Origin of the sequence: Streptomyces sp. NPDC087428 (genome assembly GCF_044744085.1) — a bacterium.
Taxonomy (GTDB): Bacteria; Actinomycetota; Actinomycetes; order Streptomycetales; family Streptomycetaceae; genus Streptomyces.
Genome location: NZ_JBIUXR010000019.1, coordinates 1 through 115343, shown reverse-complemented (window position 1 = coordinate 115343; position 115343 = coordinate 1). Strand labels below are relative to the sequence as shown.

The window sequence follows — 115343 nt, the reverse complement described above, 5'->3', positions numbered from 1 at the left end:
TCTCGGCGCGCAGATGGTTGCGGAGCTTCGCGTCGAGGTTGGAGAGGGGCTCGTCCATCAGGAAGGCGGAGGGCTGGCGCGAGATGGCCCGGCCCATGGCGACCCGCTGGCGCTCGCCACCGGAGAGCTGACCGGGGAGCCGGTCGAGGACGCCCTCGATCCCGAGCATCCTGGCCGTGTTCTCGATGCGCTCGTTGTGGTCCTGGCGAGGGTTCTCCAGCTTCAGCGGGAAGCCGATGTTGGCCCGGTTGGTCATGGTCGGGTACAGCGCGAAGTTCTGGAAGACCATGGCCATCCCGCGTTCGCGGGGCGAGAGGTGGCCGGCCGGTTCGCCGTCGAGCAGCACCTCGCCCTCGGAGACGTCCTCAAGGCCGGCGATCATGCGGAGCACGGTCGATTTTCCGCAGCCGGAGGGGCCCAGCAGGACGACGAACTCGCCCGGGTCGATGGAGAGCGAGAGACGGTCGACGGCACGCGAGGACCGCCCGTACGCCTTGCTGACATTGTGCAGAGTGATGGCGCGAGTCATGTGGTTCCGCCCGGAAGGATGGTGGTGGAGCGGTGGGGAGCGGCAGCAGTGGCCTGAAATTAACCCACTGGGCGGGGTGAGGGAATGACTCGCGCAAAGGTTGCCGGGTACTGGGCCCGGTTCGGGGCCGTGTCGAACCGGGCCGCGGTGCCTCGGTCAGCCTGTGGGTGCGACGGTGACGGGGATGCCGTTGAGCACGGCGGTGCCGGAGAGCGGATCGAGCCGGGTGCCGTCGAGCAGCTGGTTGACGTTGACGCCGGGCGTCGCCGCGGCGACGGACATCCGGGTGCCGGGGCGGCTGTGCCCCCAGCCGTGCGGAAGGCTCACCACACCCGTCCGTACGCCGTCGGTGATCTCGACCGGGGCCGTCAGCTCACCGCCGTCCGCCGTGACGGTGGCGGCGGCACCGTCCGCCAGTCCGAGACGCGCCGCGTCCTCGGGGTGCATCTGGAGGGTGCAGACGTTGGAACCGCCGGTGAGCGCGGCGACGTTGTGCATCCAGCTGTTGTTGGAGCGCAGGTGCCGGCGGCCGATGAGGACGAGTGCGCCGGGGTCGGTACGGCCCGCGAGGGCGTCGCGCAGCCGGGGCAGGTCGGCGGCGATGGGCGCGGGGAACAGTTCGACGCGTCCGCTGCGGGTGGTGAGGATCTCGGGGACCCGGGAGGCGAGGGGACCGAGGTCGATGCCGTGCGGGTGGGCGAGCAGCCGTTCCAGGGTGAGGCCGTCGGGGTCGGCGCCGAAGCCGTCGCCGTAGGGGCCGAGGCGCAGCATCAGGTCGAGGCGGCGTTCGGGTCCGGTGCGGCCGGTGAGCGCGGCGGCGAGTTCGGCGGGGGCCCGGCCGTGCACGGGCGAGTGGGGGTCGGCGACGGTCTTGCCCAGGGCCCGGTCGATGACCATCGCGTCCACGGCGTCCGGCTCCGCGCCGTGCATCCCGGAGACGGCCAGGACGAGCCGGGCGAGGATCTCGCCCTCGTCCATCCGGTCGGCGTCCAGGGGGACGGCGGGCCGGGTGTAGCGGACCTGGTTGCGCACGGCCAGGGTGTTGAACGCGAAGTCGAAGTGGGCGCTCTGCGAGGGCGGTGGCGGGGGAAGCAGCACATCGGCATGGCGCGAGGTCTCGTTGAGGTACGGGTCGACGCTCACCATGAAGTCGAGCCCGTCGGCCAGCGCCCGGTCGAGCCGGTCGCCGTCGGGCGCCGAGAGCACGGGGTTGGCGGCCAGGACGATCAGTGCGCGGATGCGCCCCTCCCCCGGTGTGGTGATCTCCTCCGCCAGTGCGGAGATGGGCAGTTCGCCCTTGGCCTCGGGGTGCCCGGAGACCCGGCTCGACCAGCGCCCGAGGGCGAATCCCTTGCCGGGGGCGGCGGGTCGTGGGGCGCGGGCGGTGGCGGAGAGCGGGAAGAGGGCGCCGCCGGGGCGGTCGAGGTTGCCGGTGAGGATGTTGAGGACGTCGACGAGCCAGCTGGCCAGGGTGCCGTGTTCGACGGTGCAGCTGCCGATCCGGCCGTAGACGGCGGCGGTGGGGGCGGCCGCGAGCTCCCGGGCGATCGTGCGGATGGTTTCGGCGTCCACGTCACAGGCCGCGGCCACCGCCTCGGGCGGGAAGTCCCGCACCGCTTCGGCGACTTCCTCGATCCCCTGGACGTGGTCCGCGAGCGCGCCGGGGTCGGTCAGCTTCTCCTCGAACAGTACGTGGGTGACGGCGGCGAGCAGGAGGGCGTCGGTTCCGGGGCGGATGGCGACATGCCGGTCGGCGAGGCGCGCGGTGCGGGTGCGGCGCGGGTCGACGACGGTGAGGCCGCCGCCGCGGCGGCGCAGCGCCTTCAGCCTGCCGGGGAAGTCGGGGGCGGTGCAGAGGCTGCCGTTGGATTCGAGCGGGTTGGCGCCGAGCAGCAGCAGATGTCCGGTGCGGTCGAGGTCCGGCACCGGAATGGAGTTCGGGTCACCGAAGAGCAGTCCACTGGATACGTGCTTGGGCATCTGGTCCAGGGTGCTCGCGGTGAACAGGGCCCGGGTCCGCAGCGCGGCGAGCAGGGCGGACGGGTAGAGGGCCCCGGCCATGGTGTGCACGTTGGGGTTGCCGAGGACGACGCCGACGGCCTGCGGGCCGTGCTCCGCGGTGACGGCGGGCAGGGCGCGGGCGATCGCGTCGAACGCCTCGCCCCAGCTCGCCTCCGTCAGGACACCGTCCTTGCGGACGAGCGGGGTGCGCAGCCGGTCGGGATCCTCGTCGAGTCCGCCGATGGAGGCGCCCTTGGGGCAGATGAAGCCGTGGCTGAACACGTCGTCGCGGTCGCCGCGGGCGCCGGTGACCCTGCTCCCCTCGATGGTGAGGGTGAGTCCGCAGGTGGCTTCGCAGAGGGGGCAGATGCGCAGGGCGGTGCGGGTACGGCTGGGGTCGTGCGGCATGGGCCCTCCCCGGGGCGGCGGCGTTGACGCGCGTACGTGGTCGACCAGGGCCGAGCATACCGACCGGTACGCATGGTGGGGAGGTGTTGCGGCGGGCCGGTTGTCCGGCCTTCCGGCCGGGGCGGACCGGACGCCGCGCGGCCTCAGTCCAGTACGCGCGCCAGATACGCCTGGATCAGCACCCGGGTCTCGGTGACGATCGCCTCGTCGCCGGCCGGGGCGATGCGGAAGGCGAGCTTGAGCAGGGCGTCGGTGGCCTCCACGCAGACCAGGACGGTGCGCAGCAGATCCTCGTCGGACGTACGGCCCAGATGCCCGGAGATGAGGTCCGCGAGCCGGCTCGCCACCCGGTGATTGGCGTCGTCGGCCGGATCCTCGTCGGGCGCCGGCGCACCGAAGTCGACGAGCGCGAAGCCGGGTACGGAACGCTTCATCGCGAGGTACTCGTCGAGTACCGCGTCGATGGCGCGGTGCCAGTCGCCGGCCGGGATGGTGACCAGCCGGGCCGTGATGCGCTCGGCGTAGCTGTCCAGATTGCGGAGGGCGAGGGCGTCGGCGAGGGCGCGCTTGTTGGAGAAGAACCGGTAGACGGAGCCGATGGGGACTTCGGCGCGCACGGCCACGGCCCGGGTCGAGAGCTGCTCGTAGCCGGTCTCGTCGAGGAGTTCGGCGCAGGCGTCGAGAATCCGGGCGAGGCGCTCGGCGCTGCGCTGCTGCACGGGGGCGCGGCGGAGGTTCGTGTTCGCATGGGGCACGGACTCCATGATGCCGTGGGCCTCCTTCGCCGGGCACGAGGGTGCGGACCGGTCTCAGGCGATGAGCAGGCTCAGCCCGCCGATGGTGTACGCGATCATCAGGATCAGCAGCGGGAGTTGGCCGGCTATCGCGCGTCCGGGCGGGAAGAGCCGTACGGAACGGTCATGGGCGGCGACGACGCCGAGGACGTGGCCGAGGACGATCGCGAGGACCTGGAGGGTCGCGACGCCGCCCGGTCCCAGCAGCGGTTCGGGCGGAGCCGGATTGTCAGTGCCGAGTGCCACCATGACTGTACGTGGACCTTCGGTGACGAAGAGTGTGAAGTAGTGGGCGACGAGATAGCCGAGGGCGATCGGGACGAGCGAGTGCGCGAAGGCGGTGAGGGGGTGCGGCAGTTGGCCGGAGAGCAGCCGGGTGGCCCCGGCGCAGAGCGCGTAGAGGGTGGCGACGAGGGCGACGGCGCCCAGGAGTCCGAGCGTGGCCGCGGTGGTGCGGCCCAGCGGGGAGGTCTGGACTGTGGTGATCCAGGAGGGTGCGTCGGAGAAGCCGTCGTAGGCGGTGGAGCCGAGCATGACGCAGACGGTGGCGACGAGCCCGGGGAGCTGTGGTGTGGCGTCGAGTCCGTTGAACGGGGAGCGCAGGACGAGGCGGCGGTCGGCGGGGCGGCGGCCGAGCGGGGAGAGCCTGGCGAGGAGTCCCGAATAGGCCTCGAAGGCGTCGGCGTGGTCGAACCAGTGGGCGCCGTGGCGGGCTGCGCCCACGAGGTGGACGACGGAGTACAGGCCGAGGAAGAGCAGCAGCGCGGTGGGTGACGCGGGGTCGGGGGCGACGAGTTCGAGCCAGGTGAAGGCGAGGAGCCCGGCCGCCGCGGGCCACATCCCGAGGCGTGCGGGGACGGGACGGCCCGCGTCGGGGTCGCGCCCCCGTACCCGGCAGGCCAGGAGGTGGAGGGTGCGCAGGGGGTTGAGCAGCCGCCAGACGGGACCGAGCAGCAGCGAGGCCGGAACGAGCCCGACCCAGAGCAGTACGTAGACGGCGCCGGGAGCCGGATTGCGGTCCGGGTCGGCCGGGCCGAGGAGGAGGTACAGCACGACGAACAGCGCGGCGGCCAGGCCGAGCGCGCGGGCCACGACGCGGGTGACAGGCGCGTCGGCCGCGCGCTGGACGGCGGCCGGCAGCGGGCGGCCCGCCAGTCCGCCGCGGAACCGGGAGGCGGACCAGAGCAGGCCGAGTGCGAGAAAGGAGACGAACAGCGCGGCGAAGGCGCCGGCGAACGCGTAGAAGGGCGAGAGCGGCAGGTCGTGCTGGGCGCCGATGCCATGGGCGAGTACGCGCACGGCATCCGCGCCGGCACCGGCGGCGGGATCGCCGCCGGTGCCGGCACCGCCGCCCGGACCGGCCGTCACCGTACGACGAGTTGGGTCAGGAGCAGATCGGACTCGTGCGTCTCGACCTCGAAGAGCCCGGTGCGGTCGGCGGTGAACGTGAGCGTGACGGTTCTGCCCGCGGGCAGCCGCGCCTCCTTGTCGTAGCCGTGCACGTGCAGGGTGTCGTCGTGGTCGCTGCGGACCCGGAGCCGCACGGTCCGGCCCTTCTTGATCTCGGCGCGCCCCGGCGCCGGGCTGACCTTGCCGTCGCGGACGGAGATCTCCAGCGTGGTGCCGGGGGCGGGCTCGGCGGGGGTGGACGCGGGCGGGGTCGTCGCCGTGGCGGTGAGGGCGGCGGCGGCCTGGACCGGGGTGGAGCCGACGGCCCAGGCGGTGTGGTCGTCGGCGTAGAGACGGGCGGTGAGTTCGGTGCCGCCCCCGGCGCCGCGGAGCAGCGACTCCGGCAGGTGGAACCAGGTTCCGTAGACCCGGGCGAGCGGATGGCCGTCGAGGAAGAGGCGGGCGTGGCCCCGGCCGAGGAGTGCGCCGCCGCCCACGCTGTCCGGGGTGAACCGGAAGTTCCGTACCGAGAGGTGGACGTTCCAGCCGTCCTCCGAGTCCGGCCGCACGGCGACGGTCACCTCCGGCGCGCCCTTGGCGTCGACCTGGCGCAGCCGGTGACCGGAGCCGTCGTCCGAGGACAGGAGCCGGCCGACGCTGCCGGTGGCCTGCTCGTGGCTGGTGCCGGGCTTGTGATGCGTGGTGGCCCGCCCGCCGCAGGCGCCCGCGCCGAGCACGAGGGCGGCCGCGGTGAGCACGGAGAGGGCGGCCCGGCGGCCGGTCCGCGACCGCGGGGCAGTCGGCGCCTGATTCTGAAGGCGTGTCACTAGGCTTCTCCGTCCGGGGCGGGGGCCGGGGGACTCTGCGGCGGCGAGGTGCCGTCCGGGGCGGAAGCAGAGGCGGAAGCAGAGGAAGAGTCAGGCGCCGAGGCAGACGCTGAGGCAGAGTCAGGCGTTGAGGCAGACGCTGAGGCAGAGGGGGCACCGGCGGCCGGAACCCGCTCCGGACCCGTCTGGCCCGTGCCCGCACCGCCGTCCGGATCCGTGCCCGCACCGCCGTCCGGATCCGGCTTCCCGGTTTCCCGCTCGCCGTGCCGGGCGGCGGCCACCACGGCCCACACCACCCAGACCACGCCGAGCAGTCCCCGCACCCAGGCGGGACTCAGCGGGATCCACGGGATCATGAACACGCCCTTGTCCAGCGCGTCGAGGAGCGTGAGCGCGCCCAGCACCACCGTGGTCCAGCCCAGTCCCGGCCGCTCCCGCCGCAGGACCAGCCCGATGCCCGTCCACCAGAGCCCGGTCAGCAGCAGCGCGACGGCGGGCAGGTACGAGGAGGCGAGCCCCATGGTCGACCCGGCCACGTCCAGGCCGAGGCCGATGAGACCGAGGACCGAGGCCGCCGTGGCGAGCCTGCTCGATCGCAGCCTGCGCCACCACAGCACGCCGCCGACCAGCACGAGCACCACCGCGACGCCCAGGGCCGCCTGGAACTCGATGCGCTCGATCCCGCGCGCCCCGTACCAGTCGCAGCCGGCCGGCAGCCGGCGCGCCTGCACGTTGTAGTCGGCGCAGACCAGCAGCTGGGCGAGCTTGACGGGTTCGCCCACCAGGCGGTCGGTGCGGCCGGTGACCGCGCCGCGTTCGTCGCCGCAGGCGGGCAGTGAGCGGGGCGTGGAGGGGCCCGCGTCCGACTGCCAGCAGTTGCCGTCGCCCTGGCCGTCCCACCACACATCGGCGCGGTTGGGCCGCGCGTTGCCCGCCTTGTCCACGCCGAGATGGTTGTTGGCGTACCGGTTGTGGTGCGAGGTGTCGGTCTGCTTGCCGAGGGCGCTCTCGCCGCGGATGAAGGCGGGGACGGCGCTCAGGAAGAAGGCGGCGCGCTGCTGCCCGTAGACCCAGTTGTTCTCGTAGATGTTCCAGTTGCCGCCCGCGGTGATGATGCCGGTGCCCGGTGGCATGGAGATCTGCGGGCAGACGACCCCGTTCTCGTAGCCGCGCTCGACCGGCGGCTTGGCGCAGGTGCCGTCGGCGACGTACGGGTAGTAGTCGGCGTTGTTGTCGTGGATCAGGTTGCGCTCGAAGCGGGCGTGGTTCTGCGGCAGTCCCGGGTGGCCGGGGAAGGCGCTGTCCATCGAGGCGCCGCCCATGTTGTGGTCGAACTCGTTGTCGTGGACGTAGACGGAGTCACCGGCGGTGCCGGAGTAGCCGACCATGTTGTGGTGGCTGTGGCAGCCGGTGATCTCGATGGAGTAGCGCGGGACCTTGTAGCCGTAGCCGTCGTTGATGTTGGACGCGCTGCCCGGGTAGATGCCGGAGTCGCCGTTCCCGTACGACTCGCAGTTCTTGTAGAGGCCGTGGTCGCTGGCGAAGGTCAGGAAGCCGTACTCGTCGTTCCAGCGGGTCAGCACGTCGTCGATGACGAAGCCGTCCTGGGCCAGGATGTACAGCGAGTTGAAGGTGGTGCGCTGGGCGGTGAAGTTCTTGAAGTAGACACCGTCGGAGCCGTCCGCCCGGACCGCGTTGAGCTTCCGGTACTTGGCGTCGATGACGACGTCGGTGCGCTCGGCGCCGGTGCCCTCGATCTGGAGGTCCTTCTTGCCGAGGATCGCCACCAGGTTCTGGTTGTGCGGACACTTCGCCTGCTGGGCGTAGCTCAGGATCTGGTAGCCGAGCTGGGAGTTGGGGGCCTTCAGCCGGGCGCACTCGCCGGCCGGCGCCGGCAGCGAGGGCTCCTCCTCGTAGAGGCCGGGCAGGATCGCGATGTTCTTCCCGGGCTCGGTGACCGCGTCGACGGCCTGCTGGAGATGGCGGTAGCCGGACTTCTGGCACCGGTCGAAGAGCTTGAGGTTCCTGGACCGCAGGGCGTCGGGGAAGCCCGATATCCGGTGCTCGAAGTCGGCCCGGTCGCTCTTGCAGACCAGGAGGTCCGGCTCGCCGCCGCGGTGCTCGGGGACGCTGCCGGTCCCGTCGGGCAGGGTGACCGGCCGTTCCTCGTGCGCCTGGGCGGCCGGGACCGCGAGGAGGGCGGCGGCGAGCGCCGCCAGGATCACCAGAAGTCTTCGTGTCCACGACATGTGCCGGAGAGTAGAGCATTGTTCAACTTTTGGAACCCCCTTGCGCACGACGAATGCCGTTGACTGTCCTCCTTTTGATTCCTACGGTTACCCATAGGATTCCTTCGGCACCGGGAGCGCACATGAGCGGCATCGAGCAGGCGAGGAAGACGGCGGAAGGGCTGCGGTATTCCGCGGGCTTCGGCAATCAGCACAGCTCGGAGGCGGCGGAGGGGGCACTGCCGCACGGTCGCAACTCACCGCAGCGCGCACCCCTGGGGCTCTACGCGGAGCAGCTGAGCGGCTCGGCCTTCACCGAGCCGCGCGCCCACAACCGGCGCTCTTGGCTCTACCGGATCCGCCCCTCCGCGGCCCATCCGCCGTTCCGCCGGATCGACAACGGGGCCGTCCGCACCGCCCCGTTCACCGAATCCGTCCCCGATCCCAACCGGCTGCGCTGGGACCCGCTCCCGGAGCCCTCGCCCGGTACGGACTTCCTGTCCGGCCTGTGGACGCTGGGAGGCAACGGCGACGCGGCCTCGCGCAGCGGCATGGCCGTGCACCTGTACCACGCCAACTCCTCGATGTCCGAACGGGTGTTCAGCGACAGTGACGGCGAGCTGCTGATCGTCCCCGAGCACGGCGGCCTCCTGCTCCGCACCGAACTGGGCCTGCTGCGCGCCGAACCGGGCCAGGTCGCGCTGATCCCGCGCGGCGTCCGTTTCCGGGTCGAGCTGCTCGACGCCACCGCGCGCGGTTACGTCTGCGAGAACTACGGCCAGCCCTTCGTCCTGCCCGAACTGGGCCCGATCGGCGCCAACGGCCTCGCCAACGCGCGGGACTTCCTCGCACCCGTCGCCGCGTACGAGGACGTGGAGCGCCCGGTCGAGGTGGTCAACAAGTTCTGCGGCAACCTCTGGTCGGCGACGTACGACCACTCGCCGCTCGATGTGGTCGCCTGGCACGGCAACCACACCCCGTACGTCTATGACCTGCACCGGTTCAACGTGATCGGCTCGATCAGCTACGACCACCCGGACCCGTCGATCTTCACGGTGCTGACCTCGCCGTCGGACACCCCCGGTCTGGCCGGGGTCGACTTCGTGGTGTTCGCCCCGCGCTGGCTGGTCGGCGAGGACACCTTCCGGCCGCCGTACTTCCACCGCAACGTGATGAGCGAGTACATGGGCCTGATCGAGGGCGCGTACGACGCGAAGACGGCGGGCAAGGGGGGCTTCGTGCCCGGTGGCGGCTCGCTGCACAACATGATGTCGGCGCACGGCCCCGACCGGGAGACCTTCGACCGGGCGAGCTCGGCGGAGCTGAGGCCGCAGAGGATCGACGACGGCCTGGCCTTCATGTTCGAGACCCGCTGGCCCGTCACCGCGACCGGGCAGGCCGCGACCGCCGGACACCTCCAGCACGGCTACGACGACGTGTGGCAGGGTCTGAGCCGCAACTTCAGGCCGTGACGGGCCGCGCAAGAGCCGGCCACGACGAATACAGGTGACCCAAGGTGCCGCAGCCCCCTCTGAAGCCCCCCGCGCCCCAGGGGGCCGCCTTCGCTCCCGACTCGCTGGTCCTGAACCGCAAACTGCCGCTGTGGTACCAGGTCTCGCAGTCGTTGCGGGCCTCCATACTGGGCCGCACCCCGGACGCCACGCTGCGGCTGCCGACGGAGGAGCGGCTCGCCGCGCACTACGGCGTCAGCGTCCTCACCATGCGCCAGGCGCTCAAGGAACTGGAGACGGAGGGGCTGATCAGCCGGCACCGGCGGCGCGGCACGTTCATCGAGCCGCGCGCCCGCCGGGTGTCACCGGTCCGGCTGCTCGGCTCGATCGACGCGATCGTCGCCCAGCAGTCCGGCGAACTGACCACGGTGCTCGACCACGGCCCGCTCGCCGTGCCCGGCGATGTCGCGGAGTACTTCCCCGGCTGCGCGGAGGTCGTCGGCTACCGGCGGCTGCGGTGCGACGAGGAGAGCGGCGAACCCACCAACTGGGCCCGGAACTGGATCCATCCGGAGGTCGCGGCCGGGCTCGACCCCGCCGATCTCGACCGCTGGCCGATGACGAAGGTGCTGCGTGACCGGGTCGGTGTCCGGATCGCGAGGATCACCGACACGGTCGAGGCCCGGCTCGCGGACCCGGTCACTGCCGACCTGCTCCGGGTCCCGCTGCTCAGCCCGATCCTGTACTACACGGGCGTGACGTACGAGGAGAGCGGCCGGGTGGTCGATGTGGCGCAGATCCGTTACCGGGGCGACCGCTTCTCGTTCTCGGTCACGGTGGAGGCGCACTGACGTCCCGGCCGCCGCCTCCCGGCCCACCGCACAGGCACCCTGCCCCCGGCCCCGGCGGCGCCGTTACGATGCCGGGGAAGGCGGCGGACGTGGCGACGGGGAGGACGACACGGTGGCAGCACCGGCAGCGGCCGGGTCCGGCGAGGGCCCGAGCGGCCCGCTCCTCGACGACCTCATGCCCTGGTCCGTACGGCCGTTGCGGACCGGACGCCCCTGGGTGACGGCTCCGGACGCGGCCTCGCTCAGGGCCCGCTGGGAGCGCCTGGTGCGGGCCGGGGACGCCGAGCGGGAGCGTCTGTTCCGGCCCACCCGCTCCCGCTCCCCGCACACTCCGGTGGCCGCCCTGCCCGGACAGACCACCGGGACCGGCCGGTTCGCCCGCGAGCCGGGCCGGTGCCCGGAGCCGGTACGGATCCTGCACGGCCCGTTCGACGAGCAGTGGCTGCTCCCCGACCACCGGCTGATAGACGCCGCCCGTCCCGAACTGTGGCGGGTGGCCGACGCGCACCAGCTCTTCGCCGTCGAGCACGGCCGGGTGCCCCAGGACACCGGCCCCGCCCTGTCCGTGACGGCACTGCTGCCCGACGGGCACTCCCCCGCGGGCCGCCCCGGCCGGATCCGTCCGCTCTACCGGCGCCCCGGCGGCCTCGAACCCAATCTGGCACCCGGCCTGCTCGCCCTGCTGCGCGACCGTCACGGCGAGGCGGTCGGCGCGGAGTCCGTGCTCGCGTGGATCCTCGCGACGGCCCGGCACTCCCCGGCCGGCTGCGTGGTACCCCTGCCCGCGGACACGGCGCGCTGGTCGGCGGGGGTGGAGCTGGGGCGGGAGCTGCTGCGGCTCCAGTTGCGCGGGGCCCGCGGCGGGGAGCGGCCACGACTGCCGGGCGGACGTCGCCCCTACGTCCGCGCCGCGGTGCCTCCCACCCCGTCGGACCTGTCGTACGACTCCGAGGAAGAGGCGCTGGCTCTCGGCACGGGCCGCGTCTCGCCGGTTCCTGCCGGGGCTTGGGAGTTCCGGGTCGGCGGCGTACGGATGCTGGAGCTGTGGTTCGAGCGGCGTACGGCGGTGGCCGGGACGGACGGCCTGGAGGCCGTCCGGCCACGGGTCTGGCCGCAGGAGTGGACGTCCGAGCTGCTGGAACTGATCACGCTGCTCGCCCTGCTCGCCGAACTGCGGCCCCGGCAGGACGAACTGGCACACGGCCCGCAGATCGGCGCGGCGGAGCTGCGGGCGGCGGGGGTGCTGCCGGTGGCAGCCGCGGCACGGCGCCCCGCGTCCGTACTCGGCCACCAGGAGGAGGGCCCGGACGGGCAGTTCGCACTGCTGTGACGACGCGGCCACCAGCTTTCCGCTGGTCCCCGAGGCCGTCTACCGGCTCTCGTCTTCCTGGCACGAATGCCGCCGGCCGGTGCTGGGATCGGCGACGTTGTGGAGGCCGCGCCGGTCCTGGGTCATGTACTCGATGGCCCGTAGCGCGAGCAGCGGCTTGCTTCGACTGGCAGGATCGAGGCCATGCCGAGGGAACCCTTGATGGCCCGAGCCCGTGAACTCTGGGAGGACCTGGCCCGGGCGCCGGTGTCGTTCGCCCAGCCGTACGGTGTGAATGTTGTGGTCTCCCCGCGGTCCGGGCTGTGCCCGGTTGGCTGGGTCGGAGTGGTGGCTCTGGGCGGATCAGCCATCGTGACGGCACCGAATACCAGCGCCGCCGTGATCGTTCGTGACGCACTGGGGAGGCTGCCGGTTGAGGCCGTCGTGGACAGTGCGGTGATCCGGGAGGCCCTTCCGGTCGCGCGGGTGCTCGGGCCGGCGGCGCTGTCATACGTGTCCGCAGCGGGATTCCGGCCGGCGGACACCGGTGCGTTGACGGTGGAGCAACTGCCGGCCTTTCATCTGGATGTGCGGAGCTTGGAGCGGATGGCCGGCCATGAGGACGCTGGTGAGGCTGATCTGGAGGAGATCACGTCGCCCGCGTTCGTTGTCCGCGAGCACGGCCAGGTGGTCGCTGCTGCGGGATACCGGGCCTGGCCGAGGCGGACGGCCCATGTCGGCGTACTGACGGCGCCACAAGCACGCGGGCGTGGACTGGCACAGGTGACGGGCTCAGCGGCGGTCGCTCACGCCCTCGCTGTCGGGCTGCTCCCGCAGTGGCGCGCCCGCCCTCCCGCCTCCCGTCGTGTCGCGGCCGCATTGGGCTTCGAGGAACTGGGTTCCCAACTCAGCGTCGAGATCGCCTGACACGAACAACGACGAGGTCGGCTGGTCGAGCACGACCAGCACCGTTCCGTGCTTGGCCTGCGACTTCGCGAACAGCTCACGGAGCTTGGGCTCGGTGTGGGGCAGCCGCTTGTCGAACACCTTCTTGCGGGGTGGGTCCGATCGGCTGACGGAGCCGGCGGGGGCGGCGTGTCGGGGCCAACGGGGCACGGTGGCGCCGGAGTCTACGAGGGCCATGCCCTGCTGCCGCCGCCAGGCGGGTCGCAGGCCCACAGCCTCAGCGATGGAGTGTTGGATATGCGCATGCTCTGGGGCGGCGTGACCGCCGCCGCTCTGTTGATCGCGCCGCTGGGATTCCCCCTGCCCTCAGCCGGGGCCGCCCCCGTGGCGGCCGCTCCCCTTTACCATTCCGGTCGGGCCGTGCCGGGCCAGTACATCGTCCGGCTCGATGGGACCGCGAATGTGTCGGGGACGGTCGCAAGCCTCGGCATCAAGACGATGTTCACCTACGACACGGTGCTGCGGGGCTTCTCCGCCACGCTGACCGGTGTGCAGCTCGACGCGGTACGCGCGACGCCCGGCGTCACGGCGGTCGAAGAGAACTCCGTCGTCGCCGTGTCCGACGGCACGCGCGGCGAGCGGCAGTCCCGGGCCGCCGCCACGTCGTGGGGGCTGGACCGGATCGACCAGCGGAACCTGCCGCTCGACGGGCAATTCGATGTCCTCGGCACCGGGGCGAACACGACGGGCTACATTCTCGACTCCGGCATCGAATTCGGCCACAGCGAGTTCGGTGGGCGCGCGGTTGCCGGATTCGACGCGGTCGGAGACGGCCAGAACGGCCAGGACTGCAACGGCCACGGCACACATGTGGCGGGCACGGTCGGCGGCAAGACCTTCGGGATCGCACGTTCGGCGAAGCTGGTGAGCGTACGGGTGGTGGACTGCACGGGCGAAGGCAGCATCGCCGGGACCATCGCGGGCCTGGACTGGGTCGCGAGGAACGCCGTGCAGCCCGCGGTGCTCAACGCCTCACTCGGCGACGTCTACTCACCGGCGCTGAACCTCGCAGCCGACTCCCTGGCAGAGAGCGGCGTCCTTCCGGTGGTCGCGGCGGGCAACGACGCGAAGGATGCCTGCAGTGCCTCGCCCGCGAGCGCACACGAAGCGCTGGCCGTCGGGGCCAGTGACAGGACCGACCACCGAACGGGCTTCAGTAATTACGGCTCTTGCGTGTCGCTGTTCGCCCCCGGGCAGGACATCATCTCGGCCAGGCTCGGTGGCGGCAGCGTCTCCAAGAGCGGCACCTCGATGGCCAGCCCGCACGTGGCGGGCGTTGCCCTGCTGTACAAGGCGGCACACCCGCAGGCGGACGCCGCAACCGTGGCCGGCTGGCTCGACGACGCATCCACGAAGGACACCCTCTCGGTCACCGACGGCTCCCCCAACCGGCTGCTGTACACGGACGGGTTGTGATCTCGAAGCAAGCCGGGGGCGGTCACCGGGAGCAGGGCTCAGCGTCTGCTGTCGCCGGGCGCGAGCAGGCTGGCGACCTCGGCGATTGCCTCCGCTGAGGGGTGGAAGCAGCGCCGTAGGTTCTTCGGCTTCCTGCGGTGGGGCTTCGCCATCAGCATCAGCAACTGCAGCGAAAGCGAGTGCTACTTACCTGAGTCGGCCAGTCGAATTCCGGCTGTTTCAAGGGCGAAAGCCGCAGTCTGGTTCCGGTGCAGATAGCCATCATTAGGACAGCCGTCATCCGGGTCACCGGTCGGACACATCGCAGGGTCGTCTTCGTCACCAAAGAGATAGACGTTCACCTCGCAGCCGCCGGAGGAGAAGATCAGCGACAGAACGGCGCCATGCGTGGCGGTCTCGTCAGCGGCGTTGAACCGGTCGGCATCAGCAGAGGCGTAGAACGCCCAGCGGCCAGATGACATGGCCGAAGGGTTCTCGCAGTCTGACGCGCGCAGCTCGTCGAAGTGCTCGGCAGCGAAGGTGTGATCCTCGTGGAAGGTCAGGGACGTGCCCGCCGGACTGGTCCATCGCCCCTGAAGCTGGTCCGCTGAAACGTCTGCGGCATAGATCCCCGCAGCCAAGCCGCAGGAAACAGTCAGCGCGATCACCAGCCCTGTGAAACCGATCGAGCGCCACAACTCTCGGCTCACGCCGACCCCTCCCCGTACCTCCGGGCGGCCAATCTCCTCATGGCCTCATCGACCGAACCTCAACTATATTTGAACACGATCAAATAGCGCAGCGTTCCGCCGTAAAGGCACCAGGCGGAACGTAGGGCTCAGAAAGAGTTGGCCAGGTCTTCGTTGAACGCGGGCGATGCCTGCGGGAGATCCAGCCGGTCGTGTTCCCGCGCAGGATGCTCGCGCAGACCCATATACGTGTCCGCTGGCGCGGCGACGCGAGATGATCGTGAAGCGGGAGGCTGACAAGAAGGGCGGCCCGCCCGGCCATCTCCGCCTGGCTTCCCCTACGGCCCTGATGCGCGCTGGGCAGCCAAGGGCGACGACCTGTTCCGGCTCGGCTACGAGGTCCACCTCACCGAAACCTGCGGCACTCCCGCCGAAGCCGAAGTCCTGCCGTGACGGCTGATCACTGACGCCTCTACCACCGAGGCAAGCCTCCCGGACGTCAAGGCCACCGGCCTGTCCAGCAGAACCTCTCCGAACGCGGTCTCGCACCAGGTGAGCATTATCTCGACGCCGGCTACCCGTCCGCGGCCCTTGTCGATGTCACCGGCCTCCGCCGGTCCCGCTGCCACGGTCTGCCCAAGGTCCACCCTGGCACGCCGTCTCTGCCGGCGCGGGACGAGAAGCTGGATGGCTACGAGGCCTACGCACGGTTGCAGGAACGGGGTGTGAATCTGGAAGCGGGCTGGCAGGCTTGGGGGTTGGGGACGGTGCCGGGAAGACCTGCCCGGGGGCACGGGGTGGGCGGCTGGACGAAAGAGGTAAGCGGGTAAGGGCGTGTTCGAGACGGAGTGAGATGAGCGAATCGCGGATGGACAGGGACAGCCAGGTACGTCGGCTGATGTCGAGTCTGAGGGTCACCCGAAGGGTCTTCGTGCTGTATGGGCTGCCAGGATCCGGTAGGTCCGCGCTGGCAGAGGAGTTGGCCCACGAGGCCTGCGCGTCGTTGCGCCTGCCCGTCCACTGGCTCTCGCTCGGCGTCCGGGCCACCACCCCGGAGCGACTGGTTCTGCGGCTGCTGCTGACCTCGGGTGCTGCGCAGGCCGAACTCGGTCCAGCTCTCTTGAGCACACCCGAGTTTCTGTCCGGCCTGGCCACGGCGGCCTGTCAGAACCACTTCCGGGCCCACCCAGCGGTGATCGTGCTGGACGACCTGCCCGAGGACATCAACGGCAAGGACTTCCTGTCGATGGCCGTTCGACTGCTGGAAGACACACGTTGCGTGCTGATCGCCACCACCACCCGAGCGAGCCGCACTTCGCGTTCGGACCGTTCGGGCGTCATCCAGCACCGAGTGGACCTGACGCCCGAGGCATACCAGGATCTGCTGTCCACGACGCGGCGGGCGCCTACCCTGCTCCGCACCCTGGCGGCCTGGGAGGGTGCGGAGTTCTCGCCGGACATAGCGTTGCCCGTCGAGGACCTGACCACCGCAGAGTGGCGCGAGGCGGTCGTGGGGCTGCACCAAGAGGGCCTGCTGCAACAACCTCGCCCCGGCTGGTACGAACTGCGCCCCGCCCTACGCACCCAGCTCGCCCTCGGCCACACCCCCGAAGCGCTCCGATCCAGTTCACAGCGGTTGGACTTGGGACTGTCCCGGGCCGTGCCGGGCGAGCCGGGCGCACTGGGTGATGCTGCCGAGCCCTACGTCGACCTCGCGCTACGTCTGTGCCGGTCCCGCGAGGCGAACTCCCATGAATTCACCACATGGCTGGCGCACCAGCTTGTCGGCGAAGGCGCCCTGCTCCCGCTGCTGATGCTGAGGACCGGGCTGGGCCATGCGACCGACGACCGGGACATCCTGAGGGTTCCACTGGCCGCCGCCGCTCGGCAGACCGGGCAGCCACAGACCGCGGCGGAGGCACTGGCAGGCATCGACACCCCGGACGCCGTCCGCGAACTCGCCATGACCCGGCACCACATGGGACAGCTGGACACCGCAGAGGCCCCCCTCGACGCCCTCCCCACCGACGTACCGGACGGCTGGGCCCTGCACACCCGCGCCTCGATCCGCACCGACCGCGGCGAGCTGAGCGACGTCGGCCGACTGCTGCGGCGCGCGATCGAGACCCACCAGGTGCATGGCGACCGCCGCGGCGAGGCATGGGCCGTCTTCCACTACGGGCGGTGGCGGCTGATGTGCGGCGACCCGGAGGAGGCACGCAAACGGCTCGAGACTGCGAGGTTCACGTTCCGCGACATCGGCGACGTGGTGGGAGCGGCCTGGGCCGGCACCGAGCTGTGCAGGGTCGAACTCCTGCTGAACGGGGACCGACCGGACGTGATGCTGGAGCTCAAGGCCGCGCCCTTGGCTCACCGGGAGCACGGCGACGTTCGGGGGGAGGCCTGGGCGACTCTGCTCCAGGGGATGGCGTACGCGGACGCGGACCTACCGGGTTCGGCGGCGCATGTGCTGCTCCAGACTCTGCGGCTCTTCGAGAGCGTGCCGGACCGGCTGGGTATCGCCTGGACCAGGCACCACCTCGCGTGGCTGACGAGGGGCGACCGAACAGCAGAACTCCGCCGGGTCCTGGACGCCTTCGACGAAACCGGATGCCTAAACGGCCAGGCCTGGACCCTGCTCCTGCAGGCAGCCCCGCCCGACGCCGATCGTGGGCGACTCGACGAGGCTCAGTCGCGCTTCGAGGCGCTCGGCGACTCCGCGGGCGAGCATTGGGTGGCGGTCGTGCGCGACGGCCCTGGCTCCAGCCGTGGGGCGCGCGCAGTCCGAGCGCTCACGAACTGCTATCCGCGCCCCGTCCTGAAGAACACGGAGTGGGACGACTTCGACACCGTCCCGCTCATGGTCCGCCACCTCCTCCCGGAGGCGGCCGCCTCACCGGACGGCGCCCCGCCCGGTGAGGTGTCTCCCGCCGCCTTCGTCCGCCTCGCCCTCCTCGACGACTCACCCGCCACCGGAGGGGGAGCCCGCATCGTGCTGCGTGTGGAGCCCGGCGGCGAGTACTCCGGGGCGACGTCGGAGGAACTCCTGCCACCGCTGACCGCGCGGGCAACCCCGTTGACGCGCGCCGACGTCGACCCGACACACTCCGTGCCGGTCAACGGAACCGCCCTCTTCCGTTTCACCCCCTATCAGACGGGCCGCCACCGCATCCGCTTCACCGTCGAGGACGCCGAATCCAACACGGTCCTCCAACAAGTGGAGACGGAGATCGAGGTCATCCGCACCACCCGCGCCGCTCCCGGCTCCGCCGCGCCGCAGCCCATGCCCACTCCCGCCTTCGCACAGGGGGCCTGACCCCGTGGCCCGTGAACTCCCCGTCCAGGTCGTCCAGGACCCAAGCCTCGGCTTCACCCGGCTTCCCCAACAGGTAGCGCCACCCGACTTGGTCATCGTGCTCGACGTACGCGGCGACGACCGCATCCTGGCCCGGATGCACGGCCCCGCAGTGCCGGCGCTGAGCGGCACCGAGCACCGAGCCTTCCTGGAGGTGAAGCCCTCGGAGGCACGGCACGTGACCGGGCGGCTGCGCCGTCGATGGAAGGAGGAGTTCGTCGCCGTACAACCGTTCGACGGGTCGCGGCGTCCCGCGCCCGGCCGCCCGGACTTCCCCTACGCCACGCTCGCTGACCTGACAGGCGAGCCGCAGGACGAACTGCTGGCCACTGTGTCGGAACTCGCCGGATACGGAACCCATTTGCTCTTCGACGTCCTGCTCGGCGGGAAGAGCGAGGACGTCGGGCTCTTCCGGGCCTTCCTCACCGAGGCGCTGTCCGCGGAGAAACCGCTGCGCGTCCGATTCGACTCGGACCTCTTTGTGCCATGGCCGATGCTGTGCCTGCCGCCCGACGCGACGGACGAGCCCGGCCTCCCCGGGGTTTTCCGCCGCTTCCTCGGACACCGCCACTGGATCGAGCAGACCGGCGGTTACTACGCGATGATCGCCGACGGACGCAAGCACCCGCCGCCCGCCGTGCCGGCCGTGAGCCTCAACCACGACACCGGCGTGGATCCACGGGGCAGAACCCGGGCCACCGATGTGAAGGCGGTCCTGGCCCGGGGCGGCACGCTGGCCGAGCGGACGACCCGCAGGGAGTTCGTGCGGGCGCTCGCGGACCCGACGCTCGACGAGCAGCTGATGTATTTCTGGTGCCATGGCGAATTTGAGTCGGCCGATGCCGAACCGCCCTATCTCGTGGTGAAGTTGGAGGACAAGCTCGCCATCGACGCCTACACGGTCCGCGAGTACCGCCCAGCCCGCCGCGACTGCGCACCGTTCCACCCCTTCGTCCTCCTCAATGCCTGCTACGCCGGCATCCCCGGCAACAGCGACGCCGACCTCGCCTACTTCGGGCGCGCCCTCATCGAGACCGGCGCGCGCGGCATCCTGGGACCGCAGATAGAGATGCCACAGGTCTTCGCGGCGGAGTACGCCCTGGAGTTCCTCGGCCGCTACCTGAACGGCGGCGAATCCGCGGGCGCGGTCGCCCACGCCGTGGCGCGGCACTTCGCCGACAACCTGCACAACCCGCTGGGCTTCGCCTACGCCCTGCACTGCGGCATGGACGCCCGCCTGGTAAGAGCCGAGCCCGTCGAGGCCACCTCATGAGCCCAGCCGACGTATCTGACGACATCCACGTCGTAGACCTCGGCCCCGACGGCTGGCTCCTCGAAGACACCCCCGTCGGCCCCCGCCCCGTCCCCACGAACCGTCTCGCCGACCACTTCGCCGAGGCGCTGTGTCCGCCCGTCTGGGCCACCGACCTGATCGTCTACGCACACGGCTGGCAGACCAGCCCCGAGACCGCGCTCGACGCCGTCCAGCGACTGCTCGCGCTCGCGGACACCCAGCACAACTCCGAGCGGTACCCCCGGCTGAAGCCCTGGCATCCCTGGACCGTCCTGGTCCGCTGGCCGTCCCGCTCCCTGCCCTCTCTCGGTGGCTACCGCCGTATCCGAGACCGGGCGCACGCCATGAGTACGGAGGGACACGCCGCCCGGGTCATCGGGCGGCTGCTCGGCTACGTGGACTCACACCGCGTAGACCCGGCCGCGCCGCCCGTGCTCGCCAACCGCGAGGGGCAGTATCTCCACCTGGTCGGGCACTCCTTCGGCTGCCGTTTCCTGTGCGAGGCCGTGCAGTGGGCGGCCGACCCGCCGCTCACACTGGGCTGGAACACTCCGGAACCGACGGGGCGGCCGTTCACCGCGGACTCGATGCTCCTGTTGCAGATGGCGGCGCCGCGCGACGCCTTCGCTTCGATGTTCACCGCGCTCGGCGAGGCACCCTTGCGCGGCCCGATCGTGGCGACGTACTCGCGGCATGACCGCGCCACCGGCTTCTGGCACCTGCGCGCGGAGAAACGCGCGGGCATCGGCCACTCCGGAATCGGTACCGCGCCCGCGCCTGTTTCGGCGATCCGGATGCTGCCGCCCGGGGAGGCGTATCCCCTGGCTGCGCTCAACCACCGGTTCGTCAGCGTCGACGCGAGCGAGGTGTTCGTCCGCGGGCACGGGCCCGCGGGCGCCCACTCGGACCATCTGCGGCCGGAGTCCGCCCATCTGCTGCTGTCCCTGGCCGACCACAGCCGGTGAGTGCACACAGCCGGCAAACCAGGCATCGCAAAATAAAGATCACGTCAGCGGCCGAACGATTCCAGTACCCGGCCGATCGCCCGGTCGAAGAGCTTCTCCTCATCGACCGGCCCGGCGTCCTCGGCGAATCCCGCCGCCAGCCGCGGATACTTCCCGGTCGACATCTGGCTCATCAGATAGCCGGTGCGGGCGGCCTGTTCCTGTTCCTCGGTCCAGGGCAGCGAGCGGCCGCGCTCCGCCGTGGCGATCTCATGGGCGGCGTAGGTGGTGACCACGCCGCTGACCATGGCGACGAGTTCCATCTTCGCGCCGAACGGTGCGTCGACCCCGTCCAGGCAGCTCAGCGTGTATTCCAGATAGCGCAGGACGTTCGGGCTGAATCCGTACACGGGTGACATCAGCCGGGGCATCCAGGTGTGGCGGTGCATCATCCGGCGGGCCTGACGGGCGAGGGCCAGGATGTCGGCGCGCCAGTCCCCGGAGGGTTCCGGGTAGTCGTAACCGGCGCTGACCGCGTCGAGCATCAGCTCGTACAGGTCCTCCTTGCGGGGCACGTAGTTGTACAGCGACATCGTGCCGCAGCCCAGCTCGGCCGCCACCTTCCGCATCGACACCGCGTCAAGGCCCTCCACGTCCGCGATGCGCACGGCGGCCGCCGCGATGTCCGCACGGCGGTACGCGGGCTTCGGCCCGCGGCCGGACCGCTCCGGACGCGCCCAGATCACTTCGGGTACAGCGGGTCGCTCCACCATTGATCATCACCTCGATCCCCATGGTAGTTACGTACGGCGTACGTAGTGCGATACGGTGATGACATGACAACTACGTACGCTGTACTTAGTGAAGGTCTGGAGAAGCGCTACGGCTCCGTCCACGCGCTGCGCGGTCTCGATCTGGCCGTGGCCGAAGGCACCGTCTGCGGAGTACTGGGGCCCAACGGCGCCGGCAAGACCACCGCCGTGCGGGTACTCACCACATTGACCGCCCCCGACGGCGGGAGCGCCCGGGTCGCCGGTCACGACGTGGTGCGCGAGGCAGGTGCGGTACGGGCGGCGATCGGCGTCACGGGGCAGAGCGCCTCGGTCGACGGCGAGCTGTCCGGCCGTCAGAACCTGCGGCTCTTCGCCAGACTGCTCAAGTTCCGCGGCGAGGCCGTCCGGAGCCGGACCGAGGACCTCCTCGAACGCTTCGGGCTCGCCGACGCGGCCGACCGCCCGGCCCGCACCTACTCCGGCGGGATGCGGCGGCGGCTGGACCTCGCCGCCAGCCTGCTCGCCCGGCCGCACGTGCTGTTCCTGGACGAGCCGACCACCGGGCTCGACCCGCACAGCCGCAATCAGATCTGGACGGCGGTACGGGAGCTGGCGGGCGCCGGCACCACCGTCCTGCTCACCACGCAGTACCTGGAGGAGGCCGATCAGCTGGCCGACGACATCGTGCTCGTCGACAGCGGCCGGGCGGCCCATCGGGGCACCCCGGCCGAGCTGAAGGCACAGATCGGCAGCTACGCCGAGGTCGTCGTCGGCGATCCGTCGGCCCTCGTCCCGGCCGCCGCCGTCCTGGACCGGCTGACGGGCGCAGAACCGGTCCTGGACCACGAGCGCCACACGGTGGGCGTCGTCGCCTCCGATCCCGCGCTCACGCTGCCCCGGATCGTCCGCGAACTGGACGCGGCGGGCGCGGCGGTGATCGACGCGAGTCTGCGGCCGCCCACCCTGGACGAGGTCTTCCTGCGCCTGACCGGCCGTGACACCGGCCGCACCACCCCACTGACAAGGACGAAGGAGACGGCGGCATGAGCGGCGGCACACTCGTGGCGGAGCGGCCCACGGCGGACACCGCCGGAAACGCGAACACACCGGTCGCGGACGGACTGGCCGTACTGGGCCGCCATCTGCAACGGATCAAGGCGGCCCCCGGCGTGGTGATCCTGACCCAGACCATGCCGATCACGATGCTGCTGTTCTTCGGGTACGTGTTCGGCAGCGCCCTGGCCGTGCCGGGCCAGGAGTACCGCGCCTTCCTGGTGCCGGGGCTGCTCGCGGCCACCGCGGCGAACGGCATCATGACCGGGATGTTCCAGTCGGCGCAGGACTGCCACCGGGGCGTGACGGACCGGTTCCGCACACTGCCGATGAGCCGGTCCGCCGTGCCGTTCGGGCAGACCGCGGCCGACCTGCTGACCACGGCCGTCGGCATGGTCCCGCTGATCCTGGTCGGGCTCGCGGTGGGCTGGCGGATCGAGGGCGGCCCGGCCGCCGCGCTGGGGGCGTTCGGACTGCTGATGCTGTTCCGGTTCGCCACCGCGTGGGTGGGCTGCTGGCTCGGGCTGCTGATCCGCAGCGAGGAGGCGGCCGGTCAGCTGGGCGCCGCCACGTTCGTCCTGCCGCTGCTCTCCAGCGCGTACATCCCGACCGGCAACCTGCCCGGCCCGCTGCGCACCCTCGCGGAGTGGAACCCGATCAGCGCGGCCGCCGCGGCCGCCCGGGATCTCTTCGGCAACGCCGCACCGGTCGCGGACGCCGCCTGGCCGGCCGCCCATCCGGTGGCCGGGACGCTCCTCTGGTCGGCGGTGCTGCTCGTGGTCGCCGTACCGCTGTCCGTACGCCGGTACGCACGCGGCGGCGGGTGACGGGCGGCGGCTCTCAGGGGCAGTCGGACAGCGCGGCCGGCCGGTCCAGCGCACCCAGCAGGGAGATGAAGCTCGACTCCAGAAAGGCGCCGAGCTCCGCGAGGGCGTCCGGTCCGTCGGGCGGCCAGCTCGTGACGGCCTCCTCGGCGAAGGCCATCCAGGCCCGCGCGGCGACGAGCAGCCGGGGCGAATCCGGCATCCCGAGCCGCCGCTGCCCCTCCTCCACCCGCCGGGCCAGGGTGGCCCGGGTGGACTCGACGATGTCCTCCACCGCGGGATGGCTGCCGGCGGCGCCGCGGACCAGCGCGAGATAGACCTTGCGGTGCTCCGTGACGTACGCCGCGAAACCGGCGATGAACGACCGCAGCCAGGGGACGGGCTCCAGCGAGGGGTCCGGTTCCGTGGCTGCGGCGAAGTCGTCGCACTCCCGCCGCACCACGCAGCGGTAGAAGTCGCGCTTGGAGTCGAAGTAGTGGAAGAGCAGTCCCCGGGAGATACCGGCGCGGCGCGCCACGTCATCGGTGGAGAGCTCGTCCAGCGAGCGATCGGCGAGCATGTCCACGCCAATCGATACCAACTGCGCCTTTCGCTCGTCGGGGCTCAGGCGCGCGGCTCGCTTATCGGGCATACGGTCAGTCTAGAAGTACTTCGACACCGAATTACCTCGCCACCCATTCCACCGCAGGCCGACGGGGCCCACAGCCACACCGAGAGCCTCACGCGGACATGGCGACGCGCCACTGCCGGCCCCGGGGATGACGGGAGAGCGGGCAGCAGCGCGGTACCTGGACCGGGGCCGTCGGATCAGCGGCGGCTACCGAAGAGCGAGCGTCGCAGTCGCCGCAGAGGCGCGAAGAGCGAGACACGCGCACTCTTGCTCCGGCGTGTGTGCGCGGCGTCGCGCGAGGTGAGCTCGCGCATCAGCAGCGTCGCCTCCGCGGAATCGCGCTGCGGGACGACAGGGCCGCCCAGCACCGCGAGATGGCGGTCGAGGCGCGAACTCGTCGCACCGCTCCCGCAGGTAATAGCAGGCACTCGCGGCCTGCTGCGCACCGTTATCTGTTCCATGTCACTCCCCACCCGTACGAGGGCACCCGACCCGGGCAGGGTAACCCTATCCCCCCGCACCGACACTCGTGTATCCCGGGCACAGGATCGAGCACACACATACGGAGGTTGACGACGGTTCTCCGAATCCGCCCGATTCCAGGGCGAGTTGGACAGAGCATCAGCGACCGGACACCTCGGGCCCGACCGGCAGAAGGCACCCGGAAGGAGGTCCCTGCCCACGGGACCTCCTCCCGGCGGACGGCCGAAGCGGCGACCGAGGCGTCGACCGAAGAGAACGGACGAGGCGGACGGACGCGGCGGACGGACGAAGGGCGTCGACGCGGCTGTCAGGCGGCCGAGTTGAGGACGGGGAGATAGCCACCGGACTGCCCGGCGGCGAAGGGGTGGTACGACTCCCCGATGTCGAGCCAGTTGAGGCTGTGCAGCCAGGCGCTTCCCGAGCAGATCTCGTGCCCGGTGAACTTGCCCGTGACGTCACCGAAGGTGAACCCGTGGTCGGCCGCGCGCTTGGCGGTGGCCGCGTTCAGGTAGTCGGACGCGCCGTTGATGGCGGAGCGCACCTTGTCACTCAGGCCGACGACGCAGCTGCCGCCGATCTTGTAGAAGCGCGGGTAGCCGAGGACGACGACGTGGGCGGACGGAGCCTTGGCGCTGATCGCCGAGTACACCGAGTCGAGCTTGCCCGGCAGCGTGGTGTCCACATAGCTGCGGGCGGTGGCGATCCGGCTGAGGCAGGTGGCCTCCGACTGGAGGACACAGGTCGTCATGACGTCGGAGAATCCGGCGTCGTTGCCGCCGATGGAGAGGGAGACGAGGTCGGTCGAGGCGTTGAGCGGTCCCAGCTGACCGGCGGTCACGTCACCGGTACGCGCCCCGGAGCAGGCGGTGAAGGCGAACGAGGCGGGAGAGTGCGCCGCCGCCCAGAGCGAGGGATAGGCGAGGGTGCTGCGCTTGCAGTCCCCGCTGGAGCTGATGTAGCTGCCCGAGCCGACACCCGAGGAGTACGAGTCGCCGAGGGCGACGTAGTCGACGGCCTGGACGGACGGAGCGGCGTTCGCGGTGGCCGCCCCGGTCAGGGCGATGACGGCACCGAGCAGGAGCGAGGACGAGAACGCCACGAGTCTGGACATTTTCAATGGAATCTCCCTTGGACCGACCAGCAGGATCTCTGCCACCTACGTGGTAGCAGCAGGGATGGCCATTCCGGAAGTGTGCATGCCAAGTCGAACGGATGACCTTTGAGCGCCGGTCCCCTGAGGGCGCGTCACTCCGGCGCGCGGAAGATCGCTGCGAGCGCCCGCCCCGCTGCCCGGCCGGCGCGCAGGAAGGTGGCGAAACCTGGGTGCGCCGGGTGCCCCGGTGCCGGATCATGGGCGCCATGTCCGCCAACCCCGAGTCCGCGCTGCCGATCCGGCTCACCGTCGACGACAGCGACTCCCCGTCCGACGTCGTCGACGCGCTGTTCCTCGGCCGCTTCGCGACGGGCGAGCAGTCGTACTCGCACAGCACCTCCCTCGACCGGGTCAGGAGCGGGGTGACGCTGCTGCCCGCGGCCGCCACGGTGCTGCGCGCCGCACGTGACGACGACCGCAGCGCCACGCTCGCCGAGGGCGAGGGCTGGACGCTGCTCGTCTCGCGGTGGAACCGAGGGGCCGACGTCACGGTCACCGCGACCAGCGCCGAACTGGCCAGGAAGGTGCTCGACGAGGCCACGGACGGCGCCCAGGACGAGCCCGATCCGCAGCCCGAGAACGTGACCATGGGCTTCTGGCACATGTCGCCGCGCCGCGGCCCGTCCCGCACCACCCGGCAGATCACGGCCGGCACCTGGGACGAGGTCCGCGCCAACTACACCGCCCCGGTGGCTGATGCCATGGACCGGCTGATGAAGGTCACCCCGGACGACGTCGCGGGCCGGCTGCTCCTGCTGCACGGCCCGCCGGGCACCGGCAAGACCTCCGCCCTGCGCACCCTGGCCCGTTCCTGGCGGGACTGGTGCCAGGTCGACTGCGTACTCGACCCCGAGCGGCTCTTCAACGACGTCGGCTACCTGATGGACATCGCGATCGGCGAGGACGACGGCAGCGCGAAGGGCCGCTGGCGGCTGCTGCTCCTGGAGGACTGCGACGAGCTGATCCGCGGCGAGGCCAAGCACACGGCCGGCCAGGCGCTGTCCCGGCTGCTGAACCTCACGGACGGGCTGCTGGGCCAGGGTCGCAACGTGCTCGTCGGGGTGACCACCAACGAGGACCTGGAGCGGCTGCACCCGGCGGTCGTCAGGCCGGGCCGCTGCCTGGCCCGGATCGAGGTGGGCCCGCTGACCCGCAAGGAGTCGGTGGCCTGGCTGGGCACGGACGAGGGCCTGGGACGCGAGGTGGCCCACGAGGGCGTGACCCTGGCGGAGCTGTACGCGCTGCGCCGCGGCACGGGGCCCGCGTCGGTCCCCCAGCAGGACTCGGGCGCGGACGCGGGCCTGTACCTCTGAGGGCGGCGGGAGCCGGTCGCGCCCGCGCGGGCGCGGGTCCGCCGTCGGGGATACGGCACGGGGGCGCGTCGAGTCCGCGCCCGGTGGCCGAGGACGCCGGGCCGCCCTCGTCTCACCCCGAGTACACCGCCCGTACCGCGTCCTGCGCCAGCGCGAGCGCCCTCGCCCGGGACACGCCCAGCCGTCGGGCCTGCTCCGCGTACTCCCGCGCCGCGGACGCCGCGTTGCGGTCGGCCGCGTCCCCCGCCGCGGCGACGAACGTCCCGTTGCGCCCACGGGTCTCGATCACCCCGTCCGCCTCCAGCGCCCGGTACGCCTTGGCGACCGTGTTGGCGGCGAGGCCCAGCTCCTCGGCGAAGCCGCGTACGGTCGGGAGTCTGTGGCCGACCGGCAGCGCGCCGGAGCGGGCCAGTTCGGAGATCTGCGTGCGCAGTTGCTCGTAAGGGGCGGTGCCGGAATCCGGGTCAACGGAGATCTTCAGAGTCACGGGCCCGATTCTCCACCCACCGCCCGCGTCCGTCGGCACCTGCCAACCGGGTCCGGCCCCGGAGCCACCCGTCACCGGAAAATCACGGGCGGCCGGGCGGCGCCTCCGGGTACGGTCCGGCGCATGACTGTCATCGTGCGCGACTTCCGCACCTCCGACGCCGAGGACTGGGTACGGGTACGGCGCGCGGCGCTCCCGTTCATGGTGACCACCCCGGAAGCGGTCGTCTTCGGCCTGGCGAACGCCCATCCCGACAAGCGGTACCGCCTGCTGGTCGCGGAGGAGGACGGCGAGATCATCGGAACGGCCGAGGCCGGTCTGTCCCACGAGAGCCCCCGGCCGGGCCAGGCGTCCTGCAATCCGCACGTCCATCCGGAGCGGACCGGCCGGGGCGCGGGCTCCCTGCTGCTGCGCACGGCCGAGGAGCATCTGGCCCTGGCCGGTGCGACCGAGATCTACAGCTGGGTGCTGGACACCCCCGGCGACCGGGCGTTCGCCGAGCGGCACGGATACGTCCCGAGCCGGCCGGCGCACTTCATGCGTCTGGATCTGGCGGGCGGCACCCTGCCACCCCGTCAGGAGCCCCCGGCCGGTGTCGAGCTGCGGACCGGCGCCGATTTCGACGACGACCCGCGCGCGCTGTTCGAGGCGGACGCCGAGACCACCGCGGACGAGCCCGGCGACACACCGTCCCAGCCGTCGGACTACGAGAAGTGGCTCACCGAGACCTGGCGCAGTCCCGGGCTCGACCACCGGCTGACCTCGGTGGCGGTGGTCGACGGCGAGGTCGCGGCGTTCAGCGCGGCGGAGTGCGACGGCTCGGGCCGCTACTGGTCGGGGATGACCGGCACCCGGCGGGCGTACCGCGGGCGCGGGCTGGCGAAGCTCGCCAAGAACGACTCGCTGCACCGGGCGCGCGCCGCCGGGTACACCGACGCGTACACCGGCAATGACGCCGGCAACGGGCCGATGCTGGCGATCAACCGGTGGTTCGGCTACGAGATCTGCGCGACGGAGGTGCGCCATGTCCGCAGGGTCGGCTGAAGCGGAACCGGCGGAACTGACGGTCGTCCTGGTCAAGGCCGGAAAGACCAAGATCAGCTACCCCGCCGCCCTGCTCGCCGACAACGGCACCCGGGTGACGGTACGGGCCCCCTGGGCCTCCCCGCTGGTCCGTGACTTCGGCTTCGTACGCTTCGAGCCGGGTGACGTCTTCACCGAGCACTACTGGCGCGACGCCTGGTTCGCGGTGAAGGAGGTCCGCGACGGTGCGGGCGAACTCAAGGGCTGGTACTGCGATGTGACCCGCCCGGCCGTGCTGCGGGACGGCGAGCTGGTCGTCGAGGACCTGGATCTCGATCTGTGGGTGCCGGCGGACCGCTGCGGCGTACTGCGCCTGGACGAGGACGAGTTCGAGGAGAGCGGACTGGCGGGGCGCGATCCGGAGGCGGCCGGTGCCGCCGTCGCGGCGCTGGACGAGCTGGAGCGCCTCGCCCGTACGCCGGAGGGCTTCGCCGGCCTGCTGGGCTGAGGGCTCCCGGCACCGCCCGGACCGGCCGAGGGCCCCTCAGCCGGCCACCAGCTCCACCTCGTACCCCGCCGCGTCCTCCAGGTACGCGGCCACGTGGCCGTCGCCGCCCGCATGGGGGTGACGGTCCGTGAAGAGCAGCCGCCAGCCGTGGTCCGGGGCGCGGGCCACCAGCGCGTCCAGGGCCGCCCGGTCCGCCACGTGGAACGCCAGGTGGTTGAGGCCCGGACGGCACCGCTCGTGCGCCCCGGGAACCAGATCGGGCGACTGCTCGATCACCACATAGCTGTCGGCCCGCCGCCAGCTGCGCCCGTGCGTCCACCGCTGGTACGGGACATGGCCCAGCTCGCCGAGGAGCCAGCCCCATCCCGTCTCGGCCACCGCGAGATCGGGCACCCACAGCTCGATGTGGTGGACCCGCCCGGTGCGGACCCCGCCGGCCGGCAGCGGGACCGCGCGGCGGGGGCCCCGCGGCGCGTACGCGACGGTGTCGCCGTCCTCGTGCCAGTGGATCAGGAACCGCTCCCCCGTCCGGTAGCCGTCCAGTCCGGCGCGGCAGTACGCGACCATGTCGTCCGGCAGGGCGTCCAGCGGGAACCACGCCAGCTCCGAGCACTTGTCCGGTTCGCGGTTGTACGGCGGCCGCGCCGGGTCGTACTCCGCCTCGAAGAACCAGCCGGTCCGGGGGTTGCCGCCGGGCCCCCGGTGCTGCATGACGAGGGCCACCCGCAGCTCCTCCGGTTCCAGGGCGATCCCGATCTCCTCGGCCGCCTCGCGGATCATGCCCTCGCGGACGTCCTCGCCGTCCTCGACGTGTCCGGACGGGGCGTGCAGCAGCCCGTCCGCGTACCCGGTGCCGGCCCGGCGGGCGAGCAGGACGTCGGGGCCGCGCCGCAGGAGCAGGTGCACGTCCACGACCTCGGTGTGCCGGCGGGGCGGTTCGGCGCGGGCCACCAGGGTGTAGCGCTCGTCGTCGACGTCCTTGCCCCAGAGATCGCGGTCGCCGGAGAGCCGCTCGTGGTGGATGCGCTCGGTGAACGGAGCGAGCAGCGAGGTCAGTTGGGCGGCGGACAGCCCGACCCCGTTCCACACGCCCTCGATCAGCACCAGTCTGCCGCCGGGCCGCAGCAGGCCGAACCAGTGCCGCAGGACCGCCGCCGGGTCGGGCAGCAGCCACACCACGTGCCGGGCCAGGATCACGTCGAACCGCTGCTTGCCGACGGGCGGTGCGGCGGCGTCCCCGGCCAGCACCTCGGTGCCCGTACCGGCCAGCTTGGCGCGCGCCTGCTCCACCATGCGCGGCGAGCGGTCCACGGCGGTGACCCGGTGCCCCTGCCCGGAGACGAGCAGCGCCAGGCTTCCGGTGCCGCACCCCAGGTCGAGAACCTCGGAACGCTCCCGGGGCAGCCAGCCCTCCAGCCGCTGCGCCCAGGCGTGCCGGACCACGGGGTCGAGCAGACCGTGGTCGGGCTCCTCGTCGAAGGAATCGGCGGCGGAGTCCCAGTCGATCGTCGTCATGGACCGATCGTGCCATCTGCCGCCGGGCCGTCTCCACCGCACGGCACGGCCGCCGGGAGACCGGACGGCCCCGGGGCCGTCCGGTCTCCTGACCCGTTCCTGGCGAAAGGCCCTAACCGACGGCCGAGGCGCAGGTGGTCGGGGTGGCGTGCGCCGGGTCCAGGGCGTTCGCCACCTCGTGGTAGGCGACCCGGTCGATGGTCCCGATCGCCACGTGCTCGGACAGGTCGACCGGGCACAGGTCCTGGAGCAGGACGTTGTGCACGTCGGGTCCGTCCAGGAACTGCGTCCGGTACGGGGTCACGACCTCGTCGTACCTGGTCGAGATGACGGTGTAGTGCACGCCGGGCACGGTGTCGCCGCCCGCGTTGAGCTTGGTGATGAAGGGGGATCCGGCCACCTGGTCGGCGAGTCCGGGTGTGCCGGCGTTGAGCAGGTCCCCGGCGCCGGGGAAGTACGGCAGCAGCTTCGTCAGGCCGAGGAGGGTGGTGCCGTGGTTGTCGGGCGCGAGCCCGATCATGGCGTTCACCCGGTCTCCCCCGCCGAGGAACTTCAGGTAGTAGTTCGGCATCATGCCGCCCTGGGAGTGGCCGACGATGTCCGCCTTGGGTGCCCCGGTGGAGGCGAGCACCTTGTCGACGAAGACCGCGAGCTGCCCGGCCGACTTGTCGATCGGGCCCAGGCCGTTGAAGAGCGGCACCCCGGGGAGCTGCCCGTAGTCGAGCGAGTAGACGCAGTAGCCCCGGTTCACCAGGTAGGGGGCGAGGACGAGCCAGTTGTCGACCGAGTTCCCGAAGGTTCCGTGGACCAGGACGACGGGCCGGGGATGGGCTGCGGAGGGTTTGCAGGAGTAGTCGTTCCAGCCACGCGAGGTGGCCGCGGCTGCGGTGGGGGCGGCTGCAGCGGCAGTGGCCGTGGGGGTGGCGACTGCGGCGACTGCGAGGAGCAGTGCGGCGAGGGTTCTGCGCGCTCGTGGGGTGCGCGGCGCACGGGTCCAGGGCAGCATCGTGGGGTCTCCTTGCGGCTCAAGGGAGTTGCGATGTCTGTGCACCCTGCGGCCCGGACCACAAGTTGGCGAAGTTCTACGTGCTCATGCCAACCTACGCACGGGTAAGGTTGCCTGGGAAGTTACGCGTCGGTAAAAAATGACGCGGTGGTGACCACGGCTTCAGGACAGCCCTCGGCCGGTGGTTCAGGCCGCGAGCCGCCCCGGCATCACGGCCCTCGGTCCGAATCTGGCCCGCAGCCGGTCCGCCACCGCCTCGATCCGCCGCGCCCGTTCGTCCACCGGATCGAAGGTCAGCTGACGCGCGGCCCGTTCCGCGTCACCGAGCCCCTCGGCACGCAGGGCGATCCCCCGCACCCGGGCCCGTTGCAGGGCGAACGAGTCATGGATCCGGTACGCGAGCGCGGTGAGCTCCGCGGAGTGGGCGGTGGGCTCGCGGAGCGTACGGCTGCGGGTCAGCGTCGAGTATCCGGTCCGGTCGGCGTAGCGCACGGAGACCGCGAGCGAGCGGCACACCTGCCCGTCGCCGCGCATCCTCGCCCCCAGTTCCTCGGTGAGCGACATGAGCGCGCGCCGCTGCCGCTCCCGGCCCAGCTCGTCGCGCGGGAAGGTGCGGTCGGCGGCGACCGACCGGGCGGCCGCGTTCGGCACCACCGCCGTACGGTCGATGCCGCGGGCCCGCTCCCACAGCTCGCGCCCGGTCCGCACCCCGGTGATCCGCTGGAGGGTGCCGAGCGGGGCGGCCGCGATCCGGCCGACGGAGTCGAGCCCGTATCCGCACAGGGTGCGGGCCGTCGCCGCCCCGACGCCGTCCAGTGCGGCGGCCGGCCGGTCCGCGAGGAAGGCGGCGGCCCCGCCGACGGGCACCACGAAGGTCGCCCCGGGCCCGGCCCGCCGCACCGCCATCCGTGCCAGCATCGGGTTCTCGGCGGCCCCGATCGCGCAGTCCACGCCGTGCAGGGCCAGCGCGCGGACCCGGATCACCGCGGCCAGACCTGCCGGGTCCCGCCCGAAGTAGCGCAGCGCGCCCCGCACATCGGCGAGCGCCCCTTCGGGCGGCATCGCCTCCACGGCCGGGGTGAACGAACCGAGCAGGGCCAGCAGCCCCGCGAAGCCGGCGCCGTCCGGGGGGCCGCCGCCGACCCGGCGGAACCGCAGGCAGAGGATGCCGGGGGCCTCCGGTTGCTCGCTCATCCCGCGCTCCCCGGACTCTGATGCCACAGCTTCCTTCCGGTGGGCGTCCCCTCGCCGGGCGGCCGGAGGTCCGCCCAGGGGTTCATCTCGTAACCGGTGGGCATCCGGATCCGGCGGCCGTCGGCGCCGGCGGGCGTCTCCTCCTGCGGACCGGCCGCCTCCGGCGCGGGCTCCTGCGCCAGCCGGGCCGCGACCGCGTCGAGCCCGCCGGTACGCCGCAGTTCGGCCAGCTCGGCCAGATTCCAGGCGGCGGCGCCGACCACGCTCAGGCTCCGCGGCCCGCGCCGCTGGACCACCCCGCGCACCAGCAGCAGCCAGGAGTGGAAGACGGTGTACGCGCAGGAGGCGTGACTGTCGTCGAAGAACGCCAGGTCGACCAGGCCCGTACCGTCGTCCAGGGTGGTGAAGACGACCCGGCGCCCGGAACGGACGGGCGGGGTCTGGGTGGCCGCCTTGGCGCCCGCGACCAGTACGGTCTCCCCGTGCCGTGCCTCGCGCAGCCGCTTGGCGGAGACCGCTCCGAGCTCCTCCAGGAAGGCGTGGTGATCGCTCATCAGATGGCGTGAGACATCCATGCTCAGCACGCCCAGCTCGGCACTGAGCCGTTCCGCCTCGTTGAGGTCGGGCAGGCCGATGGAGCCGGTCCGGTGCCCGCCGCCGAGCGGGAGCTGCGCGCCCCCGCCGCCGGAGCCCGCGCCCCGCTGGGCGCGGTGGAGCTCGGACAGATGCAGCAGCAGATCACGGCGGTTGGCGCCGAACGCGTCCAACGCACCGACCTGGGCCAGCCGTTCGGCCGCCGGCTTGCCCGGACGGGCCCGCTGCCAGAAGTCCAGCAGCGAGGTGTAGGGCTGTCCGGCCTCGATCCGGGCGACCTCGGCCGCGCTGATCCCGTGGACGTCCGAGAGCGCCAGCCGCAGACCCCAGACCTCCCCCGCCACCTCATCATCAGACACCAGTTCGATTCGATGGGCTGTCGCCGACCGGTTCACGTCCAGCGGCAGCACCGGCACCCCGCGCCGCCGCGCGTCGGCGAGCAGCAGCCGCTTCGGGTACATCCCCGGGTCATGGGTGAGCAGCCCGGCGTAGAAGGCCGCCGGGTGATGCGTCTTCAGCCAGGCCGACTGGTACGTCGGCACCGCGAAGGCGACCGCGTGCGCCTTGCAGAAGCCGTAGCTGCCGAACGCCTCGATGATCTCCCAGGCTCGGGCGATCACTTCGGCGCTGTATTTCCGGGCCGCCGCGTGCCGGGCGAACCAGAGCCTGATCCGGCCCTGCGACTCGGGGTCGGAGAGCCCGCGCCGGACCCGGTCGGCCTCGTCCCGGCCGCAGCCGGTCATGATGTCGACCATCTCGATGATCTGCTCGTGGAAGACCACCACTCCGTAGGTCTCGCGCAGCGGTCCCTCCAGGTCGGGGTGCGGGTAGCGGACGGGCGCACGGCCGTGCCGGGCCTCGATGAACGGCCGCACCATGTCGGCGGCGACCGGACCGGGCCGGAAGAGCGATATGTCGACCACCAGGTCGTGGAAGCCGGCCGGCTGGAGCCTGCCGATCAGATCGCGCTGGCCGGGCGACTCGATCTGGAAACAGCCCAGCGTCTCGGCGGTCCTGATCAGCCGGTACGTCTCCGGGTCACCGGGCGGCACGGCGTCCAGGTCCACTTCCCGCCCCGAGGCACGCTTCACCTCCGTGACCGCGTGCGCCATCGCCGACTGCATCCGTACGCCCAGCACATCGAGCTTGAGCAGCCCGAGGTCCTCCACGTCCTCCTTGTCGAACTGGGCCATGGGGAAGCCGTCGCCGCTGGTGGGCATGACGGGGGTGCGGCGCAGCAGCGAGGCGTCGGAGAGGAGGACCCCGCACGGGTGCATGGCGATACCGCGCGGCAGCCCGTCCAGTGCCTCCACCAGCTCCCACAGCCGCCCGTACTTCTCCTTCTCCCTCGCCACCTCGCGCAGTTCGGGCAGTTCCTCCATGGCCGCGCGGGCGTCGCGGGCCCGGATGTGCGGGAAGGCCTTGGCGAGCCGGTCGGTCTCGGCCGGGTTCATGGAGAGCGCGGCCCCGACGTCCCGGATGGCGTGGCGCACCCGGTAGGTCTCGGGCATGGCGACGGTGGCGACCCGTTCGGTGCCGAAGCGGCCGATGATCGCGCGGTAGACGTCGAGGCGGCGGGCCGACTCGACGTCGATGTCGATGTCGGGCAGCACGAAGCGGCGCTTGGACAGGAAGCGCTCCATCAGCAGCCCGTGCTCGACCGGGTCGGCGTGGGCGATACCGAGGAGGTGGTTGACCAGGGAGCCCGCCCCGGAGCCGCGGGCGGCCACCCGCACCTTCATCTCCCTCACGTCGTCCACCACTTGAGCGACCGTGAGGAAGTAGGAGGCGAAGCCGTGGTGGGCGATGATGTCCAGCTCGTGGTGCATCCGGTCCCAGTAGCCGGGCCTGCGGTCGTAGCCGCGCAGCACCATGCCCGCGGCGGCGCGGGAGGTCAGCACCCGCTGGGCGGTGCGGCGGCCGGCGCCGACGAGGTGCGGTTCGGGGAAGTGGACGGAGCCGAGGCCGATATCGCCCTCGGGGTCGACGACGCAGGCGTCGGCGGTGTGCCGGGTCTCCGCGAGCAGCCGGGCCCCGGCACCGGGGCCGAGTCCGGCGGCGGAGGTGATCCGCTCCGCGGCCCCGGCCATCGCGCGGGCGTCCTTGAGCCAGCGCTCACCGCTGTCGAGCGGGGCGCGGCGCGGGTCGACGGGGACGAGCCCGCGCGCCGAGTCGAGCACATCGGCGACCGGGCCCTGCCCGGGGTCGGCGTACCGGACGGCGTTGGTCAGCACGGCCCGTATCCCCTGTTCCGCGGCGAAACCGACGGTACGGGCGGCGAGCCGCAGCGAACCGGGGCCGGTGCCGTCCCGGCCGTGGTGGACGGCTTCGAGCCGCAGGTCGTCGCCGTACATCTCCCGCCAGGGTGCGAGCAGGGCGGCGGCCCGGTCGGGTCGGCCCGCGGCCAGCGCCCTGCCCACCTCAGAGGCAGGGCCGAGCAGCACGGTGAGCCCTTCGGCGGGCAGCGAGGACCGGTCGAGCAGGGGCCGGCCACCGTCGGGGACGGCGGCGTGGGCGGCGGTGACGAGGCGGCACAGTTCGGCCCAGCCCTGTGCTCCGTCGCGGGCGAGGAAGGTGACGCGGGGGGCGGATTCATCGACAAAGGCACCGCCGCGGACCGGGGTCCGCAGCCGGTGCGTCCGCCCGTCGCCCTCCGCACGTCCGGCGGGGGCGACCGCGAGTCCCACTCCGAAGAGCGGCCGCACGCCTGCCGGTTCGCAGGCCTTGGCGAACCTGACCGTGCCCGCGAGGGTGTCGCGGTCGGTCAGCGCGAGAGCGTCCATCCCCCGCTCGGCGGCGCGCTCCGCCAGCCGCTCCGGGTGCGAGGCCCCGTACCGCAGGGAGTACCCGGAAACGGTATGCAGATGCGTGAACCCTGACACCCGCACCTCCTGGACCGATCCGTTACTCCACCCCCTCGCTCTCCACCATAGACCACGTTCGAACATTCGTGCGATACGCGAGAGGAGCGCCACCCTTCGGCACATCGCCCGGCCGTTCCCTCGCCGACCTCCCTCTCAGCCATTCGGCCCGGCCCCGACTGCGTGAACGGCGGGCACCCCGGACGGTGGGGGCATGACTTTCGCTGATGAGGTGAAGAACGCCGTCACTCCGCGGGCCGCACTGCTCGTCATCGGCGTACTGGCGCTGCAGCTGCTGTTCATCGCGTCCTACATCGGAGCACTGCACAAGCCGAAGCCGACGGACGTCCCCTTCGGGGTCGTCGCACCCCAGCAGGTCTCCGCCCGGCTCCTCACCGAGCTCAAGGATCTGCCCGGCGGCCCGCTGGACCCCCGCACGGTCAGCGACGCGGCCACCGCCCGCCGGCAGATCCTCGACCGCGACATCGACGGCGCGTTGATCTTCGACCCCCGCGGCAGCACCGACACCGTGCTGGTCGCCTCCGGCGGGGGCACCGTGCTGGCCGACTCGCTGACGAAGACCATCACGAAGGTCGACCTCGCCCAGCGGCGCACGGTCCGCTCCGTGGACGTGGCCCCGGCCTCGGGCCAGGACTTCGACGGGCTCTCGTCCTTCTACCTGGTCGTGGGCTGGTGCGTCGGCGGATACCTCTGCGCCTCGATCCTGGCGATCAGCGCCGGCAGCCGCCCCGCCAACCGTCAGCGCGCCGTGATCCGGACCGGGGTCATGGCGCTGTACTCGATCGCGGGCGGCATCGGCGGCGCGGCGATCATCGGGCCGATCCTCGGCGCGCTCCCCGGAAGCTTCTGGGGACTGTCGGGCCTCGGCGCCCTGACCGTCTTCGCGGTCGGCATGATCACCCTCGCCCTGGAGGCGCTCACCGGCATCGTCGGCATCGGCCTGGCCGTCCTGATCGTGGTGATCGCGGGCAACCCGAGCGCGGGCGGCGCCTTCCCGCTCCCGATGCTGCCGGACTTCTGGCGGGCGATCGGCCCCGCGCTGCCGCCGGGGGCCGGAACCTGGGTGGCCCGCTCGATCGCGTACTTCAAGGGCAACGCGGTGACCGGTCCGCTGCTGGTGCTGTCCGCCTGGGCGGTGGTCGGCACGGTCATCACCCTGCTGCTGTCCCTGCGCGGGAAGCCGGACACGGCGGACGGCACCTCGCCGTCCCCGCACATGGGAACGGGGACGGGGACGGCGAGCGGCGGCTCGACACTCGCCTAGCGGACGGCGGACCGGGGCGCTCAGACCGTGGCGGCCGGGGCGGGAGAGGTGGTCGGCTGCTGATCGCTCGCCACCGCGGGCCCGCTCCAGCGACGGGCGATACCGGCACACACCATCAGCTGAAGCGTGTGGTAGAGCATCAACGGGAGCACGGCCAGGCCCACGTCCTTCCCGGCGAACAGCACTCCGGCGATGGGCAGTCCACTGGCCAGGCTCTTGGTCGAGGCGCAGAAGACGACGGTGGCACGGTCCTCGTGACCCACGCCCAGTCTCTTGGCCGCCAGCACGGTCAGGGCCAGCACCAGGGCGAGGAGCAGTGCGCACAGCGCCAGCAGCACACCGAACCGCGCCGGGGAGAGCCGTCCCCAGATCCCGGCCGCGGCACCCTGGCTGAAAGCGGAGTAGACCACCAGCAGAATGGACCCGCGGTCGCACACGACGGTGATCCGGCGGTGCCGGGTGACCCAGTCCGCGATCCAGGGCCGCGCCGCCTGCCCGAGCGCGAACGGCACGAGCAGCAGCACCACGATGTTCAGCATCTGGTCCGTCGAGAACCGCACCCCGCCACTCGACACCCCGTGCAGCAGGGCGGCGGCGAGCAGGGGCGTCAGGAACACCCCCAGCAGGCTGGAGAACGACGAGGAGCAGATCGCGGCGGCCACATTGCCCCGGGCCAGCGAGGTGAAGGCGACGGCCGACTGAACGGTGGACGGCAGTACGCACAGAAAGAGCAGACCGGCGGCGAGGTCGGCGCTGAGCACGGACGCCGGCAGTGTGGTGACCGCCAGGCCGAGCACGGGAAAGACCACGAAGGTGAAGCAGAGGATGGGCAGGTGGAGCCGCCAGTGCCGCAGTCCGGAGAAGGCGGCCTGTGGGGAGAGCCGGGCACCGTAGACGAAGAACAGCAGTCCGATCGCCACAGTGGTGGCCCCGCCGACGGCATCCGCGGACGCGCCCCTGGCCGGCAGCAACGCCGCGAGGCCGATGGTCGCGAGCAGCGCCAGGACGTACCGGTCGACGCGGCGCGCCAACGCGCGCGCGGGCGAGGTCAGGGACATGCCGGATGCCCTTCCCCCGGTGTGGCTGGCCGGGACGCGCACGGCCCCGCCCCCTGCGGCCCGGTGCCACCGGTGCCGGTGCCCGCGTTCTGCCCGGTGCCGGGCGTGGCGTCCCGGTCGGCGTCGCCCTCTGGGTCATCGCCGCCGGCCGCCGCTCCCGCCTCCTGGCCGTCCGTGTCGTCATGCTCGCCCTGCTCCACCGGGGCGGCCTGGAGCCGGGCGTCCGACGGGCCCGTGACGTGCTGTTCGATGGCACCGCCGCCCCCGTCGTGGTCGCTGCCCGCCGTTCCCCTGCTCAGCGGTCCGAGCACGTTGAGCGTTCTGTCGATCTCCAGCCAGGAGTCGGCGTTGGAGTTGTCGATGGTGATCAGCGAGGGGCCGTGTCGCGTTTCCATGCCTCCGTCGGGGGCGTCGGCCCACGCGGTACCTTCCGCGAACTGCGCCGCGCACAGCACGCCGGCGAGGACCGCCAGGGTGGCTCGCGCTCTGGGCACGGTGAATCCCGTCATGCTGTTCCCGCTTCCCGGATGTGTGGTCCGTGACTGTCGTGATGGACGTACTGCCACGCGGGCCGGCAGCCCGCGGGGGCACCCGCGCACGGCATGCGCGGGTGCCCCGGATCTTCCTGCCGCCGGGCAGGTGCTCCCCGGCTCCCGGGTCCGTCTCAGACGGTGACGAGCCGGGGTTCGGCCGGGTGGTGCCGGCTGATGTTGCGCTCCAGCAGTTCGGTGGAGGCCCGCACACCCACCGAGGAGCCGGGGGAGAACTCCGGGAGCCGCCCATCGGCTTGCCTCAACTCGCTGAGCGCGGTGTCGATGGCGGTGTGCGCGGCGAACAGACAGGGTGTGCTGTAGATGGCCACCTGGCATTCCAGGTCGGTGAGTTCGGAGAGCGAGAGCCTCGGCGACTTGCCGCCCGCGATCTGGTTGAAGAGCAACGGCTTGTCGTTGATGACCTTCCGGATCCGGCGGATCCACTCGACGTCCCGCACCCCGTCGACCAGCACCACGTCGGCGTCGGTCTCCGCGAGCGCCTGGGCGCGGCGCATGATGTCCTCCTCCTCCGTGGCATCCGTGCGGGCCACGACCACGAGGTCCCCCCGGTTCTCCAGGACGAGGTTCAGTTTTTCGAGGTACTCCTCCAGGGGCAGCACCGTCTTGCCGTCCGCGTGACCGCATCGGCGCGGACGCTTCTGGTCCTCCAGAATGACCCCGGACGCCCCGCTCCGCTCCAGTTGCCGCACCACGTGGCACGCCACTTCCGGGTCGACGTATCCGTCGTCGATGTCGACCAGCAGATGGTGGGACGGGAAGGCGAGCCGGAGCCGTTCGACGAACGCGACCATGTCCGGCCATGCGATGAAGCCGATGTCCGGCAGCCCGTAGTAGGAGGCGGCGAACCCGAACCCGGACACGAAGAAGCCGTCGTAGTGCCGGGCGGCTACCGATGCCGAGTACATGTCGTAGATACCGACGAGCGGAGTGGTTCCGGGCGTGTGGATCTGCTGGCGCAGCGCGCTTCCGTAGCGCATGTCTCTCTCCTTGCGTACGGCCGTGAACCGGCCGGTGACGGGGGATGATCCCGCGCCCGACACGGAGTCAGGTCCGACGGGGGTCTGTCGCGTGGATCAGTGGCGGAATCCGGATGGCCGGCTCGCACTCGGCCGACAGGAGCGGCACACGGCGACGGCATGCACACACGAAGGAAGTTCACGATCGCTCTCGATCGCCTTTGCGCGTGCCTGCATACATGTATCGGTCTTTACCGACTCTTTTCCTTCCGACACGCTGCCCTATACCCAAGCCCTGAAGGGCCACCCGATTGGGAGAAGGCGGCGGGCCGCGTCGGCGTGCGGGCAGGTCAATACCCCGTGTCACAACTGCCATTGAACGCTGAACGAAGTGATCTCCACTCCGGGCGCGGGCACTCCGGAGCCCACGAACCGAAGGCGCGGGACGGGCTCCGGTGCGGCCTCGCGGTGGCACTGGCGGGAGGAATCGTTCCCGCAAAACCATGCGGCACGGACGGCCGCTCACCCACACGGACCAGGTCTCCCGTCACCGGGCGGCGCGCGTACGCGTACGCGCGGAACACGGAGAACGGGCCCGCTCGCGTCACCTGAGTGATGCGGGCGGGCCCGTTCTCCGTGCCGACGGCCCGAAGCGGGGCGCCTGGGGACGTCAGGGAGCGATCGCCATGTCGAAGATGTGGACATTCGCGTTCGCGGGCAGGACCACGAACGCGACCGTCCTGGACGCGTCCAGCGGGACCGAGTTGGCGAACACGCTGTACTTCACCGAGGCGTCGCCGTACCCGCCGGGCCGGTTGCGGCCGTCGGTGGACTTGACCAGCGTCGCACCGTGCGCCGTGACCGGGTCGAACGACCAGTTGGGGAAGCCGAACGAACCCGTGCCGGATGTGCCGTCGGTGTAGAAGACGGTGGCGTTGCCCGTGGCGCCGCTGCCCACGCCGGAGCCGAGGAACACCAGCTCGGTGCCCTTGCCGCTCAACTCGACCGCCTGCCCGGAACTCGCCACGTTGTCGTTCGAACCGGCCGCCACGTCCGGCCAGGTCAGTCTCGCGCCCAGGGCCTCGACGGTCGCCCCGGGAGTCAGACCGGCCGCGGCGAGCCTCTGCGCGGAGAAGGTGTTGCCCTCGCCGTCGTAGTCGCCCGCGGTCGTGGCGGACTCGTCGGTGATCGCCACCCCGTTGTACGCGGCCGCCAGGTTCGCCAGGGGCGATCCGGAGCGCTCGGTCCGGGTGCCGGTGGCCGTTCCGCGGCCGTCCCCGCCCTGGTAGACCGCGGTCGCCGTGAACGTACGGAGCACAAATCCGGAACGTTTCTCCGGAACCTGGACCCGGAACGTCGCGGAGGCGGAGGCGCCCGTCGCGAGGGAGCCGCCCACGCTGGTCACGGACGGCTGGACCGCCCACCCGACAGGCCCGGCGAACGACACCTTGAGGGAACGCAGCCGCTGCGGGGCGGTGTTCCTGACGGTGACCTCCACCTCCGAGATGGCCGGCCCGTCGAGATCCACGGGAGAGACGGTCACCTCGGTCCGCGCGTCGGAGGCGGCCGCGGGACGGGCCGGCGCGGCCGAGGCCGCCTGTACGGGAACGAGCATGACCGCCGCCGCCACGGCGACGGCTCTGAGCGGGTTGATGAGTCGGGCCGGTCTCATGACGTACTCCTTGGTGAGGGAGGTCTTCAGGCGACGGGGGGCATCTCGGTGGTGCGCGAGTCGAGACCGGTACGCAGGTTGACCCAGGAGCCGCGGGTGAAGTCCGGGATGTCGACGGGACGGCCCTTGGCGGCGAGGGACGTGACGCTCAGCGGAACCGGCGCGCACCACGAAGCGGAGTCGTACACGTCGATGTCGGGGACCAGCCCGGCCCGCATCAGCTGGACCGTGCGCCACTGGAGGATGTAGTCCATGCCACCGTGGCCGCCGTTCTCGGCCTCGTCACCGAGCTCCTTCCACAGCCAGTGGTCGAACTCCTTGCGGTACGCGTCGAAGTCGCGCCATGTGTCGCCGCCGTGATCCGGCTCGACGTAGATGCGTGCGCCGGTGGGCGAGGTGCCCGCGTAGTCCTCGAAGATGCCCCGACTGCCGACGAGCGAGTTGATCCTGCTGTACGGGCGGGGTGAGCTGACGGCGTGCTCGGCGCGGATCGTCCGGCCCTTCGCCGTCTCGATCTGGCACGTGACGAGGTCGCCGTTGACGTACGTCTCGTTCCAGGACGGGTGGGACTTGGGCATGAAGCGCTCGCGGTAGTCGGCGAGTCCCTTCGGCGCGGTCGCGGTGGCCTTCAGCGTGGTCATCCGGTCGCCGCGGTTGATGTCCATGGCCGCCGCGATGGGGGCGAGACCGTGCATGGCGTAGAAGGACGCGGTGGAGCGGGTGTGCCACAGGCGGCGCCAGGAGTCGGTGTAGTACGTGTCAGAGAAGAGCAGGGAGCGCAGGTCGTGCATGTAGCCGCCGTGGCCGTTGGTGACGTCCCCGAACAGGCCCTCGTGGGCCATCTTGAGCATGGCCAGCTCGTTGCGGCCGTAACTGCAGTTCTCGGACAGCATCAGGTTCCTGCGGGTGCGCTCCGAGGTGTCCACGAGGTCCCACAGCTCGTCGAGCCGGGTCGCGACGGGTAGTTCGACGACGACGTGCTTGCCGGACAGGAGCGCGGCCCTGCCCTGTTCGTAGTGGAACTCCCAGGGCGTCGCGATGTACACGAGATCGATGTCGTCGCGCTTGAGCATCTGCGCGTAGGAGTCGGCGGAGCCGCCGAACTCCGCCGGCCGCGTCTTCCCGGCGGCGACGAGCCGGTCCGCGGTGCGCTTCGCGCGGTCGGCGCGGATGTCGCAGACCGCCGCCACGACGCAGCCGGGGATGACGGACCAGCCCGTGGTCATCCCGGAGCCCCGGTTGCCGAGCCCGATGACGCCGACGCGGACGGTCTTGTGGGGCTCGAAGGGGACACCGATCATGGACTTCTGGCCGGGCCGGCGCCGGGGCGCGGCGGCCCCGGCGAGCGCGGCGGCGGGGGCCGTTCCGGACGCGGGAGCCGCCGACGCGCTCCCGGCGGATCCGACCCCTACGGCCAGGGCCCCTGCGGCCAGTGTTCCTCCCAGGACCAAGCGGCGTGAGACTTCGGGGGTTTCGGGCATGCGACAACGCTCCTCGATACGCGACCGGCATCACTGGCGTGAACGACTCTCGCGGGAATGTCCGCGACATGTCAATAGTTGTTCGTCGCCATCGCGTTTCGAGCATTAGCGAGCACATGCTCCGAGGAGGCGAAAACCCGCCGGTGCCCCTGCCCCTTCGCCTCCGGAAGCAGATGCACGGCCCCCGGCACTGCCGGGGGCCGTGCATCACCGCGCGGAGCTGTCAGCCGATCTCGGCCCCGAACGCCGCCAGCGCCTCCGGCACCGGCTGGAAGAACGTCTCGCCGCCCGAGGAGCAGTCGCCACTGCCACCCGAGGTCAGCCCGATCGCCGTGTCACCGGCGAAGAGCGAGCCGCCGCTGTCGCCGGGCTCGGCGCAGACCGTGGTCTGGATCAGCCCGTTGACGATGTCACCGTTGCCGTAGTTGACCGTGGCGTCCAGCCCCGTCACCTGGCCGTCGTGCACCTGGGTGGTGGAACCGCTGCGTGACACCGTCATCCCGACGGTCGCCTCGCCCGCCTTGGTGATCGGCTGGGTGGAGCCGTTGTAGAGGTCAACCTCGCTGGGGTGCGCCGTGCCCGAGGTGTACTTCACCAGCCCGAAGTCGTTGTCCGGGAACTCCGAGCCCGCGTTGGTACCGATCTCCCCGCCGCCCTGCGAGTCCGACCAGCTGGAGATCGCCTCGGTGCAGTGCCCGGCGGTCAGGAAGTACGGTTCGCCGCCCTTGACCACGTTGAAGCCGAGCGAGCAGCGCCCGCCGTCGCCCCAGATCGCGTCGCCGCCCGCGATGAGCGGCTTGAACTCCCCGGCGGACTTCTTGAGCCGGGCCTTGCCGCCCAGCCCCTCGACCACCGAGGTGAGCCGGCTCAGGTCGGCGCCCTTGACCGTGCGGTCGGCGGTGACGACGACCTTGTTGCTGACCGGGTCGACGGCCCATGAGGTGCCGGGGATCGCGGCCTTGCCGGCCAGGGTCTGCCGGGCGGACTTCAGCTCGGTCAGCGAGTTCTGTACGACTCTGGCCCGGCCGCCCGCCTGCCGCACCTGCTCGGCGGCGGCCTGGTCGACCACGTTCATCACCAGGTTCTTCGACTTGGCGTCGTAGTACGACCCGGCCGCGTCGGCACCCAGATCCTTCCCGAGACCGGTGGCGAGCTTTCCGGCCGCGTCGGCCGTCAGCGTCCGCGCGGTGACCTCGGGCGTTCCTTCACTGGCGTTCGCACTCTGGAACGTCGCTCCCGCTGCGACCAGGGCGACCACCGCCGAACCCGCCAGCACTGCACGCTTCCTGGATATGCGTCGATGCTTCAACTTCGACCTCCTGTGGGGCCGCGCACGGGTGATGTGGGGTCGCCCGTACACGGAGGATGGGGCGCCCACTATTCCGACGGAGCAGATAGCACACAAGACCGACTTCAGGACGCACACACGACAACACCTGTTCGGTCTCACCGTGTTCACTTGCCGAGGTCAGGCGTTGCCGGTTCCGTCTGCGAACACCCGGTGCGATCACCGGGTCGGCAGCGGGTGAGGAGTAGTCCTGTCCTGTTCTCGCCCTTCGGGGTCCGGATGCTGGGGTCGCGCGTCCGGATGCGGTGCGGGCCCTCTCCGGCGAACACTGGTTCCTTCCCACAAGGAGTGCCGGTCGTGCCCTTGATGCGCCATTATCGAACTGTCAGCACACACCGGGCAGTTGATGCCCGGAACGGGCGGGGTCGACGGACGGAGGAGTCGGGGTGCGCAGTCGGGTGCGGGTGGCGGACGGGCGGCATCTGATGGTCGAGCGTCAGGGGGATCCGCACGGCAGACCCGTCTTCCTCCTCCACGGGATGCCGGGCAGCCGGCTCGGCCCCGCTCCACGCGGCATGGTCCTCTACCAGCGCAAGATGCAGCTGATCGCCTACGACCGTCCGGGCTACGGCGGTTCCGACCGGCTGCCGGGACGCCGGGTGGTGGATGTCGTCGAGGACGTACGGGCCATCGCGGACTCGCTGGGCCTGGAGCACTTCGCCGTGGTCGGCCGGTCCGGCGGCGCGCCGCACGCCCTGGCCTGTGCCGCGATGATGCCCGACCGGGTGACCCGTACCGCCGCTCTGGTGGGCCTCGCCCCCTGGGACGCCGAGGGACTCGACTGGTTCGACGGAATGGCCGCGTCGAACGTACTCGCGTACTCGACCGCCGCGGCCGATCCCGACGGACTCGCGGAGTCCTTCATCAGCCGCTCCGCGGTGATCCGGCAGGACCCGGTCCGGCTCCTGGACGACCTGCGCCGCGAGCTGACCGACTCCGACCGGATCGTGGTCAACGATGTCGGCATCCGCACCATGCTGCTCGCCAACTACCGGGAGGGGCTGCGCACATCGGCGTACGGATGGATCGACGACGCGATCGCGTTCTGCCGGCCCTGGGGGTTCGACCCCGCGGACATCACGGGTCCCGTGATGCTGTGGCACGGCGAGAAGGACGTGTTCTCGCCGATCGGCCACTCCCGCTGGCTGGCCGGGCAGATCCCGGACGTCACCGCCGTGATGGAGCCGACGGCGGCGCACTTCGACGCGCTGTCCGTACTTCCGTCCGTGCTCAACTGGCTGCTGGACGAACGGGAGGCCGCGGTCTGCTGAGGACAGCGGTCCGGTGATCCGGATGACCGGGGCTCCTGAGGGAGCCCCGGCCCGGATCACACCGACATCGGTTCCAGCTCCCGCCAGAACCTGCGCTCGTCCCTCGCTATCCGGGTCAGCGGATGGTCGTCCCCGAGCTGTCGCGCCAGCTCGTCACCGGTTTCCGCCCGCAGCCTCAGCGCCTCGTCCTTGCGCCCCATCGCGTCGAGCGTGACCGCGAGGTTGGAGGTCATGGCCAGGGTCTCCGGGTGGTGCGCCCCGAGAACCTCCCTGAGCTGGCCGGACACCCGCCGCTCGGTCTCCAGCACGAGTTCGAGGTCACCCTCGACGGCTGTCGCGTTGGCCAGGTTCATGACGGAGAACAGGGTGTTCGGATGCTCCCGCCCGAACACCTCCCGCATCGAGGCGACCACCTTCGTCAGCAGCCTCTCCGCCTCCCCGGGCACACCCGTCCCCGAGAGGTAGGCGCCGAGGTTGTTCTGCGCGGCCAGGGTGTACGGGTGCTGCTCCCCCGGCACCTTCATGTACTGGTTGACCACCTCCTGCGCGGTGTCCCGGGCCTCGGCCGCCTCCCCCGCGGCGAACAGGTCGGCCGCCATGTTGAGGTCGCAGGCCAGTGACTCCGGGTTGGCCGAGGTGTACTTGGCCCGGTACCTGGTGCGCGTGGCCACCGTCAGCCTGCGCGCGTCCTCCAGCTGCCCCGCCCGGCGCAGCGACACCGCGAGGCTCTTCGAGGCACTCAGGGTCGTCGGATAGGTCCGGCCGAGGGTGGCCTTGAGGCTCTCGTACGTGCGGCTGAGCAGGCCCACCGAGTCCTCGTACCGCCCGACCTCGCGCAGGTCACGGGCCAGGTTGAGGGCGGAGGACAGGCTGTGCGGATGCTCCTGGCCCAGCACCTCCGACCGCAGGTCGTAGCAGTCCTGGTCGATCTCCCTGGCCCTGGCGTACTGCCCGACGCTCCGCAGGTTCAGCGCCAGGTTGTTGGCCGCCGCCAGCGTCCGGGCGTGCCTCTCGTGGAAGATCTGGTTGAAGCCGTCATGCGCTTCGGTCGCCAGCTCGATCGCGCGCCCGTAGTCGCCGAGCAGGCCCAGGTCGATGGCGAGACTGCTGGTGGTCATGTACGTGTGCGGGTGCTCCGGCCCCAGCACCTCACGTTGCAGCCGGAGGGTGAACTCGTCGAGCTCCCTCGCCTCCACGTACCGTCCGCGGGTGCGCAGGATGTTGGAGAGGTGGAAGCAGAGGTACAGGTACTGGATGTCCCGTTCCCCGAGCATCTCCAGCCAGGTCTCGCGCAGTTCCTCCCCGAGGGTGCCCGCGGTCCTGACGTCTCCGCGCTTCCAGAGATAGCGGACCCGGTCGATCAGGAGCCTGCGGGTCTCCTGGTCCCGGCAGTTGCGCGCGTCGGACGGGCCCAGGTGCGGCCAGATCGTGGCGAAGCGCGGCCAGGTCTCCGGGTTGTCGATCGGTTCGGTGTCGTCGGGCCTGGCACCCGCGAGGATGCGGTGGACGACGTGCCGGGCCTCGCGCTGTTCCGCGTCGCTGAGCTGGGCCCTGATCACGGCCTGCACCAGCCGGTGGACCTGGATGGAGTTGGAGACCTGGTCGACCTTGGCGAGGGCGAACCGGCCGATCTCCCGGATGACCCGGCCCAGCACCAGCTTCTCCTGGAGCGAGGAGTCGTACGGCTTCAGCGCCTCGATCATCTCCTTGCTGTAGAGGAGGTTCGCCGAGATCGGCTCGGGTGCGAAGAACGCGCAGAGCTGGAGCAGCCGCACCGCCGCCGGCGAACGCTCCTTGAGGCGTTCGATGGAGATGTTCCAGGTCGCCGCGACGGGTTGCGGATATCCGGCGGGCTGGTTCAGGGCCAGGACCTGGGGGGCCTGGCGGGCCAGCTGCTCCAGATAGGTGTCGATGGGCGTCGCGGTCTCGGCGATCCAGGCCGCCGCCTGCTCGACGGCGAGCGGCAGGTCACCGACGGCGGTCGCCACCTGCGCGGCGTCCTCGGCGCTCAGCCCCGGGGCCCGCCGCTGGAGGTGCTCGACCGACTCCTCCCGGAGGAAGACGTCCACGGGCAGCGCGTCACCGTGCTGGGACCACGCCTGGTTCCTGGAGGTCACCAGGATGTGCCCGGAGCCGCCCTGCGGGAAGTAGCGCCTGAGGCGTTCGGGATCGTCGGCGTTGTCGAAGACGAGCAGCCACCGGTCCGAGGGCACGCCGCGCCGCAGCAGGTCGACGGCCTCCTGGGAGGCCGCGGCCATGTCGTCGCCGCCCTGGGCGCCGAGCCGTACGGCCAGTTCGGCGAGTCCCGCGATCACGTCGTCGGTCTGCTCCGACGATATCCACCACACCAGGTCGTAGTCGGCCATGAAGCGGTGCACGTACTCGAGGGCCACCTGCGTCTTGCCGACGCCGCCGAGTCCGTACAGGGTCTGCGGCTGCGGCAGCACGACGGCCATGCCCCCGCCCAGCTGATCGCGCATCCGCTCCAGGACCAGGGAACGGCCGGTGAAACCGGGGTTGCGGGGCGGCGCGTTCCAGATCCTCGGCACCGTGCCGGGGAACCGGGGACCGGTCGCCGCTCCGTCACCGAGCTGCACGGACCGGTCGAGGGCCCGCATCAGGGCTGTGGTGGCCTGCACCTCGTCCAGCCGGAACAGGTCGACCGGGTTGCGGTCGATGTAGGGCGCGGAGAGCCGGACATCGCTGATCCGCAGCGGCAGCAGCTGGCGCCGCCCGCCACCGGGATCCTCGGAGACCGCCCGGTCCCACAGGTCCACGGCCCGCTGGGACTTGAGGTAGGCGCTGGAGAGCAGCACCACCGTGCGGGTCGCGGTCTCGGCCACGGAGGGAGGGGCGTCCGCCAGCGCGGGATCGGCCGACACGTCACGCGGGACGACCCGGAATCCGGCCCGGGTGAGGACCGATTCGATCCAGTCGGCCCACATGCGGTTCTCCGCCACATAGCTGAGGAGGAGATCGGCGGGCAGGCCCGGCCGGCGCCGGGTGAAGGCGTCGCGGATGCGCAGCCGTACCTCTTCGCCCACCGGGGGCATCGAGGTGATCTCCTGCTGGGTGACGACCGCGGTGAGGCGTTCGAAGGCGGACAGCAGCGAGTTGCTGAGACCGGCCTCGTCCCCGAAGGTCGCGAGGGTCTCCTCGTAGGCGTAGTAGGGGCGGTACGGAATCTCCACCGCGCCCCAGTAGGCGGTGAGTTCGTCGCCGGACAGGTCGCGGGGCAGCCGGTCGAACTTCAGCCGGGCCAGCGCCCGGCCGGCGTCCGCCTTCTCCTTCTCGCCCTCGTCGATGCGCATCGGAACGGGGAAGATCGAGATGGGCCGGCCGGTGTAGCGCTCGGCGATCTGCCGGGCGACGGAGGCCGCGCCGTCGATGGACTGGTCGCTCAGGGTGAAGCAGTCGACGAGCACGTCCGGGAGGTGGACCGTGCAGATGTCGGCGATGTCGCTGAGGCCGGTACGGCTGTCGATGAGGACGTAGTCGTAGTTGGCCTTCATGTCGTCGCGCAGGGCGTCGAAGAAGTGGCCGCCGCCGAGCCGGTCGTAGAAGTTGTCCCAGTCGAAGGTGGAGACGGTGGCGGAGTACTCGCGGTTCTGCCGCCCGGCCGAGACGAAGTCGAGCGTGCCGCCCCGCGGGAACTGCCAGCCGAGCGCCTCCGGATTGAGGGAGACGGCGTGCGGCTGGATGCGGGCGTAGTCGCGGTGCCAGTCGTCGGCCCGCTGGACGGGGTTGGTCGCGGCCCAGGCGTACTCGGTGATCAGGTCGATCACCCCGGTGGTGGCACCGAGCGTCGACGGGTCGAGGAAGGGGTGGAAGAACCGGTGGAGCCCGGGAGCCTCCAGGTCCCAGTCGACGGCCAGTACCCGCTTGCCGTTGGCGGCGAGGATCCAGGCGGTGTTCGCCAGGGCCATGGTGCGCCCTGTACCGCCCTTGTACGAGTAGAAGGTGACGATGCGCCCGTCACGGCCGGCTGTCATACGTCCTCCGCATCCGTCGCAGGGTCGTGCATGTCGGGTATGAACTGCGTGCCGCCCATGGGCCCCATCAGCCGCGTCCGTTCACTGTGCCGCCCGCCCGCCGGCGGATAGACCGTGGCATGTCTCAGGTACTGCTGGGCGGCCACCTCGACCACCTGGGGAAGGACCTGCCCGAACGCCTCCATGGTGGGCACCCCCTTGGCCGCGGCGCGGCAGAAGGCCCGCCCCTGCCGCATCTTGGTCGGCAACGTCTGTTCGAGCTTCTCGGTCAGTTCGGCCTCGGCGGCCCTGCTCTGGTGGTCGTCCCGGCACCAGGGCACGACCATGGTCACCCAGGGCCGGTTCTCCGCGTCGAAGGCCGCGAGCCTGCGTCTGCGGTCCTCGTCCTGGAGGGCCCAGCGGTCGACCAGGAGTATCTCCGGCGTACGGGGTTCCTGCTTGCCCTCGCGCTGTCCGGACTCCTCGTCGAACGAGGTGATGACGGCCTGGTAGTTGAGTGCGCGGACCAATTCCTCGGCGACATAGGCCAGTGGTCGCGCGGCAGCCGGATGGTAGGGATTCCAGTCCTGCGGATGGTCGCCGTAGTAGTCGGCTATCCGTCCTTCGGGCAGGTCGTGCTGGGTGGGGGCGGCGATGGTGATCTGCATCGGCCGCGGGGCTCCCGCCCCGCTGCTCAGTGATCCGAAGGCGCTGGGGGCGAGGCGGTAGTCGACGGGTCTTCCGGTGTCGATCCGTACCGTGTCGGCGACACTGACGATGCGCTTGGCGAGCTCGTAGACGGCCCGTTCGTATTCCTGGGCGAACAGCCGGAGTTTGATCAGTCCGTAGAGTCCGTCACTGACGTAACGTTCCCCGAAATCACGGTGGTTGAACTGTAACCGCTCGGCCGATCCGGGCAGTTGACTGGGCGGCACCGGGACCCAGAGTGCCGGGACGATCGCCTCGGCCGACTGGTTCGACCGGGCCCGTTGGTGAATGGCGCGCTGCTCGAACGCGTACCACTCCTTGCCGCACATCTCGCTGGCGAAGTACCGCGGCGAGAAGAGCGGTACGAAGACCCGGCAGCTCGCGAGCACGCTGCCCAGCCGTTCCGACCAGCCCTCCCCGGAACGTATCTCCCGGTCCATGAACCCCGCGGACGCGCCCGCGGGCAGATCGGTCATGGCCATAACATGACCGCAGAGATCTTGGAAAAGCCGTTCGACCCACATATCGGGGTCCGTTCCACCGCCGTACCCCGGTGTATGCGCGTAGCTCAGGAAAAAGTACGGCCGATGGTCCGTCGCTCGCTGCTGCATCGATGCGTGCACACGACCCCCGTCCTGTGTGATCACCGCATCCCAGGCTATCGAGGGGTGCGATCGAATTCATCATTCCGGAGCGGACCTTGCTCCACCCCCATGGCGTTCGGTCATTCAACGCCGCTTTCCAGTCATCCATACCCAGGATTCACCCCGTACGTGCGGAGCCGTAACAATCTTGAGGCTATTCGGCCCACTTGTCCCGCGTTTCCTTCACCTCCGCCTTGAGTGCGGCGATGAAGTACCTTCCCCCGACTGTGGGCTCGGCCGCGGAACCCATCATGCCGAGCGCCTCTTCGATACCGTCCATGAAACAGGGATCAAGCGCGGACAACGCCACCCGTTCATGGGTTTCGGCCAACAGCCGGGAAAACGGAACTGCCTCTTCCCGCCATCGGGGGCGATAGGTCCAGGTCCCGTCCGACGCATGGAGATCGGTGACGTCGAGCAATGCCCGCAGGGTGGTCCGCCGGAAACCGCCCAGAAGTTCGAGCGCCAGCTGTTTCGCGTCGTCCGTCCGTGTCAGGCCGACGGTCCCGTATCCGTGCGGCCGCTCCGCGTGCTGTCCGGCGGCGAGGGGGGTCAGCGTCGTCAGGGCGCCGGCGGCCGCCGCGGCGTGCGCGGGCGCCTCCCTCACCAGGAGTTCCCACGCCTCGGCGAGGCCGGCTTCCCACTCCTCGGCCGCGGCCCTCCCGAGCCGCGGGAGCGCCGGAGCGCCGAAACAGTCCCGGTACGGGTCCAGGTCGTCGAGAGCGAAGCGGGGCGTGCCGTCCTGGCCGAGGCTGCGCACCGGGCTCCAGCCGGGGCTGTCCACCCCGTCGAGGACGCGCCATTCGCCGCCGCCGTCGTCGCGCCGGACCACGAACCCGTCCCCGGCCGGCCGCAACCCGACCGTTCCGTGCTCGCCCTCCCGGCCGACCCGGAGCTCGCCGAGCGTGGGGAGGTGGAGCCGCCCGTCCCGGTAGTCGGCCCGCACGGTCAGGCCGAGACCGGACCGCACCGCGGCGGCCGCGAGGTAGTCCGGGAGGCGCAGCGCCTCGTCCACGGCGCCGGGCCGATCCGCCCGCAGCCCTCCCAGTGCCTCCAGCAGCCAGGTCCGGGTGTACGGGTGCGCGAGCACGTGATCGAGCCCGGCGGCGCCTTCCTCCGACGCCTCCAGGGCGCCGGCCAGGTCCCAGGCCTCGTCCCACCGCGCGCCGCCGCGCCCGTCCAGGTCCGCGTGGAGGCCCGCGAGCAGGGTGCGGGTCAGGTCCTGCTGCGCGTCGAGGAGTTCGGCGCGGTCCGCCACGGCCGGGTGCACCGGGGCGCGCGTCTCGATGCCGCGCACCAGCGCCTCCAGGTCGCGGCAGTACACGGACGGGTTGTCGAAGTCGTTGGCCGAGCGGTACCGGTGCGTGTACAGCCCGCCGCCGCACGAACGCACGACGGGGCAACGGCGGCAGGTCTCGCTGACGCCTGCCAGACCGAGCTGGCGCGCGCGGACCCCCGGATGGGCGGCGACGTCGTCGAAGGAGTGGGAGAACACGTTGAATCCGGTGGCTGCCGCACCGTCGTAGGCGCTCTTGAGCGAGTCGACCTGTTCCAGCTGACCGTCCGTCTCGACCACCACGAGATCGGTGGGTGCGAGGCCGAGGGACTCGGTGAGGCTGGGGCCGCCGCTCAGGGTGGACAGCACGGAGGAGAAGAGGCGCACGGGCACCGGGCAGCCCCGTTCCTGCCAGCGGTCGTAGACCTTGAGGAGCCAGTCGGCGTAGGCCGTTTCCGAACCGTCCGGCCGGGGCGGCGGGTCGTCCCAGGTGGCGTGCGGGAGGAGGAAGTCGATGAGCGGCGGTTCGAGCTCGATCAGGGCGTCCAGGACCGCGTGGGGGTCGTTCTCGATGTCGATGGTGCACAGCAGCCCGAGATCGAGATGGCGGTAGCGCTCCTGCCGGAGGAGTTCGACGGCCCTGAGCACGAGGGGGTGGCTGGTGCGCCCGTCGGCGAAGCGGCGGTGCCGGTCGTTCGCCGTGCGGTCGCCGTCGAGCGAGATGCCGACCCTGACGCCGAACTCGTCGAAGAGGTCGAGATATCGGGGGCTGAGCTGGACGCCGTTGGTGTGGATCCTGAGGTCCAGCTCAGCGATACCGTTCAAGGCCGCTGAAAGCTCCTCGCAGACACGGCGCAGGCGCGCTGGGCCCGCCAGGAGCGGCTCGCCTCCGTGCAGGATCACTGACATCGAATCGAGCGCATGCGCGGACGCATGCTCGGCCAATCGTCGAGCCGCCCATGAAACAGCTTCGTCAGAGATTGTCTTCGGGCGGGTACGCCAGCTCTGGTCAGCATGTTCATAGATATAACAATGGTCGCACGCGAGATCACAGCGGCTGTGCACCTTGAGGACGATCTCGCGGAAGGGGACCAGGGGTCCTGTCATTCCCCCAGTCTAGCCACGTCGGTGCTCTTCTCAGAGTGCCGAACTGAAGGTCGAAGTCTGAGTCGAACGACCGGCTGAGGTACCGAATACCCGGCCGAGCTTCCTGGAGGCATCGGCGCTGCGGGCGTCGATCTCGGTGAGTGGCACACGGCTCTTCTTCGCGATAGCGAAGGAGGGGGAGGTTGCGTAGGTCTTCACGGCCGTCCTCGATGCTTTGTTTCCGGACATTGGATTGCTGTCGGCACCTGCATATTCACAGGGCCCAGCGGGATGACTTTACTCCCAACCCAGCCTCCCGCACACGTCGACGCAGCTCGAAACCCTCCGTTCACCCAGCAATACGATCCAGGAAATCCCGAGGGCGATTGACCCGGCCGGGTGACGACGTAACGCGCAGGTCGGGGGCTTGCGGCCGGCTCGCCCCGCAGGACCGTTCCGCTCCCCTCCCCCGGTCCGGGCGGGGCTCAGTCGAGGGGTGCCAGGGCGACGGCCCTGGCACCCTTCATGCAGTCCCCTATGCGTTCGTGACTGTCGCCCACGACGTCGGTCACCCGTACCCGCACGAACAGGGACTCGACGTCCTCGACGAACCTCTTCGAGAAGGCGCCCACGAGTACCGTGTCGTGGCTCCCGGTGCCCGCCAGCGGGAATCCGGGGCCGAACTCGACGAGTTGGAAGTCCTCTGCGACCACGAGTCCGGCCGCGGTCAGTTCGGTCACGGCTTCGTCGATGCCGGCCCACCGCGCACCGGCGCGAGCGCCGCTCCCCCTCATGACCACCTGGCACTCCCAGGACTCGATCGCCGCGATGTGCTGCCCGCCGTTGACTATGCCCACGCGCCACGCCCGCACGTCGCCCCTGAGGTCCCCCTTCACCCACGCCGCCCGCCAGCCCAGGTAGGGCCGCACGGTACGGGCGTACTGCGCCCTGGCCAGGACGGCACCCGCCGCGACGGCCAGCAGGCTTCCCAGCGCCTCCATGTCGAGCAGCTGCAGGCGCCACGGCCATTGCGTCCGCGCGGTGCCTGTCATGTTGGCGCGGACCATCTCCCAGAGGAGGACGAGCACCAGGAGTCCGAGCAGCACCAGAGGAATCGTGAACAGCAACGGACTCCGGCGGATCCTGCGCTGCACATCGGAGAACGGCACGTCGCCTCTCCGGCCTGCCCCGTTCACAGTCTCTCCCCCCGCCGAATGACGAGCACCCGTGTGTTTCCGAGGCATCTCGCCTTGCGTGCACCGCAGTTGTCAGACTTTCCCACAGAGCAGGGGATCGCACGAGAGCGTCTCGGCGAGGGCGCGGACAGCACCTGCCCGCCCGGAGGCGCCATTGCGGCCTCCGGGGCGCGACCCTACTCTCGTGGCCCCGGCAGGCCTCCGCGCGCACGTTCCCGGGCCCAGGGACCGCACCCGCGATCCGGCGACGGCCAGGCCGGCCGTACGGCTCGAAGGGCATATCCACAACTGCAGACGGGGTGACATGACGGCGATTCCCGGACCACTTCAGTCCATGGTCTTCCGGAGCGAGGACCTGCCCGCGCTCTTCCATCACACGGACGCCATCGCGGTCGCACGCCAACGGGAAGCGGTCAACACCACCCGCTGTCAGCTGGTCCTGCTCGTCCTGGGGACCGTGCCCGCCGCACTGCCCTGGCAGGCCGAGGTCGGCGGTGACATTCAACTCCTGCACGTCGTGGCCGTGTTGGCGTATCTCGGTGTCCTGGTCGCGACCTTCCTGGCCTCCCGGCGCAAAGCAAAGTCGCATTGGCAACTCAACCGCTCCGCCGCGGAGTTCATCAAGTCCAACTGCTGGCGCTACGCGGTCCACGGCTCCCCCTTCGACACCGGCACCGAGCACCCGGAGGCCGTCTTCGCCAACCGGCTGGAGGAAGGGCTCCAGGAGTTACGGAAGGTGGGATGGGACGATCCCCGCGAGGAGATGACGGAAGAGGGCGGCGGGCTCATCACGGCCTCCATGCGGGAGCTGCGGAACCGGGCGTTCACCGTGCGCAAGGAGACGTACATCCGGGACCGTCTGATCGAGCAGCGGCGCTGGTACCGCAAGCGGCAGCGGGGCTCCCGGCGTGGGGCGTTCGTCTGGTCCAGCACCATCGCCGCGCTGACGCTGCCCGCTCTGGTCCTCGCCGTGCTCCAGACGTTCTCCGCCGCCGGGTCCTTCGCGCTGACGGGGTCGTTCTCCGCCGCCGCGGCCGCCTGCCTCGCCTGGAACGAGATGCGCCGTCATCACCCGCTCGTGTCCGCGCACTCGCTGGTGGAGGAGGACCTGGAGAACATGCAGGCCGCGATGGAGACCGTGCTGACCGAACGGCAGTGGCCTGCCGCCGTGTTCGAGACCGAGCGGATCGTCTCTCCCGAGCACACGGACTGGCTGGTCAGGCACCGGACGTGAGCCCCGGCCCGACCGGTTCCGCGCCGGATCAGGCGCGGACGACCCCGTCGCGCCAGATCACCGTGACCGGGCGGCCGAGCCCTCGGGCGTAGGTCACGATGTCGCCCGTGCCGCCGAGACCGCGGGCGGGCAGTCCGTCCCAGACGGCGAGCAGGCGGTCGCAGTGGTCGGCGATGTAGGCGCCGGCCGCGTAGTACGCCTCATCGGTGGAGTGCGCGAAGTCCAGCCGGACCTCCCGTGCGGCGCGGGCCCTGAGGCTCCGGTAGCGGGCCAGTTCGGCGCCGTCCTCGAAACAGGCCTCGTAGTCGCCGCTGGGGATGACCGCGGTCAGTTCGGCGCCGTGGGCGAGCGCGAGGTCGGCGAAGATCTGGTCCGCCCCCACGGCCAGGCTGGACAGCGCCTCCACCGCACCGTCGAACCCGCTGAGCGCCGCGCGCATCGCGGCCAGCACATGGGCGTGCACTTCCTGCGGGATGCTGCGGTGGCCGGTCACTCCGATGCGATTCACGGACCTGGATCCCCCTGGGGTCTCTGCCGGGGGTTCCCGGAGGGCGTCCCTCCAGGAGGCACACCGTCCGCCCCCGTTGTTCCTGCGCGACCGTCCTGTGCCACATCCTCTCAAAAGCCGCGGGGTCAGCGGGAGCCCCCGCCCGGAATTCGGGCGGGGGCTCGGCGTGTTCGACTTGCCCTTTCGAACCGGGGGGCCGGTCCCGGGGGACGGAACCGGCCGCCCGGGTGTCAGTAGAGACTGACGCCGTACGCGCTGAGCGCTTCGGTGACCGGCTGGAAGAACGTCGTGCCGCCGGAGGAGCAGTTGCCGCTGCCGCCCGAGGTGAGGCCGATCGCCTTGGAGCCGGAGTAGAGCGGACCGCCGGAGTCGCCGGGCTCCGCGCACACGTTGGTCTGGATCATGCCGTAGACGACATCGCCGCCGCCGTAGTTGACCGTGGCGTTGAGCGCGGAGACGGTGCCGCTGTGGATGCCGGTGGTGGAGCCCCGGCGGGTGACGGAGAGCCCGACCGTGGCATTGGCCGCGCCGGTGATGTCGACGCTGCCCACGGTGCCCTCGTGCGAGACCGAGGCGTTGTCGTAGCGCACCAGGCCGTAGTCATTGGTCGGGAAGCTGGAGCCGACCGTCGGACCGATGCTCGTCGAGTTCGACGAGTTGCTGTAGAACGGCGGGCTGCCTTCGGTGCAGTGGCCGGCCGTCAGGAAGTAGTACGTGCTGCCGCTGCGGACGTTGAAGCCGAGGGAGCAGCGGAAGCCGGGCCCGTAGACGGCGTCACCGCCGGAGAGCAGCTTGCGGATCTGGCCGGGCGTGCGTTCGATGTTCAGGGCGCCCGCGTTGGCACCCGCGGAGTCCTTGATCTGCTGGACCTCCGCCGCGGAGACCGTGCTGTCGACCGTGACCGTGACCTTCTTGTTCACGGGGTCGACGGTCCAGGCGGTGCCGGCCACGTCGGCGCCGAGGACGGCGTCACTGGCGGCGGAGAGCTGGTTCGCGCTGTACGTTCCGGTGGAGCTGGCCTGTGCGCTGGGGACGGCGAGCGCGGCGACCGCTACGAGACCTGCGGCAATGGCGACGGCCCTGGTGCGTCTCGCGGTACCGCTGAGGGGGGTGGTGCGCTTGATCCTCACTTGACAATCCTCCCGAGGGGGGTTGGGGGTCCGCCCGTGGGGTGGCCGGACCCGTGAGGCGCAGTCAGCCGCACGGCAGAAGTCTGTCCGGATTCCGAACCTGCCGTGCTCCTGACAAGCGCTGCTCGGGAGTATTCAAGGCGTCAACTTCTCGCGCAAGAGGGCCTATTGGCCTGAGCTTTACCTCGCACCCATGTGTCCGGCCCCGGCGCACACCGCGCACCGAGGCCGGACACCGCTGGAACGGAGGCGGTGATTCAGCTGTCGACCCGGCTGCGCTCCCCCGCCTCGACGGCGACGGGGAGGGTGTTGCCGGGCGGCGGGAAGGGGCAGATGAAGTGGTCCGCGAAGGCGCAGGGCGGCAGCAGCGCGCGGTTGAGGTCGACCGCCACCGTGCCGTCGGCGGCCGGGGCCGGGGGCCGCAGGAAGCGGAAGCGGTAGCTGCTGTTCCCGCTGGTCGCGTCGGCGAAGACCGCCCAGAGCGAGCCGTCGTGCTCCACCGCGACCTGGAGCGTGTGCTCGACACCGTCCAGCTCGAAGGCGATCTCCCCGCCGAGCCCGAGCCCGCGCTCGACCCCGTCGGCGTTCTCGACCCGGACCGTGCGCGAGGTGTCGTACGGGCGGAAGGTGCCGGACAGCGCCCAGCGCGGGTCGTACGGCGTCGCCTCGATCGCACGGAAGGCCCGCCGCGCCGGGGATTCCGGGTCGAAATCCCTGACCGCCCAGAGTCCTTCACGGCTCAGCACGAAGAGCCGCCGCTCGCCGTGGGCGACCCGGGACCCGTCGATCGGGCCGCGGTCGGCGCCGAGCCCGGCCTGTCCGGTGAACGGCTTCCCGTCGAGGGTCAGCCCGTCCTCGGGGCCGGCGGTGAGCTCCAGCTCGTCGCCGTCCTCCCGCCACCGCCCCGGAACGGCCGGAATTCGGCCCTCCGGGTAGTCGGAGAGCCAGTGCGTGCCGGTGAGGGAGAGAGGTCCGTACGGCGCCGAGACCGTGGCGGTGCGCTCCTCGTGCCAGTGGTCCCAGTCCCGCGCTGCCTGCTGCTGTGCGTCCGTGCTCATGGGCTCAACCTTTCCATACGGGCTCCGCGAGCCCGAGGTGCGACCGGAGTGTGGAACCGGTGTACGCGGAGCGGAAGACCCCGCGCTCCTGGAGGAGCGGGACGACCTCGTCGACGAAGTCGTCGAGTCCGCCCGGGGTGAGGTGCGGTACGAGAATGAAGCCGTCGGCGGCTCCGGTGGCGACGAATCCGGCCAGCTCCGCCGCGACGGTCCGCGCGCTGCCGACGAACAGCTGCCGGCCGGTCGCCTCGATGACCGTCTGCCGGATGGAGAGCCCCTTCTCCCGGGACAGCGCGCGCCAGCGGGCCGCGACCGCGAGGGGGTCGCCCGTCCTGACCCGGCCCTGGACCAGCGCCGAATCGGGAACCGGGTCGCTCTCCGGGAGCGGCCCGTCCGGATCGTACGAGGAGAGGTCCCGGCCCCAGACCTGTTCCAGGGCCAGCATCGCGTTCTGCGGGGAGATCTGCTGGAGGCGGATCGCGGCCGCCTTCTCCCGCGCCTCGGCGTCACTGTCGCCGAGCACGAAGCCGACGCCGGGCATGATCTTCAGCTCGTCGGGCTCCCGGCCGTACTTCGCCAGCCGTGCCTTGACGTCCGCGTAGAAGGCGCGGCCCGCCTCCAGGGTGCCGTGCCGGGTGAAGATGATGTCGGCGGCGGACGCGGCGAACTCGCGGCCCTCCGGGGAGTCGCCGGCCTGGATGACGACGGGATGGCCCTGCGGGGGGCGCGGGACGGTGAACTCGCCTTCGACGCAGAAGTGCTCGCCGCGGTGGGCGAAGCGGCGCGGGGCGCCGTCGGGGGTCCAGGAGTCCCACAGCTCACGGGCGGTGGCGACGCATTCGGCGGCCCGGGTGTACCGGTCGGCGCGGTCGAGGTACCCGCCGCGGCGGAAGTTCTCACCGGTGAAGGCGTCGGACGAGGTGACGACGTTCCACGCGGCCCGGCCGGCGCTGAGGTGGTCGAGGGTGGCGAGCCTGCGGGCCAGCTCGAAGGGCTCGTTGAAGGTGGCGTTGACGGTCGCGGCGAGACCGAGCCGGTCGGTGACGGCGGCCAGCGCGTTGAGCACGGTGAGGGAGTCGGGGCGGCCCACCACGTCCAGGTCGTGGATCAGCCCGTTGTGCTCACGCAGCCGCAGCCCCTCGGCGAGGAAGAAGAAGTCGAACAGGCCGCGTTCGGCCGTGCGCGCGAGATGCTCGAAGGAGGAGAAGTCGATCTGGCTGCGGGACCGGAGGTCCGCCCAGACGGTGGTGTTGTTCACCCCCGGGAAATGGGCGGCGAGATGCAGCTGTTTCTGGGCGGTCGTCATGCCCGTTCTCCTTGGAGGACACGGCCCGGCGCGTACCGGTTGGCCGGGCGGGCCAGGCCCAAGTGCTCACGGAGAGTGCCGCCGGGGTGGAAGGTGCGGAAGAGACTGCGGTGCTGGAGCAGGGCCACCGTGCCGTTGACGATCCGTTCGAGATCGCGTTCGGGGGTGATCGGTGTGAGGTGGAAGCCGTCCACGGCCCCGGCGCGGTGCCACTGGGTGATCAGATCCGCGAGGTCGACCGGGCCGCCCCGGTAGTACGTGCCCTGCGCGGCGAGCGGCGGTCCGCTCTCCAGTCCGGGTTCCGGGGCGGATTCGGCGTCGCCGAGGTCGACGGTGAGCGCGGCGAGCACCCGGAGGGTGTCGGGGTCGCGCCCGTGGACCGCGGCGCGGCGGCGCACATCGGCGCGGATCTCGGCGGTCCGCTCGGGTGTGGTGGCCCGTACGAGCACGACGTCGGCGTGGCGGGCGGCGGTCTCCCGGGCCGGGTCCGCCGTGCCGTCGACGACGGTGACCGGGCGGCCCTGCGGGGGCCGGGGCACGATGGCCGGTCCGCGGACGCTGAAGGCGGACCCCTCGAAGTCGACGTAGTGCAGTTTGTCGCGGTCGATGAAGCGCCCGGTGGCGGGGTCCCGGATCTCGGCGTCGTCCTCCCAGCTGTCCCAGAGCCGCGCCCCGACGTCCGCCACCTCGCCGGCCTCGCGCCACAGCTCGGCGGCGGGTGCGGCCGGGCGGCGGCCGAACAGCCGGGCCTCGGCCCCGGTCGTCGACACGTCCACCTGCCAGCCCGCCCGGCCGCGGCTCACCCAGTCCAGGGTGGCCACGGCCGAAGACACGTGGAACGGCTCGGTGTGCGTGGTGGTGACCGTCGGCACGAGCCCGATCCGGCGGGTGGCCGGCGCCACCCGGGACAGCACGGAGAGCGCGTCGGGTCCCGGCCGGGCGAACGAGTCGCCGAGGGTGACGAAGTCGAGGGCGCCGCGCTCGGCGAGCCGGGCCAGGCCGGTGTAGTGCCCCGGGTCGTAGCGGGGCGGGCCGCCGATCTCGGCGGCCAGGTGGAGGGGGCGGATCGGAGGCATGGCGGGCCCTTTCGGCACGGTTCGAAGGCGGTAGCGGGCACAGGGCCCCCGGATTCCGGGTCAGGGAACCCTGGGGTTCGGGTCACAGGTGCCTGGGGTTCGGGTCACAGGACCTTGGAGAGGAAGGCGCGGGTGCGCTCGTGCCGGGGGCGGTCCAGTACGTCGGCGGGCGGTCCCTGTTCGACGATCCGTCCCTCGTCCATGAAGACAACGGTGTCGGCGGCCTCACGGGCGAACCCGATCTCATGGGTGACGACGATCATCGTGGTGCCCCGGCCCGCCAGGTCCTTGATGACGTCGAGGACCTCCCCGACGAGTTCGGGGTCGAGCGCGGAGGTGGGTTCGTCGAAGAGCAGCAGCTTCGGTTCGAGGGCGAGCGCCCGAGCGATGGCGACGCGCTGCTGCTGGCCGCCGGAGAGCTGCCGGGGGTACGCCCGCGCCTTGTCGGCGAGGCCGACCCGGTCGAGGAGTTCGTGCGCGGCGGCGGTGGCCTGCGCCCTGGGGCGGCCGAGCGCGGCGACCGGGGCCTCGGTGATGTTCTCCAGGACGGTGAGGTGGGGGAAGAGGTGGAAGTTCTGGAAGACGAAGCCGATCCGGGTGCGGCGGCGCAGCACCTCGCGCTCGGGGAGTTCGTGGAGCTTGTCGCCCTTCCTGCGGTAGCCGACGAAGTCCCCGTCGACGGTGATCGAGCCGCGGTCGGGCTTCTCCAGGTGGTTGACGGTGCGCAGCAGGGTGGACTTCCCGGAGCCGGAGGGGCCGAGGATCACGGTCACTTCGCCGGGGTGCACGGACAGGTCGATCCCGCGCAGCACGTGGAGGGAGCCGAAGCTCTTGTGCACGCCGCGGATCCGCACCATGGCGTCGGCGGGTGCCGGGGCGCGCTCCGCGGCAGGTTCGCTCTCGGGTGGACGGCTGGTCGTTGTCATGGGGTTCCTCGGGCGGTTCGGGGCGGAGGTGCGCGGACCGGTCAGCCATCGGTGTCTGCGAGGCCGCGCAGGAAGGTGAGGGCGGCGCGTGCGGTGGCGTCGTTCTGCCGGAAGGCCGGGCCGCCGGTGCGCGGCCTGGTGAAGGCGCCGCCGGTCCGGGCCGCGGTGTGCGGGCCGAGCGCGAAGCGGCGCGGGTGCGGGAGTCCTTCGCGGTCCAGGACGCGGCCGTCGCCGGGGTCGACCGCGAGCAGTCCGGTGGCGGTGGCGGCGGCCCCGTCCTCGTGCAGGGTCCGGAGCAGGGTGCTGCGGGTGCGGTCCGGCGAGGGGTCGGGCAGCCGGGCCTCGACGAGGGCGCGGGCCTCGACCCGTTCGCCGGGGACGGTGACGCTGCCGGCCCGGAAGACACCCTGGCGCTCGTCGGCCTCGACCGTCGTCCCGGCGCCGAGGAAGCGGACGACGCCGGCCCGGGAGAGCGCGAGCAGCTGCCGCAGCCGGGGGCCCGGCGGGCCTGAGGCGAGGTAGCTGAAGAAGCCGTGCCACCAGCTCCCGATGTCGCCGAAGCGGATCAACTGCCCGTAGGCGGAGAGCAGTCCGAGGAAGACGGCGAGATCCTCGCTGTGCCCGGGGTCGTGCCGGCGGTCGAGGTCGGCGGTGATGTAGCGGCGCGTCGCCTCCTGGAAGGCGTCGTACGAGGAGTGGCGCACCCCGTCCAGCGGGTGGTCGAGCGCCGCGATGTCGAGCCGGTCGGCGGGGTCGGGGACGGCCGCGGCGATCAGGGCCCGCAGATCGTCGCTGCCCGGCTCGGCCGCCGCGTACTTCTCCTCGAAGGCGGCCCGGTCCGCGGTGGTGCGTTCGGGGTGGGCGGTGAGGAGCCGGTGGTAGTGGGCGTACCCGAGCTCTTTGTCGATATGTGGCCAGATATCGCGGCGGAAGTCGAGCGGCTCCGTCCGGCTGAGCAGCTCGTCGGCGCGGTCGGGGCCGAGGAACCGCGGCAGCTCCGGCCGTTCGCCCTGCCAGCCGTATCCGATCTTGGAGTGGTACGGGACCCCGCGCCGTGACCCGACGTGCAGCACGGGCTCCCGGCCCGAGGGCACGTAGGTCCCGTTCTCGTACCGTCCCCCGCGGCCCTCGGTGAGCAGCACCATCAGGTCGATGAAGGCGAGTCCGAAGCCCCGGACTATCACGGGTTCGCCCGCGCGCAGGGCGCTCAGATCGCTGTCGGCGGTGAACTCGGGCGGCAGGTGGACGAGACCGTGCCGGCCGGCGAACGCAGACAGCTCCTGCTGCTCGGCGTCCGGTTCGGCGTCCAGGTGGCCGATGGTGAGGACCACGAGGTCGGCGACGAGCGGTTCGGTGCGGCCCTCCAGCCGGACGTGCTGACGGCCGTCGGACGGACCGGTGACGCGCAGGGCCCGGTCACGGTGTTCGTGGACGGTGACCGAGGGCGGGAGAGCGGCCACGGACTCTCCGTACACCCAGCGCAGATAGGCGCCCTGCAGCCGCCGGCTCGGGAAGTCCTGACCGCTCAACGCCTCGATCTCGGCACGAAGTCCGGGCTCGGCCGCATCGCCGGACGGCTCGGTCCGGCCCTCGCGGACGTCCGCCGCCCAGGCGTCGAGAGCGGGCCCCGGCCGTACGGGCCCCTCTTGGCGGACGGTGTCGTCGGTGAACATGGTGACGTCCTCGGCCATGGAGTTCATCCACAGCAGCGGCGACTGGTCGTGGCGCCAGATCCGGCCGGCGCCGGGCGGGTACGGGTCGACGAGGTGCAGGTCGAGCGGCCGGTGGCCGTACAGTTCTGCGGCGTTGGCGGCGATGCGCTCGACCAGGCCGGTGCCGCGCGGTCCGGCGCCGATGACGACCAGCGACGGCCGGCGGCTCACCGGGCGTCCGCGGTGCCGCGGGCGTAGTGCCGTTCGACGTAGTGCTGGCCGATGCCGAGCAGCGAGGTCACCGCGACGTACCAGAGGGTGGCGACCAGCAGCAGCGGGATGACCTGGTAGGTGCGGTGGTACACGAGCTGGACCGAGTACAGCAGGTCCTGCACGGCGATGATGCTGACGATCGAGGTGCCCTTGAGGGTGCCGATCAGCATGTTCCCGGCGGGCGGCACGATGGAGCGCATCGCCTGGGGCAGCACGATCCGGTACAGCCGCCGCCACGGGCCGAGGCCCAGGGACTGGGCGGCCTCCAGCTGTCCGCGTTCCACCGAGAGGATGCCGCCGCGTACGACCTCCGCCGCGTACGCGGCCTCGTGGAGCGTCAGTCCGATGACGGCGACCGTGACGGGGCCGAGGAGGTTCACCGTGCGGACGCCGAGTATCTCGGGGTACAGCGCGCCGATGTTGAACCAGAACAGCAGCTGGACCAGGATCGGGGTGGACCTGAAGAGCCATACGTACCCCCAGCCGACGGCCTGGAGAACACGGTTGGCGGAGAGCCTCATGACGGCGAGCAGCGTTCCGAGCGCGAAGCCGAGCACCATGACGAGCGCGGTGAGCCAGAGGGTGAGCCAGAGGCCGCGCAGCACCGCGGTGGTCAGGAAGTAGTCGCCGACGACGTCCCACTGGAAGGCGTCGTTGCGGATGACGGAGTTCAGCGCGAGGGCCAGCAGGACCAGTACGGCGACGGCCGCGGTCCACTGGCCGGTCCGGCGTACCGGGACGATGCGCAGCCGGTCGGCGTCGTCCTTGAGGGGCGGGGCCGGGAGTGCCGGCGGGAGGGTGTCGGTCTGGGCGGACATACGAGGGCTCCGTGGATGCGGCGATCGAACACGGGGCGTGCCCTCGGCACGGAACACGACAGCTTGGAACGCGACAGCTCGGAGAACGAGGCGGACCGGCCCCTCAGCACGGTCCACTGCCTCCGAGGTAAGCGCTGTTCACAACGGGATGTCAAGCCTGTCCACACTGTGAGCCGTGCGCGGGGGCCAGTTGACGGACCACCGGATGCCTGTTCAACTTGGGCCATGCATTCGCAGAAGTGGCTGGTCAAGCGCTCCCACATCGACTTCGGTCGCGTGTGGTCCTGTTCCTGTTGAGCTGACCCCCTGCGTTTCCCGTTCCTCTCCCGCTTCTCCTCGCGCCGCTGACCGGCGCGGAAGCCTCTCTCCCCGCGTGCCCTCGCGTACGCGACAGCGCTCCGCCCTCCCCTCGCACCGAGTCCTCCGACGTCGCAGGATGCCTTCCTCCGCCCCGGCCGTGGGCTGCCTCGCGCTGCCCGGCGCCCGTCCACGGCCGCCGAAACTGGAGAACCTTCCCTGATGCCCCGTACCCGGCACACCGCTGCCCTCGCACTGATCACGGCGGCCATGCTTGCTCTCACCGCGTGCGGTTCCGGCGATCCGGCGGCCGCCCCCGCCGGTGCGGCCGGTCCCGCCGCCAAGAACGCGATCCCCACGACCGACGTCGTGTCGGGGGTGAAGCGGGACCGGACCGCGGCCGGCCTCCTGCCGGCCTCCGTCCGCTCCTCCGGAACCGTGACCATCGCCGCCAGCGTCAGCACCCCGCCCGGTGCCACCTACCTGGAGGACGGCACGACCCTGGCCGGTACCGACATCGACCTCGGCAACGCCGTGGCCGGGGCGCTCGGTCTGAAGCCGAAGTGGGAGGTCGCCGCGTTCGAGGCGATACTGCCCGCGCTCGGCAGCGGGAAGTACGACGTGGGCACCGGAAACTTCGGGGTCACCGACGAGCGCCGCCGGACCATCGACTTCGTCACCTACCTCAATGACGGGCAGGGCTTCGCGGTCCGCGACGACAGCGAGTTGAAGAAGGTCACCGATCTGACCCAGCTCTGCGGGCTGACGGTGGGCACCGCCGCGGGCACCACGTTCGAGGTGACGCTGGAGGAGAACAAGCACCGGTGCGCCGAGGCCGGCGAGAAGCCGTACGACGTGAAGACGTACTCCGACCTGGCCGCCGTATGGACCGGGCTCCAGCAGGGGCGGACCGACGTGGTGATGTCGACCATCAACGGGCTGCGGTACGCCGTGAAGCAGCAGAAGGGCGTGCGCTTCCTCAACGAGTTCAAGCGTCTCGACGTCGGCTTCGCGTTCAAGAAGGGCACTCCGCTGGCGCCCGCCTTCCAGGCCGCGGTCAACAGCCTCAAGGCGGACGGTACCTACGACCGGATCCTGAAGAAGTGGGGCATCGGCGAGTCGGCGATCGAGACCTCGCAGATCTCACCGCCCGAGATCAAATGACACGGGCTCAGCAGTCACACCCGCAGTCGCAGCAGCCACAGCCATCACAGCCGTCGCAGCAATTGCCGCAGCAGTCACAGCCGTCGCAGCAGTCACCGCAGTCGCACTGACTGCACAGTCCCTCGCGGCGCCGGCGGCTCCACGGATCGTCGAAGGTGCCGCAGCACATCTGGCAGGTGCAGGCGAGACCCGCCCACACCAGGCACCCCAGGACGAGCCCGCGCCGGTCGCGCGGGGGCTCCGGCGGCGGCTGCGGCGGGCCGAAGGGGGCCCCGGGCCCCGAGGGGGCGTACGGGTTGCCGGGTGGCGGCCCGAACGCCCCCGTGTGTCCCCCTCCTGACGGATGGCCGGCTGACCCGGGACCGGCCGCTCCCCCGGTCAGCAGGCCCCCCGGCTGATGGGAACAGACGTCCGTGGCGAAGGCCCGGTCCACCGAGCGCCGCAGTTCGTGCGCCAGCAGCACGTGCGCCAGTCTGCTGTCGGTGAACTCCGCGTCGCGCAGTGCCAGCCGTACGCCGTGCAGCGCGTCGTCGCACAGCCGCCGGGCCTCGGTGCGCGAGGTGCCCGTCGCGGTGAGCGGGTTCCAGGCACCCGACGCGGCGTCAGCTTCCTGGTCCTCCACGGCATCCAGCAGATGCGCGAGGCGTCCGAAGAGGCGTCCCGCCTCGGCCAGCGGCCCGGCGTTCCGCGGCTTGCCCGCGAGTACGGCGGTGTGCGCGAAGGCCGCGGCGGTGGCCGTCTCGGTGGGTTCGGTGACCGTCAGCAGCGGGGTGCCGGGGCCCGCGAGCAGCTCGATGCCGGTCTGCCGGTCGACGGCGTCGACGAGCAACGCCGTGTCGAAACCGAGCTGTGCGCCGGTACGCGCACCGGCGCGGTCCCAGCCCGCCGCCACCCTGCGGGCCGCCGCCGCCACCGGGCGCCGCTTCAACAGCCCGTCGCGGTCGGCGACGTGGTCCCGCACCTTGGCCGACGCCAGCACCAGTGAGACGGCGGCCGCCAGCCTGGCCCCCTCGCCCCGCGCGACCGGCGCGGTCCGCATGGCGCGCAGCGGGCAGGGCCCCGCCGTGCGGCGCTGTGCGGACGTGCGTTCGGTCTGAGCCTCCGTCAGGACCGAGACGATCAGGCCGTCATAGTTCGTGACAATCCTGGCGAACTGCCCGTGGTCGGATCGAAGTGCCAGACAGAGCCCGCAGAGATGGGCCATCCACTCGGCCTTCAGCCCCTCCGACAGTCGATGGGTGCAGGGCCTGACTATTCCGAACACGACGATCCCCCGGGTGCCGTTCAGCTGTGCGCCACGCTCGGGCGAGTGCGCGCCGTGCATCGTATCGAGCGCCCCGTTCACCCATACGTCCCCCATGTCACCCGTACGGCCCGGAGCATCATATTTTCTTTCGCCAGGGCCCTTTTGCAGGAGGAACCTTGACGAATCGCCACATCCTCTGCACCAGTACCGTCACGAATGGCCTGCGCGCCGCCTATCCCCTTGGCGCACGATCCGCATCATGGACGACCATAGGGATACGAAAGAGATGCGGAACGCCAAGGAACCGCGGTGAGAGGAGGCGTCCATGGGATCGGTGCGCAAGGCGAGTGCCTGGCTGGGCCTCGTAGAGGACAACGACGAGCGGTACTACGACGACGACGAGTACTCCGAGGGTGCACGGACCGGGACCGGACAGGCCTGGGTGACCGATCCGCGGGTGCGGGTGGCGTCCGAGACGGCCCAGGAGACGGGCCGCCGGATCGCCACCGTGACCCCGGACAGCTTCCGGGACGCCCGGAGCATCGGTGAGCTCTTCCGGGACGGCGTCCCGGTGATCATGAACCTCACCTCCATGGACTCCGCCGACGCCAAGCGCGTGGTGGATTTCGCCGCAGGGCTGATCTTCGGGCTGCGCGGGTCGATCGACCGCGTGGCGACCCGGGTCTTCCTGCTGACCCCCGCCGACACCCAGGTCGTCATCGGCGAAGCCCCCGGCCGGCAGGCCGGCGGCTTCTTCAACCAGAGCTGAGCGGGGCGCTCACCGGATCGCTCCGGTGGTCGTCCTTCACCGGAACGCGTCCAGGCCGGTGAGCGCCTTGCCCAGCACCAGCTGGTGCATCTCCACGGTTCCCTCGTAGGTGAGCACCGACTCCAGATTCGTCGCGTGCCGCATCACCGGGTACTCCAGCGAGATCCCGTTGGCGCCGAGGATCGTGCGTGAGGTGCGGCAGATCTCGATGGCCTCCCGCACGTTGTTCAGCTTTCCGAAGCTGACCTGTTCCGGGCGGAGCCTGCCCGAGTCCATCCGGCGGCCCAGGTGGTGGGCGAGCAGGATGCCCTTGTGGAGTTCGACGGCCATGTCGGCGAGCTTGGCCTGGGTGAGCTGGAAGCCGCCGATCGGCTTCCCGAACTGCTCACGCGTCCTCGCGTAGTCGACGGCCGCCTCGAAGCTGGCCCGTGCGGCGCCCATGGCTCCCCAGACGATGCCGTAGCGGGCGTGGCTGAGGCAGCCGAGCGGCCCGCGCAGACCGGTGACGCCGGGCAGCACGGCGTCGGCCGGCAGCCGCACCTCGTCGAGGACCAGCTCGCTGGTGACGGAGGCGCGCAGCGACCACTTGTGCCTGATCTCGGGTGCGGAGAACCCCGGGGCACCGGTCGGCACGACGAAACCGCGGATACCGGCGCCCGCGGTGCCCTCGTCGGTCTGCGCCCAGACGATCGCGACCCCGGCGACCGAGCCGTTGGTGATCCACATCTTGCGGCCGCTGAGCACCCAGTCCTCGCCGTCGCGCCTGGCGTACGTCCGCATACCGGCCGGGTCGGAGCCGTGGTCGGGCTCGGTGAGGCCGAAGCAGCCGATGATCTCGCCGGCCGCCATGCCGGGCAGCCACTGCCGCTTCTGCTCCTCGGAGCCGAAGCGGTGGATGGCGTACATGGCGAGGGAGCCCTGCACGGAGACGAGCGAGCGGATTCCGGAGTCGGCCGCTTCGAGCTCCAGACAGGCCAGCCCGTACTGCACGGCGGTGGCGCCCGCGCAGCCGTAGCCCTCCAGGGACATGCCGAGGGCCCCGAGCGCGCCGAGTTCGCGGGCCAGCTCGCGGATGCCGGGCAGCTCGCCGTTCTCGTACCACTCGGCGATGTGCGGCAGGACCCGGTCGGTGGCCCAGGTCCGGACGGTGTCGCGGATCGCGAGATCCTCGGTGCCCAGGAGGTCGTCGATGCCGATGGGGTCGCGGGGGTCGAAGGGCGGGAGTTTCGAGGACGGAGCGGTGGACATGAGGATGTGCCTCCGGCGGCTCGCACGGTACTGAGGACGGTACGGGGAACGCCGAAAACTAGCAGTGTTAGTCACGGCGCCGTGCTGACGTTACGACTCAGTGTGCCGTGCGTCCAGGGCCGGTCGCCTCGGCGGGCAGCCGCGCGGCGGGCAGCGGGAGCAGCACCTTGGGCCGGTCCGCCACCGGCGCCTCGTGGCCCCGGCGGCCGCCCGAATCCTCGTCCTGCCCGGCCTCCGCGCCCCGGCGGCCGTCCATGGACTCGCGGGGTTCGCAGAGCACCGGCGGGCACTCCATCACCCTCGGCAGCCGCAGCGCGGCGAGCGCCCCGAGCAGCAGCAGAGCGGCGCTGACGAGCAGCGTGATGTGCAGCCCGCCGATGAAGGCGTCCCGGGCCGTGGAGCGCAGCACCTGACCGAGCGGGCCGCCCAGCCGCGAGGCCACCTGGTACGCCTCGCCGAGCGAGTGGGAGGCGGCGGCGCCGGCCGAGGCGGGGACACCCGCTTCGGGGAGCCGCGCGAGGCCCGGGGTGTACGCGGCGTTCATGACACTGCCGAGCAGCGCTATGCCCATGCCGGCGCCCAGCTGGTAGGAGGTCTCACCGATCGCGGCCGCCCCGCCGGCCCGGTCCGCGGGGGCCTCGCTGAGCATCGACTCGTACGCGCCGAAGAGCGTGGACTGGAGGCCGAAGCCGAGCAGGACGAAGGACGCCGTCAGCAGGCCGGGCCGGTCGTGCTGCCCCATCGCGGTCAGCATCAGCACCGCGACGGCCGTCAGGACGAAGCCCCAGCCGACCATCCGGCGCGGACCGACCCGGCGCAGGGTGTACGAGCCGGTGGCGCCCGCGGCCATCGCGGCGAAGGTGAGCGGCAGCAGCCGCAGGCCGGTCTCCAGCGGGCTGAGGCCCAGGACGAGCTGGAGGTACTGGACGGCGATCAGCTCCAGGCCGACCAGGGCCAGCATGGCGAGGACGATGCAGCCCACCGCGGTGGAGAAGGCGGGCCTGGCGAACATCCCCATGTCGATCAGCGGGTGCGTCCGCCGCTTCTGGCGGCGGACGAACGCGACGAGCAGCGCCGCCCCGAGCAGCAGCGGGAGGAGCGTGGCCGGCACGAGGAGGCCGTCGCCGGTGCCCGCCCGCTTCACGCCCAGGACCACCCCGAGCACTCCGGCCGCGGCCATCAGGGCGCCGAGCACGTCCCACGGGCCGTCACTGCTGCCCCGGGACTCCGGGAGCAGCAGCCGGCCGAGCGGAAGGATCAGGGCCATCAGCGGGATGTTGATCAGGAAGACCGAGCCCCACCAGAAGTGTTCGACGAGGAAGCCGCCGACGACCGGTCCGGTGGCGGCGCCGACCGCGGCGACCGCGGACCACACGCCGATCGCCACGGCCCGCTCGCGCCGGTCCGGAAAGACCTGGCGGAGGATCGACAGGGTGGCCGGCATGATCATCGCGCCGCCGACGCCGAGCAGGGCCCGCGCCGCGATGAGCACGCCCGCGCTGTCGGCCATGGCGGCGACGGCGGAGGCGACCCCGAAGAGCGCGTAGCCGAGCAGCAGGATGCGCCGCCGCCCGACCCGGTCACCGAGGGTGCCGAAGAGGATCAACAGTGAGGCGCAGACCAGCGGGTACGCGTCCACGATCCACAGCAGGCCGACGGCGCTGGGCCGCAGGTCCTCGGTGACGGCGGGGACGGCGACGTGCAGCACCGTCGCGTCGAGCGCCACGAGCAGCAGACTGAGGCAGAGGACGACCAGGACGACCCATCGATTGGCACCGTCGGCGGCTGCGCGCAGGCGGGTTCGGGCTGTGGTCGTCCCGGACATGCATCTACCTCCCAGAAGGTCCCTCGCGCTCGGCGGGCCCTCTGGGGATTCAGCGTTCGCTGTCCCTCCGGGCCCGGCATCGACGGGCGAGTGATGCGTCAGCGTACGCGAGTTCGGCAGGGCTACACGTGGCCCATCTCATACCGCCAACCGCCTCCACGTGTGGTGTACGCCACTGCCCCCGGCCGGTCCGACCCACCTGGAGACCCCTCGCGACCTGCGAAAACGGCCCGTTCGGCGGTGCGTGCGACGAGCTCAGGGGGCGCCGCGAATCGCCCGTCGGACAGCGGATGAAGGCGTCGAGTAACCGGACCGACACCGTCCGTTCCGCTCTCCCGAAGCTCCCGCCAAATGCACTTCGGTATCCCGTGCGCTTTTCCGTCAATATCCAAAAACTCTTCCGGCACGAGTGCCGAATAAATAGAACGGAAGGAATCCGGGATTCTTCTGAGGTTCAGGAAAAAAGACCGCGCTGAGACATAGTCCACATCACATCGTCATCACAAAGCGGCCGGATCGACCAGGTCACCCACTCACTCGCTGTAACGTCGATTGGGTGCGTACCGACATCTTTGCCCGCCTGGACCGGGAGCCGGAACCGCCGAAGATAGAGACACCGCGGATGAGCCGTCACCGCATCGCTCTCTTCGGGGGGACGTTGGCGTTCTATCTCGCCATCGTCATTGCCGTGCTCATGTCGTCCTGGCTGGTGACCCTGGACTGGAAGGTCATGCTCTTCCGGCCGTACCAGCAGTGGCCCGAGATCCATGCCTTCCTCGACTACTACGTCGTACTCGGTCAGCGCGGGCCCACGGCCGTCATGGTCGCCTGCTGGCTCGGCTGGCGCTCCTGGCGGCAGCACACCCTGCGCCCCCTGCTGACACTGGGCGTCTCCCTGCTGCTGCTCAACGCGACGGTGGGGGCGGTCAAGTACGGCCTCGGCCGGCTCGGCCCGCACTACGCGACCCAGATCGGATCGGCCGAACTCTTCGCCGGCGGCGATATATTTCCGTCCGGGCACACCGCCAACGCGGTCGTGACCTGGGGAATCCTTGCCTACCTGGCCGCCACTCCGCGGGCCAGGCGCTATCTGTCGGCGATGTCCGCCGTCGTGTCGCTCGGCGTCGGCCTGACGACGGTCTACCTCGGTACGCACTGGCTCAGCGATGTGGTGCTCGGCTGGGCGGCGGGGCTGCTGATCCTGCTCGGCCTGCCGTGGTGCGAGCCGCTGATCACCCGGGCGGAGGACTGGATCTTCGCCGCCCGCGAGCGGCTGAGCGCCCGCAGCAGGCTGGTGCCGGCCCCGCCCGCCACAGCGCGCGATCCCCGGCCGGTTCCGGCCGGAGCGCCGACCGTGGGCGAGACCGCGGCGCAGAGCCCGGCCCGCGAGCCGGTCGCCGCGGGCAGCCGTCAGGTGTCCGCGGTCACGGCGACGACTGCGGGCGGCCGCCCGCGCGCCCACACCGCGCCCCCCGCGCACCAGGGCCACGCGGTGCGCTCGGAACGCACCCCGGTCACTCCGGCCGGCAGCCGCCGCCCGCCGCACGCGGACCGCACACCACGCGGCGGCACGGCACCGGCCCGGCCGGTGGCCGGCGGCTGACCCCCGCGAGCGGCGCACCGCCGCTCCTCCGCATGGGTGAGGGCCCCGACTCCGGTCGGGGCCCTCACCCATGGGGCGGGGAAGCGCCCCCGCCGACCCGGGGGCCCGCCCGGGGGCCCGAGAGCCTGCCGGGTGACCCGCGGCCGGCTCTCAGCCGATCCAGCAGCGCTTCACGGCGCCGCCGTCGACCTCGAAGTTGATCCGGCCGCTCCGGAACTCCATGGTGATGACGGTGCCCGGCGGCAGGGCTCTGACCGTGCTCCAGCCACGCTCCCTGGCCCGCTGTTCCGCGGTCTCGGCGGTGAGGCCGACATACGCGCCGGGCGTGTCGTCGGGCTGGGCGGAAGGAGCCGGTATGGGTGCCATACCTCTCACCGTAGGCGTCCCCGGACGGAGGCGTAACCCGGGGCGCCGACCGGTCGCACGGCATCCTCACGTCCTCCACCGGTCACGCTTGTGTCACAGGATCACCACACGTGTTCCCGCCGGGCTCCCTCACCCGAACGCGCGATTCACAACCCGACGCACAGTAATCGCACAGGCCGGGAAACGACCGGCGGAGAAGACCGGAAAACGGGTCGAATATCTGATGCCGGACGCCGTCGATTTCCCTCCGCAAAACCCTCCCGCAAGCGAGCGGGCCGTCGAGAATTCATCCTTCCTTATCGCACCCTTATCCCATGCTCACAATATCCACACCATCGGACCGGCCCGGCCGCGCGGTTCCGCCCGTATAGCGGACGACCCGAATCACCCGCTTTCCGGCATCGGAGCGGCCGCCGCGGGCACCGACGCAGGGGGGCGGCACGAGCGCGGCTCCCGTCGCCACGGACGGCGCCTCCTCCGCGGGAGCCGGCCGCGCACCGCACACCGCCATTTCCGGACTTGTCGGGGTATTGCCGAACCGGTCGGCTCCTCGGTTCGATTCCGTTCGCTTTCTCGCGTGACCCCGGCAGCAGCTCACCCGTTGTCTTCTTCATGAGCCGGGAACCGCCCGGCGCACGTACCGAGTTCGAGGAGCCACCCGTGCCGCGCATGCTCGACGTCAGCGAGGACGTACGCGCCGAGATCGGCGACGCCGAAGCCGACCGGCTGCTTGTCGGCGACAACGCCCCCGGCAGTTACGACTGCACCTCCTGCCGCACCCCCGGCGACTCGGAGCAGGAACGCACCAGCACGGTGCTGTTCGTCGGCGACGAGACCGCGGTCCTCGCCTTCGCCCACGCGACCTGCATCCCCTCCCAGGTCGTCCAGGTCGCCGAGGAGCAGTTGCAGGGGGCCGTGCGCAGCATCACCGGAAGCGAGCAGGAGGCCCCGGACGGGCTGAACCCCGAGCAGGCCGTGCTGGGCATCACCAGCGGCCTCGTCCTGATCGACGACGAACTCCACCCGGCCCTGGTCGTCGAACCGACCGGGGCGATCGCCCGGCCCGGCACGGACGGCAGCGGCGGCGACGAGTTCCTGCAACTGCTGCTGGAGCAGGGCTTCCACCCGGTCCAGCGGATGGGCCAGGTCCCCGAGGTGCTGCACGGCTGGTCGATCCTGCTCGCCGCGGGGCAGCTGCACGCGGTGCTCCAGCCGGGCACCGGCGGCGGCGCCCCGGTGGCCTGGTGGCAGGCGCACGCGCCCCTCCAGGTGACCGACGGCTGGCGGGCCGCGGCCAACAAGTCGCAGACCGTGCTCGTCTACGCCGCCCCGGCCGGTTCGATCGGCCAGCAGCCCCGCGAGGACCTGCTGCGCGACGCGCTGGAGAAGGCCTCGGCGGGCGGGGTCCTGGTCGCCGCGGCGATGCCGCTGGCCGGTACCTGATCATGGCCGTGCACCCCGGAGCGCCTCACCGAACAGCTATTTCTCCGGCGGGCCCGCATCCGACGGGCGGTGGGGTCGTTGGCACGTACGTGCACTCATACGACCCCTCCCACCAGCGTCCGAGCCCGATCCCTGCCATGCGTCCCGCGCAGGACCCATCGGGTGGCCCGTCCCGCACCCCGATCTACGACGCGCTGTACTCCGAGTACCGCCGGTCGTTCAGGGCGTTGCCAGGTGACCGGAGCGGGGAGGAGAGCCTCGGGCTCCCGAGTTTCGGCAGCGGGTTCTTCGGCTCCCGCGCCCCGCTGGGCGGCCACGCGGGCCACGGCGGAGCAGGGGCGGGCGGAGCCGCCGGGCACGGCAGCAGCAGCCCCGGCACACACACCGGGAGCCTCGGCTCCTGGCAGCGGGTGGGGCGGCACGCGGGCCGGGTCCAGGCCGCGCTGCCGCCGGGCTCCCGGGGGGCCTGAGCCGTCGCACGAGGAGCCCGAACTCGGCGTCCAGGCCGAGCCCGTCCTCCGGATCGTCGGCGAGCGGCTGACCAGGGCCGGGCAGGTCGGGCTCTGTCGCACCACGGAGCCCGACCGCGGAGGCGCCCGGCGGTACGAAGGAGCCCCGGACCACTCGTTCTCCGAGTGGTCCGGGGCTCCTTCGTGTCCGGGGCTCCGTGAAGCTCCGGAAGGGGACGCGGTCCGGGCGCTCGCGCACCGGGACCGCGTCATCCGCTGCCTACTTGTTGCGGCCGCGCTTCTCGCGGACCCGTACCGAGATGTGGATCGGAGTGCCCTCGAAGCCGAACTCCTCGCGCAGCCGGCGCTCGACGAAGCGCCGGTAGCCGTGCTCCAGGAAGCCCGAGGCGAAGAGCACGAAGCGCGGCGGCTTGGTGCCCGCCTGGGTGCCGAAGAGGATACGGGGCTGCTTGCCGCCGCGGATCGGGTGCGGGTGGGAGGCGACGATCTCGCCGAGGAAGGCGTTCAGCCGGCCCGTGGGAACACGGGTCTCCCAGCCGGCCAGCGCGGTCTCGATCGCCGGGACCAGCTTCTCCATGTGACGGCCGGTGAGGGCCGAGACATTGACCCGCGGGGCCCACGCGACCTGCGCGAGCTCCGTCTCGATCTCACGCTCCAGGTAGTAGCGGCGCTCTTCGTCGAGGGTGTCCCACTTGTTGAAGGCGACGACGATCGCGCGTCCGGCCTCGACGGCCATGGTCACGATGCGCTGGTCCTGGACGCTGATCGACTCGCTGGAGTCGATCAGGATCACGGCGACCTCGGCCTTCTCCACGGCCGCCGCGGTACGCAGCGAGGCGTAGTAGTCCGCGCCCTCCTGGAGGTGGACCCGGCGCCGGATACCGGCCGTGTCGATGAACTTCCAGGTGATGCCGCCGAGCGTGATCAGCTCGTCGACCGGGTCACGGGTGGTGCCGGCCTGCTCGTTGACGACGACCCGGTCCTCGTTGGCCACCTTGTTCAGCAGCGAGGACTTGCCGACGTTCGGACGGCCGATCAGCGCGATCCGGCGGGGGCCGCCGAGGGCGGTGCCGAACAGCTGGGCGGGCGCCTCGGGGAGCGCCTCCAGAACGGCGTCCAGCATGTCGCCGGTGCCGCGGCCGTGGAGCGAGGAGACCGGGTGCGGCTGGCCGAGGCCGAGCGACCAGAGCGCGGTGGCGTCCGCCTCGCCGCTCTGCCCGTCGACCTTGTTGGCGCAGAGCACGACGGGCTTGCCGGCCCGGCGCAGCAGCTTGACGACGGCCTCGTCGGTGTCGGTGGCGCCGACCGTGGAGTCGACCACGAAGACGACCGCGTCGGCCGTCTCGATGGCGTACTCGGCCTGCGCGGCGACGGAGGCGTCGAGCCCCAGCACATCCTGCTCCCAGCCGCCGGTGTCGACGACCTTGAAGCGGCGGCCCGCCCATTCGGCCTCGTAGCTGACACGGTCACGGGTGACGCCCGGCTTGTCCTGGACGACGGCCTCGCGGCGGCCGATGATCCTGTTCACCAGGGTCGACTTGCCGACGTTGGGGCGGCCGACGACGGCGAGAATCGGAAGCGGTCCGTGACCGGCCTCACCGATCGCGCCCTCGACGTCCTCGGGGTCGAACCCCTCCTGCGCGGCGAGCTCCATGAACTCCGCGTACTCGGCATCGCCAAGCGCTCCGTGCTCGTGGTCCGAGCCGCCGGAGTGAATCTGGTCGTTCATGAAGTCCGTTCCTCTTTGCATCATCATCGATGGACCACGCAGCACGCGGTCCACTACTCAAGTCTTACTCAGCACGCCCGGTGAGGCGTCTGGCCTGCTCCAGGTGGCCGGTCAGCCGTCCCTGGATGCGCACGGTCGCCTCGTCCAGCGCCTTGCGCGTCCGCCTGCCGCTCCGGTCGCCGGCCTCGAAGGCCTCCCCGAAGACGACGTCGACGCGGCTGCGCAGCGGCGGCAGCGCCGATATCAGCCGTCCGCGCCGCTCGGTGCTCCCCAGGACGGCCACGGGCACGATCGGCGCCCCGCTGCGTACCGCGAAGTACGCGAGCCCGGCGCGCAGCGAGGCGAAGTCTCCTTCGCCCCTGGTGCCCTCGGGGAAGATCCCGAGCACCCCGCCGTCCCCCAGCACGCCGAGGGCGTGGGTGATGGCGGTGCGGTCAGCGGTCGTACGGTCCACCTTCAGCTGACCGATTCCGCGCAGGAACGGGTCCAGGGGGCCGACGAACGCCTCTTTCTTGATCAGGAAGTGGACGGGCCGGGGCGCGGTGCCCATCAGCATCGGACCGTCGACGTTGTGCGAGTGGTTCACCGCGAGTATGACGGGTCCCGAGGCGGGGACCCGCCACGCGCCGAGCACACGGGGCCTGAACAGCCCGTACATCAGCCCGATCCCGATGCCGCGCCCGACCGCCGCTCCGCGCAGGGTGGGGGCAGGCGTGGCTGGGCTCACTTCGCGGCCTGCTTCTCCCCGACGAGGGTGACGACGCACTCGATGACCTGCTGGAGGGTCAGCTCGGTGGTGTCCACCTCGACGGCGTCGTCCGCCTTGGCGAGCGGTGAGGTCTTGCGGCCGGAGTCCGCGGCGTCGCGCTTGATCAGCGCCTCCTTGGTGGCGGCGAGATCGGAGCCCTTCACCTCTCCGCTGCGGCGGGCGGCGCGCGCCTCCGGCGAAGCGGTCAGGAAGATCTTGATGTCGGCGTCGGGCAGCACGGTCGTGCCGATGTCCCGGCCCTCGACGACGATGCCCTTCTCCGCGCCCTGTGCGATGGTGCGCTGCAGCTCGGTGATCCGGGTGCGCACCTCGGGGACGGCGCTGACGGCGCTGACGCTGGAGGTGACCTCCTGCGTGCGGATCGGCCCTGAGGCGTCCTCGCCGTCGACGGTGATCGTCGGGCCGGTGGGGTCGGTGCCGGAGACGATGACGGGCTTGGCGGCCGCGGTGGCCACCTCCACCGCGTCGTTCACGTCGATGCCGTTGTTCAGCATCCACCAGGTGATCGCCCGGTACTGGGCACCGGTGTCCAGATAGCTCAGGCCGAGCTGGGTGGCGACGGCCTTGGACGTGCTGGACTTGCCGGTGCCGGAGGGCCCGTCGATGGCGACGATCACTGCGGCCGGGGCGGTCCGGGCGGCGGCGCTTGCGGTTTCCACGGTGGTGGACACCTTCCTGGTACACGGGGCGGGCGGGACGGGACGCGCGAACCCGCCCCGCACAAGGTTACCGAGTGCGGGCGCGGGCCCGACCACCCCTGTGGAAAAGTGCCTCCGGACCGGGTACCGCAAGGGCCGGGAGCCGGCCGCTAGGACCTGTACTGGGTTGTCACGCGGAAGGAGGAGCGGGGCTGGGTGCGTGCGGTCGCAAGGCGCCGAAACGTTCTTGTAGCGGAGCTAACAGGGCGTTTCGGCAACGCTGCGAGCGTGCGTGCCCAGCCCCGTGACGCCGCGGGACAACCCGATACAGGCCCTACCGGCATACAGGCCCTACGGCCGGATCGACCAGCCGCGCTCGCGCAGGGCGGCGCTGAGGCCAGGGGCGGCGCTCGGCTCGACCATGAGCTGCACGAGCCCCGCCTGCTGGCCGGTGGCGTGCTCGATCCGTACGTCCTCGACGTTGACCCCGGCCCGGCCCGCGTCCGCGAAGATCCCGGCCAGCTCGCCCGGCCGGTCGCTGATCAGGACGGCGACGATCTCGTACGAGGCGGGGGCCGCCCCGTGCTTGCCCGGCACCCTGACCCGGCCGGCGTTGCCGCGGCGCAGGACGTCCTGGATGCCTTCGGTGCCCTCGCGCCGCTTGTCCTCGTCGGCGGACTGGAGGCCGCGCAGCGCGGCGACGGTCTCCGCCAGATCGGTGGCGACCCCGGCGAGGACGTCGGCGACCGGTCCGGGGTTGGCGGAGAGGATCTCCACCCACATCCGGGGGTCGGACGCGGCGATCCTGGTGACGTCCCTGATGCCCTGGCCGCAGAGGCGTACGGCGGTCTCGTCGGCCTCCTCCAGCCGGGCGGCGACCATCGACGAGATCAGCTGCGGGGTGTGGGAGACGAGGGCGACCGCCCTGTCGTGGGCGTCGGCGTCCATGACGACCGGGACGGCCCGGCAGAGCGCGACGAGTTCCAGGGCGAGGTTGAGCACCTCGGTGTCGGTGTCGCGGGTCGGGGTGAGGACCCACGGGCGGCCCTCGAAGAGGTCCGCGGTGGCGGCGAGCGGACCGGAGCGCTCCTTGCCGGCCATGGGGTGCGTACCGATGTACGGGGTGAGGTCGACGCCGAGCGCTTCGAGTTCGCGGCGCGGGCCGCCCTTGACGCTGGCGACGTCGAGGTAGCCGCGGGCTACGCCGCCGCGCATGGCGGTGGCGAGCACGGACGCGGTGTGCGCCGGCGGTACGGCGACGATCGCCAGATCGGCCGGGCCCTCGGGCGCCTCGTCGGTGCCCGCGCCGAGCGCGGCGGCCGTCCGGGCCGACTCCGGGTCCTGGTCGACGAGGTGGACCTTGATGCCGCGCCCGGCGAGGGCGAGGGCAGCGGAGGTGCCGACGAGGCCCGTTCCGATGACAACGGCGGTTCTCACTGGGCGATGTCCTTGCGAAGGGCGGCGGTGGCGCCGAGGTAGACGTGGGCGATCTCCGACTTGGGGAGATAGGTCTCGATGTGGGCGAGGATCCGGACCACCCGGGGCATCGCCCCCTCGATGTCCAGCTCCTGGGCGCAGATCAGCGGTACGTCGACGATACCGATCCCGCGTGCGGCGGCGGCCGGGAAGTCGCTGTGCAGGTCGGGGGTGGCCGTGAACCAGATGCTGATCAGGTCGTCCGCGACGAGGCTGTTGCGCTCCAGGACAGTGGTGAGGAGGGCGCTGACCTGCTCGTCCATGTGTCCGGCCTCGTCCCGCTCCAGCTGGACGGCTCCGCGGACCGCTCGTACCGCCACGTCGTGCTCCTTGCTTGTCCGTACGCTCCGTGCGCCTGTGTTCCGGCTGTTTCAGCGTAGAGGTGCGGGGCGGTCCCGCGCCGCGGTGCCCTGTCCGTGAGACGCGGCGGTGGCGTGCACGGCGATCAGCATCCGCCAGATCCTTCCGGCGAGCTGCGCGGGGGTGGCGTCGACGCGCCCGTGGACCCAGTCGGCGAGGACACCGGCGAAGAGCCCCGCCACGGCACTGGCGATGACGTCGGCTCCGGTCCCCGCCGGGCGGCGGCGGGTGAGTTCGTCGAGGCTGCGCGCCCTGAGCTCCTCGTGCAGCAGCTCGCCGAGCGGCCCGCCGCCGCCGGTGCCCAGCAGGCTCCGGTAGACCTCGGCGCGGTCCCGGACGGCGTCCAGCAGGCCGGTCAGCTCGGCGGGCGGCGCGTCGGGCCCCGGCGGCGCCCCGTCCCAGGCGTGCAGGGCGTCCACGGCCTGGCGGACGATCTCGGCGCAGGCGTCCACGGCGAGGGCGCGCAGATCGTCGTAGTGCAGGTAGAAGGTGGCCCGGCCCACGCCGGCCCGGCGGACGACCTCGGAGACGCTGACCCGGTCGAGCGGCTGCTCCTCGCACGCCGCGAGGAGCGCGGCACGCAGCCTGCCGCGGGTCCGTGCGGTACGCGGATCGCCGCTGCCCGCGGTCGTCGCCGGAGCCACGGGTTCAGCCCGCCGTCAGGACGAGCACGAGGGCCGCGGCGGCGGGGACCGCCTGGACGAGGAGGATCTTCCGGCTGACGGTGGCGGCGCCGTACACCCCGGCCACGACCAGGCAGCAGAGGAAGAAGATCTGCGCCGGACGGGCGACGGGGTCGCCCGCGATCAGGCTCCAGACGAGCCCGGCGGCCATGAACCCGTTGTAGAGCCCCTGATTCGCGGCCAGCGGTGCGCTCTCCCGGGAGAACTCCGGCGTCGTGGCGAAGACCTCGCGGCCGCGCGGGGTGTCCCAGAGGAACATTTCGAGGACCAGGAAACAGGCGTGGATCAGCGCGACGAGCGCGACCAGCACCTGGGCTGCTGTCTGCATGGTGACGACCTGACGACCTTCCGCGTCGACCCACGTCGACTTCCTGGACAACTGTACAGGAAGTCGCTCGCGTACCCTCCCCGCATGATCACTCCCTCCGACGAGGCGCTGGTGCGCGACCACACCGTGTACTCCTGCGTGATGGGCTCGCGCGCCTTCGGGCTCGCCACGGACGGCAGCGACACCGACCGGCGGGGGGTCTTCCTCGCGCCGACCCCGCTGTTCTGGCGGTTCGACAAGCCTCCGCCCCATATCGAGGGGCCGGCCGAGGAGCAGTTCTCCTGGGAGCTGGAGCGCTTCTGCGAACTGGCGCTGCGGGCCAACCCCAATGTGCTGGAGTGCCTGCACTCGCCCCTGGTGGACCGGGCCGACGCGACCGGCCGCGAGCTCCTCTCGCTGCGCGGGGCGTTCCTGTCCCGGCAGGCCCACGGGACCTTCGTCCGCTACGCGCTGGGCCAGCGCCGGAAGCTGGACGCGGACGTGCGCCAGTACGGGGCGCCGCGCTGGAAGCACGCCATGCATCTGCTGCGGCTGCTGGCGAGCGGCCGGGATCTGCTGCGGACGGGAGAGCTCACGATCGACGTGGGCGCGGACCGCGAGGAGCTGCTGGCGGTCAAGCGGGGCGAGGTGCCCTGGCCGGAGGTGGAGCGGCGCATGAAGCGGCTGGCCGAGGAGAACGACGCGGCCGCCCCCGCGTCCCCGCTGCCCGCGGAGCCGGACCGGGCCCGGATCGAGGACTTCCTGATCCGCGCCCGGCGGGCGTCGGCGCTCCGGGCCCCGGAGGCCTGCTGAGCGCCCCGGCGGCCCCCGGCGCGCCCGGCCGGTGACGGCTCAGGCGGCCGAGGGCCGCGCAGCCGCTCCCGTGCACAGCCGTTCGGCTTCAGCGTCAGCCGGACGAACGTGCGCAGGTCAGGTGGGTGACCAGGGCCGTCTCCACGCCGTCCCGGTCCCACATCCGCGAGCGGGTCTCCCGCGGCTCGCGCAGCCCGGCGAGATCCTCGGCGGGCAGGAGGTGGACCCCCCGCAGGTCCACGTCCGAATCCCGGGAGGGGAACCCGTACAGGTGCGCGCCGGAGACCGTGGCGAACAGCAGGGGGTATCGCTCACCGGTGACGACCGGGCCGAGGCCGGTGACCGGCAGCCCGGTGTTCTGGAGGTGTGTCATGTCCGCACCCATGGCTCATGAGTCCCAGAGTGCCCCCAGTGACAGCAGGTCGCTGCGGTACTCGATCCGCTCCGACCACTCCTTGGGCCAGGCCCCCGAGCCCAGGTGCGCCCCGGCGAGTGCGCCGGTCAGACAGCCGAGCGAGTCCGAGTCGCCCCGGGTGCAGGCGGCACGGCGCAGAGCGGTGACCGGTTCGTCGGGGAAGAGCAGGAAGCAGTGCAGGGCGGTGGCGAGGGCGTCCTCCGCGACCCAGCCGTCTCCGGTCGCCTCGCAGGGATCGGTCTCCGGGGACGGGTCGCGCAGCGCGTCCTGGACGCGTTCCAGCGCGGTGAGGCACTCCTCCCAGCCCCGCTGGATGTAGAGCTCCGGCGAGGAGTCGCCCGCGTAGCGCCAGAGGTCGCCGAGCCAGCGCGTGAGGTAGTGGCTGCTGTTCTCGTACGCGTAGCTGCGCAGCTGCCCGATCAGGCCCACCGGTTCCGCGCCCTGCGCCAGCAGGTACACCGCGCGGGCCATCAGGTCGGACGCGGCGAGCGCGGTCGGGTGTCCGTGGGTGAGGGCCGCCTGCAACTGGGCGGCTCCGGCGCGCTGTTCGTCGCTCAGTCCGGGCACGAGTCCGACGGGTGCGACCCGCATGTTGGCGCCGCACCCCTTGGAGCCGGTCTGGCTGGCCTCCTGCCAGATCCGGTCGCTGTCGAGCATCCGGCAGGCGGTCATGCAGGTGCGGCCGGGGGCGCGGTTGTTGTCGGGCGAGTGGTACCAGTCGACGAACTCGTCGCGCACCGGGCGCACCAGCCGCAGCGGGGTGAGCAGTCCGCGGTCCATGGCGGCGCGGATGCCGCGGCCCAGGGCCAGGGTCATCTGGGTGTCGTCGCTGACGACGGCCGGCCTCGGCAGCCGCATCTGGCGCCACGGCCCGCACTTGGCGAGGATCGAGGGGACGTTGTTGAACTCGGTCGGGAAGCCCAGGGCGTCGCCGAGCGCGAGCCCGGTCAGCGCACCGGTGGCGGCCTGTTTGGTGATGGTCCTGGTCACGATCACGTACTTCTTCCTTCCGGTCGCAGCAGTGGGGGGTGCAGGGCGGTCGCGGCGCCCGCCCGGTAGAGGGCGGCCGGTTTCCCGCGTCCGCCGGTGCGGCGCGGTGACCCTTCCACGGCCTGGACGAAGCCGGGTGTGGTGAGGACCTTGCGCCGGAAATTGGGCCGGTCCAGCTCGACGCCCCAGACCGTCTCGTACACCTGCTGGAGTTCCCCCAGGGTGAATTCGGGCGGGCAGAACGCGGTGGCCAGGCAGGTGTACTCGAGTTTGGCGCCGATCCTGATCTGTGCGTCGGCGAGGATGCGGTCGTGGTCGAAGGCGAGCGTGCCGAGTTCCCCGGCATCCCACCACCCGGCGCTGGCCGCGTCGCCGCCGCCGTGCGGTTCGGGCAGATCGGGTACGAGCGCGGTATAGGCGACGGACACGACGCGCATCCTCGGGTCGCGGTCGGGGTCGCTGTAGGTCCTGAGCTGTTCCAGGTGGAGGGCCGAGACGGTGTCCTCGCTCAGCCCGGTCTCCTCGGCCAGCTCCCGGCGGGCCGCGCTCCCGGCGGACTCGCGGGGCAGGACGAAGCCGCCGGGCAGCGCCCAACGGCCCTTGTACGGGTCCGCGCCCCGCTCGACGAGCAGGACGTGCAGGCGGGTCTCGCGGACCGTGAAGACGGCCAGGTCGACGGTGACCGCGAACGGTTCGAAGGCGTGCGGGTCGTAGCCCTCGGGGGCGGCGCCGCTCATCGCCGCTCCGGGAGGGGCGGGGTGAAGTCCCAGCCCTTGGCGAGCAGGGCGTCGACCGCCTCGACGGCCGTGGCAAGGCGCTCCTGGCGGCTTCCGGTGAGTTCGATGAAGTTCCTTCCGGTACGGGTGAGTTCGGCGCGGTAGCGGTCGGTCATCCAGGGCCGCAGCTCCTCGCCGTCGCGCAGCCCGTCGTCCTCGAAGGCGACGCCCTCGTGGTCGGTGAGCAGCCACAGGTGACGGGTGATCCGGTCGGCCGCGCGCTCGACGAGCGGGTTGCGGCCGCCGACGTACCGCTCGTGCCGGACCGTGGTGGCGAAGGAGTCGGTGTCGCAGACGAGCACCGGGGATCCGGTGCGGGCGGCCGCCTCCTCCCTGGCGTTCTGGACCTCGGCCATCAGCGGGAAGTCGTCGGTGGTGAGGACGACGTCCTCCCACTGGGCCCGCGGCCAATGGGCGCGCAGCGCGGCCAGCTTCTGTTCGCCGAACTCGCGCCCGTACTCGGCGACGCACCCGGTGAGCGCCCAGACGCCGCCGCGCCGGCGGTAGTGGGCGGCGAGGGCGCGGGCCAGGGTGGTGGTGCCGGTGGAGTCGGCGCCCAGGACGACGATCCGGCGGGTGAGCGCGGCCCGCACCGGCGGTTCGAGGAAGTCCCAGCAGCCCGCGGGGTCCTCGCGCACGGCGGTACCGCAGACCGGGAAGACCGTGCGGCCGGGGTCGACGCGGACGGGCTCGGCCCCCAGGCGGCGGGCGAGTGCGTCCCCGTACGGCTCCGAGGTGAAGACGGCGTCCACGGGCTCGGGCACGGCGGTGGTGAGTGCCGCCAGCCGGGCGTCCCGGATCGCGGGGTCGTGGAGTTCCGTCCGGGTGTCGTCGACGGCGCCCACCACCGTCACGTCCGGGTGCACCTCGCGCATCCAGGCGACCCGGTCGGCGAGCGGGACGGATTCCGCCGAGGCGGCGCGGACCAGTACGGTCAGCCGCTCGCAGCGGTCCTGGGCGGTCCGGACGAGGTGGTGGTGGCCGGCGTGCGGCGGATAGAACCGGCCGAGGACCAGTCCGTGCGCGAAACGGTTCACCTGACCCCCGTACCTTAATGGTCATTCTGACTATAAAGGTCGAACGCGGGTAGCAAAAGGCCCGCGGCCGGTTCTGTCCGAAAATCGGAGTACAGGAACCGGTCGCGGGCCGTGAGCCGCGGGTGCGGGCGGTCTACAGACCGACCTCGCGCATCAGCATGCCCACCTCGGTGTTGGTGAGCCGGCGCAGCCAGCCCGACTTCTGGTCGCCCAGCGGGATCGGTCCGAACCCGGTCCGCACCAGCCGCTCGACCGGGAAGCCGGCCTCGGCCAGCATCCGGCGGACGATGTGCTTGCGGCCCTCGTGGAGGGTCACCTCGACCAGGTAGTTCTTGCCGGTGTTCTCGACGACGCGGAAGTGGTCGGCGCGGGCGTACCCGTCCTCCAGCTGGATGCCGTCCTTGAGCCGCTTGCCCAGGTCACGCGGGAGCGGTCCCTGGATGGCGGCCAGGTAGGTCTTCTTCACGCCGTACCGGGGGTGGGTGAGACGGTGGGCCAGCTCACCGTGGTTGGTGAGCATGATGATGCCCTCGGTCTCGGTGTCGAGCCGGCCGACGTGGAAGAGACGCGTCTCACGGTTGGTGACGTAGTCGCCGAGGCACTGGCGGCCGTCCGGGTCCTCCATGGAGGAGACGACGCCGGCCGGCTTGTTCAGCGCGAAGAACAGGTACGACTGGGTGGCCACGGTCAGGCCGTCGACCTTGATCTCGTCCCTGTTCACGTCGACGCGCATGCCCTGCTCGACGACGATCTCGCCGTTCACCTCGACGCGGGACTGGTCGATCAGCTCCTCGCACGAGCGGCGCGAGCCCATTCCCGCACGGGCCAGCACCTTCTGCAGGCGCTCGCCCTCCTCCTCGGCACCCGGGTTGGTCCTGGGCGTCTTGATCTCGGGCTTGTCCGCGTACCTGTCGCGGTTGCGCTGCTCGATCTTGGCGTCGAGCTCGCGCGGGCGGGCGGGGGCGCCGTACGGGGCACGCCGGCCGCCGCTCTTGGAGCCGCTCGTCGCCGCCTTCGGGCCGCCCTTGGCGCCGCCGCGGGCCGCCGCGCCGCGGCCCTTGCGGGTGCCGCCGTCGCCGCCCGGCTTGTCGTTGCCGACGTCGTAGCGGCGCTCCTCGGGCCTGGGACGGCGGGGGCGCTCGTCCTGCTTGTCGTCGCGACCGGATCCGGAGACCCGGGGGTTCGGGTTGCCGGTCCTGCCGCCACCGCCACCGCTGCGGGCGCCGCCGCCGCTGTTGCCGCCGCTCCTGCCGGCGCCGCTCCTGCCGCCGCCGCTGCCGCTTCCGCTGTTCCTGCCACTGCTTCGCATCAAAATTCCGTCTTGTCGTCTGCGTGAGTATCCGGGGTGTCCGGTGCGTCCGGATCGAACGACGGCACACCCTCTAGCGTCTCAGCCTCGATCGCGTCCGCCTCGGGGAGGAAGGGCGCGAGCTCCGGGAGCTCGTCCAGGCCACGCAGGCCCATTCGCTCCAGAAAGTAGTTCGTCGTCCTGTACAGGATCGCACCTGTTTCGGGTTCCGCGCCCGCCTCCTCCACCAGCCCCCTCTGCAACAGGGTCCGCATGACCCCATCACAGTTCACGCCGCGCACCGCGGAGACCCGGGAACGGCTCACCGGCTGCCGGTAGGCGACCACCGCGAGGGTCTCCAGCGCCGCCTGGGTGAGACGGGCGTGCTGGCCGTCCAGGACGAAGCCCTCGACCGCCGCCGCGTACTCCGGGCGGGTGTAGAACCGCCAGCCGCCCGCGACCAGCCTGAGGTCGAAGCCGCGGCGCTGCACGGTGTACTCGTCGGCCAGCTCGCGCAACGCGTCGGCGACGGCCCGCCTGGGCCGCTCCAGCACCTTGGCCAGGTGCTCCTCGGTGGCGGGCTCGTCCACGACCATGAGGACGGCCTCCAGGGCGGGCCTGAGATCGAGGTCCGCGACGGCGGACCCGGTGACGTCCTGCTCGCTCATGCCTTCACACCCTGCTGCTCGTCCCGCACGTGCGGTGCCTCCTGGTCGAACTCGTCCGTCACGAGGGGCTCGGCCCCCGGCTCCCCGGCCCAGCGCACCATGAGCTCCCCCAGTGCCTCGTCCTGGTCCAGGACGACGGCCTTCTCCCGGTAGAGCTCCAGCAGCGCGAGGAACCGGGCGACGACGGTGAGGGTGTCCGGGGCGTCCTCGGTCAGCTGCTGAAAACTGATCTCGCCCGCCTCCCGCAGCCGCGTCATCACGATCCCGGCCTGCTCGCGCACGCTGACCAGCGGGGCGTGGATGTGGTCGACGTAGACCTGCGGGCGGGCTCTGGGCTGCATCGCCTTCACGGCCAGCCGGGCGAAGCCCTCGGGCCCGATGCTGATCACGACGTCGGGCAGCAGCTCCGCGTGGTGCGGTTCCAGTCCGACGGTACGGGGGAAGCGGCGGCCCTCCGACGCGAGGCGGGCGCTGAAGATCTCGGCGACGCGCTTGTACGCGCGGTACTGCAACAGCCGCGCGAAGAGCAGGTCCCTGGCTTCGAGCAGCGCCAGGTCCCCCTCGTCCTCCACCTCGGCGGTGGGCAGCAGCCGGGCGGCCTTGAGGTCCAGGAGGGTCGCCGCGACGACGAGGAACTCGGTGGTCTGGTCCAGGTCCCAGTCCGGCCCCATGGCCCGGATGTGGACCATGAACTCGTCGGTGACCTTGGACAGGGCGACCTCGGTCACATCCAGCTTGTGCTTGGAGATGAGCTGGAGCAGCAGATCGAACGGCCCCTCGAAGTTCGCCAGCCGAACGGTGAAACGACCGTCGTCGGCCGCGGGGACGGGGACGGCGGCCGCGGGGGCGGTGATCCCGGTCGCGGGGGCCGGGGTGTCCGGGGACTCCGGAGCATCGTCCGGTGCTTCCGGTGCTTCCGGTGCTTCCGGGAGCGTTTCACCGGCTTCGGCGGGGAGGGGCGGGGCGGCGGACTCCGCCTCCGCACCGTCGTCGTTCCCCGCCCGTCCGGGCACGGGCCCGCCCCCCGGCCCGCGGCCCAGCGGGCGGCGGGTGGTGCGGGCGGGCTCGTCGGGTGGGGGCATGAGGATCCAGGGTGCGGCGGGACACGGGCGACGGACGGCGGCCCGCCCTCCGGGGCAGGCTACCGGCGCCGCGCCCGTCAGCGGCCGCGCAGCCGCCGTACGAGGATGCTCGCGTCGCCCCGCGACTCCAGGTCGGCGAGGACGACGGCGACCGCCTCACGGACGATCCGCCCGCGGTCGATGGCCAGCCCGTGTTCGCCGCGCAGCACCAGCCGCGCGTGTTCGAGATCCATCAGCTCCTCGGCGGAGACGTAGACCGTGATCTTCTCGTCGTGGCGCTCCCGGCCGCTGGGCCGCCGGTTCGCACCGCGCCCGCCACCGCGTCTGCGCTGCTGCTGGACGACGGGTGCGGGAACCGGCTCCTGCGAGGACGGCGGCTGCGGACGGCGTCCGGCCTGCGCGGCCACCGCCATCCGGTCGTTCTCCCCGCCGCGGCTGCGCGAATCGCCCGCGTCGGCCCTGGCCGCGGAGTGTTCCTCCTGTGTGGCGGGAGCCGTCGCCCCGGAGCCCGGCCCCGGGGCGTCGGCCCCGGAATCGCTCTCGCCGGCCGTCGGTGCGGGCACCCGGGACTCGCCGTTCGCCTTGCGCCGCCGTTCCGCGGGGGACGAGGACTGCAGCCCCATCCCCCCGGTGGTACGGAACAGTTCGTCGGCCCCCGGCAGACTCACTCGGCGTGACACCGGGCGAGCACCTCCCTGGCGAGCTGGCGATAGGCGGCGGCACCGACCGAGTTGGACGCGTACGTGGTGATGGGCTCGCCGGCGACCGTGGTCTCCGGGAAGCGCACCGTGCGCCCGATGACGGTGTGGTAGACGTGATCGTCGAAGGCCTCGACGACACGCGCGAGGACCTCGCGGCTGTGCACCGTACGGGAGTCGTACATGGTGGCGAGGATGCCGTCCAGCTCCAGTTCCGGGTTGAGCCGTTCCTGGACCTTCTCGATGGTCTCGGTGAGCAGCGCCACGCCTCGCAGGGCGAAGAACTCGCACTCGAGCGGCACTATCACCTTGTGCGCGGCCGTCAGGGCGTTCACGGTGAGCAGGCCCAGCGAGGGCTGGCAGTCGATCACGATGTAGTCGTAGTCGGCCATCAGCGGCTTCAGGGCACGCTGCAGGGTGGATTCCCGGGCGACCTCGCTGACCAGCTGGACCTCGGCCGCCGACAGGTCGATGTTGCTCGGCAGCAGGTCCATGTTGGGCACGGCGGTCTTCAGGAGGACCTCGTCGGCCGCCATGCCCCGCTCCATGAGCAGGTTGTAGACGGTGAGGTCGAGTTCCATCGGGTTCACGCCGAGACCGACCGACAGGGCTCCCTGCGGGTCGAAGTCGACGAGCAGGACCCGCCGTCCGTACTCCGCGAGCGCGGCACCCAGATTGATGGTCGACGTGGTCTTGCCGACGCCGCCCTTCTGGTTGCACATCGCGATGATCTTCGCGGGGCCGTGATCGGTCAGCGGGCCCGGGATCGGGAAGTAGGGCAGGGGCCGGCCGGTCGGGCCGACTCGCTCGCGGCGCTGCCGGGCGGCGTCGGGCGCGAGCGTGGCCGCGTACTCCGGATCGGGCTCGTACTCGGCGTCGGGGTCGTAGAAGCGCCCCTGGGGCGCCTCGTCGAAGTCGGCGAAGTGGGCGGTGTCCCGGCCACTCTCGTTGCCGGCCATGGCGTTCACGTGTAGGCCGTCCATCATCTGGGGGGCTGTCGTCATGTGCTGGTGGGTGGCGAAGGTGCGGACAGCGACGGAGCCGACAGCCTCCAGCCCGTTCGGGCTCTGGCCCCGTGCAGGCATCCCTGGATGAACACCCCCGGGAGTAAATGTCGACTCATTCACAAGTCGTCTTACCTCCTTGGACGTGACCAGGAAACTTATCGATAGGTCAGCGTGGCACCATGCCGACGATTGGCGACTCTATGGCGTGTCACCGGTCCGCAGCAACACAATCCGCCGGACCCGGCCCGATGTGTCGGCAATCGAACACCCCTCTGTCAAGGGTGCGCAGCCCCCCGGGCGCGCTTTTCACGGGTGCACGAATCGGTTAAAGGGTTACGTTCGAGACGAGTTGCGCGGGGCCCGCGGGAGCGCGGACACGCGTCCGGCCGGACCTTGCTCGGCAAGGTCCGGCCGGACGCACGAGGTTGACGGGACACGGAAAGGAACCCCTCCCACGCCCGCCGGGAGGTGGGGGACCGTCAGCCGAGAAGCGTGCTCAGTTCGACGTGGTCGAGGCCGTGCGCCTCCGCCACCTCGCGGTAAACGACCTGTCCGTCATGGGTGTTGAGGCCCTTGGCCAGTGCGGCGTCACGGCGCAGCGCCTCGGCCCAGCCCCGGTTCGCGAGCTCCACGATGTAGGGCAGCGTCGCGTTGGTGAGGGCGTACGTGGAGGTGTTCGGCACCGCGCCCGGCATGTTGGCGACGCAGTAGAAGACCGAGTCGTGAACCATGAAGATCGGCTCGGCGTGCGTCGTCGGGTGGGAGTCCTCGAAGCAACCACCCTGATCAATTGCAATGTCGACAAGTACACTTCCGGGCTTCATCTTGGCGACGAGCTCGTTGGTGACCAGCTTCGGGGCCTTCGCGCCGGGGATCAGCACGGCGCCGACGACCAGGTCCGCCTCGACGACGGCCTTCTCCAGCTCGAAGGCGTTGGAGACGACGGTCTGCACCTTGGTGCCGAAGATCCGGTCGGCCTCGCGGAGCTTGTTGATGTCCTTGTCGAGCAGCGTGACGTGGAAGCCGAGACCGACGGCGATCTGTGTGGCGTTCCAGCCGGAGACACCGCCGCCGATGACGACGGCCCGCCCGGCGGCCGTGCCCGGGACGCCGCCGGGCAGCACACCGCGGCCGCCGACCGAACGCATCAGGTGGTACGCGCCGACCTGCGGGGCCAGCCGGCCCGCGACCTCGGACATCGGGGCGAGCAGCGGCAGCGCGCGGTTCGCGGTCTCGACGGTCTCGTAGGCGATGGCGGTGGTGCCGGACTCCAGCAGCGCGTCCGTGCAGGCGCGGGAGGCGGCGAGGTGCAGGTACGTGAAGAGGGTCTGGCCCTTGCGGAGGCGGTGGTACTCCTCCGCGACCGGCTCCTTGACCTTCAGCAGCAGGTCGGCGGTGGCCCAGACCTCGTCGGCGGTGGGCAGGATCCGCGCCCCGGCGGCGACGTACTCCTCGTCCGTGATGGAGGAGCCGGCCCCGGCGCTCTCCTCGACGACGACCTGGTGGCCGTGACGGACGAGCTCGTGCACACCGGCAGGCGTGATCGCCACGCGGAACTCGTTGTTCTTGACTTCGCGGGGGATGCCGACCTTCACGTCGATCACGGTCCTTGGCTCAGAGGGTCACCGGGCACAGCAGTACATACCCGCATATACGCAGCGTAAATGGAGACACCGCGAACACCCGCGGCAAAGCCAGTCTAATGAAGGGCTTCCCGCTGTCTAGCCTTACAAAGCATTAATTTTCCGTCGACCGACTACGGATTTCGTAGGCTGCGCTCTCCTCACCCAGCAATCTGTCGGCCGTACTCCGATGCAGCCCCGCGGCGGCGGGGTCACCGAGCCGGTCCAGCGTGTCGGCCAGCCGCAGCTCAAGGGCGGCCTGCAGCCGTACGTCCTTGGCCTGGCGCGCCCACTCCACGGCCTGCCGGCAGGTGTGCAGCGACTCCTGGGGACGGCCCGCGTACTCCTGGACCCGGGCGACCTCGCTGAGCGCCCGTGCCTGGGCGGGCAGATCGCCGAGCCTGCGGTAGCCGGCCGCCGCGGCCCGCCAGTTCCGCAGCGCCTCGCCGTACCGCCCGGAGTAGGTGTGGACGGTGCCCAGCCGCCCGTACAGCCGTGCCTCGTCGGCCTTCTCGCCCTGGGTGAGCCGCTGGGCGAGCGCCCGGCCGTACCAGTCGGAGGCCCGGTGGAAGTCCCCGAGCTCCGCGTAGGCGCCGCCCACGGATTCCATCGCGCGTCCGGTGGCGTACGGGTCCTTCGCGGCCCGTCCGGCATCGAGCGCGGCCCGGTAGCGGGCGAGCGCCTCCCGGGTCCGGCCGGTCCCGGCGTCCAGATCGGCGAGGTTGAGCAGGGCCGCCGCCCGTTCGCGCGGCAGCTCGCGCCGTTCGGCGACCGCGAGCACCAGACCGTGCAGTCCGTACAGCTCGGGTGCGGCCGCCTCCGTGCCTTCGTGCACCGCCAGCGCCCGCACCAGTGCGGCCACCAACCGCCGGGCCAGCGTGTCGAGTTCACCGTCCTGTACGGCGATCCTGGCGGAGGCGAGCAGTGCGGGGCGGCGGATCCGCAGCCATGCGGCGGCGGCCTCGGGGCCGGGGAAGCGCAGCGAGCGCGGCAGCCCGGCGAGTCTGCGCCGGGCCGGGGAGCCCTCGGGCTCGGTGACCGCCCGGCAGGACTGGAGCCGGCGCACCGTCCGCTCCAGCATCCTCGCCTGCGCGAGCTGGATCTCGGCCGGCCGGTCCCGGTCCTCCAGGAGCGCCCGCAGCAGCGGGGCCAGGCAGCCGGGCACCTCGTACTGGGGCTGGCCTGCCCCGTCGCCGCGCAGCACGCCGAGCCGCACGAAGTCGTCGAGCGTGGTCTGCGCGGCCGAGACGGAGCAGCCGGCCAGGGCGGACGCGGTGTGGGCGTCGGCGAGTCCGGCGGGGGCGAGGGAGAGCAGCCGCAGTATCCGGGCGGCGGTCGGCGGCAGTGAGTCGTGGATCAGCCGGAAGGCACGGGCCAGCGGGCGGGCGCCGGTGGGCTGCCCGGTGTCGTCCGGCAGTTCCCGCAGCTGCTTGGTGACGTCGGCCACCGAGGCGGTCGGGTGCGCGGCCAGCCAGCCCCCGACCATGACGAGTGCGGCGGGCTGTCCCCCGCACTCCTCGGCCAGGGTCTCGGCGGTCCGCGGATCGACGGTGATGCGGACCTGTCCGATGGTGCGGGCGAGCAGCCGGACGGCAGGGCCCGCCTCCAGTCCGCCGATGGTGCAGGGCCGGACGCCGGGGATTCCGGTCAGCGGGCCCTGCGCGGTCGCGACGACCAGGCAGTCCGGGTTGTCCGGAAGCAGCGGGTCGACCTGTCCGGCGTCCGGTGCGTCGTCGATCAGCAGCAGGGCCCGGCGGACGGCGAGGGCCTCGCGGACCATCCCGGACAGTTCGTCCTCGTCCGCGCCGGGCGGTCCCACCACGTCCAGCTGGCCCAGCAGGTCCCGGGCGGCGCGTTCGGTGGGGACCGGGGCGCCGCCCGGTTCGGTGAGGCGGACGCGGAGCAGGCCGTCGGGGTAGTCGCCGGTGGCGAGCAGCCGCCGGGTGAGTTCACCGGCCAGCGCGGTGCGGCCGGAACCGGGGCGTCCGGCGATCAGCAGGACCCGGGCCCGGCCGCTCTTGCGCCCGGCCATGGTGTCCAGTCCGGCCCGTTCGATATCGGCCCGGAGTTCCTTCAACTCGCGCTCGCGCCCGAAGAACTGAGTTGGTTCGGCGGCTTCCGGCTCCTCGGTCCCCGGCGCCTCGGCCGGGCCGCTGGTGTCCACCGCCTGATCCGTCACGGGCCACGCTCCACTTCGCTGCACGCGTCGCCCGCCGGGACTCCGGTCAGGGCATTCCGAGCGTAGTTCAGGCGAGTGGGCGAATCCGGTGGAGCGCGGCGGACAGGTCCCCCGATCGGATCAGCATCTTTTCCGATCGGAGGTGATCCGGGAGGGTCCGCGAGGGTCCGGGAGGGGCCGTAAGCGGCAGCGCGGCGGCTGCCCCGGATTCCGGACGGCCCGTCAGACCCCCGTCAGACCCCCGGTCAGGCCTCGAACGGCCGGGCGGGCCAGGGCGCCTCCGCGGGCCGCAGCGATTCGACCCCGTCGCCCGCGAGCACCGCGGCGAGCGACAGCACGCCCACCACCAGGCAGTTGTTGTGCAGGTCCCCGGCGAGCACACCCCGTACGAGGTCCTGGAGCGGCACCCGGGCCAGCTCCATGTCGGCCTCCTCCTCGGAGACCTCGAACCGTTCGCCGTCCGCCTCGGAGATGTTCCGGGCGAGGAAGATCCGTACGGCTTCGTCGCAGCCGCCCGGCGTGGTGTAGACGTCGGTCAGCACCCGCCAGTCCTCGGCCTTGACGTACGCCTCCTCGTAGAGCTCGCGCTGCGCGGCGTGCAGCGGGTTCTCGCCGGGGATGTCGAGCAGTCCGGCCGGGATCTCCCACAGCTTGTGGCGCACCGGGTGGCGGTACTGGCGCAGCACCAGGACGCGGTCCTCGGCGTCGAGTGCGAGCACGGCGACCGAGCCAGGGTGGACCTGGTAGTCGCGGCGCACGACCGTACCGTCCGGCATGGCGACGTCATCGGTGCGAACGCTGGTCTTGTTGCCCCGGAAAGGAGTCTCGGTCGCGGTGACCGGCCACTCCTCGGGCGTGTCCTGGAAACGCATCTACGTCCTCCCACAAAAAACAGTGACCGGGGTACCCGTCCTCGAAGGACGCGTACCCCGGTCAACCGTAACGCCTGCGGGGGCGCCGTTACTTGCCCGGCGTTCCTTCGGCCCCGGCACCCGTCCTGCGCGCGACGGCCGCCTTCACCAGACCCGCGAACAGCGGGTGCGGGCGGGTCGGGCGGGAGCGCAGCTCCGGGTGCGCCTGGGTGGCGACCAGGTAGGGGTGGACCTCGCGCGGGTACTCGACGTACTCGACGAGCTTGTTGTCCGGGGAGGTGCCGGAGAAGACCAGCCCGGCCTTCTTCTCCAGCTCGGCGCGGTAGGTGTTGTTGACCTCGTAGCGGTGGCGGTGGCGCTCCTCCACGTACGGCTGGCCGTCGTACGCCTCACGGACCAGCGAGCCCTCCGCGAGCTTCGCCGGGTAGAGGCCGAGCCGCATGGTGCCGCCCAGGTCGCCCGCGCCCTCGACGTACGCGAGCTGCTCCTCCATCGTCGAGATGACGGGGTGGGCGGTGGCGGCGTCGAACTCGGTGGAGTTGGCGTCGGGGATCTCGGCGAGGTTGCGCGCCGCCTCGATCACGATGCACTGGAGACCGAGGCAGAGGCCGAGCAGCGGCACCTTGTTCTCACGGGCGTACTGGATGGCGCCGACCTTGCCGATCACACCGCGCTCGCCGAAGCCGCCCGGGATGCAGACGGCGTCGACGTCACCGAGCTGCTTCCTGGCGCCCGCCAGGGTCTTGCAGTCGTCGGAGGCGACCCACTTGACCTTGACGCGGGCCTTGTTCGCGAAGCCGCCGGCCCGGATGGCCTCGGTGACCGAGAGGTAGGCGTCGGGCAGGTCGATGTACTTGCCGACCAGCGCGACGGTGACCTCGTGGTCGGGGTTGTGGACGCGGTCCAGCAGATCGCCCCAGGTGGTCCAGTCGACGTCCCGGAACGGCAGGTCGAGCTTGCGCACGACGTAGGCGTCCAGTCCCTCGGAGTGCAGCACCTTGGGGATGTCGTAGATCGACTTGGCGTCCGGGCAGGCCACCACGGCGGCCTCGTCGACGTCGCACATCAGCGAGATCTTGCGCTTGATCGCGGTCGGCACCTCGCGGTCGGCGCGCAGCACGATCGCGTCCGGCTGAATACCGATGTTGCGCAGCGCCGCCACCGAGTGCTGGGTCGGCTTGGTCTTGAGCTCACCGGACGGGCCGATGTAGGGCAGCAGCGAGATGTGCACGACGAAGACGTTGTCCCGGCCCACCTCGTGGCGGACCTGACGGACGGTCTCCAGGAACGGCAGCGACTCGATGTCGCCGACCGTGCCGCCGACCTCGGTGATGACGACATCGACGTCGTCGGTCGCCATGCGGCGGATGCGGTGCTTGATCTCGTTGGTGATGTGCGGGATGACCTGCACGGTGTCGCCCAGGTACTCGCCGCGCCGCTCCTTGGCGATGACCTGCGAGTACACCTGGCCGGTGGTGACGTTGGCGGAACCGTCGAGGTCCACGTCGAGGAAGCGCTCGTAGTGGCCGATGTCCAGGTCCGTCTCGGCGCCGTCGTTGGTGACGAACACCTCGCCGTGCTGGAAGGGGTTCATCGTGCCCGGGTCGACGTTCAGATAGGGGTCGAGCTTCTGCATGGTGACCCGAAGGCCGCGCGCCTTGAGCAGGGCGCCGAGGCTGGAGGCAGTCAGACCCTTGCCGAGGGAAGAGGCGACACCCCCGGTGACGAAGATGTGCTTGGTCGTCGTGGATGTGGGCTGCATAGCCAAAGGGGGCTCCCGTGGTCGCGATCGTGAGGTGCGTTCCGGCGTTGCCGTCCGGAGATTTCCGGAGGCGCCGTCGCTGCGGTTCGGGGGCCTCGTCTGCTGTCGCCAGACGACCACCGGTCCACGGGCTACCAGGGTATCAGCGACGAAGGGAGCCTGCTTCCGGCCACTCCCGGCACAGTCGCCACACACGATCACCGCATGTCTTTCACGCCACACCCGTTCGGCTCATCTCTCTTCCCAAGACCGTCGCGCGGATCACCCAGGTGCGTCGTATCCTGCTCGCACACTCGCCCAGGGCGAGGTATGAGCTTGCACATTCCCCCACTTCAACCCCTAGCAACGACCTCTTGACCCGCAGTAAGCGCCCTACGGGGCGACATGGCCGTTCGACTGGAGATGCACGTGGCCGGGCGCATCGAGGATTACGCACTCATCGGAGACATGCAGACCGCAGCCCTGGTCTGCCGGGACGGTACAGCTGACTGGCTGTGCCTGCCCCGCTTCGATTCACACGCCGTGTTCGCGGGACTTCTGGGTACCGAGGAACATGGCTTCTGGCGCCTGGGGCCGGCTCGCGCCGAGGGCGCGGAACCGCCCTCCGCGGACCGCCGCCGGTACCGCGGTGACTCACTGATCCTTGAATCGGAGTGGGACACACCGCGCGGCACGGTCAGGGTGACCGATTTCATGCCGCCGCGTGACGGCGCACCGCAGCTGATCCGGATCGTGGAGGGGGTCAGCGGCCGGGTGCCGATGCGCTCGGAGCTACGTATGCGGTTCAGCTACGGGCGGGTCACACCGTGGGTGCACAAGGTGGACGGCCGCACGGTCGCCGTCGCGGGCCCCGACTCGGTCTGGCTGGACACCGCGGCCGAGACCTTCGGCGAGAACCTGACGACGTACTCGGACTTCACCGTCGCCCCCGGTGACCGGATCGCGTTCACCATCAGCTGGCAGCCCTCGCACCGCGAACCGCCCGCGCTCCCGGACCCGGAGGGTTCACTGGAGGCGACCGCGGACTTCTGGCGCGAGTGGGTCGCCCAGTGCACGTACCACGGGCCCTACCGGGAGGCGGTGGTCCGCTCGCTGATCACCCTGAAGGCCCTGACGTACGCGCCGACCGGGGGCATCGTCGCCGCGCCCACCACGTCCCTGCCCGAGGACATCGGCGGCTCCCGCAACTGGGATTACCGCTACACCTGGCTGCGTGACGCCGCGATCACGCTCTCCTCGCTGCTGCGCACCGGCTACCGCGAGGAGGCCCGTGCCTGGCGCGAGTGGCTGCTGCGGGCGGTCGCGGGCGACCCGGAGAACCTGCAGATCATGTACGGGATCGCCGGGGAGCGGGAGCTGGGCGAGGCCGAGCTGGAGTGGCTGCCGGGTTACGAGGGCTCCGGACCGGTCCGGGTCGGCAACGGCGCCGCGGGCCAGCTCCAGCTGGATGTGTACGGCGAGGTCACCGAGGCCCTGCACCTCGCGCACATGACGGGGCTGACCCGTAACGACTACGCCACCGGCCTCCAGCTCAAGCTGATCGAGTACCTGGAGAAGCACTGGGAGGAACCGGACGAGGGCATCTGGGAGGTGCGCGGGCCGCGCCGGCACTTCGTGCACTCCAAGGTGATGGCCTGGGTGGCCGTCGACCGGACGATCAAGCTGATCGAGGCCGGGGACGCGGAAGGGCCACTGGAGAAGTGGCGCGACCTGCGCGACGACATCCACCGTGACGTCTGCGAACGCGGGTACGACAAGGAGCGCAACACCTTCACCCAGTCCTACGGGTCGAAGGAGCTGGACGCCTCCCTGCTGCTGATCCCCCAGATGGGCTTCCTGCCGCCCGACGACAAGCGGGTCATCGGCACGATCGAGGCGATCCAGCGGGAGCTGTCCACCGAGGACGGCTTCGTGCTCCGCTACCCCACCACCGGCGAGAACGCCGGTGTGGACGGGCTGGAGGGCGACGAGGGCGCGTTCCTGGCGTGCTCGTTCTGGCTGGCGGACGACCTGGCGATGATCGGCCGGGTCGACGAGGCCCGCCAGCTCTTCGAACGGCTGCTGTCCCTGCGCAACGACCTGGGCCTGCTGGCCGAGGAGTGGGACTCGCGGCTCCAGCGCCAGGTGGGGAACTTCCCGCAGGCGTTCAGCCATGTGCCGCTGATCGACACGGCACTGCGGCTGACGGCGAGCGGGGCGTACGTGGGGTGACGGCGTCGCCGCGGTGTGCCGGAGGGCGCACCGCGGCGGGTCCGGGGTGCCGGAGGGGATCACACCCTGTCGGGCGCTCTTACTGTCCCGTCACCACGGGGCGCAGCCCGGAGGGCAGCCCCCACTCGCTCCAGGAGCCGTCGTACACCGCCGTCTCGCGGTATCCGGCCAGCTCCGCCCCCAGCGCCAGGACGCAGGCGGTGACGCCGGAACCGCAGCTGAAGTACAGGCGCTTCCGGTCGCCCGCCAGGGCGGCGAACGCGGCCCGCAGTTCGGCCGCCGACCGCATCCGGCCCTCGCGCTGGATCTCGCCGAACGGCAGACCGACCGCCCCCGGCATATGGCCGCCGCGCAGCCCCGCCCGCGGTTCGGGTGCCGTACCGAGAAACCGTTCCCTGGACCTGGCGTCGAACACGGCGGCCGCCGGGTCTGCCAGCGCCCGCGCCACCTCGTGGGCGCCGACCACCAGCCCCGCACGCGGCGCGGCCGTGAAGTCACCGCGCTCCGCGGCGGCCGCGGGCGCACCGCTCTCCAGCGGCAGCCCCGCGCCCGCCCAGCCGGGCAGACCGCCGTCGAGCACGGCCACCCGGTCGAAGCCCGTCGCCCGGAGCATCCACCAGGCGCGGGGGCTGGAGTAGACCCCCGCCCCGTCGTAGACGACGACGGTGTCACCGGTGCGCAGGCCCAGGGAGCGCAGCTCCTCGGTGAACCGGGCGGGCTCCGGCATCGCGTGGGGCAGCGGGACCGCGTGGTCGCTGAGCGCACCATCGATGTCGAAGGGCCGCGCGCCCGGAATCCGCCGCCCGGCGCCCCGGTGCGCGCCGACCGAGGCGTCGAGCACCAGCAGACCGGGCGCGCCCAGCCGCTCGGCGAGCCAGTCGGTGCCGACCAGCGGGCCCGGAAGCCGTACGTCCTCGTGCATTGTTCCCCCACTCCCCCCGGGCGGGCCGGAGCGCCCGCACCCCACAGAATTTTCAAGATCGCAGCGGCCCCGGCCGCTGTCAACAGCGGTCCGTCGGGCCGGCGCGGCGGCCGCGGGCCGCGCCGCCCCGGCGCCGCCGACGGCGCCCCGGGCCGGTACCTTCCTGATCAGGGCGTCCGCCCGATACGACCCGACCGAAGCGCGAGGCCAGAGCCAGTGGAGACCCAAGGCGGCATCACCGTTCAGCGGGCCCTCGAACTGCCGGGGCTGCGCAGCGGACTCCCCGAGGTGGTGTCCGGCGCCGACCGGCTCAGCCGGACGGTGCGCTGGGTGCACGCGGGCGAGGTCCCCAACATCGCCTCGCTGCTCAAGGGCGGCGAGCTGCTCCTCACCACCGGTATGGGGCTCGGCAGCCGCCCCGCAGAGCAGCGCGCGTTCGTCCGCCGGCTCGCCGACCGCGGCATCGCCGCCCTGGTGGTGGAGCTCGGTCCGCGTTTCAGCAGGCTGCCCGCCTCGATAGTGGACGCCGCCCGCGCCGCCGGGCTGCCGCTGGTCCAGCTGCACCGCGAGGTGCCGTTCGTGACGGTGACCGAGGAGGTCCACACCGAGATCGTCAACGGTCACTACGCGCTCCTCCAGCAGGCCGAGGAGGTCCACCGGCGCTGCACCCAGGCGCTGCTCGGCGGTGGCGGGGTGCCGCAGGTGCTGGGCATCCTGGCGGACTTCACGGCCAATCCGGTGTTCCTGGAGACGGCCGACGGCCAGTTGCTGTACGCGGCGGGCCCCGAGTCCGGGCCGGTATCCGCCGATCCGCTCCAGGTCTGGGACGGGATGCGCGGCGGCCGGGCGGCCCGTGAGTCGCCGCCCGTCGGCGCGGTGCTGGCGGATGTGCCGGGCGGCGGCCCGGGGACCGGTTCGGTACGGGCCCGGCTGGTCCTGCTGGCCGTGGACGGTCCGCTGGTGACCGTGCACCGGATGGCGGCGGAGCGCGCGGCGGGCCTGCTGGCCGTGGTGCTGATGCAGGCCCGCCAGGAGGAGGAACTCGCCGCGCGCGGGCGCGGTGACTTCCTGACGGATCTGGCGGAGGGCCGGATCGCACCCGAGGACGCGCCGGCCCAGGCCCGGGTGCTGGGCTTCAAACCGGGCGAGATGCCGCTGCTGCCCGTGGTGATGCGGCTGGCCCCCGAGCTGTCCCCGTCCGGCAACTGGGCGCTGCTGGCCCGTGCGGTCCTGGAGGAGCTGTCCGCTGTGGGGGTGCCGGTGCTGCTCGGGGTGCGGCCGGTGGAGGGCAGGGTGCCGCTGCTGCTGGCGCTGCGGACCGACACGGAGCGCACGGCGGTGGCCGACCGGGTCGCCGCGGCGCTGCGGGCCGGGGTCGAGCGGGCCGGTCTGGAACGGGCGGGCTCCCACCCCCCGGTCGTCGTGGTCGGGGTGGCGGGCAGCTGGGCGACGGCCGGTGCCGGGCTCCGGCACGCGGCGGAGACGGCCACGGCGGCACAGGGGCTCAGCGACCGGCCCTGGTACGACGCCCGGCGCCTCGATATCGACCTGCTGCTCTGGCGGCTGCGGGACCACCCGGATCTGGCGGCGTTCGTCGAGCGGGCGATCGGCCCGCTGCGCGATCACGACCGCACCTCGCGTCCGCCGCTGCTGCCGACGCTGGAGACCTACCTCGCCCATGCGGGCCGCAAGGCGGAAACGGCGCGCGAGCTGCATCTGAACCGTCAGACGCTGTACAACCGGCTCGCCCGTATCGGTGAACTTCTCGGCACCGATCTGGACGACCCGCAGGCGGTGCTGGCCCTGAGCCTGGCGCTGCGCGCCCGCCGCCACGCGTCGTAGCGGCCGCCCGCACCCGGCTCAGCGGTTCCGGGCCACCGCCAACGGCTGCACCAACTCGTCGTACACGCTCAGCACTTGGGCGATCGTGTCGTCCTCGGTCGGCCAGCTCGCCGCCTGCGCGAGACCCGCGGCGGCCAGCCGGTCCCGCTCCGCCGGATCGCCGAGCAGCCGGGCCACGGCTCGGGCGAGCGCCTCCGCGTTCCCGTACGGCACGAGTTCCGCGGCGTCACCCACGAGTTCGGGCACCCCGCCGACCGCGGTGGCGACCAGCGGCACGCCGATCCGCAGCGCGTCCTGGGCCACCAGCGAGCGGGCCTCCCAGCGGCTGGGCAGCACGACCAGATCGGCGGCGGCCAGCAGTTCGGTGGCATCGGTCCGGCCGCCGATCAGCGCGACGGGCAGGTCCTCGGCCTTGATCCGGCGCTGCAGAGCCGCCCGTTCGCGCCCCTCCCCCGCGATGACCAGCAGGGGCACGGTGTCGAGCCGCCGCCAGGCGCGCGCCGCGTCGAGCAGCGCGCCGAACCCGTGCTGCGGCACCAGGCTGCCGACCGCCATGATCAGCGGCCGCTCCACCGCGCCGAGTTCGGCCCGTGTCTTGCCGTCGGGCAGCACGGCGGGGATCCGCGGTGGGGTCGTGGCGACGGGCGCGAGCCGGGCGTCGCGCGCCCCACGCCGCCGGGCCCGGTCGACCAGGTCCGACGAGGCGCCGAGCACAACGGCCGCCGCGCGGGCGGCCCTTCGCTCCAGCAGGTGCAGCAGCCGGCGGCGTGCGCCCTCGGCGTGGGACCGGGTGTGCCAGGTGACGACCAGCGGGACGCGGCGTCCGCCGAGCGCCAGAGCGGCCCGTACGGCGGCGTGCGGTCCGTGCGCGTGGACCACGTCGGCGCCGGCGCAGGCAGCGCGCAGCGCGGCGACGGCGGCGGGATCGGTGCGCCTCGGTACCGGCGCGAAGTGCGCCCCCGTCGCGGAGAAATCGTAGGTGCGGTCCAGTCCGGCGGGCGCGCAGACCGTGACCTGCACGCCTCTCGCGACCAGTCCGGCGGCCAGCGAGCCGACATGGGCGCTGCTTCCCGGACTGCCTCCGCCCAGCACTTGGACCGTACGCAGCTGTGACACGTTGAATGGCTCCCGGGGCTGCCGAGTCGGCGGTGTGTACACGGCCAAGGATGCCAGTCCGTACGCACGTTCCGGCACGGCAGGACCGTAACTCCGGTGCGCAACGCAACAAACCGGGCGTGGCGCACCACTCGCACGGGTGAAGATCACGGGGCGCCGCCCCGTGGGACCAGCACCCCCGGAACGCCCCGCCGGGCCCGGACGCCACGGGGCGGACAACCCCGTACCGGCCCTGAGGGCTGTCCCGCGATTCCTGGCGGGGCAGCCCTCAGCCGTCCGCCCGTGCCGTGGCGAGCAGTTCCTCCGCGTGGGCGCGGGCCGTCTCGGAGTCCTCCTGGCCCGCGAGCATCCGGGACAGCTCCCGTACCCGCTCCTCGCCCTCCAGGACGGTGACACCGCTCCTGGTCACCGAGCCGTCCACGGTCTTCTCGACCAGCAGCTGGCGGTCGGCGAACGCGGCGACCTGGGGCAGGTGGGTGACGACCACGACCTGGGCGGACTTCGCGAGCTTCGCCAGCCGCCGCCCGACCTCGACGGCGGCCTTGCCGCCGACGCCCGCGTCGACCTCGTCGAAGAGGTAGGTGGGTACGGGGTCGGAGCCCGCGAAGACCACCTCGACGGCGAGCATCACCCGGGACAGCTCACCGCCCGAGGCGCCCTTGGCGATCGGGCGGGGCTGGGCGCCGGGGTGCGGGGCCAGCAGCAGTTCGACCTCGTCGGCGCCGGACGGCCCGTAGGCCACGCTGCGTCCGCCGATGTCGATGCCGGACGCCTCGTCGGCCGCCTCGGTCTGCCGGATGTCGAAGGAGACCCGGGCGTGCGGCATGGCGAGGGAGGCGAGTTCCGCGGTGACCGCCTCGGCGAAGAGGGCCGCCGCCGCCGTACGGGCGTCGGTCAGCGCCTGTCCGAGTCCGGAGAGTTCGGCGCGCAGCGCGTCCCGTTCCGCGGTCAGTTCGCCGATCCGGTCGTCGTCGCTCTCCAGCTCCGTGAGGCGCGCGGCCCCCGCCTCCGCCCAGGCCAGTACGGCGCTGATGTCCTCGCCGTACTTGCGGGTGAGTCCGGTGAGCGCGGCGCGCCGCTCCTCGACCGCGGCGAGCCGCAGCGGGTCGGAGTCCAGCTGGTCGGCGTAGCCCGCGAGTTCGCCCGCGACGTCGGAGAGCAGGATAGAGATCTCGCCGACCCGGTCCGCCAGCGCGGCGAGCGCCGGGTCGTGGGACCGGACCCCTTCCAGCGCCTGCCCGGCCGCCGCCACGACGGTCGCCCCGTCGACCGCCTCCTGGTCCTCCGGGTTGCCGGCCAGCGCGGTGTGCGCGAGGGCTGCGGCGGAGGCGAGGGCGTCGGCGTGGCCGAGCCGCTGGGCCTCGGCGGCCAGCTCGGTGTCCTCACCGGGCAGCGGTTCGATCGCGGCGACCTCGTTCAGCCCGAAGCGCAGCAGGTCGGCTTCCTGGGCGCGTTCGCGGGCGCGCGTCGTCAGCTCGTCGAGTTCACCGGCGACCTCGCGCAGCCGCCGGTAGGCCGCCGCGTACGTGGTGTGCGGTGTGGCGACACCGTCGCCCGCGTACCGGTCGAGGGCCTGCCGCTGCCGGGCCGGCTTGAGCAGTCCCTGCTGGTCGGTCTGGCCGTGCACGGCGACGAGTTCGTCGGCGAGTTCGGCCAGCACGCCCACCGGGACGGATCTGCCGCCCAGATGTGCGCGCGAGCGCCCCTCCGCCGAAACGGTACGGCTGATCAGCAGCGCGCCGTCCTCGATCTCGGCCCCGGCCTCCTCGGCCCGCAGCGCCGCCGCGTCGCCCTCGGACACCGTGATCCGGCCCTCGACGACCGCGGCCTTCGCGCCGATCCGCACGAGGGCGGGGTCGGCGCGTCCGCCGAGCAGCAGCCCCAGGCTGGTGACGACCATGGTCTTGCCCGCGCCGGTCTCACCGGTCACGGCGGTGAAACCGGGTGACAGCTCCACCACCGCGTCGTCGATGACTCCGAGCGACCGTATCCGCATCTCCTCCAACACGGACATGACCATACGAGGTTTCGTGGCCCCCGCGCACACGGGCTGCGGCCGGGACACCGGATCGGGTGGGTACCAAGGACTCCCCGGGTGCCCCGTCAGGGGTCAGTGCGGGGCGCCCCGCCACCCCGACACCGGCAGGGCGAACTTGGCCACCAGCCGGTCCGTGAAGGACGCCTGGTGCAGCCGGGCCAGCCGTACGGGCACCGCGCCGCGCCGCACCTCGACCCGTGCTCCGGCGGGCAGCTCGACGGTCCTGCGCCCGTCGCACCACAGCACCCCGTGCGGGGTGTGCGGCTGGACCTCGACGGCGAGCACCGACGTGGGCGACGTCACCAGCGGCTTGGCGAACAGCGCGTGGGCGCTGATCGGGACCATCAACAGCGCCTCGACCTCGGGCCAGACGACGGGTCCGCCGGCCGAGAAGGCGTACGCGGTCGAGCCGGTCGGCGTCGCGCACACGATGCCGTCGCAGCCGAACCCGGTCACCGGGCGGCCGTCGATCTCCAGCACGACCTCCAGCATCCGCTCGGGCGACACCTTCTGCACGGCTGCCTCGTTGAGTGCCCAGTCGGTGTGGACGACGGTGCCGTTGCTGTGCACGACGACATCGATCGTCATGCGTTCCTCAACGGTGTACGCCCGGGTGACGACCCGGTCGACGACCTTGTCCAGATCGTCGCGCTCCGCCTCCGCGAGGAAGCCCACCCGGCCCAGGTTGACGCCGAGCATCGGCACCCCGGAGGCGCGCGAGAGCTCCGCGCCGCGCAGCAGTGTCCCGTCCCCGCCGAGCACGATCAGGAGTTCGCAGCCGTTCACCGCCTCGGGGGTGGCATCGGTGACCGTCTCGACGGACGGTGGCAGCGGCAGGTCGGCCGCCTCGGTCGCCAGCACCCGTACGCCCAGGCCGTTGCGGAGCAGGCCCTGGACCACGAGCTCGGCGCTGCGGATCGCGGCCGGCCGGCCGGTGTGTGCCAGAAGAAAGACTGTTCGTGCCGTATTCGTCGTCAACGAGGCCCCTCCGCCACTGCACGGTCGACATCCGCGGGATCCAGCTCCGGTGCTCCGGCCCGCAGCCACAGAAAGTACTCGACATTTCCCGAGGGTCCGGGCAACGGGCTCGCCGTCACGCCCCGGACCCCCAGACCGAGCGCCCAGGCCCGGCGCGCGACCTCGCGCACGGCTTCGGCCCGCAGTTCGGGACTGCGCACCACTCCGCCGCTGCCGAGCCGCTCCTTGCCCACCTCGAACTGCGGCTTGACCATGAGGACCAGGTCCGCGTCGGGGGCGGCGCAGCGCGCCAGCGCGGGCATGACGAGCCCCAGCGGGATGAACGACAGGTCGCCCACCACCAGGTCGACCGCCTCGCCGTCGATCGCCTCCGGCGTCAGCTCCCGTACGTTGGTGCGGTCCTTGACGGTGACGCGGTCATCGGACTGGAGCGACCAGGCGAGCTGCCCGTAGCCGACGTCCACGGCGACGACGTGTGCCGCTCCGGCCCGCAGCAGCACATCGGTGAATCCACCGGTGGACGCCCCGGCGTCCAGCGCGCGCCGTCCCTCCACCTCCAGTCCGAGGGGTACGAAGGCGGCGAGGGCGCCCGCCAGCTTGTGGCCGCCCCGTGAGACGTACTCGGGGTCGCTGTCGTCCTTGGTGACGACGACGGCGGCGCTCGTCTCGACCTGGGTGGCCGGTTTGGTCGCGGTGCTGCCGCCGACGGTCACCCGTCCTGCGGCGATCAGCTGGCTGGCATGCTCGCGTGAGCGGGCGAGCTTTCTGCGTACCAGCTCGGCGTCGAGGCGGCGACGGGCCACTCCTGCCACGTTCGGTTCAGCTCCTGTTGTCGTACGAGTTGTGGTGCGAGTCGTTGTACGAGTTGGTGTCCGGGGGCACCGGTGCGGGTGCCGGGGCGGGTACGGGCCCGGCGTCCAGGCCGGTCAGCGCGTCGCGCAGTCCGCGGTGTACATCTTCGTACACCTCGATGTGGCCGTCCGCCGGGAGGCGGTCGGCGTCGGCGAGACGCTCCAGTCCCGCGTCCACCCCGGCGTTGCCGGTGGGCGTGCGGACGACACCGAGGGGCCCCGGGGCCGCCGGGTCGTGCGCGGCCGCCCCGGGCGGCTCCTGCGGCGCGTCCTGCGGGATCTCCCCGGGCGCGGTTCCGGCGGCCGTCCCCGGCCCCGGCATCGAGTCGCTCATGCGGGAAACGCTACCCCGACGGGCTGCGGTACCGTCGATCACGATGGCGACCATGGCGGAGTGCCGCAGCGCACTCGACAGACTTTCGGACAACCTCGCGGGGGCCGACGGCGACGTGCGCAGCGCGGCGTCCCTCGACCGTTCGCTGAGCTGCCACATCAAGGACCTCGACATCACGTTCACCGGCCGGCTGGCCGGCGGCCGGATCCAGGTCCTGGACACGGTAGAGGGGCCGCCTCCGCGGCGGGCGGAGATACGTCTCGCGATGACCGGGGACGATCTGGTGGCCCTGGTGAACGGCGAGCTGAACTTCGCCAAGGCGTGGGGCTCGGGCCGGGTACGCCTGGAGGCCGGCTTCCGCGACCTCCTGAAACTCAGGTCCCTCCTGTAGCCCTGTCCCTGCCGGTCCCGTCCCGCAGAGGTCGCATCGAGCCCGTCCGGCGATCGAGGACGAAGCGTGGGCGCAGGGCTCCCGCACCGCACAGGGCCCCTCCTACGCCGACGCGGCCCGTGCGACCCGCGCGGCCGGCACCACCAGCGGTGTCCCCGTCTCCGGATCGGAGATCACCTGGCACCGCAGCCCGAACACCCGCTCCACCAGTTCCGCGGTGACGATCTCCCCGGGCGGGCCCTCCGCGACGATCTCGCCCTCCCGCATCGCGACGAGGTGCGTGGCGTACCGCGCGGCGTGATTCAGATCGTGCAGGACGGCCACCAGCGTGCGCCCCTGCGTCTCGTGCAGCTCGGCGCACAGGTCGAGCACGTCGATCTGGTGCTGGATGTCCAGGTAGGTCGTCGGCTCGTCCAGGAGCAGCAGCGGCGTCTGCTGTGCGAGCGCCATCGCGATCCAGACGCGCTGCCGCTGACCGCCGGACAATTCATCGACATAGCGATCACCGAGTTCACCGACGCCGGTCGACGCCATCGATTCCTCGACAATGCGTTCGTCCTCGGGCGACCACTGCCGCAGCAGCCCCTGGTGCGGATAGCGGCCTCTGGCCACCAGATCCGCCACGGTGATGCCGTCCGGCGCGATCGAGGACTGGGGCAGCAGCCCCAGCGTCCTGGCGACCTTCTTCGCGGGCATCCGGTGAATCGCCTGCCCGTCCAGCAGCACCTGGCCGCGGCTCGGCCTGAGCATCCGGGAGAGCGCCCGCAGCAAGGTCGACTTGCCACAGGCGTTGGGGCCGACGATCACGGTGAACGAGTGGTCGGGTATCTCGACCGAGAGGTTCTCCGCGATGACCCGCTGGTCGTAGCCGAGGGTCACCGAGTCCGCGGTGAGGCGCTGCATGGTCGTACTCCGTGAGTCGGTCGGGGGGCTGGTGAGGGGCTGGGCGGCGGGCGGGGGTTTCACGCGGCCGGTGGCGCCGGCAGCACCAGCGGCGTCGACGGAAGCGGAAGCGGAAGCGGAAGCGGAAGCGTTCTTCATATGCGCCCCGCCTTCCGCTCGGACACCAGCAGCCACAGCAGATAGCAGCCGCCGAGCACTCCGGTCACCACGCCGACGGGCAGTTGCCGGTCGCCGAAGGCGTCGAGCGCGACCCAGTCGGCGACGAGCAGCAGGGCGGCGCCCATGAAGGTCGAGGCCATCAGGTTGGGGCCGGTCGAGCGGGTCAGCCGGCGGGCCAGCTGCGGGGCGCTGAGCGAGACGAACGCGATCGGCCCGGCGGCGGCCGTGGCGACGGCGACGAGCAGCACGGCGGAGCCCATCAGGACGAGCCGGGTACGTTCGACCCGTACACCGAGCGCGTACGCGGCGTCGTCGCCCATCTCCATCACCCGCAGCGCCGGCCCGTGCGCGAACACCAGCGGCAGCAGGACGCCGCAGACCGCGAGCAGCGGCCAGACCTGCGCCCAGTCCCGTCCGTCCAGGGAGCCGGTCATCCAGACGACGGCCCGGGTGGCGTCCACGAGGTTGGCCTTGGTGATCAGGTACTGGGTCACGGCGGTCAGCATGGCGGCGGCGCCGATCCCGACCAGGACGAGCCGGAAGCCGTGCACCCCGCGCTTCCACGCCAGCAGGTAGACGGCGACGCCGGTCAGCAGGCCACCGGCCACCGCCCCGCCCGCGACCGCCGTCGCCCCGCCCTGGAACAGCACGATCACGGTCAGCGCGCCCACCGTCGCGCCCTGGCCGAAGCCCAGCACATCGGGGCTGCCGAGCGGGTTGCGCGACACGGTCTGGAAGACGGCCCCGCCGGCACCGAGCGCCGCGCCCACGAGGAGCCCGACCAGGACCCGCGGCAGCCGCAGGTCCGTGACGATGAACTCCTGCTGGAAGGTGCCGTGTCCGAAGAGCGTGGTGACGACCTCGCCCGGGGTCATGGTGAAGTCGCCGCTGCCGATGAGGACGACTCCGGCCCCCGCCACCACGGCGGCGAGCAGCAGAATCACCAGGGACGCCCGGACGTTCATCCGGAACGAGTACCCGCCGGCCGTCCGCACGGCCCGCACCGACCGGGCCGTACCGGCCCTCCCCGTCGCCTCTGCCGTCCCCGTCGCCCGCGCCGTCTCCTTCGTGTGCGCCGTCTCCTTCGTGTGCGCCGTCTCCTTCGTGTGCGCCGTCTCCTTCGTGTGCGTGGCCCTCACAGCTGGGACATCCTCTTGCGTCGGACGAGGTGGATGAAGACCGGCCCGCCGATCAGCGCGGTGACGATACCGACCTGGAGTTCGGAGGGGCGGGCGACGACCCGGCCCACCACGTCCGCGCCGAGCAGCAGCACCGGGGAGAGCACGGCCGCGTACGGGAGGATCCACCGCATGTCGGGACCCGTGATCACCCGCACCAGGTGCGGGATCATCAGCCCGATGAAGACGATCGGTCCGCACGCGGCGGTGGCCGCCCCGCACAGCAGGGTGACGGCGAGCATGGCGAGGACCCGGGTTCTGGTCAGATGGGCGCCCAGCGCCCGTGCCGTGTCGTCGCCCATCTCCAGGGCGTTGAGCGGACGGGCGATGAGCAGGGTCAGCACGACGCCGATCGCGATGAACGGCCACACCTTGCCGACCGTCTCGGTGTTCGCGGAGGCCAGCGAGCCGACGGTCCAGAACCGCAGCCGGTCCAGCGCCGCCGAATCCAGCAGCTGTACGGCGTTGACGTACCCGTACAGCGCCGCGGTGACCGCGGTCCCGGCGAGCGCGAGCCGTACCGGAGTGGCGGACCGGCTGCCCCCGAGCAGGTACACGGCCACCGACACGATCGCGGCACCGGCGAAGGCGAACCAGACGTACCCGGTCAGTGAGGTGACACCGAAGAAGCTGATGGCGGAGACGACCGCCGCGGACGCCCCCGCGTTGACACCCAGCAGTCCGGGCTCGGCCAGCGGGTTACGGGTCAGCGCCTGCATCACGGCCCCGGCGAGGCCGAGCGCGCTGCCGACGATCAGCCCGAGAACGGTCCGGGGAATCCGTACCTTCCGTACGAGGACGTCGTCGCCGCTCCCCGCGTAGTGGAACAGCCCGTGCCAGACGTCGGCGAGGGGCAGGGCCTTGGCTCCGATCCCGATACTCGCCAGGCACACCAGCACCAGGAGCACCAGGGCCGCCAGGAGCCCTGCGGCTCGTACCGCATGGCGCCCAGGGGGCGCGGGCTTGTCCGGCGCGGCTGTCGGGCCTGCACTCGGTTCCGGGGGACTCTCAACGAACACGCCGGTTAGGTTAGCCTACCCTGCTGTGGCCTCGATCCGGCCGCCCGCGCCCGCGCTCCGGCCGTCCGCGGACTCCCCGCCGGACGCCGCCACGGTCACCTCCGCCCGCGCCGCGGCCAGCGAACTCGCCGCCAACGGCCGGAACCGGGCCAGGCCGGGCACCAGCTCCGCCATGGTCATCTCGGCGTTGACGAAACGCAGGTCCTCCGGCGCCACCCCCTTCTCACCGAAGTACGCCCGCAGGTAGGGCGTCTGGAAGTCCCAGCCCTCCCGGGGGGTTCCCGGGCCGTAGGCACCGCCCCGCGGGCTGATCACCACGACCTTCGTCCCCCGGAGCAGGCCCTCCCCCGTGTCCGGGTCGGTGAGGGCGCCGGGGAAGCCCACCCGGTCGATCCACGCCTTCAGCGCGGCGGAGACCGAGAAGTTGTACATGGGGGCACCGACCAGCAGGGTGTCCGCCGCCAGCAGTTCGGTGATCAGCGGCCGGGTCAGCGACCACTCCCGCTTCTCGGCCTCGCTCCGGGTCAGCGCGTCCACTCCGTCCGGTGGGACGAGGCCGGTCCGCTCCGCCCTGCGGCCGAGCGAGCAGTAGGCGGTTCCCAGCGGTGGCACCGGGTCGGCGGCCAGGTCCCGGTACCGGTATCCGGCCGGACCGTGCGCGGTCCGCCAGGTGCGGGCGAACAGTGCGGTCAGCTGCCTGCTGACCGACTCGTCGGAGCGATTGGCACCGGAATCCAGATGCAGCAAGGACGTCATCGGCTCTCCCTGTCACTTCAGCTACGTTGCGTTCGTCAGGAGGGGTGACGGATCAGGACGGAGAAAGGTGACCGGTGGACGAGCGCGAGGCACTGGCGGAACGCTTCGAGGCACAGCGCGGTCTGCTGCGCGCGGTTGCCCACCGGATGCTCGGCTCACTGGACGAGGCCGAGGACGCCGTCCAGGAGACCTGGCTCCGCCTCTGCCGGGTCGACGCCGGCGAGGTGGACAACCTGGCCGGCTGGCTGCGGACCGTGGTGACCCGCATCTGCCTGGACATGCTGCGTACCCGCAGATCGCGGAGGGAGGACCTGGCCGGGCAGGAGGTTCTCGACCAGGTCGCGAAGTCCGCCCAGGGAAGCCCGCCGGAGGACGAGGCGCTGCTGGCCGACTCGGTGAGCCGCGCCCTGCTCGTGGTGCTGGACACGCTGGAACCCGTCGAGCGGATCGCGTTCGTGCTGCACGACATGTTCGCCGTGCCGTTCAGTGAGATCGCGCCCGTCGTGGAACGCACGCCGGTCGCCACGAAGAAGATCGCCAGCCGTGCCCGCCACAAGGTACGGGGCACGCCCGCGGTCCCGGCGGCCGAGCTCGCCCGGCACCGTCAGGTCGTCTCGGCGTTCCTCGCCGCCGCGCGGGCCGGTGACCTCACCGCGGTCCTCGCGGTACTGGCTCCCGATGTGGTGCGCCGCGCCGACCCCGTCGCGGTACCGCCGGGCGGCACGGCCGAGGCCCGCGGCGCGCGAGCCGTCGCGGAGGGGACGGCCGCGCTGGCGCACCGGTCACGACTGGCCGAACTGGCGCTGGTCAACGGCATGGTGGGAGTCGTCGTGGCCCCGCGCGGCCGCCTGCTGTTCGCGCTCACCTTCACCATCGAGGGCGACAGGATCACCGAGTACGACGTGATCGCCGACCCCGCACGCCTCCGGCGGCTCGACCTCGCCGTCCTCGGCTGACCTCCGACCGGACGCCCGGCCGGACCACGGAGAGGATCACCGACCGGACGGTGCCGGCGGGGCCACCGGCCGGACGGTGCCGACCGGATCGCCGCCGCTACAGCCCGAGCCTGGCCACGGCCCTCCCCGCGTCCAGCCCGCACGACCCTTCGCCGGCCTGGGACCACGCCGCCCCGCACAGGGCCCGCAGGCCGTCGAGCGCCTCCCCCTCGCCCTCCAGCACGAGCTGTTCGCCCCGGACGGACGCCGTCCAGCCGCCGCACCGGAAGCCCTCGCCCGCCTGCGTCACCTCGGGCTGCCCCGTCAGCAGTCCGCGCAGATCGGCGTCCACATAGGTCGGCCGGTGCTCCGGCTTCGCGGCCACCAGCTGCACCGCGTCCGTCACCCCGGTCAGCACCAGCAGCGAGTCCACGCCACCGTTGAACGCCCCCTCAATGTCCGTGTCGAGCCGGTCCCCGACCACCAACGGCCGCTCCGCGCCGGTCCGCAGCACCGTCTCCCTGTGCATCGGCGGCAGCGGCTTCCCGGCCACCTGGGGTTCGGCCCCGGTCGCGATCCGTACGACCTCCACGGCCGCCCCGTTGCCGGGCGCGATTCCCCGGGCGCTCGGAATGGTCAGATCCGTGTTGGACGCGAACCACGGCAACCCGCGATTGACCGCGTAGGCCGCCTCGGCGAACCGGCCCCACGCCATGTCGGGCCCGCCGTATCCCTGCGCGACCGCCACCGGTTCGTCGTCCGCCGACTCCACGGGCCGCAGGCCGCGTTCACGCAGCGCCACCCGTAGCCCCTCGCCGCCGACCACCAACACCCGCGCCCCGGCCGGGAACTGATCGGCGATCAGCCGAGCCACGGCCTGCGCCGAAGTGATCACGTCGGCGGCCTCGGCCGGCACTCCCAGCTCGGTCAGATGCTCCGCCACCGCATCCGGCGTCCGCAGCGCGTTGTTGGTCACGTACGCCAGGTGCATTCCACCGTCCCGCGCCGTGCCGAGCGCCTCGACCGCATGGTCGATCGCCTGCCCGCCCGCGTACACCACCCCGTCGAGATCGAGCAGAGCCGTGTCGTACGCCTCACTCAACGCGGTACTGATCCCGCTCGGCCTGGTCCTGCTCGCCTGGCTCATATCCTGCGCTCCTCATTGCCTGCTTCTCCCCCCGATCATCGCGCATCCCCGAACCGCACATACGATGCAGAAATGAATTCACGAGGCCCTGCGGACCAGGGACTGCACCTGATTCCGTTCCGTGGACTGCGCTACGTCCCCGAGCTGGTCGGCAGCCTCGCCGCGGTGACCTCGCCCCCGTACGACGTCGTCGTACGGCCCGACGGGCTGCTCCACCTGGAATCGGCGGATCCGTACAACATCGTGCGCCTGATCCTCCCGCAGGCCGACACCGCGTCCGCCCGCCACGAACAGGCCGCGGCCACGCTCAACCGCTGGCTCGCCGAGGGGATCCTCGCCCCCGATCCCGAGCCCGCGTTCTACGTGTACGAGCAGAGCAACGACGAGATCCTCCAGCGTGGCGTCATCGGCGCGCTGGCCCTCTCCGGCCCCGCCGACGGCGTCGTGCTCCCGCACGAGGAGGTGATGGCCGATGTCGTCGAGGACCGTGCCGACCTGATGCGGACCACCGAGGCCCACCTCGAACCGCTGCTGCTGACCTATCGCAGCGACGCCGACGCCACCGGGGCAACCGCCGTCATCGAGCGGACGATCCACCGCCCTCCGCTGTTCTCCACCACCACGGAGGACGGTTTCAGCCACCGGCTCTGGGCGATCACCGACACCGCCGAACAGTCGGTGCTGGAGACGGATCTGGCCCGTCACCAGGCCCTGATCGCCGACGGCCACCACCGCTGGGCCACCTATCTCAGGCTTCAGCGGGAACACTCCGTCCCCGGTGCCTGGGACTTCGGTCTGGTCCTCCTGGTCGACACGGCCCGGTACCCGCTCCGGGTCCGGTCCATCCACCGGCTGCTGCACGGGCTGCCCGTCGCCGACGCGCTCGCCGCGCTGACCGGTCTCTTCCGCATCCGCGACATCGAGGGGCCGCTCCCCCGGGCCCTGGACGCCCTGGCGGGGGCAGCCGCCGAGAGCAACGCCTTCCTGCTCGCGGGCGACGGCGGTTTCCATCTGGTCGACCGCCCCGACGAGGCCCTGCTGACCCGCACCGTCCGGGCCGACCGCCCGGCCGCCTGGCGCACCCTCGACGCCACGGTCCTGCACTCGGCACTGCTCGACCACGTCTGGGAGATCCCGGACGATCCGGCGCACATCGCGTACATCCACGACACCGCGGCCGCCGTCGAACAGGCCGAGCGCCACAACGCCACGGCGGTACTGATGCATCCCGTACGCGAGGAAGTCGTCCGGGACCTGGCCCGGCAGGGCGTCACCATGCCACGCAAGTCGACCTCCTTCGGCCCCAAACCGGCCACGGGCCTGGTCCTGCGCAGCCTGCTCCTCGACTGATCCTGCCCCCGGACACACAGAAGAGGGCGGCACCCCGGGTGGGGTGCCGCCCTCTTCTTGTGCGTTACGCCTTGACCGGACCGTCCTCGTCGTCGTCCTCGTCGTCGAGGTCGTCGTCATCGAGGTCGTCCGCGGCGGCTACCACCGGCGCCTCGGCGTCATCCGCCGTGTCCGTGGCGGCCGGGGCGGGGGCGGAAACGGGTGCGCCGTCCTCGTCATCGTCACCGAGGACATCGACGAACTCGACACCGTCCAGCTCGGCAAGCCGGTCCGACGCGTCGGTGGAGCCGTCCTTGTCGGCCTCCAGGGCCTTCCCGAACCACTCACGCGCCTCGTCCTCGCGCCCTGCGGCCAGCAGCGCGTCCGCGTACGCGTAGCGCAGTCGCGGCGTCCACGGGTGGACGGCGCTGGAGGCCAGCTCGGAACTCTGCAGGGTCACGATGGCGGCGTCGATCTGCCCCATGTCCCGGCGGGCGCCGGCAGCGACCAGACGCATCTCGACCTGTCCGGCCTTGTCCAGCTTCTGCACCTCGGGCTCGCCGGCCATGGCCATCGCCCGCTCGGGCCGGCCGAGTCCGCGCTCGCAGTCGGCCATGACCGGCCACAGCTCCACGGAACCGGTCATCCGACGGGACGCCCGGAACTCCGCCAGCGCCTCCGCGTACTTCTGCGTCGCGTAGGCGGCAAAGCCCGCTGCCTCGCGTACGGCGGCGACCCGGGAGGCCAGCCGCAGGGCGATGCGCGAGTACGCGTACGCCTGCTCGGGGTCCTCGTCGAGCAGCCGGGCCACCATGACCAGGTTCCTGGCGACATCCTCGGCGAGGGTCTTGGGCAGGCTCATCAGCTCCTGCCGGACATCCTTGTCGATCTCGTGGCCGGTGACCTCGTCGGGGATGGGAAGCCGCTTGATCGGCTCGCGCTCACGCTCGTCCCGACGCTCGTACCCACCACGGTCACCCCGGTCGTCGCGGCCGCGGTAGCCACCCCGGTCGCCGTCGTCACGCCGACCGCGGAAACCACCGGAGGCACCGCCCCGGCTGTCGTCACGGCGGAAACCGCCACCGGAGGAGCCAGAACCACCACGGTCGTCACGACGGAACCCACCACTGGACGAGCCGGAGCTGCCACGGTTGTCGTCGCGGCGGAAGCCGCCACCGGAGGAGCCGGAGCCGCCACGGTTGTCATCACGGCGGAAGCCACCGCCGGTGCTGCCGCCACGGTTGTCGTCGTCACGACGCGGGCCACGCGGCCGGTCGTCACGCCGCTCGAACCCACCACCGGAACGCGCACCACGGTC

The 115343-nt window shown here is 71.8% G+C and carries 97 protein-coding genes and 1 pseudogene (1 of these 98 running past the window's edge); 27 read left to right on the top strand and 71 right to left on the bottom strand.

What is annotated here, in order from left to right; translation table 11 throughout:
- The 6 genes from ACIO3R_RS33675 to ACIO3R_RS33650 form a co-directional block, all read right to left on the bottom strand.
- On the bottom strand, positions 1-529 hold the 5' end (the start) of the coding sequence (locus ACIO3R_RS33675; protein WP_385033493.1) for an ABC transporter ATP-binding protein. 827 nt of this gene lie to the left of the window's left edge; only the first 529 of its 1356 coding nucleotides appear in the window; it begins with the start codon at positions 527-529; its stop codon lies off the left edge, out of view.
- A 156-nt stretch (positions 530-685) separates the two neighbouring features.
- Positions 686-2938: a molybdopterin oxidoreductase family protein gene (locus ACIO3R_RS33670; protein ID WP_402110823.1), complete on the bottom strand. Its 2253-nt coding sequence runs from the start codon at positions 2936-2938 to the stop codon at positions 686-688.
- Between the two features lie 143 nt (positions 2939-3081).
- Positions 3082-3702, bottom strand: coding sequence for a TetR family transcriptional regulator (locus tag ACIO3R_RS33665; RefSeq protein ID WP_385033487.1), 621 nt, complete (start codon positions 3700-3702; stop codon positions 3082-3084).
- 45 nt (positions 3703-3747) lie between these two features.
- Positions 3748-5031, bottom strand: coding sequence for a hypothetical protein (locus ACIO3R_RS33660; RefSeq protein ID WP_385345562.1), 1284 nt, complete (start codon positions 5029-5031; stop codon positions 3748-3750).
- Positions 5032-5096: 65 nt separating this feature from the next.
- A complete protein-coding gene (locus tag ACIO3R_RS33655) occupies positions 5097-5948 on the bottom strand; it encodes a hypothetical protein (protein ID WP_402110821.1) in 852 nt (283 codons plus the stop codon).
- A complete protein-coding gene (locus ACIO3R_RS33650; protein ID WP_402110819.1) occupies positions 5948-8197 on the bottom strand; it encodes a right-handed parallel beta-helix repeat-containing protein in 2250 nt (749 codons plus the stop codon). The genes ACIO3R_RS33655 and ACIO3R_RS33650 overlap by 1 nt, the downstream gene beginning before the upstream one ends.
- Before the next feature lie 122 nt (positions 8198-8319).
- Between ACIO3R_RS33650 and hmgA the strand changes: the two genes are divergently transcribed.
- The 5 genes from hmgA (at position 8320) to ACIO3R_RS33625 (ending at position 14169) form a co-directional block, all read left to right on the top strand.
- Positions 8320-9648, top strand: a complete 1329-nt coding sequence (gene hmgA / locus ACIO3R_RS33645) for a homogentisate 1,2-dioxygenase (protein ID WP_402110817.1) — start codon at positions 8320-8322, stop codon at positions 9646-9648.
- A 44-nt stretch (positions 9649-9692) separates the two neighbouring features.
- Complete coding sequence (locus tag ACIO3R_RS33640; RefSeq protein ID WP_363025347.1) at positions 9693-10478, top strand: GntR family transcriptional regulator; 786 nt, start codon at positions 9693-9695, stop codon at positions 10476-10478.
- A gap of 112 nt (positions 10479-10590) precedes the next feature.
- A complete protein-coding gene (locus ACIO3R_RS33635; RefSeq protein WP_385028456.1) occupies positions 10591-11808 on the top strand; it encodes a type ISP restriction/modification enzyme in 1218 nt (405 codons plus the stop codon).
- 183 nt (positions 11809-11991) lie between these two features.
- Positions 11992-12714, top strand: a complete 723-nt coding sequence (locus tag ACIO3R_RS33630) for a GNAT family N-acetyltransferase (protein WP_402110815.1) — start codon at positions 11992-11994, stop codon at positions 12712-12714.
- A gap of 276 nt (positions 12715-12990) precedes the next feature.
- Complete coding sequence (locus tag ACIO3R_RS33625) at positions 12991-14169, top strand: S8 family serine peptidase (protein WP_402110879.1); 1179 nt, start codon at positions 12991-12993, stop codon at positions 14167-14169.
- Positions 14170-14351: 182 nt separating this feature from the next.
- Here the strand turns inward: ACIO3R_RS33625 and ACIO3R_RS33620 are convergent, their stop codons facing one another.
- Complete coding sequence (locus tag ACIO3R_RS33620; protein WP_402110813.1) at positions 14352-14858, bottom strand: hypothetical protein; 507 nt, start codon at positions 14856-14858, stop codon at positions 14352-14354.
- 832 nt (positions 14859-15690) lie between these two features.
- On the opposite strand from ACIO3R_RS33620, the gene ACIO3R_RS33615 reads away from it, so the two are divergent.
- Genes ACIO3R_RS33615 through ACIO3R_RS33605 form a run of 3 tightly spaced genes read left to right on the top strand, consistent with a single transcriptional unit; the run spans position 15691 to position 20451 of the window.
- Positions 15691-18153 carry an AAA family ATPase gene (locus tag ACIO3R_RS33615; RefSeq protein WP_402110812.1) on the top strand — a complete coding sequence of 821 codons (2463 nt, stop codon included), beginning with the start codon at positions 15691-15693 and terminating at the stop codon, positions 18151-18153.
- Between the two features lie 4 nt (positions 18154-18157).
- Positions 18158-19465 carry a hypothetical protein gene (locus ACIO3R_RS33610; RefSeq protein WP_385028469.1) on the top strand — a complete coding sequence of 436 codons (1308 nt, stop codon included), beginning with the start codon at positions 18158-18160 and terminating at the stop codon, positions 19463-19465.
- On the top strand, positions 19462-20451 hold the full coding sequence (locus ACIO3R_RS33605; RefSeq protein WP_402110810.1) for a hypothetical protein: 990 nt from the start codon (positions 19462-19464) through the stop codon (positions 20449-20451). The genes ACIO3R_RS33610 and ACIO3R_RS33605 overlap by 4 nt, the downstream gene beginning before the upstream one ends.
- A 44-nt stretch (positions 20452-20495) precedes the next feature.
- On the opposite strand, the gene ACIO3R_RS33600 is transcribed toward ACIO3R_RS33605, so the two are convergent.
- Positions 20496-21203, bottom strand: coding sequence for a TetR/AcrR family transcriptional regulator (locus tag ACIO3R_RS33600; protein ID WP_402110808.1), 708 nt, complete (start codon positions 21201-21203; stop codon positions 20496-20498).
- Positions 21204-21266: 63 nt separating this feature from the next.
- Here ACIO3R_RS33600 and ACIO3R_RS33595 point away from each other — a divergent pair, with 63 nt between their 5' ends.
- Both ACIO3R_RS33595 and ACIO3R_RS33590 read left to right on the top strand, forming a co-directional pair.
- Positions 21267-22250: an ATP-binding cassette domain-containing protein gene (locus ACIO3R_RS33595; protein WP_385028478.1), complete on the top strand. Its 984-nt coding sequence runs from the start codon at positions 21267-21269 to the stop codon at positions 22248-22250.
- The gene (locus tag ACIO3R_RS33590; RefSeq protein WP_385028481.1) at positions 22247-23083 is read left to right on the top strand and encodes an ABC transporter permease; all 837 of its coding nucleotides are present in this window, start codon (positions 22247-22249) and stop codon (positions 23081-23083) included. The genes ACIO3R_RS33595 and ACIO3R_RS33590 overlap by 4 nt, the downstream gene beginning before the upstream one ends.
- A 13-nt stretch (positions 23084-23096) precedes the next feature.
- Here ACIO3R_RS33590 and ACIO3R_RS33585 read toward each other — a convergent pair whose 3' ends face one another.
- The 3 genes from ACIO3R_RS33585 to ACIO3R_RS33575 all read right to left on the bottom strand — a co-directional run bounded on the left by ACIO3R_RS33585 (position 23097) and on the right by ACIO3R_RS33575 (position 25284).
- The gene (locus ACIO3R_RS33585; RefSeq protein WP_402110805.1) at positions 23097-23711 is read right to left on the bottom strand and encodes a TetR/AcrR family transcriptional regulator; all 615 of its coding nucleotides are present in this window, start codon (positions 23709-23711) and stop codon (positions 23097-23099) included.
- A gap of 176 nt (positions 23712-23887) precedes the next feature.
- Entirely contained in the window at positions 23888-24151 is a 264-nt protein-coding gene (locus ACIO3R_RS33580; protein ID WP_123528064.1) for a hypothetical protein, read from the bottom strand.
- Positions 24152-24480: 329 nt separating this feature from the next.
- Positions 24481-25284 (bottom strand): SGNH/GDSL hydrolase family protein, encoded by an 804-nt coding sequence (locus ACIO3R_RS33575; protein WP_385345456.1) that lies wholly within the window; start codon positions 25282-25284, stop codon positions 24481-24483.
- 239 nt (positions 25285-25523) lie between these two features.
- Here ACIO3R_RS33575 and ACIO3R_RS33570 point away from each other — a divergent pair, with 239 nt between their 5' ends.
- Positions 25524-26639 (top strand): DUF5925 domain-containing protein, encoded by a 1116-nt coding sequence (locus ACIO3R_RS33570; RefSeq protein ID WP_402110804.1) that lies wholly within the window; start codon positions 25524-25526, stop codon positions 26637-26639.
- A gap of 112 nt (positions 26640-26751) precedes the next feature.
- On the opposite strand, the gene ACIO3R_RS33565 is transcribed toward ACIO3R_RS33570, so the two are convergent.
- Complete coding sequence (locus tag ACIO3R_RS33565; RefSeq protein ID WP_385345457.1) at positions 26752-27126, bottom strand: GntR family transcriptional regulator; 375 nt, start codon at positions 27124-27126, stop codon at positions 26752-26754.
- A 123-nt stretch (positions 27127-27249) separates the two neighbouring features.
- Here ACIO3R_RS33565 and ACIO3R_RS33560 point away from each other — a divergent pair, with 123 nt between their 5' ends.
- Together ACIO3R_RS33560 and ACIO3R_RS33555 are read left to right on the top strand one after the other, a co-directional pair.
- Positions 27250-28170, top strand: a complete 921-nt coding sequence (locus tag ACIO3R_RS33560; RefSeq protein WP_385028495.1) for a GNAT family N-acetyltransferase — start codon at positions 27250-27252, stop codon at positions 28168-28170.
- Positions 28151-28657, top strand: a complete 507-nt coding sequence (locus tag ACIO3R_RS33555; protein ID WP_402110802.1) for a DUF402 domain-containing protein — start codon at positions 28151-28153, stop codon at positions 28655-28657. Before ACIO3R_RS33560 ends, ACIO3R_RS33555 begins: the two co-directional genes overlap by 20 nt.
- Before the next feature lie 36 nt (positions 28658-28693).
- Here ACIO3R_RS33555 and ACIO3R_RS33550 read toward each other — a convergent pair whose 3' ends face one another.
- The 4 genes from ACIO3R_RS33550 to ACIO3R_RS33535 form a co-directional block, all read right to left on the bottom strand.
- Positions 28694-30172: a trifunctional class I SAM-dependent methyltransferase/NUDIX hydrolase/VOC family protein gene (locus ACIO3R_RS33550; protein ID WP_402110800.1), complete on the bottom strand. Its 1479-nt coding sequence runs from the start codon at positions 30170-30172 to the stop codon at positions 28694-28696.
- 112 nt (positions 30173-30284) lie between these two features.
- On the bottom strand, positions 30285-31178 hold the full coding sequence (locus ACIO3R_RS33545; RefSeq protein ID WP_385028504.1) for an esterase/lipase family protein: 894 nt from the start codon (positions 31176-31178) through the stop codon (positions 30285-30287).
- 186 nt (positions 31179-31364) lie between these two features.
- On the bottom strand, positions 31365-32372 hold the full coding sequence (locus ACIO3R_RS33540) for a DNA polymerase thumb domain-containing protein (protein ID WP_402110798.1): 1008 nt from the start codon (positions 32370-32372) through the stop codon (positions 31365-31367).
- Positions 32369-35848, bottom strand: coding sequence for a DNA polymerase III subunit alpha (locus tag ACIO3R_RS33535; protein WP_402110797.1), 3480 nt, complete (start codon positions 35846-35848; stop codon positions 32369-32371). Before ACIO3R_RS33535 ends, ACIO3R_RS33540 begins: the two co-directional genes overlap by 4 nt.
- 193 nt (positions 35849-36041) lie before the next feature.
- Here ACIO3R_RS33535 and ACIO3R_RS33530 point away from each other — a divergent pair, with 193 nt between their 5' ends.
- Positions 36042-37112, top strand: a complete 1071-nt coding sequence (locus tag ACIO3R_RS33530) for a DUF3533 domain-containing protein (RefSeq protein ID WP_402110796.1) — start codon at positions 36042-36044, stop codon at positions 37110-37112.
- Between the two features lie 20 nt (positions 37113-37132).
- Here the strand turns inward: ACIO3R_RS33530 and ACIO3R_RS33525 are convergent, their stop codons facing one another.
- From ACIO3R_RS33525 to ACIO3R_RS33500, 6 genes are all read right to left on the bottom strand, one after another.
- On the bottom strand, positions 37133-38170 hold the full coding sequence (locus ACIO3R_RS33525; protein ID WP_402110795.1) for a bile acid:sodium symporter family protein: 1038 nt from the start codon (positions 38168-38170) through the stop codon (positions 37133-37135).
- The gene (locus tag ACIO3R_RS33520; protein WP_402110794.1) at positions 38161-38664 is read right to left on the bottom strand and encodes a hypothetical protein; all 504 of its coding nucleotides are present in this window, start codon (positions 38662-38664) and stop codon (positions 38161-38163) included. The genes ACIO3R_RS33525 and ACIO3R_RS33520 overlap by 10 nt, the downstream gene beginning before the upstream one ends.
- Before the next feature lie 170 nt (positions 38665-38834).
- On the bottom strand, positions 38835-39701 hold the full coding sequence (locus tag ACIO3R_RS33515; protein ID WP_363025386.1) for an isocitrate lyase/PEP mutase family protein: 867 nt from the start codon (positions 39699-39701) through the stop codon (positions 38835-38837).
- 649 nt (positions 39702-40350) lie between these two features.
- The gene (locus tag ACIO3R_RS33510; RefSeq protein WP_402110792.1) at positions 40351-41352 is read right to left on the bottom strand and encodes an NEW3 domain-containing protein; all 1002 of its coding nucleotides are present in this window, start codon (positions 41350-41352) and stop codon (positions 40351-40353) included.
- Between the two features lie 26 nt (positions 41353-41378).
- Entirely contained in the window at positions 41379-42833 is a 1455-nt protein-coding gene (locus ACIO3R_RS33505; RefSeq protein WP_402110791.1) for a Gfo/Idh/MocA family protein, read from the bottom strand.
- 223 nt (positions 42834-43056) lie between these two features.
- Positions 43057-44142: a S1 family peptidase gene (locus tag ACIO3R_RS33500; RefSeq protein ID WP_402110790.1), complete on the bottom strand. Its 1086-nt coding sequence runs from the start codon at positions 44140-44142 to the stop codon at positions 43057-43059.
- A 425-nt stretch (positions 44143-44567) separates the two neighbouring features.
- Between ACIO3R_RS33500 and ACIO3R_RS33495 the strand changes: the two genes are divergently transcribed.
- The gene (locus tag ACIO3R_RS33495) at positions 44568-45452 is read left to right on the top strand and encodes an alpha/beta fold hydrolase (protein ID WP_363025393.1); all 885 of its coding nucleotides are present in this window, start codon (positions 44568-44570) and stop codon (positions 45450-45452) included.
- A gap of 56 nt (positions 45453-45508) precedes the next feature.
- Here the strand turns inward: ACIO3R_RS33495 and fxsT are convergent, their stop codons facing one another.
- From fxsT to ACIO3R_RS33470, 5 genes are all read right to left on the bottom strand, one after another.
- Entirely contained in the window at positions 45509-49444 is a 3936-nt protein-coding gene (gene fxsT / locus ACIO3R_RS33490) for an FxSxx-COOH system tetratricopeptide repeat protein (RefSeq protein ID WP_385028529.1), read from the bottom strand.
- Positions 49441-50742 carry an FxsC protein gene (gene fsxC / locus ACIO3R_RS33485; protein ID WP_402110877.1) on the bottom strand — a complete coding sequence of 434 codons (1302 nt, stop codon included), beginning with the start codon at positions 50740-50742 and terminating at the stop codon, positions 49441-49443. Before fsxC ends, fxsT begins: the two co-directional genes overlap by 4 nt.
- A 187-nt stretch (positions 50743-50929) precedes the next feature.
- Positions 50930-53158, bottom strand: coding sequence for a radical SAM/SPASM protein FxsBH, inactivated beta-hydroxylase extension form (gene fxsBH, locus ACIO3R_RS33480; protein ID WP_402110788.1), 2229 nt, complete (start codon positions 53156-53158; stop codon positions 50930-50932).
- Positions 53159-53188: 30 nt separating this feature from the next.
- Positions 53189-53386, bottom strand: a complete 198-nt coding sequence (fxsA, locus tag ACIO3R_RS33475) for an FxSxx-COOH cyclophane-containing RiPP peptide (RefSeq protein ID WP_385028535.1) — start codon at positions 53384-53386, stop codon at positions 53189-53191.
- A gap of 236 nt (positions 53387-53622) precedes the next feature.
- Positions 53623-54306, bottom strand: coding sequence for a hypothetical protein (locus ACIO3R_RS33470; RefSeq protein ID WP_402110785.1), 684 nt, complete (start codon positions 54304-54306; stop codon positions 53623-53625).
- A gap of 331 nt (positions 54307-54637) precedes the next feature.
- On the opposite strand from ACIO3R_RS33470, the gene ACIO3R_RS33465 reads away from it, so the two are divergent.
- Positions 54638-55567 carry a DUF4231 domain-containing protein gene (locus ACIO3R_RS33465; RefSeq protein ID WP_402110783.1) on the top strand — a complete coding sequence of 310 codons (930 nt, stop codon included), beginning with the start codon at positions 54638-54640 and terminating at the stop codon, positions 55565-55567.
- Positions 55568-55595: 28 nt separating this feature from the next.
- Here ACIO3R_RS33465 and ACIO3R_RS33460 read toward each other — a convergent pair whose 3' ends face one another.
- From ACIO3R_RS33460 to ACIO3R_RS33425, 8 genes are all read right to left on the bottom strand, one after another.
- On the bottom strand, positions 55596-56075 hold the full coding sequence (locus tag ACIO3R_RS33460) for a hypothetical protein (protein ID WP_363025403.1): 480 nt from the start codon (positions 56073-56075) through the stop codon (positions 55596-55598).
- Between the two features lie 230 nt (positions 56076-56305).
- The gene (locus tag ACIO3R_RS33455; RefSeq protein ID WP_385028544.1) at positions 56306-57205 is read right to left on the bottom strand and encodes a S1 family peptidase; all 900 of its coding nucleotides are present in this window, start codon (positions 57203-57205) and stop codon (positions 56306-56308) included.
- A 257-nt stretch (positions 57206-57462) separates the two neighbouring features.
- Complete coding sequence (locus ACIO3R_RS33450; RefSeq protein WP_402110781.1) at positions 57463-58263, bottom strand: DUF1684 domain-containing protein; 801 nt, start codon at positions 58261-58263, stop codon at positions 57463-57465.
- A gap of 4 nt (positions 58264-58267) precedes the next feature.
- Positions 58268-59569, bottom strand: coding sequence for an NtaA/DmoA family FMN-dependent monooxygenase (locus ACIO3R_RS33445; RefSeq protein WP_402110779.1), 1302 nt, complete (start codon positions 59567-59569; stop codon positions 58268-58270).
- Positions 59566-60645, bottom strand: a complete 1080-nt coding sequence (locus ACIO3R_RS33440; RefSeq protein ID WP_402110777.1) for an LLM class flavin-dependent oxidoreductase — start codon at positions 60643-60645, stop codon at positions 59566-59568. The genes ACIO3R_RS33445 and ACIO3R_RS33440 overlap by 4 nt, the downstream gene beginning before the upstream one ends.
- Positions 60646-60749: 104 nt before the next feature.
- Complete coding sequence (locus ACIO3R_RS33435) at positions 60750-61502, bottom strand: amino acid ABC transporter ATP-binding protein (RefSeq protein WP_385028580.1); 753 nt, start codon at positions 61500-61502, stop codon at positions 60750-60752.
- A gap of 110 nt (positions 61503-61612) precedes the next feature.
- Entirely contained in the window at positions 61613-63454 is a 1842-nt protein-coding gene (locus ACIO3R_RS33430) for an FAD/NAD(P)-binding protein (protein WP_385028556.1), read from the bottom strand.
- Complete coding sequence (locus ACIO3R_RS33425; RefSeq protein WP_385028559.1) at positions 63451-64314, bottom strand: amino acid ABC transporter permease; 864 nt, start codon at positions 64312-64314, stop codon at positions 63451-63453. Before ACIO3R_RS33425 ends, ACIO3R_RS33430 begins: the two co-directional genes overlap by 4 nt.
- Positions 64315-64833: 519 nt before the next feature.
- Between ACIO3R_RS33425 and ACIO3R_RS33420 the strand changes: the two genes are divergently transcribed.
- Positions 64834-65775 carry an ABC transporter substrate-binding protein gene (locus tag ACIO3R_RS33420; RefSeq protein WP_385028562.1) on the top strand — a complete coding sequence of 314 codons (942 nt, stop codon included), beginning with the start codon at positions 64834-64836 and terminating at the stop codon, positions 65773-65775.
- Between the two features lie 7 nt (positions 65776-65782).
- Here the strand turns inward: ACIO3R_RS33420 and ACIO3R_RS33415 are convergent, their stop codons facing one another.
- Positions 65783-67039 (bottom strand): DUF5685 family protein, encoded by a 1257-nt coding sequence (locus tag ACIO3R_RS33415; RefSeq protein WP_402110875.1) that lies wholly within the window; start codon positions 67037-67039, stop codon positions 65783-65785.
- A 307-nt stretch (positions 67040-67346) separates the two neighbouring features.
- Between ACIO3R_RS33415 and ACIO3R_RS33410 the strand changes: the two genes are divergently transcribed.
- Entirely contained in the window at positions 67347-67790 is a 444-nt protein-coding gene (locus tag ACIO3R_RS33410; RefSeq protein WP_385028567.1) for a cell division protein SepF, read from the top strand.
- Positions 67791-67826: 36 nt separating this feature from the next.
- Here ACIO3R_RS33410 and ACIO3R_RS33405 read toward each other — a convergent pair whose 3' ends face one another.
- Together ACIO3R_RS33405 and ACIO3R_RS33400 are read right to left on the bottom strand one after the other, a co-directional pair.
- Positions 67827-69038: an acyl-CoA dehydrogenase family protein gene (locus tag ACIO3R_RS33405; protein WP_385028569.1), complete on the bottom strand. Its 1212-nt coding sequence runs from the start codon at positions 69036-69038 to the stop codon at positions 67827-67829.
- A gap of 97 nt (positions 69039-69135) precedes the next feature.
- Complete coding sequence (locus ACIO3R_RS33400; protein WP_402110775.1) at positions 69136-70863, bottom strand: MFS transporter; 1728 nt, start codon at positions 70861-70863, stop codon at positions 69136-69138.
- Between the two features lie 556 nt (positions 70864-71419).
- Here ACIO3R_RS33400 and ACIO3R_RS33395 point away from each other — a divergent pair.
- Positions 71420-72466 carry a phosphatase PAP2 family protein gene (locus tag ACIO3R_RS33395; protein WP_385028571.1) on the top strand — a complete coding sequence of 349 codons (1047 nt, stop codon included), beginning with the start codon at positions 71420-71422 and terminating at the stop codon, positions 72464-72466.
- A 150-nt stretch (positions 72467-72616) separates the two neighbouring features.
- Here ACIO3R_RS33395 and ACIO3R_RS33390 read toward each other — a convergent pair whose 3' ends face one another.
- Entirely contained in the window at positions 72617-72832 is a 216-nt protein-coding gene (locus ACIO3R_RS33390) for an I78 family peptidase inhibitor (RefSeq protein ID WP_385041970.1), read from the bottom strand.
- A gap of 660 nt (positions 72833-73492) precedes the next feature.
- Here ACIO3R_RS33390 and ACIO3R_RS33385 point away from each other — a divergent pair.
- Together ACIO3R_RS33385 and ACIO3R_RS33380 are read left to right on the top strand one after the other, a co-directional pair.
- Entirely contained in the window at positions 73493-74275 is a 783-nt protein-coding gene (locus tag ACIO3R_RS33385) for a hypothetical protein (RefSeq protein WP_385041968.1), read from the top strand.
- 137 nt (positions 74276-74412) lie between these two features.
- Entirely contained in the window at positions 74413-74745 is a 333-nt protein-coding gene (locus ACIO3R_RS33380; protein WP_385041966.1) for a hypothetical protein, read from the top strand.
- A 259-nt stretch (positions 74746-75004) separates the two neighbouring features.
- Here the strand turns inward: ACIO3R_RS33380 and der are convergent, their stop codons facing one another.
- The 7 genes from der to ACIO3R_RS33345 all read right to left on the bottom strand — a co-directional run bounded on the left by der (position 75005) and on the right by ACIO3R_RS33345 (position 80728).
- On the bottom strand, positions 75005-76474 hold the full coding sequence (der, locus tag ACIO3R_RS33375) for a ribosome biogenesis GTPase Der (protein ID WP_385039000.1): 1470 nt from the start codon (positions 76472-76474) through the stop codon (positions 75005-75007).
- 64 nt (positions 76475-76538) lie between these two features.
- On the bottom strand, positions 76539-77201 hold the full coding sequence (locus ACIO3R_RS33370; RefSeq protein WP_363025431.1) for a lysophospholipid acyltransferase family protein: 663 nt from the start codon (positions 77199-77201) through the stop codon (positions 76539-76541).
- On the bottom strand, positions 77198-77914 hold the full coding sequence (gene cmk, locus ACIO3R_RS33365) for a (d)CMP kinase (protein ID WP_402110773.1): 717 nt from the start codon (positions 77912-77914) through the stop codon (positions 77198-77200). Before cmk ends, ACIO3R_RS33370 begins: the two co-directional genes overlap by 4 nt.
- A gap of 318 nt (positions 77915-78232) precedes the next feature.
- Positions 78233-79318 (bottom strand): prephenate dehydrogenase, encoded by a 1086-nt coding sequence (locus ACIO3R_RS33360; RefSeq protein ID WP_385039006.1) that lies wholly within the window; start codon positions 79316-79318, stop codon positions 78233-78235.
- Positions 79315-79677, bottom strand: a complete 363-nt coding sequence (gene aroH, locus ACIO3R_RS33355) for a chorismate mutase (protein WP_362965575.1) — start codon at positions 79675-79677, stop codon at positions 79315-79317. Before aroH ends, ACIO3R_RS33360 begins: the two co-directional genes overlap by 4 nt.
- A 51-nt stretch (positions 79678-79728) precedes the next feature.
- On the bottom strand, positions 79729-80361 hold the full coding sequence (locus tag ACIO3R_RS33350; protein WP_402110772.1) for a TetR/AcrR family transcriptional regulator: 633 nt from the start codon (positions 80359-80361) through the stop codon (positions 79729-79731).
- A 4-nt stretch (positions 80362-80365) separates the two neighbouring features.
- Positions 80366-80728, bottom strand: coding sequence for a DUF1304 domain-containing protein (locus tag ACIO3R_RS33345; protein WP_385039013.1), 363 nt, complete (start codon positions 80726-80728; stop codon positions 80366-80368).
- Positions 80729-80812: 84 nt separating this feature from the next.
- On the opposite strand from ACIO3R_RS33345, the gene ACIO3R_RS33340 reads away from it, so the two are divergent.
- On the top strand, positions 80813-81520 hold the full coding sequence (locus ACIO3R_RS33340; protein WP_402110771.1) for a DNA polymerase beta superfamily protein: 708 nt from the start codon (positions 80813-80815) through the stop codon (positions 81518-81520).
- 50 nt (positions 81521-81570) lie between these two features.
- Here ACIO3R_RS33340 and ACIO3R_RS33335 read toward each other — a convergent pair.
- The 13 genes and pseudogenes from ACIO3R_RS33335 to ACIO3R_RS33275 form a co-directional block, all read right to left on the bottom strand.
- A pseudogene (locus tag ACIO3R_RS33335) lies at positions 81571-81905 on the bottom strand (DNA polymerase beta superfamily protein); the annotation flags it as partial.
- Between the two features lie 3 nt (positions 81906-81908).
- A complete protein-coding gene (locus ACIO3R_RS33330) occupies positions 81909-82931 on the bottom strand; it encodes an ADP-ribosylglycohydrolase family protein (RefSeq protein WP_363025445.1) in 1023 nt (340 codons plus the stop codon).
- Positions 82928-83662 (bottom strand): NUDIX domain-containing protein, encoded by a 735-nt coding sequence (locus ACIO3R_RS33325; RefSeq protein ID WP_385039019.1) that lies wholly within the window; start codon positions 83660-83662, stop codon positions 82928-82930. The genes ACIO3R_RS33330 and ACIO3R_RS33325 overlap by 4 nt, the downstream gene beginning before the upstream one ends.
- Entirely contained in the window at positions 83659-84738 is a 1080-nt protein-coding gene (locus ACIO3R_RS33320; RefSeq protein WP_385039022.1) for an AAA family ATPase, read from the bottom strand. The genes ACIO3R_RS33325 and ACIO3R_RS33320 overlap by 4 nt, the downstream gene beginning before the upstream one ends.
- 133 nt (positions 84739-84871) lie before the next feature.
- Entirely contained in the window at positions 84872-86047 is a 1176-nt protein-coding gene (locus tag ACIO3R_RS33315; RefSeq protein WP_402110768.1) for a pseudouridine synthase, read from the bottom strand.
- A complete protein-coding gene (scpB, locus tag ACIO3R_RS33310; protein ID WP_402110767.1) occupies positions 86047-86694 on the bottom strand; it encodes an SMC-Scp complex subunit ScpB in 648 nt (215 codons plus the stop codon). The genes ACIO3R_RS33315 and scpB overlap by 1 nt, the downstream gene beginning before the upstream one ends.
- Positions 86691-87776 carry a segregation and condensation protein A gene (locus ACIO3R_RS33305; protein ID WP_402110765.1) on the bottom strand — a complete coding sequence of 362 codons (1086 nt, stop codon included), beginning with the start codon at positions 87774-87776 and terminating at the stop codon, positions 86691-86693. The genes scpB and ACIO3R_RS33305 overlap by 4 nt, the downstream gene beginning before the upstream one ends.
- A 77-nt stretch (positions 87777-87853) precedes the next feature.
- Positions 87854-88444 carry a hypothetical protein gene (locus tag ACIO3R_RS33300; protein ID WP_385039036.1) on the bottom strand — a complete coding sequence of 197 codons (591 nt, stop codon included), beginning with the start codon at positions 88442-88444 and terminating at the stop codon, positions 87854-87856.
- Positions 88441-89559, bottom strand: a complete 1119-nt coding sequence (locus tag ACIO3R_RS33295) for a ParA family protein (protein WP_123468964.1) — start codon at positions 89557-89559, stop codon at positions 88441-88443. The genes ACIO3R_RS33300 and ACIO3R_RS33295 overlap by 4 nt, the downstream gene beginning before the upstream one ends.
- A gap of 401 nt (positions 89560-89960) precedes the next feature.
- On the bottom strand, positions 89961-91076 hold the full coding sequence (gene ald, locus ACIO3R_RS33290; RefSeq protein ID WP_385036532.1) for an alanine dehydrogenase: 1116 nt from the start codon (positions 91074-91076) through the stop codon (positions 89961-89963).
- A gap of 142 nt (positions 91077-91218) precedes the next feature.
- Positions 91219-93282 carry a tetratricopeptide repeat protein gene (locus ACIO3R_RS33285; RefSeq protein WP_402110763.1) on the bottom strand — a complete coding sequence of 688 codons (2064 nt, stop codon included), beginning with the start codon at positions 93280-93282 and terminating at the stop codon, positions 91219-91221.
- 245 nt (positions 93283-93527) lie between these two features.
- Positions 93528-94154, bottom strand: coding sequence for an NUDIX domain-containing protein (locus ACIO3R_RS33280; protein ID WP_385036526.1), 627 nt, complete (start codon positions 94152-94154; stop codon positions 93528-93530).
- A gap of 88 nt (positions 94155-94242) precedes the next feature.
- Complete coding sequence (locus tag ACIO3R_RS33275) at positions 94243-95916, bottom strand: CTP synthase (protein ID WP_402110761.1); 1674 nt, start codon at positions 95914-95916, stop codon at positions 94243-94245.
- 408 nt (positions 95917-96324) lie between these two features.
- On the opposite strand from ACIO3R_RS33275, the gene ACIO3R_RS33270 reads away from it, so the two are divergent.
- A complete protein-coding gene (locus tag ACIO3R_RS33270; RefSeq protein WP_385036531.1) occupies positions 96325-98127 on the top strand; it encodes a glycoside hydrolase family 15 protein in 1803 nt (600 codons plus the stop codon).
- 79 nt (positions 98128-98206) lie between these two features.
- Here the strand turns inward: ACIO3R_RS33270 and ACIO3R_RS33265 are convergent, their stop codons facing one another.
- Positions 98207-99049, bottom strand: a complete 843-nt coding sequence (locus tag ACIO3R_RS33265; protein ID WP_402110760.1) for a sulfurtransferase — start codon at positions 99047-99049, stop codon at positions 98207-98209.
- A 216-nt stretch (positions 99050-99265) separates the two neighbouring features.
- On the opposite strand from ACIO3R_RS33265, the gene ACIO3R_RS33260 reads away from it, so the two are divergent.
- Entirely contained in the window at positions 99266-100891 is a 1626-nt protein-coding gene (locus ACIO3R_RS33260; RefSeq protein WP_385036523.1) for a PucR family transcriptional regulator, read from the top strand.
- 18 nt (positions 100892-100909) lie between these two features.
- Here ACIO3R_RS33260 and ACIO3R_RS33255 read toward each other — a convergent pair whose 3' ends face one another.
- The 5 genes from ACIO3R_RS33255 to ACIO3R_RS33235 form a co-directional block, all read right to left on the bottom strand.
- On the bottom strand, positions 100910-102007 hold the full coding sequence (locus ACIO3R_RS33255; RefSeq protein WP_385036522.1) for a glycosyltransferase family 4 protein: 1098 nt from the start codon (positions 102005-102007) through the stop codon (positions 100910-100912).
- Between the two features lie 268 nt (positions 102008-102275).
- Positions 102276-104021: a DNA repair protein RecN gene (recN, locus tag ACIO3R_RS33250; RefSeq protein ID WP_385345530.1), complete on the bottom strand. Its 1746-nt coding sequence runs from the start codon at positions 104019-104021 to the stop codon at positions 102276-102278.
- A 96-nt stretch (positions 104022-104117) separates the two neighbouring features.
- Complete coding sequence (locus ACIO3R_RS33245; protein ID WP_123468978.1) at positions 104118-105023, bottom strand: NAD kinase; 906 nt, start codon at positions 105021-105023, stop codon at positions 104118-104120.
- Positions 105020-105835, bottom strand: a complete 816-nt coding sequence (locus ACIO3R_RS33240; protein ID WP_363025479.1) for a TlyA family RNA methyltransferase — start codon at positions 105833-105835, stop codon at positions 105020-105022. Before ACIO3R_RS33240 ends, ACIO3R_RS33245 begins: the two co-directional genes overlap by 4 nt.
- Before the next feature lie 7 nt (positions 105836-105842).
- The gene (locus tag ACIO3R_RS33235; RefSeq protein ID WP_402110873.1) at positions 105843-106196 is read right to left on the bottom strand and encodes a hypothetical protein; all 354 of its coding nucleotides are present in this window, start codon (positions 106194-106196) and stop codon (positions 105843-105845) included.
- 55 nt (positions 106197-106251) lie between these two features.
- On the opposite strand from ACIO3R_RS33235, the gene ACIO3R_RS33230 reads away from it, so the two are divergent.
- On the top strand, positions 106252-106599 hold the full coding sequence (locus ACIO3R_RS33230) for an SCP2 sterol-binding domain-containing protein (protein ID WP_385345533.1): 348 nt from the start codon (positions 106252-106254) through the stop codon (positions 106597-106599).
- Positions 106600-106701: 102 nt separating this feature from the next.
- On the opposite strand, the gene ACIO3R_RS33225 is transcribed toward ACIO3R_RS33230, so the two are convergent.
- The 4 genes from ACIO3R_RS33225 to ACIO3R_RS33210 all read right to left on the bottom strand — a co-directional run bounded on the left by ACIO3R_RS33225 (position 106702) and on the right by ACIO3R_RS33210 (position 110614).
- A complete protein-coding gene (locus tag ACIO3R_RS33225; RefSeq protein ID WP_401286114.1) occupies positions 106702-107502 on the bottom strand; it encodes an ABC transporter ATP-binding protein in 801 nt (266 codons plus the stop codon).
- Positions 107503-107636: 134 nt separating this feature from the next.
- Positions 107637-108626: a FecCD family ABC transporter permease gene (locus ACIO3R_RS33220; protein WP_402110872.1), complete on the bottom strand. Its 990-nt coding sequence runs from the start codon at positions 108624-108626 to the stop codon at positions 107637-107639.
- Positions 108627-108796: 170 nt separating this feature from the next.
- Positions 108797-109858, bottom strand: coding sequence for a FecCD family ABC transporter permease (locus tag ACIO3R_RS33215; RefSeq protein ID WP_385345538.1), 1062 nt, complete (start codon positions 109856-109858; stop codon positions 108797-108799).
- A 15-nt stretch (positions 109859-109873) separates the two neighbouring features.
- Entirely contained in the window at positions 109874-110614 is a 741-nt protein-coding gene (locus ACIO3R_RS33210; RefSeq protein WP_402110757.1) for an FMN-dependent NADH-azoreductase, read from the bottom strand.
- Between the two features lie 74 nt (positions 110615-110688).
- Here ACIO3R_RS33210 and ACIO3R_RS33205 point away from each other — a divergent pair, with 74 nt between their 5' ends.
- Positions 110689-111570, top strand: a complete 882-nt coding sequence (locus tag ACIO3R_RS33205) for a sigma-70 family RNA polymerase sigma factor (RefSeq protein ID WP_402110755.1) — start codon at positions 110689-110691, stop codon at positions 111568-111570.
- A 97-nt stretch (positions 111571-111667) separates the two neighbouring features.
- Here ACIO3R_RS33205 and ACIO3R_RS33200 read toward each other — a convergent pair whose 3' ends face one another.
- Positions 111668-112696: an HAD-IIA family hydrolase gene (locus tag ACIO3R_RS33200; protein WP_402110753.1), complete on the bottom strand. Its 1029-nt coding sequence runs from the start codon at positions 112694-112696 to the stop codon at positions 111668-111670.
- Positions 112697-112768: 72 nt separating this feature from the next.
- Between ACIO3R_RS33200 and ACIO3R_RS33195 the strand changes: the two genes are divergently transcribed.
- Positions 112769-114046, top strand: a complete 1278-nt coding sequence (locus ACIO3R_RS33195) for a DUF1015 domain-containing protein (RefSeq protein WP_402110751.1) — start codon at positions 112769-112771, stop codon at positions 114044-114046.
- A 64-nt stretch (positions 114047-114110) separates the two neighbouring features.
- Here ACIO3R_RS33195 and ACIO3R_RS33190 read toward each other — a convergent pair whose 3' ends face one another.
- Complete coding sequence (locus tag ACIO3R_RS33190; RefSeq protein WP_385042021.1) at positions 114111-114887, bottom strand: tetratricopeptide repeat protein; 777 nt, start codon at positions 114885-114887, stop codon at positions 114111-114113.
- Positions 114888-115343: the final 456 nt, after the last annotated feature.

What these genes read in the sequence shown, in the direction of transcription:
- ACIO3R_RS33665 (WP_385033487.1), bottom strand. Translation starts at nt 3,702, where the DNA reads ATGGAGTCCGTGCCCCATGCGAACACGAACCTCCGCCGCGCCCCCGTG.
- hmgA (WP_402110817.1), top strand. Translation starts at nt 8,320, where the DNA reads ATGAGCGGCATCGAGCAGGCGAGGAAGACGGCGGAAGGGCTGCGGTAT.
- ACIO3R_RS33230 (WP_385345533.1), top strand. Translation starts at nt 106,252, where the DNA reads ATGGCGACCATGGCGGAGTGCCGCAGCGCACTCGACAGACTTTCGGAC.
- ACIO3R_RS33325 (WP_385039019.1), bottom strand. Translation starts at nt 83,662, where the DNA reads ATGAGCGGCGCCGCCCCCGAGGGCTACGACCCGCACGCCTTCGAACCG.
- ACIO3R_RS33315 (WP_402110768.1), bottom strand. Translation starts at nt 86,047, where the DNA reads ATGCGAAGCAGTGGCAGGAACAGCGGAAGCGGCAGCGGCGGCGGCAGG.
- ACIO3R_RS33200 (WP_402110753.1), bottom strand. Translation starts at nt 112,696, where the DNA reads ATGAGCCAGGCGAGCAGGACCAGGCCGAGCGGGATCAGTACCGCGTTG.
- ACIO3R_RS33600 (WP_402110808.1), bottom strand. Translation starts at nt 21,203, where the DNA reads ATGGTGGAGCGACCCGCTGTACCCGAAGTGATCTGGGCGCGTCCGGAG.
- fsxC (WP_402110877.1), bottom strand. Translation starts at nt 50,742, where the DNA reads ATGCAGCAGCGAGCGACGGACCATCGGCCGTACTTTTTCCTGAGCTAC.
- ACIO3R_RS33530 (WP_402110796.1), top strand. Translation starts at nt 36,042, where the DNA reads ATGACTTTCGCTGATGAGGTGAAGAACGCCGTCACTCCGCGGGCCGCA.
- ACIO3R_RS33275 (WP_402110761.1), bottom strand. Translation starts at nt 95,916, where the DNA reads ATGCAGCCCACATCCACGACGACCAAGCACATCTTCGTCACCGGGGGT.
- scpB (WP_402110767.1), bottom strand. Translation starts at nt 86,694, where the DNA reads ATGAGCGAGCAGGACGTCACCGGGTCCGCCGTCGCGGACCTCGATCTC.
- ACIO3R_RS33450 (WP_402110781.1), bottom strand. Translation starts at nt 58,263, where the DNA reads ATGAGCACGGACGCACAGCAGCAGGCAGCGCGGGACTGGGACCACTGG.
- ACIO3R_RS33195 (WP_402110751.1), top strand. Translation starts at nt 112,769, where the DNA reads ATGAATTCACGAGGCCCTGCGGACCAGGGACTGCACCTGATTCCGTTC.
- ACIO3R_RS33505 (WP_402110791.1), bottom strand. Translation starts at nt 42,833, where the DNA reads ATGCCCGAAACCCCCGAAGTCTCACGCCGCTTGGTCCTGGGAGGAACA.
- ACIO3R_RS33445 (WP_402110779.1), bottom strand. Translation starts at nt 59,569, where the DNA reads ATGACGACCGCCCAGAAACAGCTGCATCTCGCCGCCCATTTCCCGGGG.
- ACIO3R_RS33570 (WP_402110804.1), top strand. Translation starts at nt 25,524, where the DNA reads ATGGGCGCCATGTCCGCCAACCCCGAGTCCGCGCTGCCGATCCGGCTC.
- ACIO3R_RS33340 (WP_402110771.1), top strand. Translation starts at nt 80,813, where the DNA reads ATGATCACTCCCTCCGACGAGGCGCTGGTGCGCGACCACACCGTGTAC.
- ACIO3R_RS33345 (WP_385039013.1), bottom strand. Translation starts at nt 80,728, where the DNA reads ATGCAGACAGCAGCCCAGGTGCTGGTCGCGCTCGTCGCGCTGATCCAC.
- ACIO3R_RS33545 (WP_385028504.1), bottom strand. Translation starts at nt 31,178, where the DNA reads ATGCTGCCCTGGACCCGTGCGCCGCGCACCCCACGAGCGCGCAGAACC.
- ACIO3R_RS33595 (WP_385028478.1), top strand. Translation starts at nt 21,267, where the DNA reads ATGACAACTACGTACGCTGTACTTAGTGAAGGTCTGGAGAAGCGCTAC.
- ACIO3R_RS33590 (WP_385028481.1), top strand. Translation starts at nt 22,247, where the DNA reads ATGAGCGGCGGCACACTCGTGGCGGAGCGGCCCACGGCGGACACCGCC.
- ACIO3R_RS33605 (WP_402110810.1), top strand. Translation starts at nt 19,462, where the DNA reads ATGAGCCCAGCCGACGTATCTGACGACATCCACGTCGTAGACCTCGGC.
- ACIO3R_RS33440 (WP_402110777.1), bottom strand. Translation starts at nt 60,645, where the DNA reads ATGCCTCCGATCCGCCCCCTCCACCTGGCCGCCGAGATCGGCGGCCCG.
- ACIO3R_RS33580 (WP_123528064.1), bottom strand. Translation starts at nt 24,151, where the DNA reads ATGGAACAGATAACGGTGCGCAGCAGGCCGCGAGTGCCTGCTATTACC.
- fxsT (WP_385028529.1), bottom strand. Translation starts at nt 49,444, where the DNA reads ATGACAGCCGGCCGTGACGGGCGCATCGTCACCTTCTACTCGTACAAG.
- ACIO3R_RS33625 (WP_402110879.1), top strand. Translation starts at nt 12,991, where the DNA reads ATGCGCATGCTCTGGGGCGGCGTGACCGCCGCCGCTCTGTTGATCGCG.
- ACIO3R_RS33435 (WP_385028580.1), bottom strand. Translation starts at nt 61,502, where the DNA reads ATGGTGCGGATCCGCGGCGTGCACAAGAGCTTCGGCTCCCTCCACGTG.
- ACIO3R_RS33280 (WP_385036526.1), bottom strand. Translation starts at nt 94,154, where the DNA reads ATGCGTTTCCAGGACACGCCCGAGGAGTGGCCGGTCACCGCGACCGAG.
- ACIO3R_RS33295 (WP_123468964.1), bottom strand. Translation starts at nt 89,559, where the DNA reads ATGCCTGCACGGGGCCAGAGCCCGAACGGGCTGGAGGCTGTCGGCTCC.
- ACIO3R_RS33305 (WP_402110765.1), bottom strand. Translation starts at nt 87,776, where the DNA reads ATGCCCCCACCCGACGAGCCCGCCCGCACCACCCGCCGCCCGCTGGGC.
- ACIO3R_RS33650 (WP_402110819.1), bottom strand. Translation starts at nt 8,197, where the DNA reads ATGTCGTGGACACGAAGACTTCTGGTGATCCTGGCGGCGCTCGCCGCC.
- ACIO3R_RS33550 (WP_402110800.1), bottom strand. Translation starts at nt 30,172, where the DNA reads ATGACGACGATCGACTGGGACTCCGCCGCCGATTCCTTCGACGAGGAG.
- ACIO3R_RS33615 (WP_402110812.1), top strand. Translation starts at nt 15,691, where the DNA reads ATGAGCGAATCGCGGATGGACAGGGACAGCCAGGTACGTCGGCTGATG.
- ACIO3R_RS33390 (WP_385041970.1), bottom strand. Translation starts at nt 72,832, where the DNA reads ATGGCACCCATACCGGCTCCTTCCGCCCAGCCCGACGACACGCCCGGC.
- der (WP_385039000.1), bottom strand. Translation starts at nt 76,474, where the DNA reads ATGAACGACCAGATTCACTCCGGCGGCTCGGACCACGAGCACGGAGCG.
- ACIO3R_RS33540 (WP_402110798.1), bottom strand. Translation starts at nt 32,372, where the DNA reads ATGAGCGAGCAACCGGAGGCCCCCGGCATCCTCTGCCTGCGGTTCCGC.
- ACIO3R_RS33630 (WP_402110815.1), top strand. Translation starts at nt 11,992, where the DNA reads ATGCCGAGGGAACCCTTGATGGCCCGAGCCCGTGAACTCTGGGAGGAC.
- ACIO3R_RS33510 (WP_402110792.1), bottom strand. Translation starts at nt 41,352, where the DNA reads ATGAGACCGGCCCGACTCATCAACCCGCTCAGAGCCGTCGCCGTGGCG.
- ACIO3R_RS33670 (WP_402110823.1), bottom strand. Translation starts at nt 2,938, where the DNA reads ATGCCGCACGACCCCAGCCGTACCCGCACCGCCCTGCGCATCTGCCCC.
- ACIO3R_RS33525 (WP_402110795.1), bottom strand. Translation starts at nt 38,170, where the DNA reads ATGTCCCTGACCTCGCCCGCGCGCGCGTTGGCGCGCCGCGTCGACCGG.
- fxsBH (WP_402110788.1), bottom strand. Translation starts at nt 53,158, where the DNA reads ATGACAGGACCCCTGGTCCCCTTCCGCGAGATCGTCCTCAAGGTGCAC.
- ACIO3R_RS33400 (WP_402110775.1), bottom strand. Translation starts at nt 70,863, where the DNA reads ATGTCCGGGACGACCACAGCCCGAACCCGCCTGCGCGCAGCCGCCGAC.
- ACIO3R_RS33560 (WP_385028495.1), top strand. Translation starts at nt 27,250, where the DNA reads ATGACTGTCATCGTGCGCGACTTCCGCACCTCCGACGCCGAGGACTGG.
- ACIO3R_RS33425 (WP_385028559.1), bottom strand. Translation starts at nt 64,314, where the DNA reads ATGTCCGCCCAGACCGACACCCTCCCGCCGGCACTCCCGGCCCCGCCC.
- fxsA (WP_385028535.1), bottom strand. Translation starts at nt 53,386, where the DNA reads ATGTCCGGAAACAAAGCATCGAGGACGGCCGTGAAGACCTACGCAACC.
- ACIO3R_RS33220 (WP_402110872.1), bottom strand. Translation starts at nt 108,626, where the DNA reads ATGAACGTCCGGGCGTCCCTGGTGATTCTGCTGCTCGCCGCCGTGGTG.
- ACIO3R_RS33585 (WP_402110805.1), bottom strand. Translation starts at nt 23,711, where the DNA reads ATGCCCGATAAGCGAGCCGCGCGCCTGAGCCCCGACGAGCGAAAGGCG.
- recN (WP_385345530.1), bottom strand. Translation starts at nt 104,021, where the DNA reads ATGTCCGTGTTGGAGGAGATGCGGATACGGTCGCTCGGAGTCATCGAC.
- ACIO3R_RS33210 (WP_402110757.1), bottom strand. Translation starts at nt 110,614, where the DNA reads ATGACGTCCTTGCTGCATCTGGATTCCGGTGCCAATCGCTCCGACGAG.
- ACIO3R_RS33515 (WP_363025386.1), bottom strand. Translation starts at nt 39,701, where the DNA reads ATGCGCTACGGAAGCGCGCTGCGCCAGCAGATCCACACGCCCGGAACC.
- ACIO3R_RS33265 (WP_402110760.1), bottom strand. Translation starts at nt 99,049, where the DNA reads ATGCACGAGGACGTACGGCTTCCGGGCCCGCTGGTCGGCACCGACTGG.
- ACIO3R_RS33575 (WP_385345456.1), bottom strand. Translation starts at nt 25,284, where the DNA reads ATGTCCAGACTCGTGGCGTTCTCGTCCTCGCTCCTGCTCGGTGCCGTC.
- ACIO3R_RS33235 (WP_402110873.1), bottom strand. Translation starts at nt 106,196, where the DNA reads ATGCCGGGGCCGGGGACGGCCGCCGGAACCGCGCCCGGGGAGATCCCG.
- ACIO3R_RS33405 (WP_385028569.1), bottom strand. Translation starts at nt 69,038, where the DNA reads ATGTCCACCGCTCCGTCCTCGAAACTCCCGCCCTTCGACCCCCGCGAC.
- ACIO3R_RS33225 (WP_401286114.1), bottom strand. Translation starts at nt 107,502, where the DNA reads ATGCAGCGCCTCACCGCGGACTCGGTGACCCTCGGCTACGACCAGCGG.
- ACIO3R_RS33190 (WP_385042021.1), bottom strand. Translation starts at nt 114,887, where the DNA reads ATGAGCCTGCCCAAGACCCTCGCCGAGGATGTCGCCAGGAACCTGGTC.
- ACIO3R_RS33555 (WP_402110802.1), top strand. Translation starts at nt 28,151, where the DNA reads ATGTCCGCAGGGTCGGCTGAAGCGGAACCGGCGGAACTGACGGTCGTC.
- ACIO3R_RS33465 (WP_402110783.1), top strand. Translation starts at nt 54,638, where the DNA reads ATGACGGCGATTCCCGGACCACTTCAGTCCATGGTCTTCCGGAGCGAG.
- ACIO3R_RS33420 (WP_385028562.1), top strand. Translation starts at nt 64,834, where the DNA reads ATGCCCCGTACCCGGCACACCGCTGCCCTCGCACTGATCACGGCGGCC.
- ACIO3R_RS33380 (WP_385041966.1), top strand. Translation starts at nt 74,413, where the DNA reads ATGCGTCCCGCGCAGGACCCATCGGGTGGCCCGTCCCGCACCCCGATC.
- ACIO3R_RS33410 (WP_385028567.1), top strand. Translation starts at nt 67,347, where the DNA reads ATGGGATCGGTGCGCAAGGCGAGTGCCTGGCTGGGCCTCGTAGAGGAC.